This is a genomic window from uncultured Flavobacterium sp. (assembly GCF_951805225.1).
Lineage (GTDB): Bacteria > Bacteroidota > Bacteroidia > Flavobacteriales > Flavobacteriaceae > Flavobacterium.
On record NZ_OX638201.1, the window covers coordinates 4,729,056 to 4,844,398 of the forward strand.

The window sequence follows — 115,343 nt, forward strand, 5'->3', positions numbered from 1 at the left end:
TTTCCTGTTGAAATGAAACTACAGGATTTGTTTTTCGTTCCTTAAAAATCGAATCCAGATTATAACAAACAAATTCACCTAATTGATATGGATTTGCCGAAACCCAAACCAATTTTTCTTCCGGTTTAAAGATAATTCCGTGATGCGCCATTAATTGATTTAATGCTTTTTCGTTGCCATAACCAAGTTTTATATCTTGTAAACCTTCTTTATTTCGGAGAATTTCAGAAGCAATTTTGGGATTGATTTTTGGGTTTTTTGTAAAAAGTTCTTCTATTCTTTCAAGTCTGTATTCAGAATGACTATTGGCAATTTGAAGCTGATTTCGTTTTTCATTTTTTAAATCTTCACCTTGAAAATGGTTCGAACAAATTAACTGATCGCTGTTTGGAACACCATAAACATCCATTTTATTAGGCGAAACTTCAATTAAAACAGCTTTATTATCGTGCGCACTTCCAACCATAATTGATTCTGACACAAAAACTTTTCTTTTTTTGGCGATTGCAATTGCTTCATCAATATTTTGAGCATGCTGTAAAATTTCGCGAGTCAAAATTGAAATCGGTGTTTTTGCAATTATCGGAATTTTAGATTTTGACGCATTAATGGTAACCGTCAAACCTTCCTGATTCATTCCCGAAACCGCACCAATCATTCCGGGCCAGGTAACCATCATAAATTTATGCCCTTCTTTTGGGTTTATAAACGCTACAATTTTATTTTCCGCGAAAGCGTCATTTACATAAAAATCGAAATTTCGTCCAAGAATTAAATTTCCATTTTCAGATTTTTCTCCCCAAGCTGCGAAAGAAGAACAGCCAACCAAAGCCAAATCTTGCAAAGCGTGACCAATATCATGTGCCGCGTGCAGGTACAAACTTCGCTGATATTGCGGTGCAATGTTGTCAAAATCATGAGACGTATATTGCGAAACACCATAAATTTCAGCTTGATATTCTTCGGTAACATTCGAATATAATTTTCGATTGTACCATTTTAGAAAATAACGAAGCATTTTTTGCTCAAATTTTGACGGAATTAAATCCTTTATTTTGGAGAAAAAGATCTGTTCTTGTTTTTTCAAAAGAGAATCTGACAAAGCACCAGTTGTTAATCCAATTTGCAGCGGATCGCCTTCAACATACAATTCCCAAAGACCTTGTTTATTTTTTAAAAGTGAATTTTTTCCGGAGATAAATAAGCTGTCAGATTGTTTTATTACGACAGGTTTTATAGTATCATAATTTGAAATATCAGGTAAATGATGCATTGATTTTGAAGTACCGCAAGAAGCGAGCATCAATAAAAAACCGATCAGGAGAGATAATTTTATTCGGTTTTTCATACGCACATTTATTCAGCAGAAGCCTGATTAATTTTAGTAATCAAATATTCTTTTCCAATAATTTCTGAACACGTTACAACAGCTCCAATAGTTACACCCAAAACCCCGTGCATATTAATACTTTGTCCTGTAAGATATAAATTATCAAGTTTGGTTTTTGACGGAATTAAAGTTTTCATAGGATTCCCGGAATCCTTAACATAACCATACATATTACCATTATGACCGCCAATATAATCGCGATAAGAAAGCGGAGTAGAAGTATGAATCGACTGAATGCAAGCTGTTATTCCAGGAAATTTAAGTTCAATTTCAGTAAGAAACTTAGCTGTTTTTCTTGATTTAAATTGCTCGTAACTTTCTCCACGATCATTTTCGTCAACAGTTGTATTAAAAGTATCGATCCACGGCGCAACATCGTCATACTTCATATAAGTAATAAAAGTCATTCCTTCTGCCCATTTTTCCTGCTTTTTTGAAGCATTCATAGAAGCCATAAAAGCTTTTGGCCACGAATCTTCGTCATAGTCATGCGCATTCCAGACTTCACTGCTTTTTTTAAAATGATAGTAATTATGATTGATATATTTGAAAGTTTCAGGTTTGAAAACAATATATAAACTAAAGGCCGAAATAACTCCTTCAAGACTTTGGATTCGGCTAAAAAATGCTTTCCTGAAATTTTCTTCTCCGGCAAGTTTCAGCGTAGTTTTTGGATCTATATTAGAGATAAAACGAGTTCCGGAAACCTGAGTTCCGTCTTTCATTTCTACCGAAGTTACAGTGTTGTTTTCGACATTAAAACGAGTAACTTCTTTGTATTTATAAAATTCGCCACCGTGTTTTTTAAGCTGTTTTAAAAGCTGTTTTGTAATCTGACTTCCGCCGTTAATACAACGCCAAGAACTTTGAATATAAGAGTTGACAGAAAGCGCATGAACGTAAAAAGGCGATTTATCAGGAATCCCTGCGTAGAGAAAATTTGAACCCGCCAAAACCGCTTTTAGTTTTTCATTTTCAGTAAATGAATCTATAGTTTCTTTAGCGTTAAGCGTCAAAATTTCATTATCATATTTCCCTTCCCAGTTTACATTATAAAGCGGAAAAGAGTCACATATTGTTTTTAATTTTTCGCAATATCCTTCAATATTTGCTTTTTCTTCAGGAAAATAAACACACAATTGATTCACAAAATTTTCATAACCTTGCGCGTGTGGATATTCGTTTTTGTCATCTTCAAAAGAGATAATATCAAAACCATTTTCATCTAATTTTTTTAGATTTAATTGGTCAATAATACCCAAATATTTAAAATATTGATACAAGTTCTGACCTTTTTCAAGACCTCCGATGTAGTGAATTCCAGTATCAAAAATGGTTTTATCACGTACAAAAGTTTGTAGATTTCCACCGTATTGATTGTTTTTTTCGAGCACACAAACGCTGTAACCTTCTTTGGCCAGAATAATAGACGATACCAAACCGCCCAAACCGCTGCCTACAATTACAACATCGTAATGTTCTTTCATATTAGTTTTTCTTTAATACGATTATAGAATTTTCATCATAAAGACAATTAAAACCAAAGTTAATCAAAGAGGTTTTCAAATTTGGACAATTCATTAGAATAACCGTGGAAGTTGTAGAAACGATTTTTTCAATAGCATTAGTATAACTTTCATCAGAAATTAAAACAATATCAAATTGATTTTCTAAAAGAGTTTCCAGATTTTCGGGATAGAAGATTTTTCTTTTTTTGACGATATAATTAGTCTTAGAAACTTCGCGTTTTTCTTCGTCGTTATTATAAGAATATATTTTTCGTTGTGGTTCCTGCAAAGCCAATAATACATCTAGTTGCCCGTAATCATTAGACAAATGAGCAATTTTGGCTTTCGCCGAAATGTATTGGTTTAAGCGATAATATTTTTCAAGATTATTTTTTAAATCATTTTTCACACCTTTTGTAACCTCAATTTCTTTGTAGTCATAACTGTGAAGAAGCATCTTTTTGAAATATTGCGGACCTTCTATTTCCTGACGAATTTCCTGAAATTTAGATTTAAAGAAAGCACTTATTTCCTTTGTTATTTCGGCATAATTTTTTCCAAAAGAAAGATTCTCAGGCGTAATTCTTTCCAAAATAGAAACCGTAATACTTCCATCATGAATTATAAAATCACCTTTCGGAAGTGTTTCTGAAGCACCATGAATTAAAACTGGAAGAATGTCTAAATTAAATTCTTCGGCAAGATAAAAAGCGCCTTTATGGAAACGTTTAATTTGATTACTTTCTGAACGAGTTCCTTCAGGGAAAATCATTATTGAATAACCTTCTTTTATTTTTTGGCGTAAATGTTCAACGCCATTTTCAAGTCCTTCAGAAACCGGATAAAAACCTGCTTTTTTTACAGTTGCACCAAAAACGGGAGAATTATAAACCCAGTCATTTACCAGAAAAATGATTTTAGGACTTAATCCGCCAATTGCCAGAATGTCTAAAAATGAAGAATGATTGGCAATTAAAATGGCCGGTTTCTCAAAATCTTCGTTGTATTTATTGATTACTTTTTTATCTACAAAAGGATTTGTATATAATACCGATTTCATGAATTTTGAAATGCAATATCGAAATCCTTTCATTTTTGTTTTTTCGCTTAGCGGAATTATCGGCATGATAATCAAACTGAAAATTGACATTAAAATACCGCCAAGTCCATAATAAGTAAAAGATAAAACGCCATGAAAAAATGAACGTAATTCAAAAGGAGCATTTCCGTTTTTTGGTCTATTTGATAAAAATAATTTAAAGAGAATCGGATAGAAAATAAACGTAATAATTAGCGCCGCAAAAACCCCAATTAACGAAACCGATGAAATAGAACGCAACGCCGGATGTCTTGCAAAAATCATCGCGCCAATTCCTAAAATGGTTGTAATAACCGCCAGAATAATTGAAGTTCTGTAAATCGCAATTTCATTTTTTCCAGTTGTATATTCTTTTTGAAGTGCGCTTGTCATGAAAATACTAAAATCAACACCGTGACCAAAAATCAAAGTACAGACAATCATGCTGAAAATGTTCATTTGAATACCAAAAATCCCCATAATTCCAGCCGTAACAATTCCGGTTAAAGCAATCGGAATACAACTAACAATTACTAATTCAACTCTTCTAAAAAAGAAGAATAAAATCAAAATTACTGCAACAAATGAGTAATTAACCAGCGAATTAAAATCGGTTTTTAAAGTACTGAAAAACGTTTCATTCATTTGCTGACGGTCAATTGCAATCAGATTATTTTTGGCGGAAGCCGATTTTACAAATGCATCACGTTGTTGCGGAGTAACTTTTACTAAAGTTGAAATTGTAAAAAATCCATTTTTTTCGGTTACAAATTCTTTCAATTGCAGAGCCTGAATTTTTAAATAATCTTCTGTTTTAATTGGTTTGAAATTAAAATTTAAATGATCAAAAAAGAGCGAATATGTTGTTGGTTTAAAACCGAGTTTAGAACCTTCGGCAATTAATCCCGATTTTAAAAGTTGCTTTTTATTCGCATCCCAAAACGAATTCCATTTATCGATTTTCTGTTTTTGTTCCTTCTGCGAAAGCATAATTCCTCCAACAGAACTGAAATTTAAAATTTTATCGTCTTGTTTTTCTTTCGATAAATCTTTAAAAAGCTGACCATTGTTTTGCAAAACTTCCTCCATACTATTTCCGTATGAAGCCACATAAATTGTTTTTGAAGTTAAACTAGTGCTTTCTTCGAGTTCTTTTTCGGCTGCTTTAATTTCTTTTGGAACAAAATTTAATTGCGATAAATCATTGTTGAAACCGACATTATTATACGTAAAACAACAAATAATCGTGATTAAAACGCAAAACCCAATTAGATATTTATTGTTATGAAAGGAGAAATGCGCCAGTTTATCAATGACATTTTTCTTGTGTTCAAAATTATTTTCTTTTGGTTTATACAAATGCGGAACAATCAAAAGAGAGAAAAATGCGGAAGCCATAACAATTACGGCAGCAAAAATCCCGAGGTCATTCAAAGCATCGGATTTCACAAAAAGCAAACATAAAAAAGCAACAGCAGTTGTTGAACTACTCATAATTACCGGCATTGTAATGTCTTTGTACAAAGTTTTTACGTCGCTATTATGTTTGTAATGCGTTAGAATATGAATGGAATAATCGATCGTAATTCCCAGTAAAATAGAACCAATTCCGAGAGAAATGGCTGAGATTTGTTCTTTCACAAAAAATAAAAATGCCACGGCAAACAAAGCTCCAAAAACAGTTGGAAGAAAAATAATAAGCGGAATTAATATCTTTCGATAGAATAAAATCAAAATCAACATTAGCGTAATCATCGCGATTGTTGTCGTTAAAACAATATCACTTTTAATTTGATTGGCATTTGCAACGGCAATTAATGCCGAACCAAAATAGCTGATTGAAGTTTTGGTTTTAAATTTCTGATTCAGATTATCCTGAATTGATTTTAATTTAACAGCAAAAATCGTGTTCTTTTCGGTTTCGCTCGAAGGAAGATTTGAGGTAATAAAAAGCAATAATTTCTTTTTATCCTTAGTCATTACAAAACCATTGTCAAGCGTAAAATCGTCACCAATATTTAGTTGTTGTAATTTTTTAAGAGCGATAAATGAAATTCCAAGCGGATCTTGCAGAATAAAATCTTTGGTGATAAATCCGGATGGCGAAATAATCGATTTATAATTTCCCTGAACGGTGGCGGAAATACTATCTTTTTGAAGTTTATTCTGAATTGATTCGTAATCTTTATTTTCCAGAAAAAGAGGAAGATTATTATAAACGAAATCAATAGTTTCCTGAATATTTTCTTCGTCAACTTTTCCCTGAATTCCGGTTACATAAGGTTTGCAGGATTTGGCAACACTATCTGAAAAGGCAGTTGCCATTTCTTTTAAATCTTCGTCAGTTCCATTTTTTTCGAGTTTGAAAATAACGGTTATTTTATCGGCAAAATTAAGTTGCTTGAGCACTTTTGCCGTAACATCACTTTTATCGTTTGTTGGAATAAGTTTGGTAATATCTTCTTCAAATTTAATTTGAGAAGCAAAAAATCCAAATACCAAAAGCATCAGAATTGCCAGCGCAACCGACAAAGATTTTCTTCGGTTTACAAACAAATGAATGGCGTAGAAATATTGATGCATGTTTATGTTTTAAAGGTTTTTTTGTCACGAATTTCACGAATTTTCACGAATTGATTTGTGCTAATTAGTGAAATTCGTGGCGAAAAAATATTTAGTTTGTTGTGTTTTTCTTAGAACTAAAAGCAGTTAAAAGTAAATAACTTATAAGACCAACTGATAGTGCTAAAACGGATGCTAAAATAAGACTTCCGACGATATATTGTGTTGCATTTTTTTGAATATCGTTAAGCGTAATCGAACTATCCAAAATCAAAGGCGCGTCGTTTGACACGAAATAACTTCCCATTTTTAAAGAACCATAAATAACAAACGGAATAAAAGGAGGGAAGCTCACATTTGAAGCCAGATAAGCAATGACTTTGTTGAGCTTGAATAATGCGGCAAAAGTAAAAAGCAGTATCGTTTGAAATCCCCAAAACGGAGAAATTCCAATAAAAATTCCTAAAGCAATTGCAGCAGATTTTTTGAAATTTGAATCGCTGCTTTCTAAAATATCTTCAAGAAAGAACTTTTTAAATCCTTTTTTTTTTGCCTTTCTAAAGTAATCTCGGGGTTTTATATACAGTAAAGCATTAATAACCAAAACGGTATTTAAAATACTGATTCGGGTAAAATCCTTAAACGGACGAAAATGCGAAACACGTTCCAATGGATCGTACAAAATCTGAATTGGAATGTTTTTGACTACAATTCCTTTCCAGGCAGAACGAACGATAACTTCAATTTCGAACTCAAATTTATTGGTATAAAATTGTTTCGGAATTAGGTTTAAAGGATATAAACGAAAACCTGATTGTGTGTCTTCTAATACAATTCCGGTTTCGAATTTAAACCAGAAATTCGAAAATTTATTTCCAAAACTGCTTTTCTTTGGCACATTTTCCTGTGTCATATTTCGGCTTCCAATCAATAAAGAATTTGGTTCTTTTTGAATTTCGGCAATAAAATTCGGAATATCAGAAGCAAAATGTTGTCCGTCAGAATCAATTGTGATTGCATATTCAAAATGCATTTCGATTGCTTTTCTAAAACCATTTCTCAGCGCTCGCCCTTTTCCTATATTTTTAGGATGATGAATTTGTGTGAGTTGCGAATATTGTTGTAAAATCTCAAAAGTGTCATCGGTCGATCCATCATTGACAATAATGATATTTGTAGTGAAATCTAAAATAGAATCCAGCACTTTTTTTAAAGTTTTGTGATTGTTGTATGTGGGAACAATGACACAAAAATGAGTCGAATTAAGTAATTCTTGCTGTGATAAAATAGGTTTCATTTGGAGTTTTTCTTTAGTCTACTTTACGAATTGTTTTTCTTTTTCAGAGAAACTTTTCGATTGTAAAACAAAGTCTTTTAGATAATCTTTTAAAACTGCATTTTGCTCTGCATAATGTGCTGTAATATAATTTTTATCTTCTTTAATATTCTTTTTATAGCCAGTTATTCCGGGAACATTTTCCTGAATACTCAACCTGATCATTCTGATTTCTATATTATTAGGTTCGCTTTTTATAGTCGATTCAAGAAGATTTGCGCCTTCTTTAAAACGATCCATTTTGTCTCTTAATTTTTTCTCAAACTTTGAATCCAATAGAATTGAAGCAGCTTTGTAAGCCACTAAAATTTTTGCATCGTCGTTTGAAACTGTCGACAGTTTTTCTGAAAATTCTTTAGCATTACTTTCTGATTTTGTAACGCTCGAATACATTTTTCTGATGGAAGCCAAATCCGGATTACCAGCAAAATTAATCCACAAAAGTAAAGACAGCAGTAGTTTCATAATTATATTTTTTTGTACACATTGCTAAGTTTCAAAGCAACGGTATCGTTAAAATAAGTCGTGTTTTTTACTTTAACCAAATCATCTTCGGTTGTAGTAATATCAAGTTCTAAACGTAATTCCGGAGTAGCTTCAGGATTAATAAGTGCCATGAATTTTACATTGGCAAGTGTTTGAATCATCAAAGTACTTTTGGTAATTGCTTCCGTAAGTTCTTTAATAATCTGAATCATGCAAACTCCCGGCATAATTGGATTTCCCGGAAAATGACCTTTGAAAACTTCATGTTTTTCATTGATCAAAATCGTGATATTATATTTAGAATCACCGGTTTTTTCTTCCGATAGAACTTTATAAAAATCTTTTAAAACCATATTTTTTATTTTTTCCCAAAAGAATAAGAAAGCCCTAATTGAAAATTAATATTGGTGTTGTATTCCGCAAATAAAAAATCATCAACGTTATGACTGCGATTATTGTCATTATCCATTATATCCAACAAGCCTTTCTTTAATCGGCCTTCAATGGCTAGATTTGGAGATACTTTATAGGCAATACCTATAACAAATGCCAAGTCATTATTTTCTTTTCTTTTGATCAGATTATCATGTAAAAGAAGATCTAAAACCGAACCGAATTGCATCTGAACACCTGATCCAAATGTAAGTTTATTAATAAGAGCAAGTGACAAATAATCGATCTGTATATCGCGATATTCTACTTTTTCAACTCCTGTATCGTCAAAATAATTTCGTGGAAGATTGTTAGATCCTTGTCTCGTATATGTAACTTCAGGCTGAAGAGCATAACGTTTTGTTATATTTATTTCTCCAAACCCACCAGCATAGAAATCAGTTTTATAATCGCCTTGCATTTCTGAAACAGTCGAAAAAGTAAAACCACCTCTCAAACCCGGCTTAAAAGTAACTTGTGCTTGTATGTTTACGATTGTAAAAAAAAGGAATAAAGCAATCGTTAATTTCTTTTTATACATTATTTTACTTTAAAAGTATAACTGATACCAATTTGAAAAACCTGATTTAAAATAACATCATTATAGTAATAATCATTATCATTGTTAATTCCATCGTAACCATAAATATCAACTAATCCTTGTTTAATTCTGGCTTCAAACGTTAATCCGTTTGGTAATGTATAACCAACACCTCCAACAAAAGCAAGGTCAAAATCTTCAGGATTGCTGTTGATATAATTATCAGAAATTTTTAAATCTACAGACGGACCTCCTAAAATGTGAAAACCTTTACCACCAATATTAAATTTTGCAACTGCACCAAGTGTCAGGTAGTTTAATTCATAATTTACATAACGATAATTAAAGCCGTTTCCAAGATATTCTCTTCCTTGATCACCTTGTCTTGAATACGTTATCTCAGGCTGTAACGAAAAATATTTATTAAATTTAATGTTTATTAATCCACCAATATAAAAATCTGTTTTAGATTTATTATCATCAATATTCGTTAATGTTGAGACATTTAAACCTCCACGAATTCCGGGACTAACTCTTACTTGTGCATTTGATGTTATAATTCCGATAAATAAAACAAAGGCAATTACGGTTATTTTTTTCATTTTTAATTTGGTTTAAGTTTAGCTTTAGATTAAGTTTTTACTCTGATTTAAAATAGTTTAACTCAATTTTTAACTTGATATTCTGATGAATAATCTGAATTTTCTCCGCAAAAATATTGTTTTCTGAACTAAAAAGCAGTGTTATTTTTTCTTTTGTTTTAGATGCATTCACGACCTTCTCTAATTTCGATGTCTTTTTAGAAACAAAAAGATAATTATCACGGTTTCCATCTTCCGATTTATAGATATTATCAGTTTCATTTTCAAATTGTTCCTGAATCAAATATTCATTTTTAAGAAGCAAACGAAAATCTTCGGTTAAAGTATTAATCAAAATTTTTCGGTCTAATTCAGATACAATCGAGTTTACTTTAAAAGTCTTTTTTGAAATTTCAAAATCTAACAATTTGTTACCAAATTCGGTTGTAAAAACAACGCGATGTGTAGTATCATTTATTTTTTTAGCAATAAAAATTCCGGATATTTCATGACCATAAACCGTGATATTTGTTTTGTAAACATAATCAGTATTTGAGTCTGTAAAATAGGGAACCTGATAAGACGTTTTGTCTAATTTTTTAGGTGTATAATTTTTTGTGACCGAACCACAAGAAACTAAAACTAATGCCAAAAGGCAATTAATTATTAAAAACTGAATCGTCGATTTTTGCATTGATCACTTTATTTTTAAGTACAATTCTAGTATAATCTTCAGAGGATTCCAATAATTTAACCTGTACAACTGTTGCTTCTTCTTTATCGAAAGTTAGTTCGATTTGTTTGATGTATTTTTTTAAAGTAGCATCTTTCGGAACAAATTTCGCAAGATTTTGACCTTTTAATTTAAAGTATGAAATCGTAAATTCTTTGTCGTCAAACATATTCCCGCTCACGCTTCCAACAATTAATTTATTGATACGGCCAAAGATTTTGCTGTTGCCAATATCAACTGCACTTTTCTTTCCTTCGTCGTTAATCAGAATTTTTCCGTTTTTAAAAACGATACTATAATTGTATGGTTTTTTGTATTGCCATTGAAGCAAACTCGGCTCTTTGAAAATCATTTTACCAGAAGTTTCAATGTCTTTCGATAAAAAATCTAAATGTTTGTATTGTACAAAATCAGTACTTAAGGTTTTGATTTTTTTCGAAACTACATTTACATCCTGTTTGAAAGCTGCGATTTCTGCGTCAGACATTTTTTGTTCCTGAGCAAACAAATTGCCTGAAATAAATAAAATTAAGAGTGCTATTTTAGTTTTCATATTTTGTTAAAATGGTGCTTTATTTTTCGTTTTTTTGCCACAGATTTTAAAGATTAAAATGATTATAAAATCCGTTTTATCCGCGTTTTCGCTTTAGCGAATCCGTTCCATCAGCGTTCAATCTTCATAAGCTTTTAGATTCAAAAGTTCTTCGATCGAAATGACTTCATAATTGTTCTGTTGTAAAAATTGCAAAAACTGTTCCAATACTAAAACGGAGTGTGATCCGGTATCGTGCAAAAGTACAATTCCACCAGGAGAAACACGTTTTATAATTCGATTCAAAATCAATTCGACATTTGTTGTTCCGCCGTCAAGCGAACGAATATTCCATCCAATAACTTTATGTTCGGTTATTTTTAAAGCTCTACGAATCGATGGCGTCGTAACTCCGTAAGGCGGACGAAAGAAGTTGATTTTTTTTGAAGTGAATTTTTCTAAAAGAGAATCGGTTTTCTGAAGTTCTCCAGTAATTTTTTTGGCATTATAAAAATCGAAAAATTTCGAATGATTATAAGAATGATTTCCAACCAAATGTCCTTCGCCAATAATTTGTTTTACGATTTCAGGATGTTTTTCAATGTTTTTTCCAATGCAGAAAAAAGTTGCTTTTGCATTGTATTTTTTCAAAAGTTCTAAAACTTCTAAAGTAAATTCACTCGGACCGTCATCAAAAGTTAAGGCGATTTTTTTTTGAGTTTTCTGCGGATTATTGCAGAAAGCTTTTACATGATAATTGGATGAAATTCGGGAGGAACCAAAAGCATTTATTCCCAACCAAATAAAAATAAGTGCTACAAACCACCAGATATTTATTGCGATATAAAAGTTCAGAAGAAAGAATAAAAGCAGTAAAAAAATAAAAAATAGTGATATGTTTTTATGCGTTATCATTTTGAAAGCAACGTAAAACTATGATTTTTTCCGTTTAATTGATTGTACAATAAAATGGTATTATAAGCTGGTTTTTCAACCGAATTTACTTTTATAATTTCCGGAATTTCCTGAGTCTTGATTACTTTTGAAGCAATCCATAAAGCAAAAGCCGAAGCCGTATCATATTCACCACTCAAATGTTTGTAATACAATTGAGGCGTTTTCGCGAAAGCATTTTCAGCCAAATTTCTATAATAAGAATCAAAAGTAATGTTGCCATCCAAACCTAAAACGACAGCATCAATATCTGAAATTTCTAAATTATTGGATTTTAAAAACGCGATTATTTCTGCTTCAATTTTGTTTTCGTCTAAAGTATTTTTTATTTCAACATCTAAAACCTGTGCATAAGTAGTGTCTTTTTTTTGATTTTCTAAAACAAAAAAACTGGCACCCTCACCAAAAACAGCTCCGGTCGAAGTTGGATTTAAAACATCATAAGGCTGATTTCCATCTTGTTTGATTCGGCCTAATAGTTTAAAAAGAGAAGTTGTGTATTCGCCATTTTCGTCAATTCCGCCAACCAAAATCGAATTGGCTTCGTTTTCTTCGATTTGCATTTTAGCATCTAAAAGTGCCGATTCAAAAGAAACCGCTCCATTTACATACGTAAAATTATACCCTTTGCATTGCAATGACAAAGCAATTTGAGCACCAACAGTATTATGTGTAGATTGTATAAACGAAGTTGGCGTTAAGAATTCTTCGTTATTGTCGAGAATATTTTTCAGAAATTTTTCAGAATCTTCGATGCATCCCAAACCAGTTCCGGTAATGATTGCATCTACATTTTCGAGCTTTGCATCTTTTAAGGCTAATGCCGAAGCTACGATTCCGTTTTTTACACCTTTTGCCATTCTTCTAATTGCGGCTGGCGTAATAAAATCTTTGTAAACCGGTGCAACTATCGAAAGTATTGTGTCATTTTGGTTGTGCACCGCTTCCTCTAAAAAAACAGTATCAAATGTTTTTTGAGCCGAAATACAACCTACTCCATTTATATATGTTTTCATTAGCTTTTAGAAAATATAAGTGTGGAACAATTTCCTCCAAAACCAAAAGAGTTGGATAAAACGTGTTCGATATTTTTCATTTTTAAAGAAGTTTGTGGCTTTAGATTAAATTCTTCCATTGGAGTTTCAAAATTCAAATTTGGATAAACCACATTATTCTGAATTGCCAAAACACTGTAAACGGCTTCAATTGCTGCGGCTGCCGCCAAAGTATGACCCGTAAAAGGTTTTGTCGAACTAAAATCTGGAACTTTTTCATCGCCGTAAATTCGGAGTAAAGCTCTTCCTTCAGACAAATCATTATTAGGAGTTGCCGTTCCGTGAACGTTGATATAATCAATTTCGCTTGGTCTTAAACCCGAAACTTCAAAAGCTTTTTTCATTGCCAAATAAGCGCCATCACCATTTTCTGAAGAAGCAGTTTGGTGAAAAGCATCATTTGCATTTCCGTAACCCGAAACTCGAGCCAGAACTTTTTTGTTTTGTTTTTGAACAATTTCATCAGATTCTAAAACCAAATATGCAGCGGCTTCGCCCAAATTTAGTCCTTTTCTGTTATTGTCAAAAGGTTTGTTATAATCGTCAGAAAGAATCATCAAAGTTTTAAATCCGTTGATGGTAAATTTTGCCAAAGCATCTGTTCCGCCAACGATAACGCGATCGAGTTTTCCGTTTTTAATCAAACGTGCGCCTAACATAATCGAGTTCGCAGCAGATGAACAAGCGGTACTTATAGTAGTAACCATTCCTTTTAAACCCAATTCTTCAGCAATTTTTTCGGCAACATCGCCACCGTCATGACAACTAATATATTTGGTAAGTTCAGGATCTTTAAAATAATCGTAATAATGCTTTTCGGTCATATCCATTCCGCCAACGCTTGTTGCCGAAATAAGTCCGGTTCTAAATTCGTTGATCGATGTAATTCCGGCATTTTGAACGGCTTGTTTGGCAGCAAAAGCACCAATCATTGCAGTTCTCGAAAAATTATTATCGTCAGAAAGCTCCAATTCACTGATCAATTCAGCATTGGTTTTTTTAATTTCTCCAACCTTAATAACATCCGCATGAACGGTCGAAATATTTTCGATGCGAGTTATAGCAATCTTATTTTCGATTAACGAAATAAAATTTTCCTCGACTGAATTTCCAATCGAAGAGATAATTCCCATTCCCGTTATTGCAACACCTTTCATTTTAGACTTCTTAGATTATTAGAATTTTAGACTTACTTAGATTTAAATATTGGACTTCTTAGATTATTAGACATTAGATTTTTTAGACGCGTGTCTAAGTTGTCTAAAAATCTAAGCCAGTCTAAGCAGTCTTATTTAGTTCTGTTAGCGCTAATATAAGCAGCCATAGTTTCAATAGATTGAAAAATAGATTTTCCTTCTTTTGGGTCAACCAATTTTATTCCGTAATCTTTATCAAGAATCACGATCAATTCAAGTGCATCAATTGAGTCCAAACCTAAACCGTCTCCAAACAAAGGATCGTTATCAGCAATGTCTTCGATTGCGATATCTTCAAGATTTAGAGTGGTAATGATTTTATTTTTTAATTCTTCTTTTAATGCTTCCATGATTATTTATTATATAATGTATTGATATTTTCGTTTGTGTATTTCTCGTTTTCTTCTTTGCTAATCGTGCAAAGAAAAGCTTTGTAATTGTCATTAAAAAATTCAACCCAACCGCACAGAACTGTATCAGCTTTATTTGTGTTTAACAGAATATCTGAATAGTTAGACAGAAATTCAATATTGAAAGCATCAAATATAAAGAAAGAATTTTCACTTTTCAGCTGATGACGAATACTTATTTCACCCAAACAAATATTTGGCAAAGTATAAACGAAAACTGCTGGACTCGGATAATAGTTTTCTTTGTCCGAAATTGATTCCTGATATTTAACATCAGTATCTAAACTCGAAGATTTATTAGCCAAAACCAAAGCAATATTATTCTCTTTTTCGGCCGAACTTATTGGACTCAAAAGCAATTCAGATCCTAAAAAAGCCAGTTTGCTCAAAGCATCCATTTTGAAAAACTTCGGATATTGAATGTCAAAATTACGATACGCTTGTTTCGAAAAATCAGCAAAATCAGTTGGTTCAATTTTGAATACAGAAGTTCCGTTCAAAACAATTTCGTTGTTTTGAATGGTGATATAGGATTGTATGTAGGTTTTATTTTGAGTCATCTTTGTTGCAAAACATTTGTTTTAAGCTTATAATATTGAATAAAACTTATTTTCCTAACTTTCCTTTTAAATCAGTGATTCTCTTTTTAGCAATTTCCATTTTTTCCATTTTTTTTAGTTCTTCTAATTTTTCATCTAAAATTAGCTCAATTCCAACTCTCAAAGTGTCAAAGTGTTCTAGACAAGTTTGTTCATCTAAAGAATGTATACCTAGGCTTAAGACAGAGTAAATAGATCTGTTTTCTACTAAAAAACTTGGCAAATACTCAGCAAGTAAAGCTATGCGATCATCCATTCTTCCTTTTTGAAAATCAGCATTATTTATTTTTTCATCTGCCTTTGCTTTTTCAAAAGCTTCAAAAATTAAATGTTCAAAAATTCGTCGTAAATAAACAAAAGAGCCGATTCCTACGCCATTAGCAGCTAATCCAATTGCTCGAGTGAATTCATTTAATTTTTCTTTAGATAATAATTTTCCATATTTTTTAATTTCACTAATGTGAAAGTCTGCGACAGTTGGATGTTGTCCAACTTTTAGTAGAATTTTGTTCTGGGGATCGTAGTGAAGATAAAACATAAAGGTGTCATCTGATCTTTTGCATTTTACTCTTTGTGCTGCATATCCTCCAGACTTAGTATATGCATAACTACTCCCTTGTAAGTCATTCATTACGTAGAATGTAGATTCAATTTTTTTCCAAGGATTATAACCATCAAAAATTACTTTAGTAGATGCATCAGTTATATTTAGAAAAATTTCCTCATTTTCAGCGGTTATTTCAAACTTAGTATAAATAGGTAAATCGAAAAAAAATTGTTGTAATGTCATAGTGTTTTTTAATTAAAAGATAACCAAATTCATTTCACTTTTTCAAATATCACCGCCGTATTACAACCTCCAAATCCAGAAGCTGTTTTCAAAAAGAACGCAATATTTCTCTCTTCATTTTTCTCTATAACATTAATAGATTCGCTTACGCCGATTTCGTCAAAACCTTTCGATTCAAAAAGTATATTTTGATTTGCGGATTCAATTGCGATTACGGTTTCTAATAATCCCGAGGCGCCCAATGTATGACCATAAAATCCTTTCAAACTATTTATAGGAACGTTTTGTAAATCTAAACGATTCAAAGCAATCGCTTCCATTTCGTCATTGAACGGAGTTGCTGTTCCGTGCGCTGAAATATAATCGATTTGATCTGGATTTATCTGAGCTTCTTTCAAAGCATTCTGAATACTTCTAAACAAACCTTCGCCTGTTCTTGAAGGTCCGGAAATATGATTGGCATCGTTTATCGAACTATCTCCAATAATTTTTATTTTTGCATTTTTGGCTTCCGCCGAAACTAAAACTGCTGCAGTTGCTTCGCCCAAACTTACGCCGGTTCTGTTTTTAGAATAAGGTTTACAAGGCAAACTGCTCATCGCCTGAAAAGCATTAAAACCAGACAAAACAAATTCTGAAACTTCGTCTCCGGCGATAACAAAAATGTCGTCGTAAAGCTCAGATTGAATCATTCTTTTGGCAACAGAAATGGCTAAAATTCCAGAAACACAAGCATTCGAAACTACAATTGGTTGTGTTTTAAATCCGAAGAAATCCGAAACATTTTTTGCTAAAACATCTAAATGTGCAATATTGAAGCTTTCTTCTGAATCATTTTTTAATGCGGTAACATTTCCTTTTGTGGTCGAAAGTATAAAAGCAGTTTTCGAATTTAATTCAACTTCTGAATTTTTGATAATCGGCTCTAAAGCCAAAATCATCATTTTCTCTAAACGAGAATATTTTGTTTTAGCACTTATTTTTGCAAAAGCACTGTTTATTTTTTCATCATTAATAATTGCAGCATAAAACGGAATCGGCATTAAGGAAGTATCTTCATGTAATTGAATACCGGATTCTCCACGAAGAATTGCTTCGATGTTGGATTCAACATCAAAACCTAAAGGCGTGATACAATTGGTTTTGGTGATATATACTTCTCTTAACATTTTTTCTTTTTTATTCCTGCAAGGTTTTTATGGCATGCAGATTCTACGGATTTAAACAGATTTACACTGATTTTTTTTATGTTTAATTCGTGAAAATTGGTGTAATTCGTGTTCTATTTTAAAAGCCCAACTTTTCGTTTCCATTCTTCATAAAAAGGAGGATTTGTTAGCATTAGATTTCCTTCTTTATCCAGAAATACCTGAACAGTTTCACCTGTGCACGCAACTTCACCTTTTTCGTCAATAATTCTAAAACGATAAATCATTTTGGCAGCCGGAGTATCAACAACGGTTGTTTCAATTGTTACGACATCGCCGTAGCGCAAAGACAATTTATGTTCGCATTTTGATTTTACGATTGGAGTTGTAAATCCCGTTTTGGCAATATCTAAATAGGTAAGTCCGTGTTCGCGTCCAAATGCCTCGCGTCCATCTTCAAAATAGGTAATATAATAGCCGTGCCAAACAATCCCGAGTGGATCAGTTTCGTTAAAACGAATTCTGATTTCATGCGAAACCGTTAAGGAAGTTGCTTCGTTATACTGTTCTTTTCTTTTTGTCATAGAATAATGCAATGCAAGTTGTGATTATGAAGAACAAAAATAACAAACTTATTTTTGGTATGATTTCCAGGAAAGAAACGTTGCGTAATAAAACATCATAAAACGCTTCAAGACCCCAATTCATTGGTGATGATTTTGCGATAAGCTGCATGATATTTGGCATTGCAAAAACCGGAACCCAGATTCCGCCAATTGCTGCAAGAATGATTACGCTTGTCGCGCCAAATGGTGCAGATTGTTCTTGTGTACTTGCAATAGTTCCCAATAAAATTCCGAAACCAATGGCTGCAAAACCTGAAAATAAAGCGACAACACTCATCAAAAACAAATGTCCTTCGACGTTTAAAGAAGGTAAACCAATATGCGGAAATAAAAATATTGCAACGGCAACCATCATATAAAACTGAATCATACAAATGGCTGAATAAGTAATAGTTTTACCAATAATCACAATTAAATTCGAAACCGGATTGGTCAATAATCGAACAAATGTTCCTTGCGATTTTTCTTTTACAATATTAATAGACAATGGAATTACGATAAAAAATATAGCAAAAAGTGTCCACGCGGGAACATTATGCTGCACCGAATTCGGTAACACTTCTTTGTTATTTACCTTTGGAACAATCTCTTTAAAAGTAATAAAACTCTTTTGTTCGAACTTAGTATTCTCTTCGCCTAATTGATTTTGAAAAGTCGTGTAAATTGATTTTGTTTCGATTTGAGAAATCATTTTATCAATAGAACTCATCACAGAATTTTTGAAACTAAGCTGAACTGCCGGATCAAAATATAATTTAACTTCTTTTTGCTGAATTATTTTTGAAGTTTTCGGCTTTGCAATTGTATCTGTAAAACCCATTTTGCTCACAATGTTTTCTACATTCTGATCCACTTTGGCTTGTAAATCTGTGCTTAGATTTTTTGGGATTATAATTGCCAGCTGAAACTTTCCTTTATAAACATTTTCTCTGGCAACTTCTTCAGTAAGCGGTTTATTGTCGATTTGTGTTACAACGCTAAAAAGCTGACTTTTTTCTAAATTATCAAAGACAGTTTTAGAAACCGAACCTTTGTCGTTGTCGACCAATAAAATCTGAATTTTATTATCGCTAACGGTTTTAAAAGTGCTGTCCTGAATTAATGTTACGGTGATTACCAAAACCAAAGGCATTATAAATAAAATGACTAATCCGCCTAAATCTCGTTTGAGCAGTAGAAATTCTTTTACGACTGACATCCAAATTTTATATATCATCTCTCAGATCTTTACCGGTTAATGAAATAAAAACTTCTTCAAGATTTCTCGCTTTTTCGGTCGAAGCAATTAATCCTGATGGAGTTCCTTGCGCATAGATTTTGCCTTGATCAAGAATGGCAATTGTGGTGCAAAAATCTTCGGCTTCAGCCAAATGATGTGATGTATAAATAATCGTAGTTCCGTTTTGATTTAGATGTTTTAGATATTCTATAATCGCATTTTTCGATTGTACATCAACGCCAACGGTTGGTTCATCCAGAAATAAAACTTTTGGATTGTGCAGAATTCCCGCAATCAAATTGACTCTGCGTTTCATTCCGCCTGAGAAAGTTTCGATGCGTTTGTCGGCAAATTTTAAAAGTCCCAAAAGATCTAAAGTTTCGATTACTTTATCTTTCAAATCAGAACCTTTTAATCCGTACATGCTTCCAAAATAATGCAAATTTTCGCGAGCTGTCAAAGTCGGATATAAAGCATATTCCTGAGGTACAACTCCAATGATTTTTTTGATTTTGGAAGAATCGCTGGCATAGTTCAAACCATCAATTGTAAAATGTCCTGAAGTTGGTTTTATCAATCCGCAGAGCATCGAGATTAGCGTGGTTTTTCCGGCACCATTTGGACCTAATAAACCAAAAATCTGACCTTGATTTATATCCAGCGAAACATCGTTCAAAGAATACATTTCTGCATTTTTGTACTTTTTCGAAAGGGATTCTATTTTTATTACGGTTTGCAAAATATATTTAGCTAATTGCTTTTTTTAGTTTTTTGAAAAATATTTCTTCACGATTGGCAATGTCCAAAAGTTCATCTGCAATGGCATTGTAAGCGTCTTCTTTGGCACTTCGGTTTTTATAAATGCGAGAAGCTTCTACAGCAAAATCTCTCCAGGAATCTCCAATTTGTGTCATTTCTTTCGAAAGAACTTTCAATTCTTCGTTGTTTAAAATAACCGAAGCTTCTTGTAAAAATGCTGCATATATAAAACGAAAACCTCCGCCGCCAGTTCCAATTTCTTCCTGCATACGAACCATTTGTGCGAGATAATGATTTGCTTTTCTAACGCCGTGTTTTAAAGGCCATTTTCTAATTTGTCGTGATATGAATTTAATTCCGCGAACGCCAACAATTGGCATTGGCGCAAGCATATCGCGACAGGTATTTTTGATTCCTTTAATGATGGCGTTTTTAAAATCAACATCTTTTGGAATCTGAATTGGATAATACATTTGTCCTCTTGGAGCAAAAGCGCCTTTGGCAAAACGTACTTTATCTAACTCTTCGTGTGTCAAAGTGGTAACGGTTTCCATTACCGGATCGCTGATTAAATAATCGGTTTCGGTTTTTCCGTAAACAACTAAATTGTGTGCGTTGAAGTGAAAACGGTATTCATCAGGAAAATAACTTAAATGATAAACACCAACTTGTAATCCGGTTGGGATATTATTTTTTAGATTTTCGTCTAATGCTTTATTGGCATTAATTGTTGAAGAAAATTTTTGTCTTTTTATTTTTAAATTTAAACGATTGGCAACTTTATTAAAAATCTGTCCAGGCAAAGTTCTGTAACTGATTGCAGGCGCATGATTTACTTTTATAAAAGGCAAATACACGAAGAAAAGTCCGGAACCAATACCAAAAACCATTGGTTCGCTGATATTTAATCCGTTGTTTTTTAGCAGATTTGAAGCCACTCCATTTTCACAATGAGCAGATTGATGGTGTGTAAAACTAGTTTGCATTAATCGGTTTTAATATTTTTTAATTCGGCTATTGAAATCTCAAAGGCGTCGGCATATTTCTGTAAAATTTTGTCACTTAATTTAGCAAAAACAGTTGGTTTAAAATGTCTTTTTACGCGCCATTTCCACATCTCAACATAACCTGCAAGAATGGTAAGATCCATTTTATTGAGTTCCATATAATAACAAATCGGACTTAATTCACCAATCTGAACTTTCATTTTTGCTTCTTCTGCACGTTCTTTTATATCGTCAATTGCGTTAGAAAGTGCAATGGCTTTTGGTTCCCAACCGGTACTTAACGCGGTTGTATAATTGCCATTTTCATCGGTAGCGTAAACAAGTTCCTTCAGGTTCTTTTTGCTTAAATTTCCATCGTGCTGAGGTACATTTTCTTTTTCCATGACGGTTTTTTTTAATCTATATCATTAATCGTATAAAAACTAGAATGGGTAATATTTCGATTATAATTAATAAAGTGAGATTTATGAGGGCTAAATTTTTATTTTTTTTGACAAAAAAATAAATCATTTCTAACAACAGAAATAGACAGTAAGCTTGACTTAAAAAGAAAGCTAATTCATCGGAGTTTATTATAAAAACAGCAATAAGTAGCAATATTAAAATTCCTATTCGAATTAGTAAATGATTAAGCGGTTTTTTTGTATCCATTTAATTATTCTTCAACTGAAATTGTCTTTTGAATAAACAAATTAATTTCGCATTCTAAAAGTATTTTGTCTTCCAATAAACTTTCGCAACTCATTGTACATAAAGTATAATCGTCGCCTATAAATTTCGAAACCAGATTTGCTTTGGTAATAATTGTATCACCAGCTTTTGGCAGCGAATGTATTTTCAGATTTTTTAATGCGCTGATAAAACCAATCACATTTACGTTTTCATTTTCTGTTCCGTCTTCTTCAAAAAAATACTTTTTGCCTACAATTGCAGAACAAGTTTGTGCTGTATTTTCGATTAAACCGGCTTCGACAAAAATGTTATTATCGACAAAAATATTGTCTTCTTTTATCAGAAATGTCGTTTCTACAAAATTTGAATTTATGTCCAAAATTAGATCAACCATAAGCATAGGCGCTCGGTGCGGAAGATAATTTTGTATGTCAACTCCAATTTTCATACGTATATTATTTTGCCAAAACGGTTTTCATTTGTCCGCGGGCAATTTCTTCATTATTCAAAGTAGTCACAATATCAACCAAAGTTATTCCTGCAAATTCCTGCAGAATAGTTACAGCTGATTGAATTGTATCGTCGACTTTAGGAAACTTTTTTATTTCAATATCTTTTATCGAACCAATATAACCTGTTGGTGCTGTTTCGTTTTTCAAAAAATATTCATATCCTGTATGCAACGCCACAGATTGTGCCATATGCTCGATTATTCCTGCTTCTAAAAAAGAGTTATTATCAACAAAGATATTGTCGCTCTGAATTTTTAAACCGGAAACCAATGATGTTTCGGTATAAGAATACATTTTATCTACCATAACAAAAGGAAACTTTTGAGGTAATAAATTTTCGACTGCTTCTTTATTTAAAAGAGATATTGTTTCCATTAGCAAACAGTTAAATAAGCGTAGGCAAAAGAGAATCTTCCGCTTTCCGGAACTGATAATAAAATGCGATCTCCTTTTTTTAGTTTACCGGAATACATTAATTCTTCAAGTGCAATATAAATAGAAGCCGAACCAACATTACCAACTCTCAAAAGGTTCATAAACCATTTTTCGTCCGTAAGTACAATTCCTTTTTCGTTTAATCCGTTTTTTAATCCTTCTACAAAAAAGTTAGAAGAAACATGTGGTAAAAAATAATCAACCTGATCTGCCGTAATATTGTGCTTTGCCATTGCATCGCTCATACTTTCGACACCTTTAGGCAGGATAAATTCGTCTAATATTTTTACATCTTGTTTTACCGCAAATACAGATTCGGTTAACCATTGCTCTGGATTGTAATCGCTCCAGGCTTGGATTTCGCCATTTTCTAATTTATCTCCACCGGCATACATGCAAGTTTCCAATTCGAATGCATAAGAATACGCTTCCATCCATTCGATTTTTAATGAAATTTCTCCGCTTGGTTTATTTTCTAATAAAAATGCTCCGGCTCCATCAGATAACATCCAACGTAAAAAATCTTTTTTGAAGGCAATTATAGGTTGTTCTTCAAGGTTTTTTAAATTGATAATTTCGTGATTGTATTTTGGAGAAGAAAGCCATGTTGAAACTTTTTCTGATCCCGTGCAAATGGCATTTTTTGAATTTCCTGATTTTATCGAAAGAAAACCATATTTCAGCGCATTCATTCCGGAACAGCAAATACCCATCGAAGAATTTAATTCGACCGATCTGTTTTTTAATAAACCGTGAACCATTGCAGCATGCGACGGCGCCAAAACATCAGGCGATGAAGTTCCGCAAGAAAGGACTTCCAGATCCTGATCTGTAAAATTTTCATCAAATAGTTGTGCAACGGCATTTCGTGTTAACTCAGCGTTACTATGTGTACTTTTTCCGTTTTTATCAACGGCGTAATATCGGGTTGTAATTTTATTATTACGCAAAATAATACGTCTTGCCTTTGAGGCAGTGTCATTTATCAGGCCTAAATAATCTTCCATTTCGTCATTTGAAACAGCTTCATTCGGCAAATATTTTGCGGCTTTGGTAATATATACGTCAAACATAATTAAATTTCGTATTCTAAACTCCTTGATAATATTGAGTTTCTTTTTTTATGGTTTTGAACTTGAATGGATAGGTAATAAGATGCAATATATAGACTATTGGCGAGATTAGCCATATTGCAAGGAATAAATAAACATAAAATATTTTAAGAAGCGTTTTCCTGTTTTTTTGATTCTTATGAATCAGATTTGACCACTTATTAAAAATTTTATTGGCCGTTTTATCTACAGTTACTAAATACGGACTGATTTTTACGGCGCCTATTTCGACTAATTTTGGCTGTAAATCGTCAAGTTTGTTTTGTTTAAATTCCGAAAGCATGATTTCTCCAAATTTATCAGACTCCTGAATGTCTTTATCAGAAACTCCGGGAAGCGGAAAAAAGCCAAGATATCTTTTCTTTACGCCAGAAAACATCCAATTTACAATTGTGATTACGCTGATTAAATTTCCAACGCGATCTACTAATGCAACATTTCCAACTAATTTTGCATTTGCATCACGTAATAAAACTTTAATTTTTTCCTGAGCCATAACCCACATATTACGAGAACCATTAATAGTTATAACGGGAGTATTGTTTAATATTGTCTTGGCTTCGGCACTTTTTAAAAAGGAATTAATAGGAATTGAAGGCGATAAAAACCAAACTTGATAATGAAAAAGAACTAAATCAAATTTTGTGTTTAAAATTTCTTCAGAAACCGGTTTAAGTTTTGTTGGAATCTGCAAAAAAGATTCCGGAAAGGCATCAAAAAAAGAAGTTTTATTCCAAGGAAATGGGAATGGCTTTTCTAATTGTATTTCGTGAAAAGTTACTTTTATTTCTTCTGAATTTAAGAATGGCTTTGCAATGTTTTTCGCAATCGATTCTAGTTGTCCGGATTGGGAATAAAAAATAACGAGAACATTTTTCATTTTGTTTGTAGGCTTTGGTTGCAAACAAAAATAAGTAAATTTATTTAAACGAATTTTCTTGTTTAATGTTTAACGTTTTTGCCCTCGGGTTGAACGGATTAAACGGGTTTTCGCTGTTTTTTTGGTTCTCGCAGAGACGCAAAGTATTTATGTTGGATTCTTAAATTGGCTCGCTGATTTAACGGATTAAACGGGTTTACGCTGGTTTTTTTTGGTTCTCGCAAAGACGCAGAGGCGCAAAGTATTTATGTTGGATTCTTAAATTGACGCGTTGGTTTAAAGGATTAAACGGGTTTTCGTATGTTTTTTTAATTCTATCGCAAAGTCGCAAATAAATAAAAAAAGATCAGTGTAAATCTGTTTAATCCGTTAAACCCGTGGGCTATTTTTTCAAATCATTCCAGAAATCGAAATAATTGAACCATTGCAATGGATATTTCTGTACGATGCTTTCAACGCTTTTTACGTATTCTTTCAATAGTGCTTTTTCGTCACGATGTTTTACGGTTGCTTCTCTTGCGTATAAATGATAATGTAAGTTGGGTTCTTTCATTACATAAACAAAAACAACGGGAACTTTTAGGCGTGAAGCAATCAAAAATGGACCAGCCGGAAAGTTAGCATCTTTACCCAGAATTTCTTCAGAAAGAGATTTGGTGCCTTCAAAATAACGATCGCCGGTAAAACAAACTAATTCGTTATTGGCCAAAGCTGCATTGATCTCAAAAATATGAGATAAATCGTCTCTGATAATTATAAATTTTACGGTTGGTTTTTGGGTAACACTTTCCAGATAATTTTTTATCGCAGAATGTTCTAAATCTGTTGTAACTAAATTGATTTGAAAGTTAAGATCGATATCACCGAGAAAATGTTCAGCAATTTCAAAATTTCCAATATGAGCGCTAATTAAGACACCGCCTTTTTTTTCGGCAAGAAGTTTTTTCAGAGTCTCGATTCCGTCAAATTCATAAGTGAACTTATTTCGCATTCCTGCAGAAATGGAAACTTTATCAATAATAGTCTGTCCAAAAGTGTAATAACTTTTGAAAACCATTTTTCTTGATTTGAAATTGGAATAGTTCAGTCTTTCTTTAAAATAATAAAAAATAGCCTGATTGCTTTTCTTCAGAAACAAAAAGTAGTAAGAAGCAACAAAATAAAGTAAGACATAAGCAGCCTTTACACCCGCTTTTTGTATTAAAAAAACGAATATTCTATAGCCTAAAACTGTCCCTTTTGATTTGCCATCCCATTGACTCATTAAACAGCTTTAGCTTTTAGTTTGGTATCTATAAGGTCATAGAAATTTTGAAAAGTAGCAATTCCAACGAAATCAGCTTCAACCAGTTTTACACCAAAGTTAGATTCAATAGAAACTACTAAATCTACATAATCTAAACTATCTAACCCAAGTGTATCTTTTAGATTAGCATCTGGTTCAATATCATCATTATCTACTTCAAATTCATCAACCAAAAAACCATTAATTCTTGCTATAATCTCTTCTTTATTCATCGTTCAATTTAAACTTTTTAACCACCAACGCAGAGTTGGTTCCTCCGAATCCGAAGGAATTGGACAAAAATATGTCAAATTTTTTGTTTAAAGTAGTTTTGACCAAATTTAATTTAGAAGCATCTTCATCAGGATTTTCCAAATTGATGTTCGGAGCAATGAAATCGTTCTGCATCATTAAGATAGAGTAGATTACTTCGCTGGCTCCAGCCATCCAACATTCGTGGCCTGTCATTGATTTTGTAGAACTTACGTAAGGATTTTTCTCACCAAATACTTCAAAAATAGCTTTTGCTTCGTTTCCGTCTCCAACCGGAGTTGAAGTTGCGTGTGCATTTATATAGTCAATGTCGGTTGCTTTTAATTGTGCGTCGTCAAGCGCTCGTTGCATGGCTATAGACGGACCTTCAACATTGGGTGTTGAGATATGTCCACCATTTGAGGAGAAACCATAACCTACAACTTCTGCAATAATATTGGCGCCTCGTGCAATTGCCGATTCATAGCTTTCAAGTATTAACGTTGCACCGCCACCACTCGGAATTAATCCGTCGCGATCAGAATCAAATGGGCGTGAAGCTTTTTCAGGTTCGTTTTCTCTATTCGAAAAAACGCCTAATCCGTCAAAACTGCTCATTGCGTACTTGTTGATTTCCTGAGCTCCACCGGTAATTACGATATCCTGAAATCCGCTTTTTATTAAAAAATAAGCTAATCCAATAGAATGTGAACCACTTGCACAAGCGGCACTTATAGTAAGATTGATTCCGCGAAGTTTAAAAATCGTTGATAAATTCATTGTTACCGTTGAATTCATGGATTTAAAAATCGCTCCGGAACCTATTAAAGCGGTATCTTTTTTCTCGCGAACAATATCTGTGGCGTCAATAATAGCTTTTGAGACACTATCATTTCCGTACATGATTCCCACTTCGCGATTGTCGAAAAAGGCATCGTCGATATTGGCGTTTTTTAATGCTTCAATTGTTGCCATATAAGCATATTCGGTTTCTTCACCAATGCTCATACGTTGTCTGCGGGTCAATAAGTTTTTTAAATCTGCTTTCGGAACCATTCCCGTTAAGGCAGATTGAAAACCAAATTCTTTTCTTTCGGCGTCAAACTTAATACCGGATTTTCCGTTGTACAAAGATTCTTTTACTTCATCTAAAGAAGTTCCGATACAAGAATAAATCCCCATTCCAGTAATTACAACTCTCTTATTCATCGTCTTTCAAAGTATTTTTATATCCGTTTCGTGTAATTTTTTAACACATAGAAACATAGCTTTTGTAAACTCAAAATAGGCATTTCACTTATTTGAAATACACATAGCGATCTATGTGAAAGAAATGTATTTCTTTTTTAAATCCTTTTCACATAAAAATCTATGTTTCTATGTGTTTAAAATATTTTTTTAAGAATATATTCCTCCGTTTATATTGATAATTTCGCCTGTAATATAGCTTGATTTTTTAGAAATCAAAAAGCTTACCAAATCTGCAACTTCCTCAGCTTCGCCAAAACGATTTACCGGAATTAGTTTTAGTAATTCTTTTTCGTCCAATTGGCTCGTCATATCAGTTCTGATAAAACCCGGAGCAACCGCATTTACAGTAATATTTCGTTTGGCAACTTCTTGTGCCAATGCTTTTGTAGCAGCAACAATCGCGCCTTTTGCTGCCGAATAATTAGTTTGTCCCGCCGTTCCTTTTACTCCGGAAACGGAAACCATATTTACGATTCGGCCATATTTATTGCGTAACATTTTTTGAATAAAAAACTGTGTAACATTAAAAAAACCGTTTACACTTGTATTAACAACGCCATTCCAGTCTTCGGGAGTCATCCACATAAAAAGACCATCTTTTGTAATTCCGGCATTGTTTACAATCGCTTCAACAAGTGCTTCAGGATTAGCTTCCTGCCATTTTGTTAAAGTGGTTTGTACTTCTTCATAATTCGAAACATCAAAACCTAAGATTTCTCCTGTTGCTCCTAATTTTTGTATTTCCTGAAGTGTTTCTTCGGCAGCTGTTTTATTCGAATGATAGTTAATTAGAATATGATAATTGGATTCAACTGCTAGTTTTTTACAAATAGCACTACCAATTCCTCTTGAACCGCCTGTTACTAATACACATTTCATTTATGTAGATTTTATTTTTTATTTGTCATAATGCTATCGTCTATAAAAGTCGATTTCATTTATGTAAAATTATTTCTTCTTTTTAGTTGCTGGTTTCGCTGCAGGTTTTGTTTCTGCTTTTGGTTTCTCAGTAACACTTTCAGTTGCTTGAATTTTTTCTGATCCTTTCGAAAATAACTCAGCATTTTCAAACCATTGATTGCTTAATACAGTTCCGTCTGGTTTAAGAAATCCCCATTTTCCTTCGTTTTTTACTCTTGCAACGCCATCGATAAAACCTTTATCTTGTTTTACAAACATGGCAATAATTCCATTTGCTGTAATTCCGTATTGAGTTGGGATTACTAGTTTTCCTGATTCGTTGATGAATCCCCAATTTTTTTCTTTTATCGGCGCTAATCCGTTTGTACTAAAAACTTCTGCATCAGCATATGTTGGTTCAATTACAAATTCAGCTTTTGGATTAATATATCCCCATTTAGACCCAACGCAAACCGGAGCTAAATTTTTTGAGAATGCTTTTGCTTTATCATATATAGGAGTAATTACCCAATTTCCTTTTAAGTCAATGAATCCAATTTTTCCGTTCTTTTTAGCAAAAGTCAAATCCTGCGTATCAAAATCCCAGATTTTTTCGGCACCATCAACAGCAATGAAATTCCCTGCGCTTACAATTCCAAACGTTTTGTCTTTTCTTGCCCAGGTTGTATTTTTAAAATAATTTCCTATTTCGTCATATGCAGGTTCAACTAATTCTTTTCCGGAAGTATTAATAATTCCCCATTTTTTATTGATTCCAACTCTTGCAAAACCATTTTCAAACGGTTTGATTATATCGTATTTTGGTTGCAAAACTACCTCCATTTTCGGGTTGATTAAACCAATTTTGTCTCCTTGTTTTATAAAAGCAACACCATTATCAAAATCATATAATTTTTCAGAAGTTGGTGCTTTCTGAATTTCACCTTTAGTATTAATATACACCCAGTCTTTATCGTTTTTTACGATTGCAATTCCGTTGTTAAATTCTTTAGCGTCACTAAAAGTTGCCGGAATTGCCCAGTTTCCTTTTGTGTCAATAAAACCCCATTTTCCACCGTTTTCTACAGCGGCCAAACCTTCAGAGAAACTCTTTGCAGATTTGTATTGAGGCTCAATTTTAAAGTTTCCATCTTTAGAAATGTATCCAATTTTAGAGTCTTTTTTAACTAAAGCCAATTCTTGACTATTAACAAATTGAATGCAACATACGAATAAAAAAATAAGTGTTTTTTTCATGGTCTTAAAGGTTCAATATTAATAATGTGAAAATCTATTTTTATTATTTTTGAAAGAGTTCGGCATTCTGAAACCATCCATTTAAAACCTGTCCATCTGGTTTAATAAAACCCCATTTGCCACTGCGCTTTACTCTTGCCAGTCCGTCGATAAATCCTTTTTCCTCGCGAAAATAGCTTCCAAATGCTACAGAAATTTCATAATCTGCAGGGATAACTAAATTTCCGGTTTCATCAATAAAACCCCATCCACCTTTTTGTACAGCAGCAAGACCGCTTGTGCTAAAAGGTTCTGCATTAGAATAAACAAGTTGTACAACACATGAACCCATTAAATTGATATAACCCCATTTATCATTTATACAAACGGGAGCCATGTTTTTAGAAAACTCTTTTGCTTTGTCAAATCTTGGTTTAAGAACCCATTGTCCTTCCAGATTTACATAACCAAATTTTCCGTCTTTTTGTGCTGGAATTAAATCCTGGCCAAAGAATCCAAATTTGGTAACGCCTTCTATTGCAATAAATTGTCCGTTATGAACCAGTCCTAAATTTTTTCCTTTTTTTGCCCAGGTTGTGTTGTTATAATAATCTCCAACTTCATCATAAACAGCTTCAACAACTTCTTTTCCGGTTGGATCAATAATTCCCCATTTATCATTTATTGCCACTTTTGCATAACCTTTATAAAATGCTCTTATAACATCATATTTTGGAGCCAGAACGATTTCAAATTTATTATTGATAAGTCCAACTTTATCGGCTTGTCTAAAAAATGCTACACCATAATTAAAATCAAATAATTTATCTGATGCGGGATTACCTTTTAATATTTCACCCGTTTTATTGATGTAATACCAAGTGGCATTTTTTTCGATAAGACAAATTCCGCTATTAAAATCTTTAGCATTATCAAAAGTTGCCGGAATTACGAGCGTACCTTTATCATCTATAAATCTCCATTTTCCGTTTACTTTAACAGCAGCTAAACCATCAGAAAAATCTCTGGCACTATCAAATTTTGGATTAACGGCAAAAGTTCCATCTTTTGTAAGGAGACCAAATTTTCCATCTTTTTTAACCAATGCCAGTTCTTGAGCATTACTTAATTGAATAAAAATTAATAATAATAGAAATATTCTTTTCATATTTTTTGGTAAGATTATAGATTTTAAAATTAACTATTGATCAGATAATCTTTTACTTTTTGAACAAAAGGATACATAACCTGATCTTCTTTAAATACAGGAATTATGGTTCTAATATCATCGTACCATTTTTTAGTTACAGATGAAATTTGATCTTTTTGCGCCAAATAATCAATTGCCTGAACGATTGTAATCATCTCGATTGCTAAAACTTCAAAAGCATTTTCGATTACTTTTGAGGTAATTACCGCCGCATTTGTTCCCATACTTACAATATCCTGATTGTCGTTATTGTTCGGAATACTGTGAACGTACATTGGGTTTGATAACATTTGACTTTCGGCAGTTGTTGAGGTTGCAGTAAACTGAACGCCCTGCATTCCGAAATTAAATCCTAATGTTCCTAAGTTGACAAATGGAGGAAGAATTTCGTTGATTTTTGAATTTAATAAATAATTCAATTGACGTTCTGCCAACATCGTTAATTTGGTAATAACAATTTTCAGTTTATCCATTTCAAGCGAAATATAATCGCCGTGGAAATTTCCTCCGTGATAAACGTGTTTGTTTTTTACATCTATAATAGGATTGTCGTTTGCCGAGTTAAATTCGTCTTCAAGAATAGAAGCAACATTATTTATAGTTTCTAAAACCGGACCTAAAATTTGAGGTACGCAACGTAACGAATAATATTCCTGAACTTTTTCTTTGAAGATTTCTTCGGTATTTTCTCCCGAATATAAATGGTCTTCTCTTTTACGGATTAAAGTACTGTCAGAAAGATTTTTTCTCATTCTTTGAGCCACTTCCTGTTGTCCTTTATGACGTTTGGTTTGGTTTAATTCTTCAGAGAAATGATCGTCATAAGCCTGAACCAATTCGTTTATGGCACAAGAACATTTTAATGACCAATCTAATAATTTATTGGCGTGATGAACATTTACAACTCCAATTCCGGTCATTACAGAAGTTCCGTTTATTAAAGCCAAACCTTCTCTGATTTCTACCTGAATTGGTTTTAAACCTTCGATTTCAAAAACCTCTTGAGTTGGTCTTCTGTCGCCTTTATAAAAAACTTCGCCTTCGCCAATTAAAACTAAAGCTAAATGTGATAATTGTACTAAATCTCCGCTGGCACCAACGCCTCCGTGTTCAAAAATAAGTGGAGTAATATCTCTATTAATCAACTCAGCCATTAAGTGAATTACCGAAGGATGAACTCCTGAATTCCCAAGTGACAAAGTATTTAAACGAGCCAAAATTGCTGCTTTTGCACAAACCGGGCTTAAAGGTTTTCCGGTTCCGGAAGAGTGACTTCTAATTAAATTGTATTGTAATTGAATTTGGTCAGATTCTTTAATTCGGTATTGAGCCATTGGCCCAAAGCCAGTATTTACACCATATATAATTTTATTTCCCGAAAATTCCTTCAGAAAATTAAAGCTTTCATTTACTCGATTTAGGACTACATCGCTGATTGCAACTTTGTTATTTCCAAAAATAATAGATTCGAATTCTGCTAAACTTAAATATTCATTAATTGTGTTCATTAAATCGTTTTTTGTTGCGCTAATTTAATTTTATTTATCAAAATAAATGTAGTTATTTTGATGAAGGCAAATGTAAGTTAATAATTAATAACATTCTTATTATGATAAAGGAGTTTGTAGATGTTTTAGTGATCGGTGCAGGACCGTCTGGATGTGTTTCTGCGTCGTATCTTCATAACAATAATGTTAAAATTAAAGTAGTAGAAAAAACAAAATTTCCAAGACTTGTTGTCGGCGAAAGCCTGATTCCCAGAGTTATGGATCATTTTGCAGAAGCTGAACTTTTCGAGAGTCTTGATGCAATGAATTTCGAAAAGAAACTCGGAGCACGTTTCATTCGAGGAGAAGAGATTTGTGTTTTTGATTTTAGCCAGAAATTTGGTGAAGGATGGGATTGGACATGGCAGGTTCCGCGTGCAGATTTTGACAACACAATGGCGCAGGAAGTGCTTAGAAAAGGAATTGATCTGGAGTTTGAAACCGAAGTTTTGGAAGTTTCTTTTGAAGGGAAAAATTCTAAAACAATCGTAAAAGATAAAGATGGAAACCTAAAAGAAATTCACGCTAAATTTATAATTGATTCCAGCGGTTATGGTCGCGTTTTACCAAGACTTTTAGATCTTGATACGCCATCAAAATTGGATCCGCATTCGTCGATTTTTACACACGTAAAAGATATTAATAGAGAAGAAGGTATTGAGGGAACTCAGATTTCATTTGATATTCTGGAAACCGAAGTTTGGTTGTGGGTAATTCCGTTTTCGAATGGAAATACTAGTTTAGGAGTTGTTGGTCCAACAGATTTTATCAATTCACTTTCTGAAAATAAAGACAATGCCGAAGCTTTAAGAAATGCGATTCAGAAATCTGATTATTATATAAAAAGATTCAAAGGAACCGAGTTTTTGTTTGAACCCGTAAAACTCGAAAATTATTCGAGAGCCGTAAAAAGAATGTACGGTGATGGTTTTGCTTTGACAGGAAATAGTTCTGAATTTCTAGATCCGGTTTTTTCATCAGGAGTTGCTTTTGCTACAGAATCCGGAATGTTAGCGGCCAAATTATACCTTAAAGAATCGCAAGGAATCGAAGTAAATTGGGAAGTTGAATTTACGGAATATATGAAACGCGGAATTGCGGTTTTTACCACTTACGTGAAAGAATGGTACACAGGAAATCTTCAGACTTTGTTTTTTCATCAACCGGAAAATCCAGAAGTAAAAGAGAAAATCTGTTCAGTTTTGGCAGGTTATGTCTGGAACGAAGAAAATCCGTTTGTGAAGAAACACGATCACGTGATCGCAAATATGGCGTATTTACTAAATATGCAAAAAGAAGATTTAAATAAAGAATAATTAGTTAGAGAAGAAATTGGCAATAAAATGAAAGATAAAATTAGCAAAGTAATTCTTCTTGCAATGATTTGCGGTTTGATTTCTCTTTTTATAAAAGGACATTTAAGATCGAAAGAAATTCAGGAAAATAAAAAACAAACGGTATGTAAGTTTACTTTTTGTAAAACGTTTCCCAAGACTACAAAAAGTTTTTTCAAATACAATGTAAATGACAAGTGGTATAGAAATAGTTACGGTCGGTGTCCTGATAATTATAGTGAAATGATCAATAAATTTTTTGTAATTGATTATTCGTCTAAAGATCCTAATAAAATAATTGTCGATTTTTCAAAACAAATTACAGATACAACAGTTATTTTAAAAGCTGGATTTACTAAAAAAGATATAGGTTCTTAAATGCAAAAAGAGGATATTAATTTTGATATCCTCTTTTTTGTAATAAATATTATTTGAATGCTTTTTAAAATCATTCCATAGGAATGTCTGCTTGGTAGAATTGAATTTGAATTGCGTTTATACATCGTTCCGTAGGAACGTTTGATTTGTGTAAATTGTTATTTCTATAAAAACAAGTGTCCTTACAGGACACACAATTCGACACCATTATTTTTTTTTCTACCGATGAGATATTCCTATGGAATATTGAATGCTTTTTACGGGTTTTTTACTTTATAAATCAAAAGAAATTAATGAACCTGTTAAATGCAGAAAGAGGATATCAATTTGATATCCTCTTTTTGTAATAAATATTATTTGTATGTTTTTTAAAATCATTCCATAGGAATGTCTGCTTGGTAGAATTGAATTTGAATTGCGGTTATGCATCGTTCCGTTGGAACGTTTGATTTGTGTAAATTGTTATTTCTATAAAAACAAGTGTCCTTACAGGACACACAATTCGACACCATTATTTTTTTTTCTACCAATGAGATATTCCTACGGAATATTACATGATTTTTATTTAAAAAATCATTCCGTAGGAATGTCTGCTTGGTAGAATTGAATTTGAATTGCGTTTATACATCGTTCCGTAGGAACGTTTGATTTGTGTAAATTGTTATTTCTATAAAAACAAGTGTCCTTACAGGACACACAATTCGACACCATTATTTTTTTTTCTACCGATGAGATATTCCTATGGAATATTGAATGCTTTTTACGGGTTTTTTACTTTATAAATCAAAAGAAATTAATGAACCTGTTAAATGCAGAAAGAGGATATCAATTTGATATCCTCTTTTTGTAATAAATATTATTTGTATGCTTTTTAAAATCATTCCATAGGAATGTCTGCTTGGTAGAATTGAATTTGAATTGCGGTTATACATCGTTCCGTTGGAACGTTTGATTTGTGTAAATTGTTATTTATATAAACACAAGTGTCCTTACAGGACACACAATCCGTCACTATTATTTTTTTTTCTACTGATGAGATATTCCTATGGAATATTACATGGTTTTTACGGGTCTCTTTTTTGTTAAAATCAAAAGAAATTAATGAACCTATTAAATGCAAAAAGAGGATACCAATTTGATATCCTCTTTTTTTCTTCAAAAAATATATAGTAAAAATTATACTACCAGAATTTAACGTACAATGCGATAATAGATAATAAAGTGATTACGATTAAAACAGTTGTTTGTGGTTTTACTTTGAACATTTCATAGTCTAATTCAAAAGCTTTTGGATTAACTTTTGGTCCTGCAAAACTGATCGCAACCATTGTTAATGTTGTAAAGAAGAATGATAATCCCATACAAATATGGAACGGAATTTCGAATCCTCCTTTACCATTAGAATAAGCAGTATATAATAAGGTCTCATTTCCGAATAACGCAGGCGCATATTCATTGAATAAAACAGATAATAAGAATCCTAAAATTACTCCAACAATTGCCGCAGCTCCAGTTGTTCTTTTCCAGAACATACCAAGAATGAACATTGCGAAAACTCCCGGGCTAATAAAACCTGTGTATTTTTGAATGTAAGTGAATCCACCAACTCCGCCAATTCCTAAAAGGTCATTCCATGTAAATAAAACAGCCAAAAGCATTGCAGCAAAAACGGCAATTCTACCAATGTTTACTTGTTGTTTTTCGCCAGCTTCTTTCTGGATGTATTTTTTATGAATATCTAAAGTATAAATTGTCGAAATACTGTTTACTTTTCCAGCCAATGAAGCTACAATTGCAGCAGTCAATGCCGCTACAGAAAGTCCTTTTAATCCAGTTGGCAAGAAAGTCAATACAGCAGAATAAGCGCCATCTTTTCCTCCAACTAATTGAGGTAAATGTCCGTTTTGGTATAAAACGTAAGCTGCAATACCAGGTAACATTACGATTAATGGCATTAATAATTTTAAGATACCAGCAAACAAAATACCTGTACGAGCCGTTTGTAAATCAGCACCCAAAGCTCTTTGAGTAATGTATTGGTTACAACCCCAGTAGTTTAAGTTGATGATCCAAATACCAGCCAAGTAAGATAATAATCCAGGGAAAGTTAAGTATTTGTCAATAGCAAGTTGAGAAGTTTGTGCTGTAACTACAGTATCGTGTGGTTTTGGGATGATCATTTTGAAATGTTCCGGAGCTTCTCTCATTAAAACTTTGAAACCTTCAATAGCATTTTCGCCAACTCCAAAATATTGTCCAACAGTTGTAAGCGCAATATAAGAAGTTACCAAGCCTCCAATGATCAAAACTGCAACCTGAATAACGTCAGTATAAGCTACAACTTTCATTCCTCCAAGAGAAATAAACAAAGCAAAAACAGCCAATCCAATCATGATTACGTGCAGATATTCTCCACCCGCTAAACCATTAATTGCAACTGCTCCCAAATATAAGATAGAAGTTAAGTTTACAAAAACATACAAAAACAACCAGAAAACAGCCATAATCAACGCAGTCGATTCATTATAACGTGTTTTTAAGAATTGAGGCATTGTATAAATCTTATTTTTAAGATATACCGGAATAAACCAAACCGCAACGATAATCAATGCAATAGCAGCAATCCACTCATAAGCAGCAACGGCAATTCCTAAAAAGAAACCTTCACCACTCATTCCGATAAATTGTTCAGCTGAAATATTTGATGCAATCAGAGAAGCTCCAATAGCCCACCAAGTTAAATTTCCTTCAGCTAAAAAGTAAGCTTTAGCATCTTGTTCGTCTTGTTTACGCTTGCGGTAAACGGTGTAACCGTAGGCAGAAACTACGATAAAATAGATAATAAAAACCGCATAATCTGCGAAAGCGAGGTTCTGGTTCATTGTTAGTAGTATTTTAAAAATTAGTATAGATGATAGTTTTATTATTTGTGGCTTTTAAATTATTTGATTAGGATAATTCCGAAACCATGTTTTTGTTATTCAGTGGTGGTTTTTAATGTGATATATGTTTTTATTCTGTTATTTTTTTATGAAAATGCAAGCGAAAGCCAAAAGTAAAATAAAAAATGAGAACTACGCTATTTTAAATGTGTTTTTTACATTTATAAATAAAATTATTGTGTTAAATTTTTAAATAGCAGTCATTTAGCTCATTTATTATTTGATTTTTCCTTCTTTTTTATAATGTACGTCAGACTGTTGTCTTAAAATTTCGGCACTTTTTTCAGGAGTAATATCTCTCTGCGATTCTCCTAACATTTCATATCCAACCATAAATTTCTTAACCGTCGCAGAACGTAATAATGGTGGATAAAAATGCATGTGAAAATGCCATTCAGGATGTTCTAAACCATCTGTTGGAGATTGGTGAATTCCTGAAGAATATGGGAACGAAGTACTAAATAAGTTATCGTATTTTGTTGTTAATTGCTTTAGGATTTTAGCAAAAGCGGTACTTTCTTCTGCAGTAAAATCAGTGATTTTGCTAATCGCTTTTTTACTTACAATCATAGTTTCATAAGGCCAGATTGCCCAAAATGGAACCAAAGCCACAAAATGATCGTTTTCGATTACAACGCGTTCTCCAACTCTTAATTCTGCTTTTACATAATCTTCAAGAAGAGTTTTGCCGTTTTTATCAAAGTAAGATTTTAGACTAATTTGTGTTTTCTCAACCTGAGTTGGCAAAGATGATTGTGCCCAGATTTGTCCATGTGGATGCGGATTACTGCAACCCATAACGCTTCCTTTATTTTCGAAAATCTGAACGTGATTGATGTATTTGATACTTCCTAAATCAGTATATTCTTTTTGCCAGGTTTTGATAATATTTTCGATTCCTTCAATTTCCATTTCCGGTAAAGTCAGATCGTGTCTTGGAGAAAAACAAACCACTCTGGAAATTCCCTGTTCTGGTTTTGCTTTAAAAAAAGTGTGTTTGATATCTTCTTCAAAAATAATTTCGTCCTGCTTCATTGCAGCGAAGTCATTTTCAAAAACAAAGCTGCTTTCGTAGTTAGGATTGTTTACACCATTGGCGCGAACATTTCCCGGACACAAATAACACGTTGCGTCGTATTTTGGTAAAGCTTCAGTTGAAATAGTTTCGTTTTGTCCTTGCCACGGACGTTTGGCGCGATGAGGTGATACTAAAACCCATTCGTTTATTAATGGATTAAAACGTCTGTGAGGGTCCTCGTTAATGTCAAAGTTTTTCATTTTTGTACTGGTGGTTTTTAAAGTAGTGTTGTTCCGTTTGAGATTTTTACATCATAAAATTTTAATTCAATCCCAAATGTATCTAAATAAAGATTTGAAAACTTACTTTTTACCTCATTTTCATGCCCTTTTTTTATTAAATTGATGGTGCATCCGCCAAAACCTCCGCCCATTAAACGCGAACCTATTATTCTCTCGTCAGCTTTTGCGGTATCTACCAGCATATCCAGCTCCTCACAGCTTACTTCATACTCTTGCGAAAGACCATAATGCGTCTCAAAAAGCAATTGTCCTAAAATTTCTATATTTCCGTTGTCCAAAGCCTCACATGCTTTTGTTACTCGGGCAATTTCTTTTACAACATAATGAACTCTTTTAAATACAGTCGGGCTGAATTTATCCTGAATGCTCAAAAGTTGTTCTTCTGTACAATCTCTAAAACTCTTAATTTCCGGAAAGTGATTTTTAATGATCGATAATCCTTCTTCACACTCAATTCTTCTCGTATTATATTCCGATGTAAAAAGAGAATGTTTTACATTACTGTCGAATAAAACCAAAGAATAATCTTTAAAATCAGCATTGTGATATTCAAAGTCTAATGTGTTACAATCTAATTTTATTACTTTATTATCAAGACCGTGAACACTTGAAAACTGGTCCATAATACCACAATTGATACCAACCCAATGTTCCGCTTTTTGTCCTAATAATGAAATATCAACTTTCTCAATTTTAAGATCAAAAAGTTCTTTGATCCCGAAAATCGTTCCGCATTCTAAAGCTGCCGAAGACGACAATCCTGAACCAACCGGAATATTACTGCTGAAAACACAATTGAAACCATCAAAAGAAAAACCGTTATCCTGCAATTGTTTTATTACACCACGAATATAATTGGTCCAGACAACATCGCTCAATTCAACTTTTTCAGTCAAATCAATTTCGAATTCTTCATTCAAATCAATGGCGATTATTTTAGATTTTTTGGTGTTGTTTTTTTCGAAAGCAAAACAAATTACCTTGTCAATTGCAGCCGGTAAAACATAACCGTCATTATAATCAATATGCTCTCCAATAATATTAATTCTTCCAGGAGAAAGTACAATTTTTTGAGGCGCAGATCCAAATGATTTCTCAAAAAATGCCGTTGTGTTTTGTATTAAAATGTCATTCATTATAGTGTAATTGTAATAGTGTTTTCTAACAGTTTTTGTAAACTGATTTTTAAAAAGTACTAATTTATATTCTCAAATTTATAGACTGTTTTTTGACGATATTCAGCTCCTTTTTTCAAAACTGAATTCGGAAAATGAGCATGATTTGGTGCATCCGGAAAATTCTGTGTTTCGAAGCAAATTCCGCTTGACGGATGATACGTTACATTTTCTTTTCCTTTAAGAGTATCAAAACAATTTCCGCCTACATATATATGTACACTTGGCTGATCTGTGTAAACACTCATTTGTAAATTATTTTTTGTGCTCAATAATTTTGCAACAACTTCATTTGTAGGTTCAATTACAAAAGAATTGTCAATAGAAGCCGGACATTTTTTTGCCGTTCTAAAATCAAAATCATGATTAGAAAGCGCCGTGAAATTTCCCGTTGGAATATTCTCGTCATTCGTTTCTAAAATCTTCTCTGAGTCAATAAACATTTCCTGATTCAAAACAGAACCATCGTGTCCGTCAAGATTAAAATAACTGTGATGCGTTAGATTAATCACTGTATCTTCAGTCGAAGTTGCTTTATAATCCAGTTGCAATTCGTTTTTCTCTGTTAATGTATACGTTAAATCTACCTGCAATTCTCCAGGATAATTTTCGTCAAGATCAGGACTCAAAAGACTGAATGTTATCGACGGATTTTCATTAGAAGTAATATCAGTAACGTTCCATAATTTTTGTCCAAAACCAGCATTTCCGCCATGTAACGCATTACCATTATTATTGGTGTTTAACTGAAAAGTTTTACCATTTAAAGAGAAAACACCTTTATTAATTCTTCCCGCATAACGTCCAACAGTTGTTCCAAAATAAGGTGCACTTGGCAAACTATAAGAAGCTAAATAAGATGCTGCCGAATCAAATCCTACAACAACATCTACCAGTTTTCCGTCAGAAAGAGGAATTTGTAAAGAAGTAACCGTCGCTCCAAAATTTGTAATTTGAACTTTCATTCCGTTTTTATTCGATAATTCAAAAGCGAGAATTTCTTCGTTATCAGAAGATAAACCAAATGAATTAGAAATACTTTTCTCTTGAAAATGCGATATATGTTTTATTTCCATACTATTTTTGCCAAAAATGAAATCCAAAAATAGAAACATTATTCACGTTAGCATACCAGTACCTACCAGTTTTTTGTATATTGCGCCAAAATCTATTTTTTTATGAATATTATTTCTATTCAAAATAACATTGGATTGCCAAAATATAAGCAGATAATTCTCTCAATAGAAAAGGCAATCGAAGAAGAAAAATTAGTCAAAGGCGATCGGCTTCCGTCAGTAAATAAAGTCTGTTTGGCTTTTTCATTGTCGCGCGATACCGTTTTGTTGGGCTATGACGAACTCAAAAAACGCGGAATTATTTATGCCATTCCAGGCAAAGGATATTACGTTAAGAGCGTTGAAATCACCATAAAACAAAAGATTTTTTTACTTTTTGATGAGTTAAATATTTTCAAGGAAGATATTTATAATTCATTTTTAAAGAACATTGGCAAAAATGTACAAGTCGATATTTTCTTTCACCATTTTAATGTTCAGGTATTTCAAAAACTGATAAACGACAGTAACGGAAATTATACCAAGTACATTATTATGCCGACTAATTTAACTGGTGTGGCTGAAATTTTAAAAACCCTACCAGTAAACGAGGTAATTATTCTCGATCAGACCAATCCTGATTTAAAATTATATCCCGCCATTTATCAAAATCACCAGAAAGATATTTTTGAAGGTTTATACAAAGGAAAAGTAAAATTGAATAAATATGAAAAGCTAATTTTGATCTTTCCCGGTTTTAGAGAACCTCTTGGAATGAAGTTAGGATTTGAACATTTTTGCACCGAATATAATTTTGAATACGAAATTATAACCGAATTTACAGACAGAGAAATTACGCTGGGAGATCTTTATATTATCCCGAATGACAGGGATTTGGTTCGTGTAATTGAAAGCGCCAGAGATCAACATTTGAAACTCGGAATTGATTTTGGAATTATATCTTATAATGAAACGCCGCTAAAAAAGATCGTAGCAAACGGAATCACAACAATTTCTACACATTTTGAAACAATGGGAAAAATTCTGGCCGAAATGGTTCTTAAAGGAAATAAAGAACAAATCGAGAACAAGTTTTCTTTGATTATTCGAAATTCTTTGTAAAAAGCAGTTTTGTATTTTTTTTTAGTAGCTAATCCCGCTATACATTTCAATCTTTTATGGCGAACCCCGCCATAAAAGGATTTCCACTTCTATCGGGGCTAGGGCTGACATTTTCATAAGAATGTTTTAGATTGAAGATTAACGATTTAATATTTAATTTGCTATTTGTTCCATCGGAACATCTCATCGGTAGAAAAAAAAATGCATCATAAGAAATATCGTCCCATAGGGACGTTTGGCAAATTTTGCGTTTAATTGGTATGTATTTTTGCCATTATTATTTATAAAATCAAACGTTCCTACGGAACGTAAAAAATGCGTATTTATTTCTACCGATGAGATGTTCCGATGGAACAAAAAATAAATATGTACCTTAATAATGAAATTGATTTATTTTCTAATAATTAAAATAAACAAACTGATGAGATATTGTCTTTAACAAATTGTTCCATCGGAACATCTCATCGGTAAACAAAAAACACATCGCAAGAAATATCGTCACATTAGGGACGTTTGATTTAATGATATTGCCCTATCAATTTTTTTGGGTTAATCATCCAATTTCTATAAGATATATTCCGCCAGGAGTTAAAAACCGACAAATCTCTAATTTATTGGCTAAAAAATAACGAAACAATTTTTTTGTTTTTGTGGAATTATTTTACATACATTTGTAAATGTAAATTTTACACTTATTGTTTGTTTTGATTCTGTTTTGAGTTTTTAGAATTGTTTCTATATGAAATTCAGCGACAAACAAATAAAATTACGCTATTAAACCAACCAAAAAGATTACCTGAAAATGAACAACAAAATAGACCAATCAGCCGCAGATAATATACGCGCTTTAGCCATTTCGATGGTTGAGAAAGCAAATTCCGGTCATCCGGGAGGATCGATGGGCGGCGCCGATTTCATGCACATTTTATATTCTGAATATTTAAAATTCGATCCAACAGACATGAATTGGATTTTTAGAGACCGATTTTTTATGGATGCCGGACATCTTTCGGCTTTAATGTATGCTCAATATCATTTGTTGGGAAATTACGAAAAATCAGATTTAGAAAACTTCAGACAATGGGGTTCTGTAACGCCTGGACATCCTGAAATTGATGTAAAAAGAGGTATCGAAAATACTTCAGGACCATTAGGGCAAGGACATGCAATGGGAGTTGGAGCTGCAATTGCTGCAAAGTTTTTATCGGCAAGATTTGAGAATTTATTCGATCATAAAATTTACGGTTTCATAACTGACGGAGGTGTTCAGGAAGAGATTTCGCAAGGTGCCGGACGTATTGCCGGACATTTAGGATTGAACAATTTCATAATGTTTTATGATTCAAATGATGTTCAGCTTTCGTCAATGACAGATGAGGTTACGACCGAAAATACAGCAATGAAATACGAATCCTGGGGATGGAAAGTGATCACAATTGATGGTCATAATCATGCACATATTCGTTCTGCATTAAACGCAGCGCACGCCGAATTAGAGCGACCAACTCTAATTATTGGAAGAACAATTATGGGAAAAGGTTGCGTTACCGCCGATGGAACGATGTATGAAGGACAATGCGAATTGCACGGAAAACCAATTGGAGCGACAAAAGCAGATTTTGAAAAAACGTTATTGAATTTAGGCGCAAATCCAGAAGATTCATTTGCAGTTTATGAAGATGTTGCAGCTCATTATAAAACGATTTTAGCAAAGAAAACAGAAGAAGCTTCAGAAAGAAAAACGCAAATTTTGGCTTGGGATAATCAAAATCCAAAATTAGCCGAAAAGATAAAAAACTTCTTTAATGGAGATTTACCAACTTTAGATTTTAGTACTGTTGTTCAAAAAGCAAATGCTGCAACACGAGATGCTTCGGCGGCGGTTTTAGGATATTTGGCAGAAAATGTAGAGAACATGATTGTGTCTTCTGCCGATTTATCGAATAGTGATAAAACAGATGGTTTCCTGAAAAAATCATCGGTTTTGCAAAAGAATAATTTCAGCGGAGGATTTCTACAAGCAGGAGTTGCCGAATTAACAATGGCGGCAATCGCTAACGGAATCGCGCTTCATGGCGGAGTTATTCCGGTTGTGGCTACTTTTTTTGTGTTTTCAGATTATATGAAACCGGCAATTCGTTTGGCAGCAATTCAGGAATTAGCCGTAAAATATGTCTGGACGCACGATTCTTTTCGCGTAGGCGAAGATGGACCAACGCACCAGCCAATTGAGCAAGAAGCTCAGATAAGATTATTGGAAAAAATCAAAAATCATTCAGGCGATCAAAGTTTATTAGCGCTTCGTCCTGCTGATGCTGTTGAAACTTCTGTGGCGTGGCAAATGGCATTAGAAAACAAAAAAACACCAACAGGATTAATTCTTTCGAGACAAGATATTAAGGGTCTTCCAACAAATGGAAAGCCAAGATTTGAAGAAGCGAGTCAAGCTAAAAAAGGTGGTTATTTGGTAAAAGAAACTCAAGATCCAGATATTACTTTAATTGCAAACGGATCTGAAGTCGCAACACTTATTGAGGCCGCAAACGAATTGGAACAAATCATTAAGATTAAAATAAATGTAGCTTCCATTATTTCAGAAGGACTTTTTAGATCACAATCTGGAGAATATCAGGAAAGTGTTATTCCTAATAATGCTTTAGTTTTTGGACTTACGGCGGGACTTCCTGTTAATCTCGAAAATTTGGTTGGAAGTAAAGGTCAAGTATTTGGATTGGACCATTTTGGATATTCGGCTCCGGCTTCTGTTTTAGATCAGAAATTTGGATTTACCAGTAAAAATGCCTGCGAAGAAATCCTTAAATATTTAGAAAAAAATAATTATAACATATCAAAATAATAGAAAGACATGAAATTTTTTATAGATACAGCAAATTTAAAAGATATTAAAGAAGCCAATGATTTAGGCGTTTTAGATGGTGTAACCACAAACCCGTCATTGATGGCAAAAGAAGGAATTACTGGCGCACAAAATATTTTAGATCATTATATAAAAATTTGCGAATTGGTAGACGGCGATGTTAGTGCCGAAGTTATCTCAACAGATTTTGACGGAATGGTTGCCGAAGGTGAAAAACTTGCTGCTTTGCATCCGCAAATTGTAGTGAAAATCCCAATGATAAAAGATGGTGTAAAAGCAATCAGATATTTTGCAAATAAAGGAATTAGAACCAATTGTACTTTAGTGTTTTCTGCTGGTCAGGCTTTATTGGCAGCAAAAGCCGGAGCAACTTATGTATCGCCATTTATTGGTCGTCTTGATGATGTTTCGACCGACGGAATGGTTTTGATCGAAGACATTAGATTGATTTATGACAATTATGGTTTTGAAACTCAAATTCTGGCAGCTTCAGTTCGTAATGTAATGCATATTATTAATTGCGCAAAAACCGGTTCTGATGTAATTACTGGTCCATTAAGTGCAATCGAAGGTTTATTAAAACATCCGTTAACGGATATTGGTCTGGCAACTTTCCTTGCAGATTATCAAAAAGGAAATAGTTAGAAGTTTTTTTTGGCCCACGGATTTGGCGGGTTAAACGGGTTTTCGCGGATTTTTTTTATTGTTTGAAATGTTTTTTCTCTCGCAGATTTAGCAGATTAGGCAGATTTATTTTAGTTCGAGATCCGTCAAATCCGTGAGCAAATAATAATTTGTTAGTTTTTTAATTGTAGTTTTATTGAAGAAAAAACCCTGAAAGTTTGTGGCTTTCAGGGTTTTGTTTTTTATAGTGTTTTCCAGTAAAAAAGAAAATCTGTGTCAATCCGTTTGATCCGTAAAAATCCGTGGGCTAAACCTTTTTTACAAATTCAATACAAAATCATTCAATAATTTCTCTTCGTATTTTTCTTTATTGAATGTATACAAATAAGATCCTTTTCGGGAAGATTGCATGTCTTTTTCATCTAGTTTATTCAGGATTTCCAAAGAATTAATTTTACTGATAAAGTTTCTTTTGTCCAATTCCTTACTTAAAATTGCTTCGTACAATTCTAATAATTGACGCATGGTGAATTTCTCAGGCAACAATTCAAACCCAATAGGTTTTATTGAAGTTCTGTAACGCAATCTTCGAATGGCGTGATCTACCATTTCGTTATGGTCAAAAATTAAGTTTGGCGCATCGGCAACACTGAACCATTGTGCGTGATAATTTTTTATTAATTCGGCATTATGGTTTTCGATATTAATCAATGCATAATAAGAAACCGAAATGGTTCTTTCGACAGGATCACGATCGATTTCGCTGTAAGCATATAACTGCTCCATATAAATATCGTTCAAACCTGTATATGTATTCAAAATTCTGATAGCAGCGTTATCTAATACTTCGTCACGTTTTAAGAAACCACCAATTAAGGACCATTTTCCTTTTTCGGGCTCGAAATCTCTTTTAATCAAAAGTATTTTTAAACCTTCATTATCGAATCCGAAAATGATGCAATCTACTGCTAATAAAGCCTTGTCTGCAGAGCTATAACTGTTTAGCATATGTTTGTTTTTATTGGTAAATATATAAACTTCCTAATTCGTTTCATAATTTTATTAATGTATAATATACACTTATATTAATAATAAGATAAAGTAGTGTTAAAAAAAGAAGCTTTTAAGTTGGAGAAAACCATAAATTTTCTTTTTTCAATCGTTTTCGAGACGAAATTAAGTTGTTTTTCAGAATAAAATGTAAAATCAGCATCAAAATTTAGCAAAGTAAACAAGATTTTATTTACAATACCAATCTTTTTTTGGTAGTAAAATAGCCATTAACGACTTCATTTTTAAGTTTTTTCAATTTTTTTCGAAAGGTGAAATTTTTGATTAAAAAGTTGCTTTTTAGCTAAAAGTGTTGATTTTACACAAATTACATTCTAAAAAGGCTATTTTTTTGAAAAATATATTAATTTTTAAATGTTGTTTTCACACTTAATTTATGGGATGCGTTTTTTTTAGCGCTTTTTTTTGCCATATTAATTTGTTTTTAAGGTTTTTTTTTAGTTAAATTTACAAATGTAAAATTAACACTTATAATTATACACTAACCAACTTAAACAAACCAGTATGATAACAAACCAACGATTATTATTTTTTTGCAATTTTTTATTGCCAAAAAAAGAATGGCTTTTAGCATTATTAATGCTACTATTTTCCGTTAATCAAATGTCGGCTCAAGGCAAAGTGATTAGCGGAGTTGTTACCTCGGCATCAGACAAATTGCCTTTGCCGGGAGTGAATATTATGATAAAGGGAACAAAAACAGTTGCAGTAACTGGTTTTGATGGAGAATATTCGATTAAAGCATCTCCAAATGATGTATTAATCTTTTCATTTATAGGATTTCAAAATAAAGAAATAGCAGTAAGTAACCAATCTAAGGTTGATGCGACATTAAGCGAAGACACTAATAAACTGAACGAAGTTGTAGTTATTGGTTACGGAACACAAAAGAAATCTGATTTAACGGGATCTGTAAGTGTTGTAAATCTGGAATCGGCAAAAAAAACGGTTACATACGATGCTGCAAAAATGCTTCAGGGACAAGTTCCGGGAGTTACGGTTCAATCTTCTGGAGAACCGGGAGGTTTTGTAAATATCAAAATTAGAGGTATAACTTCTTTCAGTAATAACAATCCTCTTTTTGTTATTGACGGTATTATGGTTGATGCTCCTTATGATTTTGCACCGGGAGAAATTGAATCTATGCAGGTTTTAAAAGACGCTTCTTCGGCAGCTATTTATGGTGTTCGTGGAGCAAATGGAGTTGTAATTATTACGACTAAAAAAGGAAAAGCAGGTAAATCTGAGGTTAAATTCAAATCTATTGTTGGACTTCAGAATGTAACTAAAAAATGGGACGTAACGGACCGTTTAGGATATCAGCAAATTACAAGCGAAGCAGAAAGAAACAGAGATATCAGAGCTGGTGTTCCGGTGAGTATTGCTCCTGGAAATGATCCTACAAGCCCTTCTTATATTACAAATGTAAACACAGACTGGCAAAAAGAAGCTTTACAAACTGGTGTTATACAAAATCAGACATTGACATTTACAGGTGGCGCAGAAAGTATTGCTTATAGCTTTAATATTGATTATTTCAAGAATACGAGTTATGTAAAAACGCCACAGGATTATGAGAGATTATCAACAAATTTGAATTTGAATGGTAAAAAAGGAAAATTCAAATACGGCGCAAAAATCGCTTACACACAATCTGATAAAGAGATTTTTAACGAATACAATGCAGGACAAACTGTAATTAGCGACATTTTGAATGCGGTACCAACCATGCCGGTTTATGATTCGAACAGACTTGGAGGTTACGGAGGTACAGATAATTTGACTCAAAGAGCGATCTCAATGAACCCAATTGGATATAATAATTTGATTACCAACAACGGAAAAAGAAACCGTTTTATAGGAGATGTTTGGGGAGAATTTGAGATTGTTAAAGGTCTTAAATATAAATTGGATGTGAGTTATGACAGAACCGACTGGGAAAACAGAAAATTTATTCCGCCAAGTGATTTAGGCTGGTATTATATTACTACAAATGACGAAGCTTCTTTGGATGTAACTACCGGAAATGAGTTAAGAACTTTTTTGAATAATTTATTGACGTATGAAATCACTCTTGGAAAACACAAAATTGATGCACTTGCAGGATGGATTCAGGAAAAAAGAGACAATCATAGTTATACTCAAAGAGGTGTAGGTTATACTCCGGGAGAAATCCCAATGCTTCAATATGCAGACGCAAGAAATGCAAGCGAATATAAATTTACAATTACAGGAGTATCATACATTACAAGATTAAATTATTCTTTTGATGACAGATATTTGTTACAAGCAAATTTCAGACAAGATAGAACTTCGCTTTTCAGCGAAAAAAATAATTCAGCAAACTTCTACTCTTTTTCAGGAGGTTGGAAAATTAGCAACGAAAAGTTCTTGCATTTACCATCTTGGGTAAGCAATATTAAACTTAGAGGAGGTTACGGAACATTGGGTAACAATACAATTCCGCAATATTTCTTTGCTTCGACAGTAAACAGTTTTGCAGGTTACGATTTTAATAATGCACTTGCTCCGGGAACAACTGTGGTAGCAGCACTTGACCCTAATGTAAAATGGGAAAAAACAACCAGTAAAAACATTGCACTTGAATTAGGATTTTTTAATAATGACTTACAATTTACAGGAGAATATTTTATAAAAAAATCAACTGATTTATTATTAGGAGTTCCATTGCCATTTTCTACAGGAGCATTTCCTGCAAATATCACGACAAATGCAGGAGATATGGAAAATCATGGTTTTGAGTTTACAGCATCTTACAGCAATCACCACAATAAATTCAAATATGATATTTCTGGTAACGTAGGAACTTTAAGAAATAAAATTACCAAAATTGGTGTTAACGGAAACCCTATTTACGGAGCAGTTTCAAAAACAGAAGTTGGAAGATCTGCAGGAGAACTTTTTGCTTGGGAAGCGATTGGAATTTTTCAAAATGCAGCTGAGGTTGCAGCTTCGCCAAAACAAACTGGTGCAGCGCCTGGAGACGTAAAATTTAAAGATGTAAACGGCGACGGAATTATCACAGATGCTGATAGAACTTTTCAGGGAGTATCAATTCCTAAATATGGTTTTGGATTGAATTTCAGTGCTTCTTATGAGAATTTTGACTTCTCAATGTTCTGGCAAGGTAGCGGAGGAAATAAAGTTTTCAACGCAATGTACCGCAATTTAATGGCTGGACAATACGGAAATCACAGTACAGATGAGTTGAACTATTGGACTCCAACAAACACAAATACAAATGTTCCGGCTCCGGTTATTGGTGATCCTAACGGAAACGGAAGAGATTCTAACAGATTCATTGAAAGCGGTGATTATATGAGATTGCAAACAATGGAATTGGGTTTCAATATTCCGATGAAGGATAAATTTATCCAAAAAGCAAGAGTATATCTTAACGGACAAAACTTGTGGACTATTACAAAATACAGTGGATATGACCCTGATTTTAATAGTGACGGATTAATTTCAAGAGGATACGATGCAGGATCTTTTCCAAATCCAAGAACAATTTCTCTAGGAGTAGAAGTAAATTTCTAAACCGGTTTAACCAATTAAAAACGTATTAAAATGAAATATAAAATATATAACTATATAGCAGTTTTCTTTTCACTGGCTTTGGTAACAACAAGCTGCGTTGATAATGAAGATTTGACCCAATTAGACCCAAATAATAATGCAGTCGATTCGTTTTGGAAAACAGATGAGGACGCAATCCAAGGAGTAAATGCAGCTTACGGAAGTTTATTGACAGATGGAACTTACATGAGAAGTACGCCATTATTATTGGACGCAAGATCAGATGATGCACGTACAAACAGTCCTTGGGGATCGATGTATAATGCTGGACATTTTAACTCAAATGTAGCCGATGCTTCAATTTATGGATGGGCTTTTGAAACGTATTATCAGGGAGTTTACCGCGCTAATCAGGTTTTGACAAATGTACCGGGAATTAAATTTCAAGACGAAGCACTTAAAAACAGAATATTAGGACAAGCGTATTTCTTAAGAGGATTATATCTTTTTCACGCCGTTAATATGTTCAAAAATGTTCCGTTACCAACAGAATTAGCCGTTTATTATCCTCAAAAAACACAAGCAGAAGGTTGGGCACAAGTAATTGCTGACTTTAAAGCTGCCGCTGAATTATTGCCAACTTCATACAGTGGAATTTCTGGACTTGATGCAGGTCAAAAAGGACGCGCTACAAAAGGTGCAGCATTAGGATATTTAGGAAAAACGTATTTGTTTATAAAGGATTTTACGAATGCAAAAACAACATTCAAACAAGTTATCGATTTAGGAGTTTATTCCTTAGTTTCAAACTATCGCGACAACTTCACAACAGCAAACGAAAACAATTCAGAATCTCTTTTTGAAGTACAATTTAGCAGAGATGCAGGTGGAGTAGATTTAGGTTGGGGAGGAGCTCCGGCATCAGGTTGGGGAAAAACTTCGGCAAGAGCCATAACTTATGCACCAAGAGCTTTTGGATGGACAGACGTTCAGCCTTCATGGGCATTATTTAATGAATTTCATGACGAAAAAACGAAAACTGGAGAACTTGATCCACGTTTAGACGCTACAATATTTTATAATAAACCAGGCGGAATGAAATTATACGGACAAGATTTTGCTACTTTCTATGCTAAAAGTCCGGGAGATTTAAATGATATATTCTGTAGAAAATACCAAAATTCAGATGGAGAATTTGCAAACGAATACGACTGGCGTTCCGGAATCAACGAACGTTTGTTGAGATACGCAGATATTCTTTTAATGTATGCAGAAACCTTAAACGAAACAGGAGATACTCAGGGAGCTTACGGATATATTCAAATGGTAAGAAACAGAGTTGGATTGCCGGAATTATCAACAGCAAAACCAAACATGACTCAGGATCAAATGAGAGAACAAATTGGTCATGAAAGATTCTTAGAATTCCCTCTTGAAGGACACCGTTTTGATGATATTCGTCGTTGGGGATGGTTAGAAAATACTGCAAAATTAGCTTGGTTAAAAGCAAGAGATGCAGAGTTTAATTCTTATACACCAGGAAGAGAATATTACCCAATTCCACAATTAGAAATGGACAATAATCCGGGAACAAAACAGAATGACAGTTATTAAGATTTAAGTTTCCAGTCACAGTCGCACTATAAATTGTGATTGAAAACTGAGAATAAGAATATTTTTGAATTAGTTATTTAATATCATGTGAAGGCTTTAAAATCTTCACATGATATTATCTTAAAAAACAGAATGAGATTACAATGAGAGAATAATTAACACATTCACTAAAAATTATAACAAATGAAAACAATTATAAGTTTGGTTTTATTAGCAGTATTATTAGTAAGTTGTCAAAATGAAGATGTCATAAATCCTTCATCAGAGGGCGCAACTGCGGTTGCAGGAACTCAAAATTCTCAAATTAAAAGCTCAACAGCAAAAACAGTTACAGGAACCGTTCCTTCGCACGATCCAAGTACGATTGTAAAAAGCGGAGTCAATTATTACGTTTTTACAACAGGCGATAATATCCCAATGACTTATTCTACAAATTTAACAAGCTGGACTTGGGGAACATCAGTATTTACTTCTACACCAAGTTGGATCACAGGATATGTTCCGGGATTTGTAAAAACATTTTGGGCACCGGATGTAGCTTGGTTCAATAACCGTTGGAATATGTATTATTCTTGTTCCACTTTTGGTTCTGCGAAATCTGCGATTGGTTTAGTAACTGCACCTTCAATTTCGCAAAGCGCAGGAACAACCTGGACAGATCGAGGCGTTGTAGTTTCTTCGTCTTCATCATCGGATGTAAATGCGATCGATCCTTCAATTTTAGTAGACGGAAGTAATGTTTATATGGCTTACGGTTCTTGGCATGCAGGAATTGGAGTAATCCAAATAAATCCTTCAACAGGAAAAACAACAGGAAGCAGAACAATCGTCGCTGGCGGAAGCAGTGCAAGTTGGGAAGCACCTTGTTTAATCAAAGAAGGAAGTTATTACTATATGTTCGTCAACAGAGGCACTTGCTGCAACGGCGTAAACAGTACTTATTATATTGTAGTTGGCCGCTCAACAAGTCCGTTTGGACCATTTGTTGACAAAAACGGAACTGCATTAACAAACGGTGGCGGAACAACAGTTTTAGCAACACAAGGAAATTATATTGGACCTGGACATTTATCCAGAATCGTGGGAACTCAAAAAGGATCTGTTCATTATTATGATGGCGCAGACAACGGAAATCCAAAACTAGAAATTGTATATTTTACATGGGCATCAGGATGGCCTACACTTTCTTATTAAAAATACTATTTAGAGGAAAGTTACACAAAGCTTTCCTCTTTATTACTTATAAAAAACACTATGAAAAAAGCACTTTTAATCACATTTCTTATTGCCATTTGTAATCAGGTTAGTTTCGCTCAAGGCGGAATTACTGTAGTAACCATAAAAAACAATGCAGATGCACCAACAATCAATAGAAACATCTACGGACATTTTGCAGAACATTTAGGACGTTCCATTTATGGAGGTTTTTTTGTGGGAGATACATCGAAAATTCCAAATACAAAAGGAGTTAGAAATGATATTATTAAAGCTTTAAAAGAATTAAAAATTCCAAATCTAAGATGGCCAGGCGGATGTTTTGCTGATACTTATCACTGGAAAGACGGAATTGGTCCACAACAAGAAAGACCAACAATCGTAAATAAATGGTGGGGCGGAACAACAGAAGACAATAGTTTTGGAACACATGATTTCTTGAATATGTGCGAACTTCTTGGAGCAGAACCTTATTTATCAGGAAATGTAGGAAGCGGAACCGTTCAGGAATTGGCTGATTGGGTTCAGTACACAAATTTCAGCGGTAAAAGTCCGATGAGTGATTTGCGTAAAAAAAACGGAAGAACAGAACCTTGGAAAGTTAAATTCTGGGGAATTGGAAATGAAGCTTGGGGTTGCGGAGGAAATATGACGGCAGAATATTATGCAAATGAATACCGCAAATATGCAACCTTCATGTCAGATTGGGAAAACACAGGCGGAATTACCCGCATCGCTTCAGGATCAAACAGCGCCGATTATAACTGGACAGAAGTTCTAATGAAAAACATTCCGATCAATATGTTAGGCGGAGTTGGAGTTCACCATTATGCAGTAATTGATTGGGGTAAAAAAGGTGACGGAGTTAATTTTACCGAAGACGGATATTTCCATACCATGCAATCTGCTTTAAAAATGGAAGAATTGGTAACCAAACATTCTGCTATAATGGACAAATACGATCCAGAGAAAAAAGTAGCCATGATTGTAGACGAATGGGGAGCTTGGTATGAAGTAGAACAAGGAACAAATCCAGGTTTTTTATACCAACAAAACACGATGAGAGATGCAGTTTTGGCTGGAGCAACACTTAATATTTTCAACAATCATTCAGACAGAGTTCGCATGGCAAACCTTGCACAATGTGTAAATGTTTTGCAAGCCGTAATTCTAACAGACAAAGCAAAAATGATTACAACGCCAACGTATCATGTAATGAAAATGTACAGCGTTCATCAGGATGCAAAATTATTACCGGTAAGTTTCCAATCGCCATTGTACACCTTTAATGGAGAAACACTTCCTGCGGTATCAGCTTCGGCATCAAAAGACAAAAGCGGATTAGTTCATATTTCGCTAGTAAATGTTGACGCAAAAAATAAAAATATAATCGAAATTGATGTAAAAGATCTTGGCGTTAAAAACTTTACAGGAACAATTATTACATCGGCAAAATTGCAAGATTACAATTCATTCGATACTCCAAACAAAATTGTACCAACAGTTTTTAAAGGTTTCGAAAACAAAAAAGGAAAACTTGAAATCACAATTCCTCCATTTTCAGTAGTTGTTTTGGAAGGAAAATAAAAGATAAAAAAGATGAAAAAATCAAATTCCATTATAAAAATTGCTTCCTGTATTGGACTCTTTTTATTAGTTTTTGCTGCAACAAGTTGTTCAAAAGATGACCCTGCAACAGAAACCACAACGCCGCCAGTAGTTGTTGTGCCGCCAGTGGTTACGCCAACTTTTCCGGGACCAACTTATGCAGATAATTATACTTCAATATCAGGTTGGGGAACAAAAGCACAATGGAATTTAGCCAATGTGCACGATCCATCAGTAGAAAAAAGTGGTGAATATTATTATATGTATCAAACCGATGCTTCTTACGGAAATTCAACTGAAGGTCACGGACATTTTTTCTACAGAAGATCAAAAGATTTAGTCAATTGGGAATTTATGGGACCATCAATGACCGAAGCTCCGGCTTGGGTAAAAGATTCTCTGAATAATAAAAGAGCCAGAATGTCTCCGGCATTGCCACCAATTACAAATCCTAATTATGGATATTGGGCACCTTGCGTTCGAAAAGTGGGTAACATTTATAGAATGTATTACAGCATTGTGGTGACAAACCCAATTGTTGGAACAGACACGAATACTTCTTGGTCAGAACGCGCATTTATTGGCTTAGCCGAAACAGATGATTTGGCTTCAAATAAGTGGACAGACAAAGGAATGGTCGTTTGTTCAGAACCAGATGGCGTAAAAAGTTACGTTAGAAACGGAGGAAATGATTGGGACGCTTATTTTAAATTTAATGCAATCGATCCAAGTTTTATTCAAACTCCAGAAGGTGATCAATATTTAATTTACGGTTCATGGCATTCTGGAATTGCAGCTTTAAAACTGAATCCAACAACGGGAAAACCAGATAAATTAAAAACAATTGACGATTACGGAGTTCGTATCGCTGGACGCGGAAATGTAAATACAAACCGTTGGCAAGCGCTAGAAGGACCGGAAATTATCTATAATCCAGACACACAATATTATTATTTATTCTTGGCTTATGATGAATTATCGGTTGCTTATAATACACGTGTTGCGCGTTCGAAAAGTATTTTAGGACCGTATCAAACCATCAGCGGAATGAGTATCACAAACGGAGCAGAATGCTTTCCGATGGTAACACATCCATACTCTTTTAAAAATCATACAGGTTGGGTTGGAATATCGCATTGTGCCGTTTTTCAAAATCCGGATACTAAACAATGGTATTATGCATCGCAAGCACGTTTACCGGAAGGAGTTCCTGGAATTGCGGTTTCAAATGCAGTTATGATGGGACACGTTCGCGGCATTCAATGGACAGAAGATGGATGGCCAGTTATTGATCCTGAACGTTATGCGGCGGTACCAGCCACAACAATTGTAGAAGGAAGTTTTGTTGGAACTTGGGAACAAATAACCATGAATTATCAATACAAAACCATTCAGAAATCAGTAACACTTTATCTAACTGCTGACAAAAAAGTAAGCGGCGACGCAAACGGAACGTGGTCGTATGACAGCACTAAAAAAATCCTAACCATAAACGGCGTAAAATGTAATGTAACAGACGCCTGGGATTGGGAATTAGCGACGAGAAAAGTGACATTAACTTATTCAGGTTTGACAGGAACAGGATTACCAGTTTGGGGTAAAAAGATAAATTAAAATTATTTTTTTTAAAAATTCCAAGTATAAAATAATATCCACAGATTAAAGGATTAAAAAAGATTAGAAAAAAATCTGCTCAATCAGCCAAATCTGCGAGAAAAAATATTTCACACATAGAAACATAGCTTAACAAATCGAATAAGATGTTTCACTCCAAATAAAACACATAGCTATGTGTATTAAAACCAAGTGAAACGCCTTTTTTAAACATCAAAAAATCTATGTCTCTATGTGTTTAAAAAAATGACACATTACAAATAAAACAATGAAAAATATAATATTACTTTTAGTTTTGCTTGCCTTCTGTCAAACAATTCAAAGCCAAATTGATCCATCAAAATTCAATAATCCAATTATAAAAGATCAATATACAGGAGATCCTGCAGCATTGGTTTACAAAGACAAAGTCTATTTATACGCTGGTCATGATGAAGCGCCAAACGATTTTAATTTTTATAAAATGAATGAATGGGTTGTGTATTCTTCATCAGATATGAAAAAATGGGAATCACATCCAGTGCCTTTAAAAGTAACCGATTTTGCATGGGCAAAAGGTGATGCTTGGGCTTCTCAGGTAATCGAAAGAAACGGAAAATTCTATTGGTATGTAACCGTTCATCACGGATCTATAGAAGGAAAATCAATTGGAATTGCGGTTTCAGATAGTCCAACCGGACCTTTTAAAGATGCCTTAGGAAAAGCCTTAATTACAAATGACATGACCAAATTTACCGATATAAGCTGGGACGATATCGATCCAACGGTTTATATCGATAACGATGGACAAGCGTATTTGTTTTGGGGAAATACGTCTTGCCATTATGCAAAATTAAAAGAGAATATGATCGAACTTGACGGACCAATTCACCACATAGATTTACCACATTTTACAGAAGCGCCGTGGATTCATAAACACAAAGAATGGTATTATTTATCATATGCATATGAGTTTCCGGAGAAAATTGCCTACGCGATGAGCAAATCGATTACAGGTCCGTGGGAGTTTAAAGGAATCCTGAATGAATTAGCTGGAAACAGTAATACAAATCATCAATCGATTATCGATTTTAAAGGACAATCGTATTTCATTTATCACAACGGAGCATCACAACCAAACGGAGGAAGTTTTAGAAGATCAGTTTGTGTAGACAAATTATATTACAATAAAGACGGAACCATGAAACGAGTTGTAATGACATCTGAGGGAATACAATAATTAGTATTCAGTGTTCAGTTTTTAGTATTCAGTTACAGTTTTACTTATATGATTTAAAAGTTTCCAGTCAACGCAAAACTTAAATTTACTTATATCACTTATATGGTTTATAAAAACATAAAACAAATATTTTCAGTTCTAATCTTCTTGATTGGTTCAGTTTCATTTGCGCAGGAAATAGTCGTTCATGATCCGGTTGTCATTAAACAAAAAGACACTTATTATTTGTATTGCACCGGAAACGGAATCAGTGTTTTTAGTTCGAAAGATTTAAAAAACTGGAATCCCGAACCTCAGGTTTTCAAAGACAAACCCGTTTGGGCAGATGGCGTTGCAGCGGATTTCAAAAACCACATTTGGGCGCCGGATATTTCGTTACATAATAATGTATATTATCTGTATTATTCCGTTTCGGCTTTCGCCAAAAATACTTCGGCGATTGGCGTTGCGACCAATACAACATTAGATCCGAAAGAGAAAAAGTACAAATGGGTCGATCAGGGAATTGTCATTCAATCGCAACCCAATCGAGATATGTGGAACGCGATTGATCCGAATTTAATTTTCGATGAAAACAATACACCTTGGTTATCATTCGGTTCTTTTTGGGAAGGATTAAAAATGGTAAAACTAAATCCAGATTTAAAATCAATCGCACAACCTCAGGAATGGCACACGATTTCGAAACGAAAAAGAACCTTCGAATTACCCGATTCTGATCCTGGAGATGGAGCACTTGAAGCTCCTTTTATCTTCAAGAAAAACGGATATTATTATCAATTTCTTTCTTGGGATTTATGCTGTCGCGGAGAAAAAAGCACTTATAAAGTTGTTGTTGGAAGATCTAAAAATGTAACCGGACCTTACGTCGATAAAGATGGAAAATTATTAACCGAAGGCGGCGGAAGTATTGTAGTTCAGGGCGATGAAAATTACTTTGGCGTAGGCCATAACAGCGCTTATACATTTGATGGGAAAGATTATATTTTTTATCACGCTTACGAAAAGAAAACCAACGGAACTCCAAGATTAGTCGTTAAAGAAATACTTTGGGACAATGATTTATGGCCAGTTTTAAAATAGAATATTCAAAATAATGAAAAAATATAATTTACCAATAGTAACGATTTTCATGTCAATTCTGATTTTTGTTTCCTGTAAAGAAACGAAGAACGATACTGTGCAATCGACTAAAACTTCTGTCTTAAAAGCAGGTTACGAAATAGAACCGGTTAACATTCAAAATGTAAAATTGACCGATTCTTTTTGGTTGCCAATTATCAAAAGAGTGCAGGAAGTTACGATTGCATACGCCATTCAGAAATGTAATGAAGAAGGTCGTTTTGAGAATTTTTTAATCGCAGGAAAACAAAAAACCGGAGAAGTTCGAGGACAAATGCCTTTTGATGATACCGATGTTTATAAGATTATCGAAGGCGCATCAAATACTTTAATTTCTGCACCAAACCCAAAATTAGATCGCGTTTTAGATTCCTTAATTGCCATTGTAAAAATTGGTCAGGAAAAAGATGGTTACTTGACAACATGGAGAACCATAAATCCTGCAAAACCGCCCGCGCCTTGGGTTCCTGTAATTGAAGGAAAACGTTGGGAATCATTGCAAATTAGCCACGAATGCTACAATGCAGGACATTTGATCGAAGCTGCAGTTGTACATTTTGAAGCAACAGGAAAAAGAAATTTCCTTGATATCGCTATCAAAAATGCAGATTTATTAGTGAAAACTTTTGGTGATAAACCAGGTCAGGTAAAAGGAGTTCCGGGACATCAAATTGTAGAAACGGGTTTGATCAAATTATATCAAATTACCGGAAAAGAAGATTATTTAAAGTTAGCCAAATACTTTCTAGACAATCGCGGAAACCCGAATAATCATAAATTATATGGCGAATATGCACAAGATCATATTCCGGTTATTCAGCAAAATGAAGTTGTTGGTCACGCCGTAAGAGCCGTTTATATGTACGCAGGAATGACAGATATTGCCGCAATGACAAAAGACAAAGGTTACACAGATGCTGTAAATAATTTGTGGAGCAATATGGTCAACAAAAAAATGTACATCACTGGCGGAATTGGTTCGAGACACGACGGAGAAGCTTTTGGAGCCAATTATGAATTGCCAAACTTAACGGCGTATAACGAAACTTGCGCTGCAATTGGCGATGTATATTGGAATCATAGATTGCATAATTTAACTGGGAAATCACAATATTTTGATGTGATCGAAAGAACAATGTACAACGGATTAATCTCGGGAATTTCGCTTGACGGAAAAGAATTTTTCTATCCAAATGCCTTAGAATCTGATGGTGTTTTTAAATCTAACAGAGGATCTTGTACACGTCAGGCTTGGTTTGATTGTTCTTGTTGTCCAACAAACTTAATCCGATTTGTGCCTTCGATTCCGGGACTTATTTATTCGAAATCAAAAGATGTTTTATATGTCAATTTGTATGCTTCAAACAACGCCGCTTTTACGTTGGGAAAAACCGATTTACAGATTTCACAGCAAACCGGATATCCTTGGAACGGGAAAGTAAATATTTCGGTTAACCCGAAAAAAGAAAGCCAATTCACAATCAAATTGAGAGTTCCGGGTTGGGCAAGAAATGAAGTTTTGCCGGGAGATTTATATTCTTATAAAAAAGCTTCAACTCAAAAAGCAACGATTAATCTGAATGGAGAAATATTAGCAATTCAGCCAGAAAACGGATATTTCACCATTACCAGAAATTGGAAAAAAGGAGATAAAATCAATCTTAATTTTCCAATGGAAGTTCAGGAAGTTGAAACAAATACAAAAGTTGAAACCAATAAAAACAAAGTCGCTTTAGAATACGGACCAATCGTTTATGCAGTAGAAGAAATTGACAATAAAACTAATTTCGATAAAATTGATATCAGTTCTTCAGACACTTTCAGAGTAAAAAAAGAACCTAATTTATTGCAAGGTGTAAACGTAATCGAAAATTCAAAATTCAAAGCAATTCCTTATTATTCTTGGTCAAATCGAGGAGTTGGCAAGATGAAAGTTTGGTTGGATTATGAGAAGTAGAGAAATAGATTATAGAAAATAGAATAAAGAGGCAAGAAGAAAGATAATGACGTAGATGATAGATTAAACAAGATTTAAAAAAAGTTCCGGAGGAACGATTCATATTGTAGAGACGGATTTTAATCCGTCAGACGCCATGAGAATAAAGAATTAAAAAGATTAAAAAAATCTGCTCAATCTGCATAATCTGCGAGAGAAATATTTAAACACATAGAAACATAGATTTTCTCAATGAATAAAAAAGAGAATAAAACAAATCTGGATTTGCACACATAGCTATGTGAATTTAAACAAATGAAATGCCTTTTTTAAGAAATCAAAAGCTATGTCTCTATGTGTTAAAAGTCAAAGTTTAGAAAATAAAAATCCGTTTTTATCCGCGTTTTCACTTTAGTGAATCAGTATAATCCGCGTGCCATAAAAACATAAACATAAAAAAATGAAGTCCAATTTAATTACAAAAATTACCCTTTGCGGTTTGATGCTTAACGGCTTTTATGCTTCGGCACAAAAAAATAATCTTCAGGTTGACGTTGCAAAAACGGTTACCAAAATTCAGCCAACAATGTACGGAGTGTTTTTTGAAGATATCAATTTTGCTGCTGATGGAGGTTTGTATGCCGAAATGATTAAGAACAGATCGTTTGAATTCGAAACTCCAATGATGGGATGGAACGAACCAAATAGCGACCGACACAAATTAAATCAGCAATCGGGAATTGCAAACATTATTCAGTATTCTCAAAAAGGAACAAATCATAATTATTGCCGAGTTACAATAAACGATGCAAATGGTTATGAATTGATCAATGAAGGTTTTAGAGGAATGGGAATCAAGAAAGATCTGAAATATAATTTGTCTCTGAAAGCATCGCAATTATCAGGAAATATTTCGAAGATTAAAATTCAATTCATTGATAAAAATAAAAAGGTTTTAGGCGAAACTTCTATTGTTCCAACATCAAAAGATTGGGCAAATTATACGGCACAATTAACGGCAACGGCAACAGAAGCAAAAGCACAAATTAAAATCACTTTTGAAGGAAATGGAGTAATTGATTTAGATCAGATTTCTTTATTTCCGGAAGATACATGGAAAGGCAGAAAGAACGGAATGCGTGCTGATTTAGTACAATTATTATACGATTTGAAACCAGGATTTTTACGTTTTCCGGGTGGATGTATTGTTGAAGGAAAAACGTTGGCATTGCGTTATCAATGGAAAAAATCAATTGGAAATGTAGCCGACAGAGAAACGATGATAAATCGTTGGAATACGGAATTTGCACATAAACCTGCACCGGATTATTTCCAGAGTTTTGGTTTGGGATTCTATGAATATTTCCAGCTTTCTGAAGATATTGGCGCTTCACCTTTACCAATTTTAAGCTGCGGAATGGCGTGTCAATTCAATACAGGAGAATTAGTTCCTATGGATCAATTGGATCCTTATGTGCAAGATGCTTTGGATTTAATTGAATTTGCAAACGGCGATCAAACTACTGCTTGGGGAAAAGTTCGTGCCGATATGGGACATCCAAAACCTTTCAATTTAAAATTTATTGGTGTTGGAAATGAGCAATGGGGACCAGATTATATTGAGCGTTTCAAAGTGTTTCAAAAAGCGATAAAAGATAAATATCCAAATATCACAATTGTATCTGGAACAGGACCTTTTCCTGACGGAGATTATTTTGATTACGGCATGAAAGAACTTAAAAAACTAAATGCTGAAATCGTTGACGAGCACTATTATAAAGATCCAGCTTGGTTCCGTAAAAATGTAACGCGTTACGATAATTATGATCGTAAAGGACCAAAGATTTTTGCTGGAGAATATGCAGCGCAAAGTGTAGCGATTGCAAGTCCGGATAATAAAAACAACTGGGAATGTGCTTTTTCTGAAGCGGCTTTCATGACTGGAATGGAGCGCAATGCTGAGGTAGTTCAATTGACATCTTACGCGCCTTTATTGGCTCACGTTGAAGGCTGGCAATGGACGCCGGATATGATTTGGTTCAACAATTTGCAATCTTATGGAACGCCAAATTATTATGTTCAAAAATTATTTTCTAATAATAAAGGAACAGATTTAATCAATATTACAAAAGACGGAAAACCAGTTACGGGACAAAATGATTTGTTTGCATCGGCAGTAAAAGATGTGAATTCAAAAGAAGTAATTCTGAAAATTGTGAATGCTTCTGCAACGGCTCAAAATGCTTCAATTGATGTAAAAGGAGCAAAATTAGATTCAAAAGGAACGGCAATAATCTTAAAAGGAGACGGAATAAATGATGAGAATTCTTTTGAGTCTCCAACGAAAATTAGTCCAAAAGAAAGCGAATTTAAGGTGAACGGAAGCAAGGTTCAATATGATTTTCCGGCATACTCAGTTACTGTTTTGAAAATTAAGATGAAATAATCGCAACAGAATAAATGTAAAACCAACGTTTATTTTTTGTTTTGCCCTTAAACTCTTGTTTTGATGCATTATTTGTAAAAATTCAAGCGTCTATTTTTATTAAGTGTTTTTTATACACTTATAAATTATTTATAATTATATTTGTCATTATTATTAAAAGAATTTCGAATGAAAAATTACGTTATAGGATTGGACTACGGAACAGATTCAGTTCGAGCGATGCTAATAGATACTGAAAATGGGCAAGAGTTGGCATCAAATGTTTCTCATTATAAAAGATGGAAAAACAAGCAATATTGCGATGCGTCGATAAATCAATTTCGTCAACATCCTTTAGATCATATCGAAGGTTTAGAAATTACGATTCAGACGGTTATAAAAGAAAGTAAAGTTGATGCTTCGTTAATAAAAGGAATCTGTATTGATACAACTGGATCTTCTCCAGTTCCTGTTACGAAAGACGGAATTCCGTTAGCATTGACAAAAGGTTTTGAAGAAAATCCGAATGCTATGATGGTACTTTGGAAAGATCATACTTCGATAAATGAAGCAAACGAAATCAACGAATTGGCAGTAAGCTGGGGCGGAGAAAACGTAACTAAATATGTAGGCGGAATTTATTCATCGGAATGGTTTTGGGCAAAAATTCTGCACATTGCAAGAGAAGATGAAGCAGTTCGAAATGCTGCACACACCTGGATGGAGCATTGCGATTTAATGACGTATTTATTGATTGAAGATAAAGATTTAAAAACTTTCAAAAGAAGCCGTTGCGCTGCGGGACATAAAGCAATGTGGCACGAAGACTGGAACGGATTACCACCAGTTGAATTCTTAGAAAAATTACATCCTTATTTGGCTCAACTTCGTGGTAATCTTTATGATGAAACATATACATCAGATTTAGTTGCCGGAAATTTAAGCAAAGAATGGGCAGATCGTTTAGGACTTTCGACAGAAACAGTTGTGGCTGTTGGAACTTTCGATGCACATTCTGGAGCTGTTGGCGCTAAGATTGGAGAAAATACTTTAGTTCGCGTTATGGGAACTTCAACCTGCGATATTTTGGTAGGTTCAAAAGAAGAAGTAGGAACTAAAACTGTTCGTGGAATTTGCGGACAAGTTGATGGATCTGTGATTCCGGGTTATATTGGATTAGAAGCGGGACAATCTGCTTTTGGAGATTTATTGGCTTGGTATAAAGAATTATTGCTTTGGCCAACAGATCATTTATTAACTGCTTCGACTGTTTTAAATGATGCTCAAAAAGAACAATTAAGAGAAGAATTCAGCGATAAATTAATTGTAGAATTAACAAAAGAAGCTGAGAAAATTCCGGTTTCAGATAGTCTTCCAATTGCTTTAGACTGGATCAACGGAAGAAGAACTCCAGACGCTAATCAGGAATTAAAAAGTGCGATTTCGAATCTTTCTTTAGGAACAAAAGCACCACATATTTTCAAAGCTTTAGTAAATGCTATTTGTTTTGGAGCGAAGAAAATCGTGGATCGTTTTGAAGAAGAAGGTGTGAAAATTGACAGCGTTATCGGGATTGGTGGCGTTGCTCGTAAATCTCCTTTTATCATGCAGACTTTGGCAAATGTTTTAAACAAGCCAATTAAAATTGCAGCTTCAGATCAAACTCCAGCTTTGGGAGCGGCGATTTATGCAGCTGTTGCAGCCGGAATTTATCCAAATGTTATTGAAGCAAGTCAAAAAATAGGAAGCGATTTTGACGGAGAATATTTCCCTCAATTAGACAAAGTTGCAGCTTATCATAAACTGCTTTTGGCATACGATCAATTAAGTGCTTACGAAGATCCAACTATTAAAATTTCGCAACATGAGTTCTCTTTATAAAGATTTAAAACAGGAATGTTACGAAGCCAATATGCAGTTAAATGCATTGAATTTGGTCGTATATACTTTCGGAAATGTGAGTGCTGTTGACAGAGAAAATGGTGTTTTTGCGATTAAACCAAGTGGCGTTCCTTATGAAGATTTAAAACCGGAAGATATTGTGATTGTCGATTTTGATAATAATATTATTGAAGGAACAATGCGTCCATCATCAGATACAAAAACGCATGCTTATTTATATAAAAACTGGCCAAATATTGGTGGCGTTGCGCATACACACGCCACTTATTCGGTTGCTTGGGCACAATCACAACGTGATATTCCCATTTTTGGAACTACGCATGCAGATCATTTAACAGCTGATATTCCGTGCGCGCCACCGATGGCAGATGCACTTATAGAAGGAAATTACGAACACAATACCGGAATTCAGATTTTGGATTGTTTCAAAGAAAAAAATCTTTCTTACGAAGAAGTAGAAATGGTTTTGATTGGAAATCACGGTCCGTTTGCCTGGGGGAAAAACGCAGCAAAAGCAGTTTACAATAGTAAAGTTCTTGAAGTAGTTGCCGAAATGGCGTACTTGACTTTACAAATAAATCCAAATGCACCAAGATTAAAAGATTCTCTAATAAAGAAACATTACAATCGTAAACACGGAAAAGATTCGTATTACGGACAATAAAAAGTTATTTCAGGTTTCAGGTTTTTTTGTTTCAAGTTATTGGAACGTGAAATCTGAAACGTGAAACAACAATAACAAAATAAAAAATAACAATTCGAATTTTCAGATTCCAATAACATGAAACCTGAAACTTGAAACAAAATAAAAAACAATGATTGACATTTCTCAAAAAGAAGTTTGGTTTGTAGTAGGAAGCCAGGAATTATACGGACCGGAAACTTTAAAATTAGTGGCGGAACATGCTGCAATAATGGCAAAAGGTTTAGATGCTTCATCGCAAATTCCAGTAAAAATAGTTTGCAAAGACACTTTAAAATCGCCTAAGCAAATTTTAGATTTATGTTTAGAAGCAAATTCTGCTAAAAACTGTATCGGAATTATTGCTTGGATGCATACTTTTTCACCGGCAAAAATGTGGATTGGCGGATTAAGTATTTTAAAGAAACCATTATGCCATTTGCATACACAATACAATGCCGAAATTCCGTGGGGAACTATCGACATGGATTTCATGAACTTGAATCAATCAGCGCACGGAGATCGTGAATTTGGTTTTATTATGTCAAGAATGCGTAAAAAACGTAAAGTTGTGGTTGGACATTGGGAAGATCCTCGCGTTTTGAATAAACTTGGTGTTTGGACAAGAGTTGCTTTAGGTTGGGATGAACTTCAGAACTTAAAAGTAGCTCGTATTGGAGACAATATGCGTGAAGTTGCCGTTACGGAAGGTGATAAAGTTGAGGCTCAGATTCGTTTTGGAATGTCGGTTAATGGATATGATTCTTCGGATGTTACAAAACATATCGAGAAAGTTACAGATCAACAATTGAATGATTTATTAGCCGTTTATGAGTCTTCTTATTCTTTGACTGATTCTTTAAAAGAAGGCGGAGCACAAAGAAGTTCATTGGTTGAAGCAGCAAAAATAGAATTAGGTTTAAGAGCTTTCCTTGAAGAAGGAGGTTTTGGAGCTTTTACAGATACATTTGAAAACCTTGGAGTTTGGAAACAACTTCCGGGAATTGCAACACAAAGATTAATGGCCGATGGTTATGGTTTTGGTGGAGAAGGTGATTGGAAAACTGCTGCAATGGTTCGTGCATTAAAAGTAATGAACGTTGGACTTGAAGGAGGAACTTCTTTCATGGAAGATTATACATATCATTTTACACCACAAAAATCATATGTTTTAGGATCTCACATGTTGGAAATTTGTCCATCGATTGCAGATGCAAAACCTTCTTGCGAAGTGCATCCGTTAGGAATTGGAGGAAAAGAAGATCCTGCGCGTTTGGTGTTTAATTCGCCTGCGGGAGCGGCAATCAATGTGTCGTTAATTGATATGGGAAATCGTTTCCGTTTGATCGTAAATGAAGTTGAAGCTATAAAACCTTTGGCAGATTTACCAAAATTACCAGTTGCAAGAGTTTTATGGGATTGTAAACCAAATCTTGATATCGCAGCAACGGCTTGGATTCTTGCAGGAGGCGCGCATCACACGGTTTACAGCCAAGCAATTACAACAGAATATATGGAAGATTTTGCAGATATCGCCGGAATCGAATTATTGGTTATTGACGAAAAAACTACTGTAAGAGACTTTAAAGATAAGATCAATGCAAACGAAGCTTATTATCATTTGTTTCAACACGGGATTTAGTCAAAAGTCTAATGTCATAAAGTCATAAAGATTTAGTTTCTTTGAAGTAATGACTTTACAACTTTCGACTTTAAGACTTTACTAACTTAAAAAAATATCATTTATGAATGTATTAAAACGTTGCGTTTTTGGAATTGGATTAATGAGTTTGGCAGCAATTTCTGTTCAATGTAAAAACGATAAAAAAATGGATGCTACAACAGTTTCTTCAGATTCAAAAGCTACAGTTACAATCGAAAAATCTTCTTATGGAACTACTGCAAAGGGAGAAAAAGTAGATAGTTATAAGCTGAAAAATCAAAATGGGATGGAAGTTGACATCATCACTTTTGGTGGAAGAATTACGGATCTGAAAGTACCAAATAAAGAAGGTGTTTCTGAAAATATAGTTATTGGATTTAATTCTTTGGCACAATATGAAAAAGAAAATCCATTTTTTGGAGCCTTAATCGGAAGATATGGAAACCGTATTGCGAAAGGGAAATTTTCTTTAGACGGAAAAGAATATCGATTAGCAATAAATAATGCACCAAATGCTTTGCACGGCGGACCACAAGGATATTTTAACGTTGTTTGGAAAGCTGATGAGGTTAAATCCGGAGATACAGCTTCTTTGAAATTATCTTATTTAAGTAAAGATTTAGAAGAAGGATATCCTGGAAATCTTCAGGTTTTTGTAACGTATACATTGACAAATGATAATCAATTGGAAGTTTTGTATGAAGCAACAACTGACAAGAAAACGATTGTAAATCTAACGCAACATTCTTATTTCAATTTATCCGGAGATTTTTCTAAAACGATCTTAGATCATGAATTGACTTTGAATGCTGATAAATTAGTTCCGGTTGATGCAACTTTAATTCCAACAGGAAAATTAGAAGATGTTGCGAATACGCCTTTCGATTTCAGAACTCCAAAACTAATTGGAAAAGACATCGAAGTTAAAAACGAACAATTAGAAAGAGGAAAAGGTTACGATCATTGTTGGGTATTAAATAATCCTGAAAAAGGAAAAACAATCATTGCAAAAGTATATCACGCAGCGAGCGGAAGAGTTATGGAAATGACAACTGACGAACCTGGAATTCAGTTCTACTCAGGAAATTTCCTTGACGGAACTTTACCAACACGTGACGGTAAAACATATGGACACAGAACGGGACTTTGTTTAGAAACAGAACATTATCCAGATTCTCCAAACCAAAAAGATTTCCCGACAACGGTTTTAAACCCGGGAGAAAAATATAAGACTAAAACTGTTTTTAAGTTCTCAGTAAAAAAATAGTTTTGGAATTTGTTTAGTAAATTAGTAATTCTCTAAAAAACCTCGAAAGGAGCACTTTCGAGGTTTTTTGTTTTTAGAAAGGAATGTTAATTTATTTTACTACTGTTAAAAGATTACCTTAGCGAGCTTAATTTATCTTAGGAAACTGAAAAATTATAATATGAAAAGAAAAGTTATTTATATTTTATTCTCCATTTTATTTCTACAAAGTTGTCAGAATAAAGAAAAAAGCCAACAGGAAAGCAATTCTTTTGATAAGGTAGATTCTGGTAAAAAATCAGATTTATCAAATGATAGCAATGAGCAAATAACATTAGTTAAAAACTTTATGAAATGGTATATTAAAAACATGGATATGCTGGGTAAATTTGATGTCATTGGCGGAGGACCAATGGATGCAAAAGAGAATGAAGAGCCAGAAAATTATTATGTAGATTTTAAAGAAGCTGAAAAATATATTTCGGAATTGAAAAAAAGTGGTTTTTTAACTGATAACATTCTTAAAAATGAAAAAAAATCGTTTTTAGAAGCAGACAAATATTATAAAGAAAACCCAGAAAATGATGGTCCACCGTATGGTTTTGATTATGATCATTTCTTTCTTACTCAAGAAGCATTTGAGGAAGATTTGCTAAATATTGATAAAAGTAAGTATGCTATAAAACAAAAAGATGATTTTAATTCAGAGGTGACGTTTGTTCTGCCTATATCCGGAGGATATAAGTATTCTTTAAAAAAGATAGGGATAAAATGGTTTATTGAGAAAATAGAATCAGTACAATATTGAAGTAATTTATGACATTAAAACATCTATTCAAGACACAATTAAACTGGACCTCAAATCAAAAACAAGAAGATTCGACGAAAAGATTCTATAGTAAAAGCCATCAAATTAAAATTGAAGGAAAGCCCATTTTAGATGTTTCTGCAGCAAAAGCATTCAAAGGCGATCCTGAATTATACAATCCCGAAGATTTGCTATTGAGCAGTTTGGTTTCGTGCCATATGATGTCCTATTTATATGTATGTTCTCAAAACGGAATAGAAGTTCTGGAATATTCAGATAATGCGGAAGCAACACTCGAAGTTTCGCCCAACGGAAGCGGACGTTTTACAGAAGTCAGATTAAATCCGAAAGTAAAGATTTCAAATCCTGATAAAATTGAACTTGCTTTAAGTTTACATTTTAAAGCAAATCAATTGTGTTTTATTGCTAATTCGTGCAATTTTCCTGTTTTGCATGAGGCGAGTTGTGAGGTTTGAAAATATAAGTAAATATAGGGTTTGAGTTATAAATCACTCATTATTAAATAAACTTACATAACTTATATGGTGAAAAAGTAACCATATAAAACCAAAAAAACCTCTTCCGTTAAGAAGAGGTTTTTGTACCCGGAGCCGGAGTCGAACCGGCACGGTTTCCCACAGGTGTTTGAGACCAGCGCGTCTACCAATTCCGCCATCCGGGCTTAGCAGACGAAAAAATAATCAAATAAATCAATTATTTTAACGCAATAGAATAAGTTAATTATGATGTCATAACTGTGCTTATTCCTTTAACACGGTGCAAATGTAAAAAATAAAATTAAAAATTCTAATAAAAATACTTAATTTTTTCCTTTCAGTGTCCAATAAATTTTCTAAATTTGCACCTCGTTAAAACGAAGCACACACAACTAACTACAAAACAACAAATTATAATGTCGCACCTAGAACCAGAAGCTAAAATTTTTGCTTGTTCACAAAGTGTTTATCTTGCAGAAAAAATTGCAGAACAATACGGAATTCCGTTAGGGAAAGTAACGATGTCAACGTATAGCGATGGAGAATTTCAGCCATCTTACGAAGAATCAATAAGAGGATTACGCGTTTTTATCGTGTGCTCAACTTTTCCAACTGCCGATAATTTGATGGAATTGTTATTAATGATTGATGCAGCAAAACGTGCATCAGCAAGACACATTACAGCTGTTATGCCTTATTTTGGTTGGGCAAGACAAGATAGAAAAGACAAACCAAGAGTGCCGATTGGAGCAAAATTAGTAGCTAATTTATTAGATGCTGCCGGAGCAACAAGAGTAATGACAATGGATTTGCATGCAGATCAAATTCAAGGGTTTTTCGAAAAACCAGTAGATCATTTATTTGCATCTACAATCTTTTTACCATACGTAGAAAGTTTAAAATTAGAGAATCTAACAATTGCATCTCCGGATATGGGAGGTTCAAAAAGGGCATATGCTTACTCTAAGTTTTTAGAATCAGATGTAGTAATCTGTTACAAACAAAGAAAAGCAGCCAACGTTATCGATACTATGGAACTAATTGGTGAAGTAAAAGGTCGTAACGTAATATTAGTAGACGACATGATCGATACTGGTGGTACATTAGCGAAAGCAGCAGATTTAATGATCGAAAAAGGAGCATTAAGCGTTAGAGCAATTTGTACACACGCCATTTTATCTGGTAATGCCTACGAAAAAATTGAAAACTCAAAATTAAGCGAGTTAATAGTTACCGATTCTATTCCGTTAAAGAGAGAATCAAAGAAAATTAGAGTAGTGAGTTGTGCACCTCTTTTTGCTGAAGTAATGCACATGGTGCACCACAACAATTCCATTAGTGGAAAATTTATAATGTAAAAAACAATACGCTTTAGGCTTTAAGTCATAAGCTATTCATTTTACAAAAGCTTAAAGCCTAGTGCTTAAAGCTTATAACAAATTAGAATATTTATTAATAACTATATTTTTTTTACAATGAAATCGATTACAATTAAAGGATCAGAAAGAGAAAGCGTGGGCAAAGTGTCAACTAAAGCCTTACGTAATGCTGGAGCGGTTCCTTGCGTGTTATACGGAGGAAATCAGGCAGTACACTTCTCAGCAGACGCTGCAGCGTTCAAAAACTTGGTTTACACTCCAAACGCACACACAGTTGTGATTGAGCTTGGAAAAGGAAAATCATTCAATGCAATTTTGCAAGACATTCAAGTACACCCAGTATCTGACAAAATTTTACACATTGACTTCTTTCAATTATTTGATGACAAAGAAATCACTATGGAAGTTCCAGTAAAAATCGTTGGTACATCTAAAGGTGTTCTTGCAGGAGGTGTTTTACGTTTAAACACACGTAAACTAAAAGTTAAAGCTTTACCTAAAGATCTTCCTGATTTTGTTGAAGCTGACATTACTCCACTTGAAATGGGTAACAAATTATATGTTACTAAAGTTGGAAAACCAGAGTACAAAGTTATGCACCCAGAGAACACAGTTGTTGCTCAGGTAAGAATTTCTCGTGCTGCTATGAAAGCTGCTCAAGAAGCTGCAAAAGCTGCAAAAGCTCCTGCAAAAGGAAAGAAAAAATAATTTTTTTCAAATCTACAAAAAGCCTCAATCTTACGATTGGGGCTTTTTTTTTGAGGTTCTGAGGTAATAAGGTTCTAAGTTTTTTTTCTGTTGTTTTTTTCAGGAGCAGAAACTTTCTGATTTTTCAAGACCAGACATTCCTTCCATTCGCTATATCTTTTCCTCTCCGCCGCGGCGGACAGAAAAAGGATGCCGCTTCTGTCAGGGCTAGCCAGAAGTTTATTTTTTTATTAGAAAAAAGTTGCAAAGGTTCAGAGGTACAAAGTTGCAAAGGTTTTTACATAAAGTTCGTAAAGAAAAAATCCGCATAAATCCATTTAAATCCGGGCCATCCGCGTGCCATTCTTTACACTTAAAAACAAATTATCTAATTAACAAATTGGCACATTCTCTAATTAATCATACTTTTGCCACATGATAAAATGGATAACAAAACTGTTTTCATCAACACAAAAAGAAGAGAACATAGACAATATGAAAAAATATTTAATCGTAGGACTTGGTAATATTGGTGCCGAATACGTAAATACAAGACATAATATAGGATTCAAAGTCCTGGATTTTTTAGCTAGAAAAGAAGGACTTTCATTCGAAACTGTAAAATTGGGTGCTTTGGCAGAATACAAGTTTAAAGGAAGAAGTTTTTTTCTTTTAAAACCAAACACTTACATGAATTTAAGTGGTAAAGCTGTAAAATACTGGATGGACAAAGAAAATATTCCGTTAGAGAATATTTTGGTTATTACAGACGATTTAAACCTGTCATTCGGAACTATTCGAATCAAACCAAAAGGAAGTGACGGAGGTCATAACGGACTTAAAAACATCAATTTGGTTTTAAATACACAGCAATACACTCGTTTTAGATTTGGTATAAGTGATCAGTTCAAAAAAGGACAACAAGTAGATTACGTTTTAGGTGATTGGGACGAGGAAGAAAAGGCAAAATTACCGGAACGTTTAGAAGTTGCTTCAGAAATTATTAAATCTTTTGGAACGGCAGGATTAGAAAATACAATGACAACCTTTAACGGAAAATAAAGATTTACAGGTGTTTAAGTTTTGAAAAATCAAATTATCAGTTAATTAAATCGAATTATAACGAAATAGTATTTTCTATTCCAAAGTTAAATGTCTAAATTTGGAATAAATTATTATAAATCATAAAATCATAATATCATGGCTTTTGAATTACCACAATTACCTTATGCATATGATGCACTAGAACCACATATTGATGCTCGTACAATGGAAATCCATTATACAAAACACCATAATGCATATACTACAAATCTAAACGCAGCAATCGCTGGAACAGATTTAGAAGGAAAAACAATCGAAAATATCTTAATCAACTTAGATAAATCAAACGCAGCAGTTCGTAACAATGGTGGAGGTTTCTACAACCACAATTTATTCTGGACTGTAATGTCTCCAAACGGTGGTGGATTGCCAACAGGTGATTTATTAGCTGCAATCGAAGCTTCTTTTGGAACTTTTGACGAGTTTAAAGCAAAATTTGCTAAAGCTGGAGCAACACAATTTGGTTCAGGATGGGCTTGGTTAACAGTACAAAAAGGAGGTAAATTAGAAGTTGTAGGTACTCCAAATCAAGACAATCCATTAATGCCAGAAGTTGCTGGTAACGGTGGAACTCCAATCTTAGGAATGGATGTTTGGGAGCATGCTTACTACTTAAACTACCAAAACAGAAGACCTGATTATATTGAAGCTTTCTTTAGTGTAATTAACTGGACTGAAGTAGCTAGAAGATTTGCTTTAGACAAATAGTCGAAAATAGAATAAAGAGTAAAGAAAAAAGACGAATAGCCTAACGGTTATTCGTCTTTTTTTTGTTTCTATATTTTTTAGAGTCTATTTTCTCTGTTCTATCCTCTTTTCTCAACAATCTTTCTTCTATAATCTTTACTCTTTTCTCTAGAAAAAAAGAAAATAAAAAAGGCGGAATCTCTTCCACCTTTTTTGCCCCAAATCTACCATAAACTTAACCTACTAATGTTATGGTTCAGTAAATGTATGACAGGTATTCGTATGAAAAAAACTTTTTAGATGAATGGTAAATATATCCGATGAAAGGAATGTATTTTCTTATTAATGGGCATAATTTCTTGTGGTAGAAATACTTGACTTTATTCCAATAAAAAAGGTGGAATTGCTTCCACCCTTTTTGCCCCAAATCTACCATAAACTTAACCTACTAATGTTATGGTATTTCAAAAGTATTGTAGCTTTTCAATTTTACCAAACATATAGGATGAACGGCAAAAAAAACCGATGAAATGCACAAATTAACCTTTTGTTAATATATTTTTAATAAGCTCTAGCGTCTTTTCCTTCATAAAAATTCATAAAAGCTCTATTTACAACACGATTTCCTCCAGGAGTTGGATAGTCACCAGTAAAGTACCAATCGCCAAGATTTTTCGGACATGCAACATGTAAATCTTCTACTTTTTGGAAAATGATTTTTACTTCGGCATTAATTTCCGGAGAGCTTAACATTTCGGCAATTTTATCTGAAACTTCTTCTGGAGTAAACTGATCGTAAATTGCAGTAACATAATTCACAACATCACTATCGATATAGTTTTCCTGTGCTTTACATTTTGTATAAACTTCATCTACAATATGATATAAGTTTCTTTCTTTTAATAAAGCCAAAGCCGCTCTAAAAGCAACAAGACCTTCAAGTTTTGCCATATCGATTCCGTAGCAATCAGGATAACGAATCTGCGGTGCCGATGAAACGATTACGATACGTTTAGGTTTTAAACGATCCATCATTTTTATGATACTCATTTTTAGCGTTGTACCACGAACAATACTGTCGTCAATAATAACAAGATTGTCAGTTGGTTTGATAACTCCGTAGGTAACATCGTAAACGTGAGCAACTAAATCATCACGACTACTATCTTCTGTAATAAAGGTTCTAAGTTTCGCATCTTTAATAGCAACTTTCTCTGTGCGGATTTTTACAGCTAATAATTCCTGTAAAGTTTCGGCAGTAAGAGTGTTTCTGTTAGCTAGAATATAATTGTTTTTTCTCTGATTTAAGAAATCCTGAGCAGCTTCAACTAAACCATAGAATGAAGTTTCTGCAGTATTCGGGATATAAGAGAAAACAGTATTATCAGTATCGCTGTCAATTGATTCAAGAACAGCAGGTAAAATTAATTTACCTAAGTTTTTACGTTCCTGATAGATTTCAGCATCACTTCCTCTGGAGAAATAAATTCTTTCGAAAGAACATGCTTTTTTAACTGTTGGTTCTAAGATTTGTTCCATAGAAACTTTTCCGCTTTTCTTGATAATCAAAGCGTTTCCTGGATCAATTTCCTGAACACTTTCAAAAGGTACATTAAATACAGTTTGAATAACAGGTCTTTCAGAAGCTACAACGACAACTTCGTCATCTTGGTAAAAGTAAGCTGGACGAATTCCTGCAGGATCTCTAAATACGAAAGCATCACCATGACCAAGTAAACCAGCCATTGCGTAACCTCCGTCAAGATTTTTTGCAGAACGGGTTAATATTTTTGCAATATCCAATCGGTCTGCGATTACCGGAGAAGCTTCTCTTTTAGAATAACCTTCGGCTTTACAATCTTGGTAAAGTTGCATTACTTCTTTGTCTAAGAAGTGACCAATTTTTTCCATAACTGTAACAGTATCTGCCATTTCTTTTGGATGTTGTCCAAGTTCAACCAGATTTTCGAAAAGTTCTTTAACATTCGTCATATTAAAGTTACCCGCCAAAATAAGGTTACGGTGCATCCAGTTACTTTGACGTAAAAATGGGTGTACACTTTCAATGCTGTTTTTTCCGAAAGTTCCGTAACGAACGTGTCCTAAAAACAATTCGCCAACATATGGAATTTCTGACTTTATTTTTTGAACATCATCAGCAATCTCAGGTTTTGAAGCCAATTCTTCACTAATTCGCTCATTGATTTGTTTAAAAACGTCTTGTATAGGCTGTGCGTGATTCGAACGAACTCTGCTTATGTAGCGTTGTCCTGGCTCAACATCAAGTTTAATGCTTGCAAAACCGGCACCATCCTGACCACGGTTGTGCTGCTTTTCCATCATTAGGTACATTTTTTGTATCCCGTAAAAAGCAGTTCCGTATTTTTCTTTGTAATATTCAAGCGGTTTAAGAAGTCTAACTAAGGCTATACCACATTCGTGTTTTAAAGCGTCGCTCATTGTGTTTTGTATTTTGTGTTGTTGTAAGTTGTGTGTATTAACGTAATAAAAAAGCCCCGTTATTAGCGAGGCTTTCGGGCATTATATTTCTATGTCAAACTGAGTTAACGACTTAAATTGTTGTAATCGAATCGCTACTTCTGCTTTGCTTAATGTTTCCATCCTTTCGGTTCCAAATTTCTCCACACAAAATGAAGCTAAATTAGATCCGTAGATAATTGCGTTTTTCATGTTACCAAACGAAATGTTTTCGCTTTGTGCAATGAATCCTGAAAAACCACCTGCAAAAGTGTCTCCTGCTCCTGTTGGATCAAAAACATCTTCTAGTGGTAAAGCCGGTGCAAAGAAAACTTCTCTATTGTGGAATAAAAGTGCTCCATGTTCTCCTTTTTTGATCACCACATATTTTGGTCCCAATTCTTGGATCTTGTTTGCTGCTTTTACTAATGAATATTCTCCTGAAAGTTGTCTTGCTTCTTCGTCATTGATTGTAATAACGTCTACACGTTTAATTACGTCCAATAATTCAGGAAGAGCGCAATCCATCCAAAAGTTCATAGTATCTAAAACTACTAATTTTGGTTTTTTCTCCATTTGATCAAGAACACTGCTTTGTACTAAAGGATGTAAGTTTCCTAACATCACAACATCAGCATCTTTATAGTTTTGAGGAACTTTTGGTTGAAAATCAGCCAAAACGTTTAATTCAGTTACAAGAGTGTCTCTGGAATTTAAATCGTTGTGGTATAAACCGCTCCAGAAAAAGGTTTTTCCTCCTTTTACAATTTCGATACCAGAGATATCAATATTTCTTGAAGTTAAAAGATCTAAATGTTCTTGTGGAAAATCGTCGCCAACTACAGAAACGATGGCCGATTGTAAGTTAAAAAACGATGCTGATAAACCAATGTACGTTGCAGCACCACCTAATATTTTATCTGTTTTTCCGAAAGGAGTTTCAATCGCGTCGAAAGCAACCGTTCCAACAATCAATAATTTATTCATTTTATGAATTTCGAATTAGGGTGCAAAGATACTTCATAAGTTACAATATTGCAACGGTTTAGGTTCTCAAAATTTTCATAAAAAAAGAATATCGATTTCGGGGCTAAAACTATTGTAAATGAATGATTTGGATTTGATTGTTCAGAGTGCTTAAAATATGTTTTTTGGATTTAAAATACAATAATTATTTTTGAAAAAAGTGCTGAAGATTTTAGTTAGATTTGTTTTAACCTCAAAATCTCATCATGAAGAAAATCCTTACCTTATTATTGTTGTTTTGTTTTTTGATTTCCTGCGAAAGAAAAGAACCAAATTTTTCTAAGGAAATGATTGAGAAATTGGGAAATCGCGGTGAAGTAAAAAATGGAATTACAAGATTACCACCTCCGCAAGCATCATTTTTATATTTGTATGTTTTAATAAGTAATAATGAAATCCATTTATGTAATAGTGATGAATTGTTCTTTTTATATAAAGAATATTATTTTAAAACATTTAAAACATTTGAAGATTTTCTAGATGCAGTTTTAAATGAAGATTTTGTGTTGGATAAAAAAATATTCAAAACATTTAGAAACTTTGATAGCTTCAGATTGAATTCAAAAATAAAAGAGGAATATATCAGTTTAGGATTTGATAAATTTTTAAAGAAGTATTCAGTAGATAATGTTGGAAAAGAAAAGTTTAGACTTAACAAATCGATTATTCAAAAAAATGAGCTTTCAACAATAAAATACCTTTTATATAAAAACAGATATGATGTTGGTTTTGATGATTATCACGCTACATATTATATTTGGAAAAGGGAAGACTCTTTTAAATAAATTATAGTTGATAGAATTCGAAGATTTTTAGCTTTTTCTCTTCCCATTTTTTATTAAACGTTTCTAAAGACATTGTTGAGGATTTTTCAGCAATTTCAATCCAATGTGTAAATTCTTCTTCTGATAAATCTTTTCCAATTTGGTCACTTTCATCTTCAATCATAATTAGTTTCTTTTAAATAAATCTACAACTGATACTTCTTATCAAAATAATTCTTCAAAACACCAATCTGAATCAAAACCATAAACGGAACTATTAGTAACGCATACAATATATTCTTAGAAAAGTGAATTCCAGAAAGTAGGGCAGAAGCTTTATCTGAATATGTTTTATCTATTCCGAAATTAGAAATACCATTATTTGAATAAATAGAGTAAAAAGTCAAAGCAATTAAACTCATACCGATAAATATCCAGGTTGCTTTAGATATTAAAGGTTTGTAAGCTTTGATTTTGCTTTGCTCAGCGATTAAAACCTGAGACATTATTTTTGAAGTAAAGTCAAATGATGGCGACTCCAAAGTATTTTCGGACATCATTTTCTCAATCAGATTTTCTATTTCTTTATCATTTTCTTTCATAACATTCTATTATTTCTGGTTCTAATTGCTTTTTCAAAATTACGGCTAATTTCTGTCGGCTTCTAAATAATTTTACTTTGACATTATTAGCATTGATGTTCATGATTTTTCCAATTTCTTCTAAACTCTGATCTTCGAAGTAAAACAAAGTTAGCAGGAAATTCTCTTCACTTGGCAATGAATTCAAACAATTCTGAATCGTTTGCTTTCGTTCTTTATCTTCCAAAGCACTTAAAGCATTTTCCATCGTTTTGATTAAATGTGCCGAAAATTCATCTATCGATATATTATTGTCTTCTTTTTTATTTTTCTTTAAACGATCCAGACATGTATTATAAGCAATTTTATAAATCCAGGTCGAAAATTTAGAATCTCCTTTAAACTTTATCAGAGAATTGAAAACTTTTATAAAAGTATCTTGTGCAACTTCTTCTGCTTCTTCCCGGTTTTTAATCATTTTTAGAGCCAATGTAAAGATCATATCTTTATAACGATCAACAAGAACGGCAAACGCATTGGTCTCGCCTTGCAGAATTTTATCTATATAATGTTGATCAGGTATTGTACTCATATTATATAAGACGACGGTTCTTTTAATTAGGTTACAACAATTTGAAAATAAATTCTAAATTTTTTAAATTCCAAATTTCAATCTATTATGGGGATAGATCTTTGTCAAAGTTTAAAACTTTGACAAAGATTACGGAGACGTTACGTTATGCATAATCTTCGTTGAGATGACAAATATGCCGATGCTAATTTTGTTTTTTTAAACGTTGTCAAAACTTTAGCTTTTTGAAAACAATTACAAACTCAAAATTAACTCATAATCAGTAAGTTTTGAGATTTAGAATTTAAAATTTGAAAATTTTTCACTTTTGTTGTAACCTCAATTCGAAAGGTGTCGTCATATGGGTATCAATCAATTATAAAAAATAAAAATTATGGGACCACAAATTTTAGTACCAATCAGCATGTTTCTGATGATCTTCGGAATCGTTTATCTTATTTACTCAACAAGAAACAGAGAGCGTTTAGCACTTATAGAAAAAGGTGTAGATGCAAGTATATTTTTAAAAGGAAGAAATAATGGAGTTCCGGTTTGGAAAGTACTTATTTTGAATCTGGCCTTTTTATTAATAGGAAGCGGAGTAGGTATTTTTGTTGCCTTGCTAATCACAACTTATACTTCTTTGATAGATGCAGCAGTTTATCCATCAATTATTTTTATCATGGCCGGAGTTGGTTTATTGGCCGGATTTAGCAAAGCTAAAGATTTAGATAAAGAATAAAGAATCGTTTAAGTTAGTACCATTAACGATTATAACGCGTCGGGAACAATTGTTTCAGACGCGTTTTTTTGTTTTATGATTTTGAACCGATGGTTTCGTAATAAACATCTATCGAAAGGTTCTTTTGCATAGAAGCCATAACCGCCAATTCATCACAGCGTTCGTTTTGAGGATGATTATTGTGACCTTTAATCCATTTAAAGTCGACTTGATGTTTGCGATATATGATTAAAAAGCGTTTCCATAAATCAGGATTTTTTTTGCCGGTATATCCTTTTTTCTCCCAGCCAAAAACCCATTTTTTTACAACAGAATCGATGACGTATTTAGAATCGGAAACCACTAAAACTTTCATGTTTGGTTTTTTTAGCTTTTCTAAACCTACAATTACAGCTAAAAGCTCCATTCTATTATTGGTTGTTAAGCGAAAACCTTCATAGAATTCTTTTTTATGTGGTGTTCCTACCAATTCCATTACTACACCGTAACCGCCATTTCCGGGATTTCCTTTTGCAGCGCCATCAGTATATATATGTACTTCGTGATTCATTTATTTTATTATTTACCATATAAGAGTAATATAAGTCCATTTAATGTAAATGCTTACATGTTTAAACGATGTGATTTTTTTTACGAATCCAACTTATATAACTTATATGGTTTAATTTTTTTGTGTTTTATTCTTCTAATAGTCTTGAGATAATTTCAGGAAAATACTTTTGTTCAAGTTCATGAATCTTTTCGGCCACTGTTTCTGCGGTATCTTCAGCTGTTAGAGCTGTATTTTTCTGGAAAATAATAGCGCCTTCATCATAATTTTCATTTACAAAATGAATAGAAATTCCGGTTTCTTTTTCTTTATTATCAACTACAGCTCTGTGTATGTGCATTCCGTACATTCCTTTGCCACCATAATTTGGTAGAAGCGCCGGATGGATGTTTATTATTTTATTAGGATAATTCTCGATTATATTCTCTGGAAATTTCAATAAGAAACCTGCAAGAACTATCAGATCCGGGTCGATTTCTTGTATTTTTTGTAATACATTTCGTTCTAAAAGTTCGTTTTTTGAGAAGATTTCAACTGGAATTTGATGATTTTTTGCTCTTTCGATAACTTTTGCCGAAGCATTATTCGTAAAAACAGAAACGACTCTTGCAATTTTACTTTTTGCAAAATGTTTTATGATGTTTTCAGCATTAGTTCCTGATCCTGAGGCAAAAACAATAATTTTTTTCATAATCGAATTTAGTTTGAGAATGCAAAAAACGGAATAAAAATCGAAAATAAATAGTATTAAAAAGTCTTTCTTGAAATTAATTTTATAAATTAGTGTTACATTTATAAACTAAATCGTGGTTTTAAAATAAAGTTTTTTATTTTTGCCAACAAATTAAATTCTAAAATTAAAGATTATGTCAGACATTGCATCAAGAGTAAAAGCGATTATCGTAGACAAATTAGGTGTTGACGAAAACGAAGTTGTAACAGAAGCAAGCTTCACTAATGATTTGGGAGCTGACTCATTAGACACTGTTGAGCTTATTATGGAATTCGAAAAAGAATTTGATATTCAAATTCCAGACGATCAAGCAGAAAACATTGCTACTGTTGGTCAAGCTATTTCTTATATCGAGGAAGCTAAAAAATAATAATACCGCACCCGATTTTTATATTGTATAAGTCGGGTGTTATTATTTTTTTAAATTAAAATTTCGATTGATTTTCAATCACAAAGATATATTTATATTGTAATGCCCATGGCTCTTAAGTAACAATACTGTTAAGAAAGCGTGGGTTTTATTTGTTTAAAGTACAAAATACATATTTTATGACGTTAAAGCGAGTTGTTGTAACAGGATTAGGTGCTCTTACTCCTATTGGGAATAATATCCAGGATTACTGGGACGCACTTGTGAATGGGGTAAGCGGAGCCGCTCCTATCACGTATTATGATACAGAAAAGCATAAAACGAAATTTGCCTGCGAAGTAAAAAACTTCAATATTGAAGATTACATGGATCGTAAGGAATCTCGTAGATTAGATAAATTCGCTCAATATGCTGTTGCTGCAAGTGATGAAGCTATCAAAGATGCCGGACTTACTAATGATAATATCGACAAAACAAGAGTTGGTGTTATTTGGGGAGCTGGAATTGGAGGTTTAGAAACTTTTCAGGAAGAAGTAATTTATTATGCTAAAGGTGACGGAACTCCTAAATTCAATCCGTTTTTTATTCCTAAAATGATTGCCGATATTGCACCAGCACACATTTCGATGCGTAATGGTTATATGGGACCAAATTATACTACTGTTTCTGCATGTGCATCTTCTGCAAATGCTTTAATTGATGCTTTCAACTACATTCGTTTAGGAATGTGTGATGTTATTGTATCAGGTGGATCTGAAGCAGCGATTACTATTGCAGGTATGGGAGGTTTTAATTCTATGCACGCTTTATCTACAAGAAACGAAAGTCCGGAAACGGCTTCAAGACCTTTTGATGCAACCAGAGATGGTTTTGTATTAGGAGAAGGAGCAGGAGCTTTAGTTCTTGAAGAATACGAACATGCTAAAGCCAGAGGCGCAAAAATTTATTGTGAAATTGGTGGTGGTGGAATGTCATCTGATGCGTATCACTTAACTGCACCACATCCGGAGGGAATTGGAGTTATTGCAGTTATGAAAAACACATTGAGAGACGCTGGAATGAATCCTGAAGATGTTGATCATATCAATACACACGGAACTTCTACTCCGTTAGGAGATGTTGCCGAATTAAAAGCAATCAGTGCTGTTTTTGGTGAACATGCAAAAAACATCAATATCAATTCAACAAAATCAATGACAGGACATTTACTTGGTGCTGCCGGAGCTATCGAAGCAATTGCTTCTATCTTAGCAATGCAACACAGTATTGTTCCTCCAACTATTAATCATACAGTAGTTGATGAAAACATTGATCCGTCATTGAATCTTACCTTAAACAAACCTCAAAAAAGAGAAGTAAATGTTGCTATGAGTAACACTTTTGGTTTTGGTGGACACAATGCTTGTGTATTGTTTAAAAAATTAGTTGACTAATTTCTGTATATGAATTTTATCAAAAAAATATTTTCTAAATCCCGTTCTCTAGAAGACGGGATTTTTTTTGACACTATTCAGAAAATACTTGGATTTGAGCCGGGAACAATCGATTTTTATAAGAAAGCTTTTACGCATCGTTCTTCGAATAAATTAGACGAATCCGGACATCCAATAAATTACGAACGATTAGAATTTTTAGGAGATGCTATGTTAAGTGCCGTTATTGCAGCACATTTATTTAACAAAGCACCAAATGGCGACGAAGGATATCTGACCAAAATGAGATCAAAGATTGTGAGTCGCGAACACTTAAATGAGTTAGGTAAAGATTTAAATCTGGTTCGTTTTGTAGAAAGCAAAGTGCCAATTCAGCATTTTGGAGAAAATATTCATGGTAATATTTTTGAATCACTTATAGGTGCAATTTATTTAGACAAGGGATACTCGTTTTGCGAAAGATTTATTCAAAAAAGAGTTGTTACTCCATATGTTGATATTGCACGACTTGAGGGAAAGGTTATTAGTTATAAAAGTTTGGTTATCGAATGGTGTCAGAAAGAAAAGAGAGTCTTTCATTACGACATTTTTGAAGATAACGGTATTGATGGTCAACGCTTATTTGGAGTTAAATTAAGTATAGACGACAAAGTAATCGCAAGAGCGCGAGCAACTTCAAAAAAGAAAGCAGAAGAGAAAGCATCGCAAAGAGCTTATTTTGCATTTCAGGAAAAAATAGATAAGAAATAACGACAAAATTGTCGCAACTTTCTTAATGCTATAACGTTTTCGTTTATAAATTAACAAAAACATACACGTCATAACTATTGATGCTTCGATAGAAATAGTATATTTACACCTTGATTTTTCATGATATGGCTATTCATAGATTGGATTTAGACGAATTTGACGAAATTGATTATTATTTAATGGCAATTCATACTTCATTAGAAGATTATAGATTGGCCTATTTTATCAATAAAAACCTTCCGATAAACCTAAGTAAGAGCAAGAACGAGATCCACGCTCAAACAAAAGAAGGTGAGGCAAATTTTTCGAGATTCTATTATTATGATTCCGAAAAGGCAATTTCATGGAATTTAATTCAGAATAAAAATGAAATCATTTCTGTGAGTAAGAATGATCTTCAAGATTTGTTTTCCAATGAAACAAGTGAGGTTTCGACAACAATTCATTTACTTCCTGAATTCAAAAAAGTAGATTTTTTCCTGAAAATAGAAAATAGTGAAGAGACTATTGATTTTTCAGAAATTCAACAACAATTAAATACCATTGATAGTATTGCGGCAATTTATGCTGTAGATACCAACAAAATAAAATCAAAAAACAATCTAATTTTTTAAAAAAAATGTTAACAAACAAGAAAACCAAAATTGTTGCTACACTTGGGCCTGCATGTAGTACGAGAGAGATTATCAAGGATATGATCGATGCAGGTGTTAATGTGTTTAGAGTCAATTTTTCGCATGCAGATTACGAAGGTGTAAAGGATAAAATTAATATTATTAGAGGTCTAAACGAAGAGTTTGGTTACACGACTGCAATCCTTGGAGATTTGCAAGGACCAAAACTTAGAGTTGGTGTGATGGAAGAAGGAACTGTTGTTCATGATGGTGATTTAATCACTTTTACAACTGCAGAAGATATTATTGGAACAGCTCAAAAAGTGTTCATGAAATATCAAAATTTTCCAAATGATGTTAACCCTGGAGAGCGTATTTTGCTTGATGATGGTAAATTGATTTTCGAAATTATTTCTACTGATAAAAAGACTGAAGTTGTTGCTAAAGTAATTCAAGGTGGAGAGTTAAAATCTAAAAAAGGAGTTAACTTACCAAACACTAAAATTTCTTTGCCAGCTTTAACTGAAAAAGATATTGCTGATGCAATTTTTGCAATTGAGCAAAAAGTAGACTGGATTGCACTTTCGTTTGTAAAAACACCACGCGATTTACAAGATCTACAAGAATTGATCGCTAAACATTCAGAATATAAAATTCCAATTGTTGCTAAAATTGAAATGCCGGAAGCTCTTGAGAACATGGATAAAATTGTAGCATATTGTGACGCTTTAATGGTTGCTCGTGGAGATTTAGGAGTTGAACTTCCTGCACATGAAGTACCATTGGTTCAAAAAGATTTGATCCGCAGAGCAAAAACAGCTAGAATTCCTGTTATCGTTGCAACGCAAATGATGGAAACAATGATTACTAGTTTAACTCCAACAAGAGCTGAAGTAAACGACGTTGCAAACTCTGTAATGGATGGAGCTGATGCTGTAATGTTATCTGGAGAAACTGCTACAGGAAATTATCCGGTACAAGTTATTCAAAAAATGACTCAAATTTGTGAGGCTGTTGAGGATTCAGAATTAATTCACGTTCCACAAAATACTCCACAAATCAAAACTAAACGTTTTATTACTAAAACAGTTTGTCATCAGGCAGCTTTATTAGCAAATGAAATCAAAGCTAAAGCAATTTGTACTTTAACAAATAGTGGTTATACAGCTTTTCAAATTTCAGCTTGGAGACCATCTGCACATATTTTAGTATTTACTTCAAACAAAAGAATCTTAACACAATTGAATTTATTATGGGGAGTAAAATCATACTTCTATGATAAAGACGAAAGTACAGATGATACTGTAACTGATGTTAACGAAATTGCAAAAGAAAAAGGATATGTTGTAAAAGGTGATTATTTGATTAACCTTGCAGCAATGCCAATTAAAGATAAAGGAATGGTTAACACCATGAGAGTTTCTGAAATAGAATAATTTTCTTTTTAAAATTATATAAAAGCCATTCGATATCGAATGGCTTTTTTTTGCTTAAAACTATTTCGGAATATAGTTTTATAATTCATCATAAAAAGATTTGTTTCTTATTCATTTCTATTTTTAGACAATACTTCTTTCTATAACAATATTCCTGTTTTTTGATTTTTCAATGTTTCATTTTGCAAAATGCAACGTAATTAAATGAAAAAACACCTTTTTCATGTTTCATTTTATAAAATGAAACAATGTCAAGCCTTATAAATGCTATTGTTCGATTTTTTATTAGCTATTTTTGAGATAGTTAACTAAAAGTTAAAAAAATTCCTGTTGCATATTGAACTCCCCAAAAATATTAAAAAACTGGAACGCATTAGATTTATCTTTCTTTATAAAAACAATTAAGTAGTATTTTTCCTATATTTGAATAAAAGAATTATTAACAAATTTTATTACCATGAAACAAAGTAAATTTAAAATTGGAATTCGAAATTCGATGATGCTATTTGCATTAGCTTGTTTTTCAGTAACACAAGCACAGAACGCTAAAAAGCCCAATATTCTTATAATTTGGGGTGATGATATTGGTATAAGTAATATTAGCACTTACAGTAACGGCTTAATGGGGTATCAAACTCCTAACATTGACCGTATTGCTAATGAAGGAATAAAGTTTTTACATTATTATGGAGAACAAAGCTGTACTGCCGGACGTGCTGCATTGCTAACAGGTCAGCAAGGTATCCGTACAGGTTTGACTAAAGTAGGATTTCCGGGTGCTCCAATGGGAATGAATCAGTTAGATCCTTCTATTGGTGGAATTATGAAAAATCTTGGTTATGCTACAGGACAGTTTGGTAAAAATCACGTAGGAGATAGAAATGAAAACTTGCCTACTGTAAATGGATTTGATGAATATTTTGGAAGTTTATATCATCTAAATGCTTCAGAAGAACCAGAATTACCGGATTATCCTAAAGATCCTGCTTTCTTTAATAAATTTGGACCTCGTGGAGTTTTAAAATGTACAGCAACAAGTTCAGATGATGCTACAGTAGATCCGCGTTTTGGAAAAATTGGAAAACAAAGAATTGAAGATACAGGTCCTCTTACTAAAAAAAGAATGGAAACTATAGATGATGAAACATCTGCTGCAGCTATTGATTATATCAAAAGACAAAATTCTGCCGGTAAACCTTTCTTTGTTTGGTATAATGCTACTCGTATGCACTTGCGTACACACGTAAGAGCAGAACATCGTGGAAAATATACACATGGTGATAGCGAATATATTGATGGTATGATCGAACACGACTTTACTGTTGGAGAACTGTTAAAAGCATTAGACGATTTAGGAATTGCCGATAATACTATCGTAGTTTATTCTTCTGATAATGGACCTCACATGAATAGCTGGCCAGATGCGGCAATGACACCATTTCGTTCTGAAAAAGATACCAACTGGGAAGGAGCTTTCCGTGTACCTTGCGTAGTTCGTTGGCCAGGACATATTAAACCGGGACAAATTAGTGACCAATTAATGTCTCACCTTGATTGGATGCCAACTTTAGCATCTATTGCCGGAGAACCAGATTTAGTAAAAAAATTATTGAGTGGCTATAAAGCTAATGGTATCAACTATAAAGTACACTTAGACGGTTATGATCAATCAGCATTTTTAGAAGGGAAAAGTCCTAAAAGTGCCAGAGATAAATTTTTCTATTCTGATGATGATGGTTTACTTGTAGCGCTGCGAAAAGGAGATTATAAATCTGTTTTTGCAGAACAACGCTCTCCTGGAACTTTAGAGCTTTGGGCAGAACCTTTTACAAAATTACGTTTACAAAAAATGTACAATTTATACCAAGATCCATACGAAAGAGCTGATATAACATCTAATACATATTGGGATTGGATCTTAAATCACGTATACTATGGATACGAGTATATTGCTGAAGTAGCAGAATTTGCTGAAACTTTCAAAGATTACCCACCACGAGCTATACCGCCAAGTTTCTCTCCTGCAACAATTATGGAAGAAACATTAAATGCGATTAAAATTCAAAAGGTCATTAAATCAGATACACAAACTTCTAAGAAAAAATAAAAATAACATCAGAAGTAGAGAATAATAAAGCTTGAGTTACCCCATAACTCAAGCTTTACAATAATTTAAAAAATCAATATCATGTATAGAAAAATATATATATTGCCCCTCTTTTTATTATTACTGGGCTCGTGCAAAAAGTCTGACACTCTTACTACAACAACAAGTCCAAAAGACAGTACCGCTGCAGTTGCAACAAGTGGAGATCCGCTGCCAAGTTGGAACGATGGAGCTTTAAAGAAAGATATTATCGCTTACGTTACAAAAGTAACTAAAGAAGGAACTCCTGATTTTATTCCGGTTGAAGACAGAATTGCGACTTTTGATAATGACGGAACGCTCTGGGCAGAAAAACCATATGTTCAGGAATTATTTGCTTTTTACAGAGTTAAAAAACTGGTTACGGCAAATCCTGCTTTAGCTCAAAAACAACCTTTTAAAGCTGTAGTCGAAAAAGATAAAACCTATTTTGAAAAAGGAGGAGATAAAGCTCTTATCGAATTGGTTGCTGCAACGCATACTGGTTTAACCGAAGATGAATTCGAAGCTGAAGCAAAAGAGTTTTTTGCAGGCGCTCAATATCCGGGCAAAAATGTTCCTTTAAAACAAATTAGATACCAACCACAATTAGAGTTATTAAATTATTTACGTGCAAACGGATTTAAAACTTTTATTGTTACCGGAGGAACTATAGAATTGGTGCGTGCAATTTCTGCTGATTTCTATGGAATTCCTAAAAATCAGGTTGTAGGTACCTCTTTTAAATATAAATATGACGCTGACAAAAACAGTATAATAAGAGAGCCAGCCTTGGATCTTTTAAATGATAAAGAAGGAAAACCTGTTGGTATACAATTACATATTGGTCAAAGACCTGTATTTGCTTGCGGAAACGAAGGCGGAGCTGGCGATCTTGCCATGCTAAAATATTCTCAGGGTAGTAAATATCCATCATTTCAATTGATCGTAAACCACAACGATTCGATCCGAGAATACAGTTATCAGGAAAAAGACAATTTATCATTAAATACTGCTGCTAAAAACAAGTATCATGTTATTAGTATGAAAGACGACTGGAAGAAGATTTTCCCAGATAAATAATAGGAACTAATCAGAATTAAAATGAAACAACTTTTACAAGTTGAAAGTTGTTTCGTTTTAATTTTTAAGAATGATTAACGAAATCTTTTAAAGTATACGATTATGAAATCTATCATCTCATACAATAGCATCAAATTATTCTTTAGCGTAACTTTTTTTCTTTTAACTTTTGCTGTATTTGCACAGGAAGAGCCGGCTAAAGCAGGAGCAAGTGCTCAGGAATTGGCAGATAAGTTGGCAAATCCGGTGGCAAGCTTAATTAGTGTGCCCTTGCAAAACAATCTTAATTATGGCATTGGTCCTTACAATGGCTCAAAATACACCATAAACATACAACCCGTAATTCCGTTTAAATTAACTGATAATCTTAATCTAATTACGCGTTATATCCTACCGGTTGTAGATCAACGAGATATTACAGGAGAAAATACACATCAGTTTGGATTAAGTGATGCAACTGTAACCGCTTTTTTTGCTCCTAAAACCAAAGGAATTATTTTCGGTTTTGGGCCAGCCTTTTTAATTCCAACAGCTACAGAGAAATTTTTAGGAACAGAGAAATTCGGAATTGGACCTAGTGTATTAGTGATGCATCAGGGAAAAGGACTTTCAGTTGGTTTTTTAGCCAATCAAATTTGGTCTGTTGCAGGAAATGAAAACCGTGCCGATTTTAATAGTTTTTACACTCAAATTTTTGTTTCGCATAGTTATAAAAGCGGAGCCAGTTTAGGTGTGAATGCCGAAATTACTCAGAATTGGGAGGGAAATACAACATTGATTTCCATAAATCCATCGGTTGGAGGAATAACCAAATTTGGAAGTCAGATAGTACAATTTAGTATTCAGCCACTAATTCCAATTGTTGGTCCGCATGAAATAAAACCTGATTGGGGCTTAAGAGCCGTAGTCGCTTTTGTTTTTCCTGGTTAATAAAAATCGTCTCTAAAATTTAAAAAGATTCAAATGAAAAAAGCACTTCTTATTTTAGTTGTAGGGTTTCTATTCATTAGTTGTAAAAAAGAAAGCTCGGCTTCAACGAATACAACTTCAACAGCAGAAAATAATGTAATACCTACAGATCAGGAGATTATAGATGCGTATACGTATTTGTATGGAAGATATCTCGTTATTCAGCAAGAAAATCATGATATAAATGTGGAGAAAGTTGGGTATAATAAAATCAAATATAATCCGCTGGGATCCGCACAATTTGTAAATCCAAACTTAGATGTTGCGTATCTCGAAGCATGGATTGCAGTTGATGCAGCTCACGCCGTTATATTAAATGTTCCTAAAATAGAAGGACGTTATTATACTGCACAACTTCTGGATGGTTGGGGAGAAGTAATTGTAAATATCAACGAGCGTAATTTTCCTAAAACACCTTACGGGAAATTTGCTTTGGTTTTAAAAGGAACAAATCCAGTAATTCCATCAGATGCTGTAAAAATCGAATTGCCATCTGAAAAAGCTAAATTACTGGCTCGTGTAGAACTCAAAGGAACGCCGGATGTGGCACAAAAGCTTCAGAAACAATTTACGTTTAATGTTCCTGACGGAATTAAAATTGCGCCACCAATAACAATTCCGGAATTTACTCCAAAAGCACCAATTGCCGGAGAGATTTTCGATAAAGTCGAAGAAGTAATCAATTCTTATCCTGATACAAATCCTAAAGCAAAAGAATATCAGGAAAAAGCCATCGCAGTTAGTAAATATGCTAAAACTGATGACAAAGCAAAAGCACATATTGATGAAGTAATTAAAACAAAAGCAATTCCGGCATTTTTGGCTGGAGCAAAAGGTTTTGGTACACAAAAAGGAGGCTGGTCAGTAACGTATGTTGCCGGAAAATTTGGCGATGATATTATGGCAAGAGACATTATCAATTATGGAGGTTTATGGGCAAATCAAATTCAGGAAGCTATTTATTTTATTGGACTTACAGATAGTAATAAACAACCTCTAAGTGGTGATAAAGTTTATGAAATTAAGTTTCCTAAAGATCAATTACCAGATTTAGCAGTCAATGCATTTTGGTCCGTTACATTATATAGTGTTCCTGATTACAGAGTTGTTGACAATAAACTAAAAAGATACAATTTGAATAATGTTTCGAATTTAAAGAAAAACCCTGACGGTTCGTTGAGTATTTGGCTGGCTTCGTCATTGCCTAAAGACGTGCCTCAAAGTAACTGGTTACCAACTCCTGCGGGTAAAGGCTTCTCTTTAAATCTACGTATGTATGTTTCGAAAAAAGAAGTTCTGGACGGAAAATGGTTTCCTGCTCCAATTGAACAAAAGAAGTAATTAACGGTATATAAACTTCCAAAAAACAAATAGTATGAAAAATAAATGTCTAATTCTTATTGCTGGAATTTCTTTGATTTTGAATATTGGATGTGAAAAAAAGACAACCATAAATACAGCATCAAACCCCGTTTCTACATCAGGAACTGAAATAAAAATGGATGGAGAATTGCCTTCAAAAGAATCTATTCCGAAACTGTTTGATGAAATGGATTTTCAACAAGCAACACAATGTTATTTGTGGGCATTACCGATTGTGGGTTTTGCCAAATGGCAGTATCAGCATTACAAAACCTTTGGCGCATCAAGTAATGATCTTGTTCTTTATAATTCATATGCTGATCGTTTAGGAATTCTCACAGCGAATGCAACAACTCCATATATACTAACATTCATCGATTTGGGAGTAAATGGTCCAACGGTAATTGAAATGCCTGCTGGTCGTACCGCTGGCGGATTGGCAGATTTTTGGCAAAGAGAACAGGCAACAATTGGAGAAATGGGTCCTGATAAAGGAAAAGGAGGAAAATATGTATTAGTACCGCCAACTATAAAAGATTTTAAAGCTCCTGGTTATTTTATTGTTCCCTGCAATACGGTAAATATGTTTTTTGGTTTCAGAACACTTGATCCGGATCCAAAAGTAACTGAAATGTTATTGAAACAGGTAAAAATTTATCCGTACGCACAAAGAACAAATCCAACTCCGACAAAAGTTGTTAGTCCTCCGGCAGGAAAGAAATGGCTCGGAATTCCGCCAACCGGAATTGCTTATTGGGAACGTCTTCATGCTATTTTACAAAATGAACCCGTAGAAGAACGTGATCGTTTTTTTATGGCATGGCTTAGAAATCTCGGAATAGAAAAAGGCAAACCTTTTGCACCAGACGAACGTCAGAAGAAAATTTTAATTGCGGCTGCAGAAAAAGGACAGCAAATGGCAATGGCGAATTCTTTTGAAAAACGTTTTGCAGATGTAAAACACTGGCCGGATAAACACTGGGATTATGTTTTGATTATGAAAAATGCATCACAGCATGCGGATAATTATGATGAGTTTTTTGAGAGAGCTTCTTATTTCTATGAAGCAGTTACATACTCTCAAGCCATGATGTCTAAAACACCAAATGTGGGTCAGGCATATTTAGGATCTTATTATGATAATGAAGGAAACTGGCTTGACGGAGCTAAAAATTACACTTTAAATGTTCCCGCAAATCCACCGGCAGTAAATTTCTGGTCGATTACAGTTTATGATTCTGCTACACGTTGTTTAATTGATAATCCACAACAAAATGCTGATTTATCTTCCCGTAAGGATCTTATAAAAAATGCTGACGGATCTGTTGATCTTTATTTTGGACCAAAAGCTCCAGCCGGAAAAGAGAAAAATTGGGTACAAACTTTACCCGGAAAACATTGGTTTACCTATATGCGTTTCTACGGACCAACAACTGCTTATTTTGATAAAAGCTGGAAAATGGATGATATCAAAGAAGTAAAGTAAAGTCTTTAATACAACTCAATATGAAAAAGATACTTTTTATAACATTGATTTTAATTTCTTTTTTTTCTTGTAAAAAGAAGGAAACTACAAGTGATCAGGCAACAGCAAATAGTCAAATTATAAAATCGGCAGATTCGGCGAAAGCCATTGCAAAAGAAGCCTGGACTTATATTTTTCCGCTGGCAATGAATTATAGAACGATGCATTTGTATGCCTTAGACAAAACCTATCCGGATTATGCAGGAGGGTTTAATAAATTTAAACATTACGATAAAATTTTTACACCAGCAGATACTGCAGTAGTAACACCAAATAATGATACACCGTATTCGTGGGCAATTCTAAATTTGGCAGATGAACCTGTTGTTTTAGAAGTTCCGGAGATTAAAGACAGATATTATTCTTTTCAGTTTGTTGACTTATATACGTTCAACTTTGCATATGTGGGAAGTCGTGCAACTGGAGATAAAGCAGGAAAATATCTTATTGCCGGACCAGATTGGAAAGGTGAAAAACCGGAAGGAATTGATAAAGTGATTCAGTCCGAAACGAATTTGGTTACGCTATTGGGAAGAACCGAATTGAAAATGGGACAAGGCGATATTGAAAATGTAAAAAAAGTGCAATCTCAATACAAATTAACACCATTGCATGAATTTATAAAAGAAGCCGTTCCACCTCATAAAGAATTTGATTTGCCTTATCCTGAATTTAAACAGGCAGATTTAGGTTCAGCGGAATTTATTGGTTTAGCTAATAATCTATTACAGTATACTTCTTTAAATCCTACGGAATCAGACTTAAAGGCAAAATTTGCCAAAATAGGAATTGTTTCAGGTAAAAAGTTTGATCCCTCCATTTATTCGCCAGAAGTATTGAAAGCAATTAATGAAGGTGCTCAGGAAGCCGGGAAAGAATTGGAAGAAGGAGCAAATAAGCTAACCAATGCAACGGACCTGTTTGGGACAAGAGAAGAATTGAATGGAAATTATACAAAAAGAGCTTTAGGTGCTGCCGCAGGTTTATTTGGAAATACAAAGGAAGAAGCAATATACATTGGAACAAGAACAGATAAAGCAAATAATATTTTATCAGGAAAAAACAAATATGTAATTCGATTTCCAAAAGGACAAACACCAAAAGCTAAATATTTCTGGAGTACAACATTGTATGAATTGCCGAGTCGCTATTTGGTAAATAACCCAATTAACAGATATTCTATTGGAGACAGAACTACGGGTTTAAAATATGAAGCCAATGGAGATTTGATCATTTATATTCAAAACGAAGCTCCTAAAGGAAAGGAATCAAATTGGTTACCAGCTCCAAAAAATGCCTTTTATTACTTAATCCGAATTTATGGTCCGGACGAATCTATATTAAAAGGAATCTGGAAAGCGCCTCAACCAGAACTTGTAAAATAAGAATGTTTTTGGTGGCAATTCTATTTAAGGAAGCATTCGTTTAAATAAAATTAATTCCATGAAGAGAACCAATATTTATAAAACCCTGTTTATTACAATTGTATTGACTCTTTTTTGCAGCGCTGAAATAAACGCTCAAAAAATGGCGCAAAATGTTGCAGCTTGGGTTGGTTACGAAATGTATTTGCCTTTTAAAGAAGACGGAAGATGGGGTTTATTGTTAGAAGGATATTCTAAAGGGAATGATTTTGTATCAGAACTTCAAGGTTCTTTTTATCGTGTAGGAGCCAACTATTATCTTAAAAACGGAAATCGTTTAGGAGCGGGTGTAGCCTATCAATGGGATTTGCCTTATGACGAGGTTTCATTGCCTTACAACAATCCGGATTACAGGATATATGAGCAATTTATTTGGCGTATTGTCAAGAAAGAAGGAAACGAAGTCTGGACACAACGGTTTAGAATGGAGCAACGCTGGCTAGGTCGAAAAGACGATCCAAACAGTACAAGTGATCATTTTGATTATTACAAATTCGAAAATACGTTTAGATATCAGGTTCGTTATCAATATTGGTTTAAACCGCGATGGGCAGCTGTTATTTATGATGAACTTCACATTAGAACAAATGCTGCCAGTGGCAATGAAAATTATCTGGATCAAAACAGATTGTATTTAGGTGGAGCTTATAGTTTGGATAAACGAAGAGAAATTAGAATGGAATTGGGTTATATGAATCAGATTTTTTTTAAATCGCCTGATACAGAAAGTGGCTTAAGCCGAATGAACCATACAATCCGAATTACGTTAACGACAGATTTGCCTTTTAAAAGAAAAGAAAATTAAAAGTTATGATTGAGGAATCTAAAGATAATAGCGAAGACAGATTTGATCCTGCACTATCAAAAGCACATCGTTTTGATCAGGGTGTTGCGCTCAGACAAGTTGCGCCCCGCTCAGTTCATCAGGAATGGAATCCGGCAGAAAATCGCGAAGATCCAATCGAAATTTTAATTAAAACGAGCATTGGAAGAATCGAAAGTTTATTGCCAATTCGATATACCCGAATGATGGAATCGCCTTTTGCATTCTTTAGAGGATCTGCTGCAATTATGGCCGCAGATTTAGCTCAAACGCCTAATACAGGAATTGATCTTCAGCTTTGTGGTGATTGTCATTTAATGAATTTTGGAGGATTTGCAACGCCGGAACGTAAACTGGTCTTTGATATTAATGATTTTGATGAAACATTTCCAGGTCCTTGGGAATGGGATATAAAAAGACTTGCTGCCAGTTTTGTAATTGCCGGAAGATGGAAAAAATTTACGAATAAAGTTTGTAAAGAATTTGCATGGCATGTTGCAGACAGTTACAAAAGACATATGCTGGATTATAGCAAATTATCGGCATTACAAATTTGGTATGCTGATATTGATCTTGCCGAATTAATCGAAAGAGGTGAAGACGAAGAGATAAAATCGTTTCAGCAAAAGCGAATAAAAAAAGCGGCAGAATATACTGCGCATGAAAAAGAGTTTGCAAAAATGACGTATCAGGAAGGTTCGCGTGCCCGAATAAAAGATGATCCGCCTTTAATATATCATCCGACAGGAGAAGAAGGAAAACGAATTTTAAAAGAAGCCGAAACCGTTCATAAGCGTTATCTCGAAACATTGTCTGATGAGAAAAAAGTGCTTTTAAGTCGATATACATTACATGATTTGGCTATAAAGGTGGTAGGAGTAGGAAGCGTGGGAACACTTTGCGGAATTAGTTTATTAATGTCGGCTACAGGCGAACCTATTTTTTTACAGTTTAAAGAAGCAAGACAAAGCGTGTTAGAACCGAATTTAAAAATCAAAGGAAAATACAGTCATCAAGGCGAAAGAATTGTCATGGGACAAAAACTGATGCAATCAGCATCGGATATGTTTTTGGGTTGGACAAACGATGATCATGGCAAATTCTTTTATATCCGCCAATTGCGTGATGCCAAAGTAAAACCTGTTCTTGAAATTATGAAAGCCAAAAACATGGCAGATTATGCAAAAGCCTGCGGATGGGCGCTTGCAAGAGCACATGCCCGTACGGGAGATCCATCTGTTTTGTCTGGGTACATTGGAAAAAGTAATGAATTTGCCAATGCAATTTCGAGATTTTCTCTTTCGTATGCCAATCAAAATGAGTCAGATTATAATAGAATGTTAGAAGCAATAAAAGAAGGAAGATTACCTATTTCAACGGAAGTCTAACCTTTCATTAATTATTAAAAATAGAATATATGGGTAAAAAGTTTTTGTTTTTGATGGGCTTTGTGATCCTTACAATCACGACAAAAGGCCAGACACAGCGTATAGATTCTACGGCTGTTTTTCTATTACATCGGGCTGGGGAAACTTTGCAGGATATAAAGTCTTGCAGTTTTACGGCCATTACAACTTATGATGTTCCAAATGAAAGTTTAGGGCTCATAAAACATGCGATAACAGACAAAGTCGCGATTAAATTTCCAGATAAAATGAAGGTTACTTCAGCAGGAGATAAAGGAAATCGGGGTTTATGGTACAACGGAAAAAAACTAAATTATTATTCCTTCGATAATAACACCTATAGTTTTACTGCTGCTCCAGGTTCTGTAATCGAAACCATTGATGAGGTCAGTAAAAAATTCGGGATTGAATTTCCCGGTGCCGATTTTTTCTATCCAACGTTTTTACAGGATCTTATTTCAGAACAAGGCAATTTAATCTTTCTGGGAAAAACGATAGTCGACGGACGTGAGTGTTTTCATATTGCAGGAAGCGATAAAACAAAAAGTTATCAATTCTGGATAGGAAGCGACGATCTTTTTCTGCCTGTAAAACTTGTAATTATTTATACCAATGATAAAGACAAACCACAATATGAAGCGCTTTATAAAGATTGGACCATAAATAATGATTATCCGGATTCAATGTTTGAATTTACGACGCCACCAAAAGCTGCAAAAGTAAAGTTAGCGCCTAGAGAAAACACAAAATAATCGTATAAACTCCATAGTTATGAAATTATATCAATCCAAAAATAAAATCTCAATCATAATTACTGCATTCTTTGCATTGCTACTTATGATTCCAGAAGATGCAACAGCACAGCGTTTTGGGCATTTTCGCCCTATGCCGATGCCACGACCAATGCCAACACCTCGTCCGTTGCCAACACCTCGTCCGTTGCCACCGCCTCGTCCGTTGCCGCCACCGGGACCCAGACCAATTCCACCAAGACCGCTTCCGCCGCCGCCGCATCCATATCCTTACCCAAGACCATATCCGGTACCATTTCACCCTTATCCGGTGCCATATCCATACATCTATCATCCGTTTGTACCTTATTATTGGGGACCAACATGGTATCCGATAGGATTTTTTGCTGCAACATTAACAACAGCCGCAATTGTAATTTCGGTCGAAAATAATCAATACAATTATGACGATGGTGTTTACTATGTAAAAGAATCCAGTGGCTATAAAGTTGTGCCGGCACCGCTGGGAGCAACAATTTCAGAATTGCCAAAAGGATATGTGACAATTAATGTTTCAGGAACAGAATACTATTATTATGGTGGAGCTTATTATGCAAAAGATACCAGTAAATACAAAGTAGTAAATGCGCCTGTTGGAGCAGTTGTTTCACATCTTCCTGAAGGTGCTGAAGAAAAAACGATTGACGGTCAAAAATACATGATTTATAATAATGTGTATTATCAGCCAATTTCTAAAGACGGACAAGATAGTTATGTTGTCGTTCAGGGAAAATAGAAATTAAAAAAATCAGAACGGGTTGTTTTTTTCGAAATAAGCCGTTCTGACAAATAAGTAAGAATTTTATTTATTTTGTTATGTTAATTAAATAAAATAATTTATCTTTGAGTGTGAGGTAAGATATTGTAAAATAAGAAGTTGCATTAATTCGACGCTTGTTTTAGGTTTACTTGCCATTCGGATAATATTTATTCAAGATTTTATAATTCCTAGTTAAACTAATTTAATCATTAATTTAAAATACCAAAAAATGAATATTAAAAGAAAGAATCTTCGCATTATCCCAATGTTGTTATTGGGTATTTTTTACAGTTGTTCACCAACCGTAAAAGTTACAACTGACTATGACCATGCTGCTAATTTTAGCGAATATAAAACTTTTGCATTTTATGATTTAAAGGCGCAGGAAGGTCAGATAAATCAATTAAATGTTGATCGAATTACCAAATCAATCCGTGCAGAACTTACTAGTAAAGGATTTACCGAAACTACTATTAATCCGGATTTAAAAGTAAACGCAGTATCTATTTTAAAAAATAAAACATCAGTATCAGCAAACACAGACTTCTATGGTTATGGCGGAATGTATCGTCCATACGGATATTGGGGCGGCGGTGCTATGATGGGAGGAGCAAATACAACATTTAATACTTACGATTATGTTGACGGCTCACTTGTAATTGATATTGTGTCTTCAAAAACTCAAAAACTAATATGGCAAGGTATCGGTAATGCCGAAATTGACAGCAAACCGGATAATCCTGAAGAGTTTATTGCTGCTTCAATCAAAAAAATACTTGCAGGTTTCCCTCCGGGATTGGCAAAAAAATAAGACTATAATGGCTTAAAAATTTAAGATACTATACTTATCAAACCCCAGATAAGTATAGTACTTGATAAATTGACGATTGACTTCTTTTTAAATCTACTTTAAAAAAGAAAAGGAATATTTTTAATAAATCAAGCTTAAAATCATGATCGAAATAGTACTCTCAATTTTCTTTTTTATTGCAACTATAGTTGGTTTTGCAACATCGTTTATGGTTCTGTTTTCAAAAAAAAACTATTCAAAAAGTTTTTTTCTGGGACTGTTTCTCTTTAGTCTTGCGGTTGTAAGTATTTATAATTTTTACTTGTCAGCAACTGTTTTTAAAAATTTTCCGGATCTGTTTAGAATTACAAAATCATTTGTTTTTTTAGTCGCACCTTCTGCTTTCTTATATGTTCGAAGCATATTGTTTTCGAACAAAATGTTTCGAAAATATGATTGGCTTCATTTTTTACCTTTCATGGTTTACTTTAGTTTGACCGTTTTTGTATGGGCAGGAAATTCTCTTGGTATTGATGCTGTTCATTATATTTCGGATAAAATAAATAGTCCTTTTTCGATGCTAAGTTTAACAGTTTGGCTGTCGTATGCATTTTGCCAGACAATGATGATTTTAAACTACGATTTAAAAAGCATCAAAGAAAATCACTTTAACAGAGTAAAAATTTTAAGCTGGATCAGAGTATATAATTTGATGATTTTGTTTTTGTTTTCGGCACTTTTTGTACACTATTTTTTGGTTAGCAAAGTAGATACTATTGATTTATCTTGTTATGTTTTAATCTCGGCAGTGCTTGTTTTTACAGTTGGCTGGCTTTATTTTAAACCTCAGATTTTTTACGATACAGATGAAGTCGAACATCATGATTATGATTTTGCTGAGGATGATTTGGTAATAGAAAAAACACATGAAACTAAAAACATATTACCAATTATAAAAGAAATAACTACAGAAAAAAAAGAACTATATCTGGAAAAATTAGAAAGCATTTTTGTTTCAAAAGAGCTCTTTTTGAAAAAAGATTTAGTGATTCGTGATATATCTGATGAAACCGGAATCTCGGTTCATCATCTTTCAAATTTAATCAATTCAGAATTTAATCTTCATTTTCAGGATTATGTAAATCTAAAAAGGATCGAATATTTTAAAGAAAAAATAAACGATCCGGAATGGAAGGATTTATCTTTAGAAGGCATGGCTTGGGGCTCCGGATTTAAGTCCAGAACAACCTGTTTTAGAGCCTTTATAAAACATACCGGAAAATCGCCTTCTGAATACTTCAAAGTAATTAGGTTTAATCCTGAGAAAACAAATACTTATTATTTTAAACCAACTTCAAACTAAAAAAGAAGGTTGTAAAAAGTAGTTGTGTAATCTCATTAATGTTTAAAATAACAACTATGAAAACAAAATTTAATCAAAGACAAGCAACAAAACTCGTACTTGTCTTAGCGCTTTTGTTTATTTGTTTGTCTGGTAATGCGCAACTTAAAGGCGGTCACATACTTGGTGCTATGGGATTGCAATCAGGAACACAAACACCTGAAAACACTTTAAGTGTGTATGTACCCGGATATTTTTATGCTGCATCATCACTAAGAAATGCCGACGGAGATAAATCAATCGCAAATCCGGATCTTAATATGTTTATTACAGGAGTTGGTGCAACTTATGTAAGCGACTTCAAAATTTTAGGTGCCAATTATGGAGCAACAGTTTTGCTTGCATTTGCATCCAATAGAATTCAGGGAAATACTTTAGATTCAAAAAGTCCTTTTGCCTTAACGGATACTTATATCGTACCAATTCAATTGGGCTGGCATAATAAACGAGCCGATTTTGTTTTTAGCTATCAAATGTATTTACCTACCGGAAAATTTGAAGTTGGAGCTTCTGATAATAGTGGTTTAGGAATGTTTATGAATGAGTTTTCGGCTGGAACAACTTTGTTTTTTAATGACAAGAAAACCTTTCATTTTTCGGCTTTAGCCTCCTATGAAATAAACGGAAAAAAGAAAGATACTGATATTAAAACCGGAGATCTTTTAAGTATTGAAGGAGGTTTGGGAAAAACATTCTATATGATGAATGCCGAGAAAACAGCTCCAAAAGGAATATTGAACGCAGGATTAATTTATTATTTGCAATATAAAGTAACAAACGATCAGATTCCGGTTCCAATATTTGGTACGATCGAAACAGACAAAGACCGAGTTGGAGGAATTGGAGCCGAGATTAATTACTATCATATTGGCTGTAGTACTTCGGCAGGATTTAGATGGATCGCTGAGGTTGAGGCAATAAATAGATTTCAGGGAAATACATTTTTCTTAACGTTGGCGCACGTATTTAGTTTCAAGAAAAAATAGCTTAAGTAGATTTCTTGTAACTTTTTTGTTGACGTTTTTAATAATACAGTTATTTCTAAAGTTGTTTAAAAGGCAAATAAATATTCAGTTTCTACTATGAAAAGCACAACTCACATGCGTAAAATTGCCCTATTAAATCTTTTCTTCATCTTGTCATTTTCTACAATGATGGGGCAAAAACCACATATTAGCGTAAAAGATTCTCTTGATGGAGCATTCGATTTAAGCGACTACATTATTTATGCACATGGTTTTATTGTCGTTCCAACCTTAATAACTGAGCCAGCTTTAGGAGGAATTGGTGGCGCAATTGTACCTATTTTTCTAAAAAAACACGCTCCGGTTATTGACGAAAACGGAAAAAAACGATTTATAGATCCTGATATTACCGGAGCAATGGGAATGTATACCGGTAATAAAAGCTGGGTTGCAGGAGCATTTCGGGCAGGAAGTTTTATAAAATCAAAAATAATGTATCGCGTTGGCGCTGGTTACGGAAATGTAAACATGTCTTTCTATGAAAATATGCCCAGCGGAAAAGACAAAGAAATAGACCTTAATTTTCAATCTTTCGTGTTTTATACGCGGGTTATGAAACAATTTAGAAATGCAAAATGGAGCGCCGGACCACAATATTTTTTATTGGATTCTAAAATTAATTTCCCAGATTTAAATAATCTTCCATCGTTTGCAAAGCTCAAAGATATTAATAGTACTGTCAGTCAATTGGGAGCAGCGCTTCAGTTTGACGGACGTGACAATATATTTACACCAGATAAAGGAATGCGATTTCAGGCAGATTTCTTTTGGTCGGATAATGCAATAGGAAGTGATTATGACGCCTGGCGAGTAAATTTATCTGCAATAGGATATTATCCTTTAACTAAAAAATTAATTGGCGGACTTAGGATAGAAGGGGAGGAAGCGTTTGGAAGTCCGCCTTTTTATCTTCGACCAGGAATTAATTTAAGAGGAATTCCGGCAGCAAGATATCAGGGAAAAGCAAGTATTGTAACTGAAGCAGAGTTAAGATGGGACGTTTACAGAAGATGGAGCGTAATGGGTTATGGCGGTCTCGCAAGTGCTTTTAACGATTGGGATAAAGCTTTTGCAAAACCTGTAGTTTACAGCTACGGAACCGGTTTTAGATATTTATTGGCTCGAAAATTCAAACTGCGAATGGGTGTCGACGTTGCAAAAGGTCCAGAAGATTGGGCATATTACGTAGTTTTTGGAAGCAATTGGTTGCGATAATAAATAAAAATTCCCAACGTAATTATTGGGAATTTTAAAGTGTTTTTATCTAAAAAAATAAAGCCTGATAATCTTATTTTTTCCAATATGGTTTAATGATTTTATTTTCTTTATGAATCAAAATCAATAATAAAATAGTTCCTAAAGCACAAAATACAATTGCCTGAATTGATCCTTCGGGACCAAATTCTCCTCCGGTTATAAATTCCGGACCTTGTATTTTTGCTGTTAATAAACTCTTCGTTTTTTCGTTTCCGGATGTTATGGCTCCATAAATTCCCGACTGTGTAAAATTCCATGCAAAATGTAATGCAATAGGCATCCATAAATTACGACTGTAAATAAAAGCAGCGCCCATTAAAAAACCTGCAGTAGTAATACAGATGCTCGAAATCAAAGTTCCGTTAGGATTTGCCAAATGTAAAACTCCAAATAGTATTGAAGAAAAAGTCAGAGAAATATAAGTTCCCAGTTTTTCTTCCATAATTCTAAATATAATTCCGCGTACCAATATTTCTTCGATAATGGCGACTGTAAACATAATCGCAAACGGAATCAGGATAAACGAAATTGGGTTAATGTTTACAACGCTGTAATTTCCGTTGAGGTACATTACTAAAATAGTAAGCGATTGTAGAATAAAACCAATTAAAACTCCAATAGTAATATTCTTTAAAAGTCCTTTTGACGCAAATTCTGTTACAGTTCTTTTGTCGTATTTTCTAAAGAAAAGAATATAACTGAAAATGCAGGATGCCGAAACAAAAAGCCCTTTTAGAAGATTGCGATAATCTTTATCGAGCGAAGTTAATCCCAGTAGTTTTACGGCAATTTGTTGACCAATAATTACAACTGCCATAAAAGTAAGTATCGCCAGAATAATTTTGGTTACAGGAGAATTAAAAGTTCTTTGTTTTAAAGTAAGCGTTTCCATTTGATTGTGTTTTATCATTTATGATAAAGCAAAATTAGGCGACACCAAAACCAAAAAATAGAATGAAATTTGCCTCTGCTATAATTTCTGAAATTGTTTGGGTAAAAATCCTGTTTGACTTTTAAAAGTTCTAATAAAATGGCTTTGGTCCGAAAATCCGCATTGAAAACCAATTTCGGTTAAATTATCTTCGGTGGATTGAATCAGCGAAAGCGAACGATTTATTTTAATTCGGCGCATATATTCTCCAAGTGTACAGCCAAAATATTTAGGAAAATGTTTCGAAATTGTAATTGGGTTTAAGTTTAAAACCGTTGCAAGATCCTGCAAATTTGGATTCTCATTCCAGCAATCGTTCAATAATTCTTCGAGACTTTTTACCCAAAACGGACTTTTATCAAAGCGTTCTAAATGAACATTAGAATTGGATATTTGAGCAAACAACATCTTAATCGTGTCGCCCGAAAAAGTATCATCGACCTGAGATTCTTTAAATATTTTTAGAATCAAAAATTTGGTAAGCGTAGTATTTTGAACAGATTTTTCGATAATGGCTTCAGAAATTTGAAGTTCTTTCAACAGATCTTCTTCAACTTCAATATTGATATTTTTAGACGGAAAAAGAGTGTTTTGATTCAAATGCAATTCATCGCTGTGATAAAATAGTAACGAACCCGGACCAATATTTTCGCTGAAATTTTTACGTTTTTCTGTTGTTCCGCCTTTTAGAAATAGCGTAATATGTGCATTATTATGCGAATGCCAGCCTTCGTAAACCTTACTTTTATACTCAGTTTCAACAACAGCAATTCCTTGCGTGTTATTAAAAATATTTTTGGTATTGCCTAAGTATTTCTCTTTTTCGAGTTCGTACATCTGGGTGGTATTTGCTGCAATTACGAGAACCAAATTACTACATATTCAGGAATAATAAAATAGCGATTGATTTTGATTCTAAAACACTTAACCATTTTATCATATTTGTAAGGTTTGTTAGCTTAATAAAAAGATTTTGTAAATATTAACGGTTATAAGTTAGTTTTTTTAGCTAAAATTTAATTGTTTTGTAACAAAAAGTAAATTACGACTACTAATTTATTAAACAATTAAACAATCATTATGAGTACATTTTCATTCAAATCAGTACTTGCGGCTTCTGTTTTTTTTGCTGGAGCAACAGGCTGTTTTGCACAGGACATTTTAGTAAACTCACTAAAACTGAATGCAAGCGAAAAAAGTAAAGAAGCTTTTAAATTTACAGAGCAAATTAATCTGGGAACAACTTCTGTAAAAACACAAGGATCTTCTGGAACTTGTTGGAGTTATTCTACAAATTCTTTTTTAGAGTCAGAAATGATTCGTTTAGGAAAACAACCAGTTGAATTGTCACAAATTTATTCGGCTAGAAATGTTTATGTAGAAAAAGGTGTAAATTATGTTCGTATGCACGGAGCAGTTACTTTAGGTGACGGTGGAGCTTTGCATGATGTAATTAATATGTATAAAAAATACGGAACCGTTCCTAGAGAAGTTTATACAGGATTAAACTACGGAACAGACAAAAATAAATTTGGCGAAATGTCAGCTCTTATCGAAGGAGTTTTGGCTGCTGTTGTAAAAAATCCAAATGGAGAATTGACTCCAAACTGGCAAAAAGCATATGCTGCAGTTATCGATTCTTATTTAGGAAAAGTGCCGGAAAACTTTACATACAAAGGAAAAAACTATACACCACAAACTTTTGCTAAAGAAGTAGTAGGAATCAATCCTGATGAATATATCGAAATGTCATCATTTACAACTTCTCCATATTACCAAAAAACAACTATGATGGTGCCGGACAACTGGTCATTTGATCAGGTTTACAATGTAAAAGTAAATGACATGACTGATGTTATTGACAATGCATTGAAAAAAGGATACACTGTAGCTTGGGCAACTGACGTAAGTGAAAAAAGCTTTAGCTGGAAAAACGGTGTAGCTTATGTACCAACAAAGAAATTTGATGATATGACTGCCGAAGAAAAAGCAGATATGTTCAACGGACCAAAAGCAGAACCAGAAATCACTCCGGAAATGCGTCAGGCTGCGTTTGATAACTACGCAACAACAGACGATCACGGAATGCATATTATTGGTCTTGCAAAAGATCAAACCGGAAAAGAATATTACATCGTAAAAAATTCTTGGGGAGAAACAAACGACTACAAAGGTTTCTTGTTTGTAACCAAAAATTTCGTAAAATATAAAACTACTGCCTTAATGGTAAACAAAGGCGGAATTCCAACAGATATCGCTAAGAAATTAGGAGTTTAATTTTATTCCGATTTTAAAATAAATAGAAAAGCGCTGCAAGTAATTGCGGCGCTTTTTTTTTTGAATTTTTTATGCATTTTGATCTTTCTTATAAATAATTAGCGTTATCTAAATCAGGTATAACTACTGGTTTGAATTGTTTTTTGTATCCATAAATTCGTCATGCTTAAGTAATTAAGAGGCAGTTCCCGAAAAGCCTTAACAGAGTAGGGATATCCAATAAACGATTTAACCATGTCAACAACCCCAGTAATCACAGTACCAATTACAGATCAACAACATCTGTTATTTTTATTTATTCCTTTAAAAAAAGGCTTTTTAACCGAGGCAATGGGAGCAGCCCAAAAAGTTAAAGAAGCTGCAGCTCCATTAACCGCTCCAACCGGAGATTTGCGCAAAACAACCGGAGTGCATTATTTTACGATTTATGCCCAAGCAGACGGAGTTCCGACTCCGGGAATACCTGTTCCGGGATTTCAATCCTTTCCAGGAAAAGATGTATTAGTGGTAACGTCTATATATGATGGGCAGTTTGATGCCTATATCAGTGCTTTTTTTGAAATTGATGCCATTGTGCAAGGCTTAAATGGTTTATTGCATTTAATGGATGAAAGCGGAATTCCAAATGTAGATGCTAATGGAAAAACATCAGCAAATTATATCGCAAAAATGGGAGGAGTTAAGAAAAATGCGCTTGCGTTTTACTGTTTATTAATGCGTTACAATTTTGGAGATCCAATTTTATCTGCCGGAGACAAAAACGGAAAATATGTTTTTGGAACTAATTTTCCAGGACTTACAGTAGCAAAAATCATCGATAACTATCCAAATGCTGATAAAATATGGCCACCAGTTCAGGGTGAAGTAAGTTATGATTTTCCTAAATCTCAAAAACCGGATTGTAAATAGTTTAAAATCTAATTTTAATAAAGATAAACTATGAGCAATTCAAATCAGGTTGAAATGAACGATGTGCAGGGATTAATATTACGGGGATATAATTTCCCTCATATCCGGTACATTATTTTAAGTATAAAAGATATTGCCGGAGCACAAAAATTCTGTTCAGATCTTGCTTCGGGAACTGGTCCCGGAGGTTTGTCTATTACCACTGCAGAGCCTTGGGAAAACATGCAAAAACCGGAGTATTGCCTGAACATTGGTTTTACATATTCAGGTTTACAAACTCTTATAGGCGCAGTTAATTGTGGTACAGTAAATTATTATTCAAGTGATGAGGTCGTTGTGTCTTTTACAAATGGAGCCGCTAGTGATGCGGCTACAATGGGCGATACAGGCGAAAGTGCTCCTGAAAACTGGTGGAAAAACGGAGGCTGGATACCAAAAGAACCACCAAGCGCTGACGGAAGTGAGCTTCATATTCAATTAACACTTTTTACCTTAACGCCCGAAAACAGAGAAAAATATTATTCGACTTTGTTGAGTATGATAGCAGAAACGCCATCTGGACCCGCAGTAGTTCCGGTATATTATCAGGATTCAGATCCTATAACCGTCGATGGAAATTCAGATTATGTACATTTTGGTTATCGTGATAGTTTGTCGCAGCCGCGAATTGATGATATTTTGTGGAATAAACCCAAAATGCTAAAATTAATGGGTGTAAGCACTATCGATGACAGACCAAAAGTACCTCTGGACCGTTTTGTAATCAGTCAGGATGCATCAGATTATAATGCACATACGCTATTGGTAAACGGTACTTTTGCCGCATTTAGATTGTTGTATCAGGACGAAGCTAAATTCGAAGCATTCATTCATTCAGATAGTAAAACTTCGCCCGAATTAATGGCGGCTAAAATGTGCGGACGATGGCGCGACGGCACACCTCTTGTGGTATCACCGGATAAAGAAGATAAAAGTCTGGGAGAACCGAGTACTAAAAACTTCAATTTTACAAATTTCAATTATTTAGCACCAAGCCCAAATCAGCAAGGTGATCAAAGTAGTGACGAACTTGGGTTAAAATGTCCTTATGCAGCGCATATACGAAGAGCAAACCCAAGGGATGACATAGATGTTACCGGAAACAATAATAATGCTCAAACGCATAGAATTTTAAGACGTGCATCGCCTTATGGTCCCGTATATGATCCTGCCGAAAAACCAGGCATACAACGCGGATTGGTGGGATTATTTATTGGTTCTGTTCTTGATTTTCAGTTTCGCTTTGTTACCAAACTCTGGTTAGAATTAGGCGGTTTTAGAAATCCTGATGCTTCGCCCAATAGCAGTGGTGTTGATCCTCTTTTTGGACCACAGGTTGCCGATACTAATCCTGGTGATTTTACTTTTGCCTATAACAAAAATGGTACTTATGATCAAACTCCAAATCTTAGCCGTTTTATACGTACAGATGGAGGTTTATATCTTTTTTTACCCGGAATTACAGGTTTAAAATACATTGCCGAAGGAAAGATTCCAGAACCTCTTACTTATTAAATTGAGATTGTTAAGAATTTACGTTTTTTATACAAAATAAATAGAAAAAGCGCTGCAAGTAATTGCGGCGCTTTTTTTTGAAATTATCCTGGAGTTTGAGATGGATCACTACTTTTTGGGTAAGTTCTTTCTTCTTGAAATTTACCATCTTTTTTGTGAATAATTACATTTGAATTACCATCATAATTTTTTGCAATTTCAATAGTCTTTTGAACAACTTCTTCTTTAGTAGTTCCTATTACTGAAGCTCTTTTACCGTTTTCAAGTTCTCCTTTCCAGCCGTCTTCTGTTTTTGTGACATGATATGTCTTTCTTTCTGCCATAATTTTTTAATTTTAAAAGGTTAATGAAATTTTAATTAGTTGATTTTTTTTTGTTTACTCGTATCCCATCGTAAAAATATTCTATTATATATTTGTCAAAAGTTGTTAAATTATTAATTGAGAGTATTTTTTCAATGCCGATTTTATTGAATAGCTCAATTGTGTTATGAATGTTTAATTCTTTATCATAAAAGTTTATAATTTTATAATTATGGATTTTTTTAGATATCATTCGAGGCATGCCAAATTCTTCTAATTGATAAACTACAGTAGGTAAGAATCCATGAGAGGCTAATGTTATAAACCTTGATATATCATAATTTTTGTCTTTTAAAATTTCTTTTTGTAGGATATTAATATCCGTCATTAATGAAGCTAACTTAAATGTTACTTTTCTTTCTAATTTAAAAAAATCGTCTACTCCAATTTCATATGGTTCCAATTCTCTTAATAATTCAGGAATAGACTTAAACCAATTGTTTCTCAATATTTTAACAAATTCGACAAATGGTTTGTATTCAGATTCCCAGCCTCCAGGTTGAACTTTTATGATTTTGTATAACATTCTATCCCATTTTGAGGTATAGAATGAGTTTAAAAAACCTAAACCATTCCATTCATGCGGACTTGTTTTCATTTCAATTGCAATTCTTTTTATTAATTCAGCATCACTTGATTGAAATATGTTTTGTGATTGTAATCTTTTAAAACTTTCTTCTCCAAGAATCTCAGACATTTCTTCTTTGTAAAGTATTATCTTTGCCACTTGCTCCCTAGTTAATGAACTTCTATATTTTTTTTCGTCAAGATCACCTAAAATTTCATCAGGAAAAGGGATGTCTAATTGTGTTTTTTCTTCAATAGGAGGTTGATCCAAAATAAAGATTTTTCCAATAAAATGTCTGAACATACGGCCTCCTCGACCCATTATGTTTCTATATGTAAAATCATTTAATCTTGCCCGACCTTTACCACTTCTATTAGCCCAGATAATAACATTTTCTGCAGATGTATTAACGCCTTCAATTATCGATGAAGTTGAAATGATATTTTCTAATCCTTCTTTTTCTTCAAATAACCTTACTTGTATTTGGCTTAATGAACGATGTAACCTTCCGTTATGAATTCCTGATCCTCTTTTTACAAGTTTTGTTAGCCCCCAATTGAAATCATAGTTTTCTCCAAGCCAGTTGGAAAAATCATTTAAAATAGGTCTGTCTCTTTCAGCAGAACTAGTTAGTAATAAGTTAGATACTTTTTCAATATTGGTATATGTTCCAGCGTATATTAGTGATTTTGTTGATTTTAATTCTAATATTTCTAAAAGTTTTTTACTTTTTAATTCGTCATCATTATTTATTTCATTGAAATATTCAAATTTCTCTAAGTAAACGGTATTGAAATCAAGGGGGTAAAATTCCATTCCCTCAGTAAATGGATTCTTCTGTAAATTACTAATATTTGGTGCTAGAAAATATCTTTGTTTTGCAATTTTACCTAATTTTAAAATTGCTTTTATAAGAGTAGGAGATCGCTCTTTGTCAAAATTTGAACTTGCTTTATAGAACTCATCAATTATTAAAATATCAAGTTCTTTTATTTTGTCAACATAATTTATTGCTCGTTCTTGAGGAAAAATGAAAATGTTTTTATCTGCCAATTCAACTTCTGTAGTTGTTATTATTTTATATTCGTTTGCAAATTTTTTATATAGTCTTCTTCTTGTTTCATCTGTTAATGCTATTGTTGGAACGATAATAACCACATTTGCTGGCTTATTTATTGAAATGTAAGCGTCAATTACGAAGCTTTTACCGAAACTTGTTGGAGCACTTACAGCTACACTCTCTCCGTTAATAAGTTTCTTTAATAAATTAGATTGTTCACGGTGAAGTGTAAGTGTTTCTTCTTCTCCTGTGTCAACTTTAAATGCTTCATATACAAATCGATCTTTCCAATTTGCAGTTTCTAAATCTAAATATGGATATAATCCAGTTTCTTTGATTAAATGATTAACGAGCTCTGAGTATGGAATGTTTTCTTTCTCGTGATGATCAAGAAGTTTTATTAATTCGTTTCGAGCTTCGGATTCTTTATTTTCAGAGAGAAAATCATTCACTGTTCTGCAAACTTCAAATATTTCCATAATATTAATTGTCTTGTTTTTTGTAATGAACGACATTATCTACAAATGATTCGATAATTGGTTCTTTCTTAGGTATTGGGAAGAGTATAAGATGAAAATGTATTTCAGAATATTTAAAAATAGATTTACCAACTTTATTAATCTGTTTCTTGAAATAGGACTCTGCTCTTTCTTTGTGAAAATCAATGATCTCATCTTTATATGCTTGAGATAATTCATTATTGGTAGCTGTAACTTTGCATTCATGTAGTAAAAGTATCGGAATGTGTAATTTAGGTTTTAGCAAATCTATTGAAGTGCCGTAAGACAATAATTTTGAGATTTCATTATATAAATTTTCTTTACCATTTAAAAAATCTTTTAAATCACTAATACTAGTTATGATGCTATTTTCTTTTTCTAATTTTTCAGTTTGTAGTGAATTTTCAACAGAATTAACAATAGAATATAATCTTTCATCTTCTATACTATTATAAAATTTTGCCTCTCCAAACCAAACAGAAAAAGTTTCGCCTTCTTCCACAATATGTACGCTGTCGGCACCTTTTGCATTGTCTTGTGGGTTTTGCTTATAGAATATTTTAGGGACGACAGGCATTGCATTATAGTGATGCTTCATTATTCCATAAAGTACTATTTCTGCTAATTCGCTTCCTTGACCGTCTTGGTCTTTTAGTAAATCTGTTAAGCGTAATTTTTTAGCAGCTTCAGTCAGACTAGAATGTGATCTGTCAATAAGAGCAAGTCTTTCTTTGTATGATAATGCTGTTTCTGCAATATTGTCCCATATAAAGTCTTGAAACTGTTTGTATCTCCATTTACCATCTGCATAATCATTTATTATGCTTAATACTTGTTTTTTATCTATAGGATTTAAAGCGGAATCTGTCTTTAGTTTGATAAATGAATCGTCAAATAAAACTTCGAAATTGACAATGGTTTTTTTTGCATTCATATTTATGTAGTTGTTCGATTATGGAAATGAGAAAGGTGTAAATAAAATGCTTAAAATCCATACGTATAAATACCTGTTTTTAAGGCTGATAATTTAGATAATTGTAAATGTAGAGTTGTAATTTCTATTCGTTTTACGGTTTTCCATAATTTGCTGAATTAAATTTAAAGTGTAACTTGAAAATGAGAAAAAGTAAAAGATAAGCAGGTCTGTAGGAAATATATGAACAAAAAAAGACCATCATTAAATGATGGTCTCTTTTATCGTTCTTATTAATTTATATATTTTCAAAAAGAAATTTTATTTTCCTTTCAACAACTTCTCCAGATATTCAACTTTCTCTTTTTCAGCCAAAACCAAACGCTCATAAAGTTCCACAACTTTATCAAGAGGATTGAAACTGCAATTGTAATTAAGTCCAGCATTAACAATTCCATTATCTTGGTAAGTATTTCCAATAACATTTAAAACCGCTTCTTCAGAAAAATTCTTAATTCCTTCAACAGACACGCCTAAAATTTCGGCAATTGCCTTCAGTTTTTCCTCATCTATTGTTTCGCTGTTTTCAATAGCCGAAACCGTTTGTTGGCTAATTCCTAAAGCTTGTGCCAATGCTTCCTGTTTCATATCACGAAGTTCACGAATACGGCTAATTTTTCGCCCTATATGATTTGGTTTTGTTAGTGTGCTCATGATTCAAAGATATTTAAAATTCTCGAGAATTTAAGGTTATAGTAAATTACAGATTTGCTTCTGTGCGATACATTTTTTAATGTTTGCAGTGCGCTAAACAAAAATACGATTTTTCGTATAGATAATAATTGAATCTATTATCGAAAGCTTAAATAATAGTTTTAACAGGAGGAAAACAAGCACTTAAACGACTTTTAAAGTCATTCACAGGGATAATAAAGTAAAAAAGAGAACATGAAGTATCTTTATTGTTGCAAACAACTAAATAAAGTCATCATGAAAACTACTACACTACTTTTTACCGTACTTGTATGCGTGTTTTCTTTTAACTGTTTTGCTCAGCGCAGTTCCAAGAGCGCTCCTGTCATTGCAGCAACAGGAAATGCACATTTGCAGTCCAATAATACCTCAGATGGTAATGATCTTGTTATAGAGTCTTATTGTGTCGAAGAAACGATCAATATGACCTTTGGAAGAAGAGTAACCAGATACGAAGTATCAAAACTAGACATGGTTAATACCTACGATCTTGGTCCAAACAATACCAGAACAGTAACTCCAATATACAAAAAGCCAAAAATAAAAACAGTTGAAGTTGGTATGAATTCAAAAGCTTTTGTTGATAGCACCAAAGTAGTTATTAAACCCGTTAAGGTTGAGGTTCTGGCTCCGTCAAAAAAAGAGAAATTTGTTAATATCAATGTTGTAAATACTTATGAGAAAATCATAGACAAGGGTTATAAATCTTTGGATATGCTCAAAAAAGTAGCAGACAAATCCTATTTTGACAATGACATGGAAACCGCAGCCAAATATTACGCACAGCTACTAGAAGAAAATACAGATTTAGATTCCATATACTATTATAGATATGCACAATCCCTAAAAGAAAGCAACCAACCCGAAAAAGCAAATGAGATGATGATATTGTTCGAAAGTAAAAACCTGGCAAATCAGGTTGCTAAGAAGTGAAATTTTATATCTTATTTATAATATAGCTAAAAATAAAAGATACTTATATAAATACAGTAGAAGGTTTATTTGATCACTTTCCTGAAGTCGGGAAGGTGATAGAGCTAGCAAAGGAGTAAAATATCTTATTGATAATAAAAAAGCTCTAAAAGAAGCAAAAAAGGAGAATAAGCAAATTTAAAATATTAAAGTAAAAAAAAAAGACTATCATGAAAATGATAGTCTTTTTTTAAGCTCCCCCTCTTGGGCTCGAACCAAGGACCCTCTGATTAACAGTCAGATGCTCTAACCAACTGAGCTAAGGAGGAATCACCTTAAAGGTAAATATGTTTGCTAAAAAAAAGTTGCTCCCCCTCTTGGGCTCGAACCAAGGACCCTCTGATTAACAGTCAGATGCTCTAACCAACTGAGCTAAGGAGGAAGTTGTTGTTCTTTTTAGCGAGTGCAAATATAGATCATTTTTTAGATTCTCAAAAACATTTTTGCACTTTTTATTAATTTTTTTTTCTACTTCATAATTGCTTTATAAATATCGTTTCCGTTAGCAAACAAAAGGAGTGCGATAAGTAAAACGAAACCAACCATTTGGGCATTTTCAAGGAATTTATCACTCGGTTTTCTGCCGCTAATTATTTCGTATAATAAAAACATCACATGACCACCATCAAGTGCCGGAATTGGCAATAAATTCATAACTCCAAGCATAATTGACAATAAAGCCGTAATTGACCAGAACGTTTCCCAGCTCCAAGAGCTTGGAAAAATGTTAAAAATTGCCGCAAAACCACCAACTTGTTTGTAAGCTTTAGTTTCAGGATTAAAAATCATTTTAAGCTGTTTTCCGTAACCTACTAATTGATCCTTACCTTTTTCTAGTCCAACCGGAATTGATTCAAAGAAGCTATAGTTTTTAGTACTGATCTTGTAGTAACCCAGTTTCTCTAATGATTTCATGTCTAAAGCACCAGCAAACACACCCAATGTTCCTTCTGGAGTAACTTTAAGCGTAATTGGCGTTTCTTTTAAGTCACGTAAAACAACAGCAGAAATTGTTTTTCCTTTATTATTAGCTAAGATTGCTTTTGCTTCGTCAAAATATTTTACTTTTTCTCCATTAAGAGAAAGAATCAAATCTTTAGCTTTCAAATTTTGATTAGGAGATGCATCATCAACTTTTCCAATTGCAAAAGGAATACGAATACTAACTAGCAAACCTTTTTCTTGTTTAGATAACTGATCAACAAAATCATTTGGTATAGTAATAGTTTGTTGTTGTCCGTTTCTTTCAACCAAAACCTGTTTAGCCATGATAATATTCATGTTTAAACTATTGTCGTAGTTCTCAACTTTTTTCCCATCGATAGATACTAGTTTGTCTCCAGTTTTAAAACCCGCTTTAATCATAGCTGGATTATCAACAAAAACACCATCTTTCAAATCAGAATTTGCAATATAAGTATCGCCATAAACAAATGCCATACCTATATATATAATGAATGCCAGAATAAAGTTTACCGTAACACCACCCAACATAATGATCAAACGCTGCCAAGCTGGTTTAGAACGAAATTCCCACGGTTGCGGAGGCAAAGCCATTTGTTCTTTGTCCATACTTTCGTCGATCATTCCAGAGATTTTTACATAACCTCCAAGCGGTAACCATCCGATTCCGTATTCAGTTTCGCCAATTTTCTTTTTTAATAGAGAATATTTAACATCAAAAAATAAGTAGAATTTTTCGACTCTGGTTTTAAATAATTTTGCAGGAATAAAATGTCCTAATTCGTGAAGAATAATAAGTAAAGATAAACTCAATAGAAATTGAGAGAGTTTGATAACTATATCCATTTTGTATTTTTAGTTCGTAATTTAACGCACAAAAGTAACGTTTCTATTTTAATTTGATAGTGCAATATAATACTTAAGGTTTTAAATTCTTGTTAATAATTGTGCTTAACTTTTAATAAAGCCAGTAAAGCTTATTTTGCTTCTACTTAATTAGTAATTCATTCGCTTAAAATGTTACAAAATACCCTATTGTGATATTTTAAAAACTTATTGAGGATGTTTTTTTAAACACCATTACCATAGTTTTATCTTTTTATAGAGGTGGTTAATTCGTAACTGTTTAACGCAGCTTTTTTCAAAATTCTCAAAAGATATATCCTTGTAGTAATTATATTTTATAAGCCATGAATTTTATTAAACAAATTGAACGAATTAAAAGAATACATAAGTTAATAAGTTCTGAGAAAACAGGAACACCTAATGCTTTTGCGAGAAAATTGTTTTTGAGCAGAAGTCAATTATACAATGATTTAGAAATAATTAAAGAACTTGATGCACCCTTAAAATATTGCAAAAAAAGAGAAAGTTTTTATTATGAAAGATCTTTTGAATTGGTACTGCATTATTCTTTAAAAATTATTATAGATGATGAATCAAGAGAAATTTTTGGTGGTTCTAACTTCCGTCCAGTTTTATTAGACGGAACTCTGATAAGTTTGCTGTAACAAAATAGTTCTCGAGAAAATGATTTTTGTTAAGATTATTAATTAACATTTAAAAAATTAAACTATGGAATTATCATTAGTGAATTTAGAAGATTTGAATTTAGTAGAGCTTAATGCTCAGGAAGTACAGGAAATTGAGGGCGGGATTATCCCACTAGTAATTGCAGTTTTCTTATTGTGGGGAACGCACCAAGCTTAT

General features: G+C 33.5%; 103 protein-coding genes and 3 tRNA genes (2 of these 106 cut by a window edge). 51 read left to right on the forward strand and 55 right to left on the reverse strand.

Annotated elements, in window-relative coordinates; all coding sequences use genetic code 11:
• The 33 genes from WN975_RS19670 to WN975_RS19830 all read right to left on the reverse strand — a co-directional run.
• Nucleotides 1-1,348 carry the 5' portion of a C45 family peptidase gene (locus WN975_RS19670; RefSeq protein ID WP_337967969.1) on the reverse strand. It extends 320 nt beyond the left edge of the window, so 1,348 of the gene's 1,668 nt are visible here — the first part of the coding sequence; the start codon lies at nucleotides 1,346-1,348; its stop codon lies off the left edge, out of view.
• Between the two features lie 8 nt (nucleotides 1,349-1,356).
• Nucleotides 1,357-2,877: an NAD(P)/FAD-dependent oxidoreductase gene (locus WN975_RS19675; protein WP_337967970.1), complete on the reverse strand. Its 1,521-nt coding sequence runs from the start codon at nucleotides 2,875-2,877 to the stop codon at nucleotides 1,357-1,359.
• Nucleotide 2,878: 1 nt separating this feature from the next.
• Nucleotides 2,879-6,559 carry a 1-acyl-sn-glycerol-3-phosphate acyltransferase gene (locus WN975_RS19680; RefSeq protein ID WP_337967971.1) on the reverse strand — a complete coding sequence of 1,227 codons (3,681 nt, stop codon included), beginning with the start codon at nucleotides 6,557-6,559 and terminating at the stop codon, nucleotides 2,879-2,881.
• A gap of 91 nt (nucleotides 6,560-6,650) precedes the next feature.
• On the reverse strand, nucleotides 6,651-7,835 hold the full coding sequence (locus WN975_RS19685; protein WP_337967972.1) for a DUF2062 domain-containing protein: 1,185 nt from the start codon (nucleotides 7,833-7,835) through the stop codon (nucleotides 6,651-6,653).
• A gap of 18 nt (nucleotides 7,836-7,853) precedes the next feature.
• The gene (locus WN975_RS19690) at nucleotides 7,854-8,339 is read right to left on the reverse strand and encodes a hypothetical protein (RefSeq protein WP_337967973.1); all 486 of its coding nucleotides are present in this window, start codon (nucleotides 8,337-8,339) and stop codon (nucleotides 7,854-7,856) included.
• A 2-nt stretch (nucleotides 8,340-8,341) separates the two neighbouring features.
• Nucleotides 8,342-8,713 (reverse strand): 3-hydroxyacyl-ACP dehydratase, encoded by a 372-nt coding sequence (locus WN975_RS19695; protein WP_337967974.1) that lies wholly within the window; start codon nucleotides 8,711-8,713, stop codon nucleotides 8,342-8,344.
• Between the two features lie 5 nt (nucleotides 8,714-8,718).
• The gene (locus WN975_RS19700) at nucleotides 8,719-9,333 is read right to left on the reverse strand and encodes an outer membrane beta-barrel protein (protein WP_337967975.1); all 615 of its coding nucleotides are present in this window, start codon (nucleotides 9,331-9,333) and stop codon (nucleotides 8,719-8,721) included.
• Nucleotides 9,333-9,935 carry a porin family protein gene (locus tag WN975_RS19705; RefSeq protein ID WP_337967976.1) on the reverse strand — a complete coding sequence of 201 codons (603 nt, stop codon included), beginning with the start codon at nucleotides 9,933-9,935 and terminating at the stop codon, nucleotides 9,333-9,335. Before WN975_RS19705 ends, WN975_RS19700 begins: the two co-directional genes overlap by 1 nt.
• A gap of 37 nt (nucleotides 9,936-9,972) precedes the next feature.
• Nucleotides 9,973-10,608 (reverse strand): hypothetical protein, encoded by a 636-nt coding sequence (locus WN975_RS19710; RefSeq protein WP_337967977.1) that lies wholly within the window; start codon nucleotides 10,606-10,608, stop codon nucleotides 9,973-9,975.
• On the reverse strand, nucleotides 10,574-11,200 hold the full coding sequence (locus WN975_RS19715) for an outer membrane lipoprotein carrier protein LolA (protein ID WP_337967978.1): 627 nt from the start codon (nucleotides 11,198-11,200) through the stop codon (nucleotides 10,574-10,576). Before WN975_RS19715 ends, WN975_RS19710 begins: the two co-directional genes overlap by 35 nt.
• Before the next feature lie 117 nt (nucleotides 11,201-11,317).
• Nucleotides 11,318-12,094 (reverse strand): polysaccharide deacetylase family protein, encoded by a 777-nt coding sequence (locus WN975_RS19720; RefSeq protein WP_337967979.1) that lies wholly within the window; start codon nucleotides 12,092-12,094, stop codon nucleotides 11,318-11,320.
• Nucleotides 12,091-13,149: a beta-ketoacyl synthase N-terminal-like domain-containing protein gene (locus WN975_RS19725; protein WP_337967980.1), complete on the reverse strand. Its 1,059-nt coding sequence runs from the start codon at nucleotides 13,147-13,149 to the stop codon at nucleotides 12,091-12,093. Before WN975_RS19725 ends, WN975_RS19720 begins: the two co-directional genes overlap by 4 nt.
• On the reverse strand, nucleotides 13,149-14,345 hold the full coding sequence (locus WN975_RS19730; RefSeq protein ID WP_337967981.1) for a beta-ketoacyl-[acyl-carrier-protein] synthase family protein: 1,197 nt from the start codon (nucleotides 14,343-14,345) through the stop codon (nucleotides 13,149-13,151). The genes WN975_RS19725 and WN975_RS19730 overlap by 1 nt, the downstream gene beginning before the upstream one ends.
• Nucleotides 14,346-14,476: 131 nt before the next feature.
• The gene (locus WN975_RS19735) at nucleotides 14,477-14,734 is read right to left on the reverse strand and encodes a phosphopantetheine-binding protein (RefSeq protein ID WP_026727250.1); all 258 of its coding nucleotides are present in this window, start codon (nucleotides 14,732-14,734) and stop codon (nucleotides 14,477-14,479) included.
• Nucleotides 14,735-14,736: 2 nt separating this feature from the next.
• Nucleotides 14,737-15,354 (reverse strand): 3-oxoacyl-ACP synthase, encoded by a 618-nt coding sequence (locus WN975_RS19740; RefSeq protein ID WP_337967982.1) that lies wholly within the window; start codon nucleotides 15,352-15,354, stop codon nucleotides 14,737-14,739.
• A 46-nt stretch (nucleotides 15,355-15,400) separates the two neighbouring features.
• Nucleotides 15,401-16,183, reverse strand: a complete 783-nt coding sequence (locus WN975_RS19745) for a hypothetical protein (protein ID WP_337967983.1) — start codon at nucleotides 16,181-16,183, stop codon at nucleotides 15,401-15,403.
• A gap of 29 nt (nucleotides 16,184-16,212) precedes the next feature.
• The gene (locus WN975_RS19750) at nucleotides 16,213-17,352 is read right to left on the reverse strand and encodes a beta-ketoacyl synthase N-terminal-like domain-containing protein (RefSeq protein WP_337967984.1); all 1,140 of its coding nucleotides are present in this window, start codon (nucleotides 17,350-17,352) and stop codon (nucleotides 16,213-16,215) included.
• Nucleotides 17,353-17,465: 113 nt separating this feature from the next.
• The gene (locus WN975_RS19755) at nucleotides 17,466-17,915 is read right to left on the reverse strand and encodes an acyl-CoA thioesterase (protein ID WP_337967985.1); all 450 of its coding nucleotides are present in this window, start codon (nucleotides 17,913-17,915) and stop codon (nucleotides 17,466-17,468) included.
• Nucleotides 17,890-19,173, reverse strand: coding sequence for an ABC transporter permease (locus WN975_RS19760; RefSeq protein ID WP_337967986.1), 1,284 nt, complete (start codon nucleotides 19,171-19,173; stop codon nucleotides 17,890-17,892). The genes WN975_RS19755 and WN975_RS19760 overlap by 26 nt, the downstream gene beginning before the upstream one ends.
• Nucleotides 19,163-19,861 (reverse strand): ABC transporter ATP-binding protein, encoded by a 699-nt coding sequence (locus WN975_RS19765; RefSeq protein WP_199174603.1) that lies wholly within the window; start codon nucleotides 19,859-19,861, stop codon nucleotides 19,163-19,165. Before WN975_RS19765 ends, WN975_RS19760 begins: the two co-directional genes overlap by 11 nt.
• Nucleotides 19,862-19,922: 61 nt before the next feature.
• Entirely contained in the window at nucleotides 19,923-20,921 is a 999-nt protein-coding gene (locus WN975_RS19770; protein WP_337967987.1) for a BtrH N-terminal domain-containing protein, read from the reverse strand.
• Nucleotides 20,921-21,325 carry a hypothetical protein gene (locus tag WN975_RS19775; protein ID WP_099710198.1) on the reverse strand — a complete coding sequence of 135 codons (405 nt, stop codon included), beginning with the start codon at nucleotides 21,323-21,325 and terminating at the stop codon, nucleotides 20,921-20,923. Before WN975_RS19775 ends, WN975_RS19770 begins: the two co-directional genes overlap by 1 nt.
• A gap of 272 nt (nucleotides 21,326-21,597) precedes the next feature.
• The gene (locus WN975_RS19780; RefSeq protein WP_337967988.1) at nucleotides 21,598-22,062 is read right to left on the reverse strand and encodes an ABC transporter permease; all 465 of its coding nucleotides are present in this window, start codon (nucleotides 22,060-22,062) and stop codon (nucleotides 21,598-21,600) included.
• A gap of 7 nt (nucleotides 22,063-22,069) precedes the next feature.
• A complete protein-coding gene (locus WN975_RS19785) occupies nucleotides 22,070-22,501 on the reverse strand; it encodes a hypothetical protein (protein WP_099710201.1) in 432 nt (143 codons plus the stop codon).
• Nucleotides 22,501-23,634, reverse strand: a complete 1,134-nt coding sequence (locus tag WN975_RS19790) for a beta-ketoacyl-ACP synthase III (protein WP_099710202.1) — start codon at nucleotides 23,632-23,634, stop codon at nucleotides 22,501-22,503. The genes WN975_RS19785 and WN975_RS19790 overlap by 1 nt, the downstream gene beginning before the upstream one ends.
• Before the next feature lie 16 nt (nucleotides 23,635-23,650).
• The gene (locus tag WN975_RS19795; protein WP_337967989.1) at nucleotides 23,651-24,553 is read right to left on the reverse strand and encodes a dialkylrecorsinol condensing enzyme DarA; all 903 of its coding nucleotides are present in this window, start codon (nucleotides 24,551-24,553) and stop codon (nucleotides 23,651-23,653) included.
• Nucleotides 24,554-24,935: 382 nt separating this feature from the next.
• The gene (locus tag WN975_RS19800; protein ID WP_337967990.1) at nucleotides 24,936-25,817 is read right to left on the reverse strand and encodes a lipid A biosynthesis acyltransferase; all 882 of its coding nucleotides are present in this window, start codon (nucleotides 25,815-25,817) and stop codon (nucleotides 24,936-24,938) included.
• Nucleotides 25,817-26,071 carry a phosphopantetheine-binding protein gene (locus tag WN975_RS19805; protein WP_099710205.1) on the reverse strand — a complete coding sequence of 85 codons (255 nt, stop codon included), beginning with the start codon at nucleotides 26,069-26,071 and terminating at the stop codon, nucleotides 25,817-25,819. Before WN975_RS19805 ends, WN975_RS19800 begins: the two co-directional genes overlap by 1 nt.
• The gene (locus WN975_RS19810; RefSeq protein ID WP_337967991.1) at nucleotides 26,064-27,299 is read right to left on the reverse strand and encodes a beta-ketoacyl-[acyl-carrier-protein] synthase family protein; all 1,236 of its coding nucleotides are present in this window, start codon (nucleotides 27,297-27,299) and stop codon (nucleotides 26,064-26,066) included. The genes WN975_RS19805 and WN975_RS19810 overlap by 8 nt, the downstream gene beginning before the upstream one ends.
• Before the next feature lie 189 nt (nucleotides 27,300-27,488).
• Nucleotides 27,489-28,220, reverse strand: a complete 732-nt coding sequence (fabG, locus tag WN975_RS19815; protein WP_337967992.1) for a 3-oxoacyl-ACP reductase FabG — start codon at nucleotides 28,218-28,220, stop codon at nucleotides 27,489-27,491.
• A gap of 69 nt (nucleotides 28,221-28,289) precedes the next feature.
• Nucleotides 28,290-29,498, reverse strand: coding sequence for a WG repeat-containing protein (locus WN975_RS19820; protein WP_337967993.1), 1,209 nt, complete (start codon nucleotides 29,496-29,498; stop codon nucleotides 28,290-28,292).
• A 43-nt stretch (nucleotides 29,499-29,541) separates the two neighbouring features.
• A complete protein-coding gene (locus WN975_RS19825; RefSeq protein WP_337967994.1) occupies nucleotides 29,542-30,645 on the reverse strand; it encodes a WG repeat-containing protein in 1,104 nt (367 codons plus the stop codon).
• A 29-nt stretch (nucleotides 30,646-30,674) separates the two neighbouring features.
• Entirely contained in the window at nucleotides 30,675-32,195 is a 1,521-nt protein-coding gene (locus tag WN975_RS19830; protein ID WP_337967995.1) for an aromatic amino acid ammonia-lyase, read from the reverse strand.
• Between the two features lie 101 nt (nucleotides 32,196-32,296).
• On the opposite strand from WN975_RS19830, the gene WN975_RS19835 reads away from it, so the two are divergent.
• Together WN975_RS19835 and WN975_RS19840 are read left to right on the forward strand one after the other, a co-directional pair.
• The gene (locus tag WN975_RS19835) at nucleotides 32,297-33,550 is read left to right on the forward strand and encodes an NAD(P)/FAD-dependent oxidoreductase (RefSeq protein ID WP_337967996.1); all 1,254 of its coding nucleotides are present in this window, start codon (nucleotides 32,297-32,299) and stop codon (nucleotides 33,548-33,550) included.
• Between the two features lie 27 nt (nucleotides 33,551-33,577).
• Entirely contained in the window at nucleotides 33,578-33,946 is a 369-nt protein-coding gene (locus WN975_RS19840) for a hypothetical protein (RefSeq protein ID WP_337967997.1), read from the forward strand.
• A 1,181-nt stretch (nucleotides 33,947-35,127) separates the two neighbouring features.
• Here WN975_RS19840 and WN975_RS19845 read toward each other — a convergent pair.
• From WN975_RS19845 to WN975_RS19860, 4 genes are all read right to left on the reverse strand, one after another.
• Complete coding sequence (locus tag WN975_RS19845; RefSeq protein WP_337967998.1) at nucleotides 35,128-36,828, reverse strand: sodium/sugar symporter; 1,701 nt, start codon at nucleotides 36,826-36,828, stop codon at nucleotides 35,128-35,130.
• Nucleotides 36,829-37,104: 276 nt separating this feature from the next.
• Nucleotides 37,105-38,166 (reverse strand): UDP-glucose--hexose-1-phosphate uridylyltransferase, encoded by a 1,062-nt coding sequence (locus tag WN975_RS19850; RefSeq protein WP_337967999.1) that lies wholly within the window; start codon nucleotides 38,164-38,166, stop codon nucleotides 37,105-37,107.
• A 17-nt stretch (nucleotides 38,167-38,183) separates the two neighbouring features.
• On the reverse strand, nucleotides 38,184-39,344 hold the full coding sequence (gene galK / locus WN975_RS19855; RefSeq protein WP_337968000.1) for a galactokinase: 1,161 nt from the start codon (nucleotides 39,342-39,344) through the stop codon (nucleotides 38,184-38,186).
• A 59-nt stretch (nucleotides 39,345-39,403) separates the two neighbouring features.
• On the reverse strand, nucleotides 39,404-40,459 hold the full coding sequence (locus WN975_RS19860; protein ID WP_337968001.1) for an aldose epimerase family protein: 1,056 nt from the start codon (nucleotides 40,457-40,459) through the stop codon (nucleotides 39,404-39,406).
• A 102-nt stretch (nucleotides 40,460-40,561) separates the two neighbouring features.
• On the opposite strand from WN975_RS19860, the gene WN975_RS19865 reads away from it, so the two are divergent.
• The 3 genes from WN975_RS19865 (at nucleotide 40,562) to fsa (ending at nucleotide 45,083) form a co-directional block, all read left to right on the forward strand.
• Nucleotides 40,562-41,560 (forward strand): GntR family transcriptional regulator, encoded by a 999-nt coding sequence (locus tag WN975_RS19865; RefSeq protein ID WP_337968002.1) that lies wholly within the window; start codon nucleotides 40,562-40,564, stop codon nucleotides 41,558-41,560.
• A gap of 802 nt (nucleotides 41,561-42,362) precedes the next feature.
• Nucleotides 42,363-44,417, forward strand: coding sequence for a transketolase (locus tag WN975_RS19870; RefSeq protein ID WP_337968003.1), 2,055 nt, complete (start codon nucleotides 42,363-42,365; stop codon nucleotides 44,415-44,417).
• 9 nt (nucleotides 44,418-44,426) lie between these two features.
• The gene (gene fsa / locus WN975_RS19875) at nucleotides 44,427-45,083 is read left to right on the forward strand and encodes a fructose-6-phosphate aldolase (RefSeq protein WP_316636065.1); all 657 of its coding nucleotides are present in this window, start codon (nucleotides 44,427-44,429) and stop codon (nucleotides 45,081-45,083) included.
• 297 nt (nucleotides 45,084-45,380) lie between these two features.
• Here the strand turns inward: fsa and WN975_RS19880 are convergent, their stop codons facing one another.
• Nucleotides 45,381-46,070, reverse strand: coding sequence for an NUDIX domain-containing protein (locus WN975_RS19880; RefSeq protein WP_337968004.1), 690 nt, complete (start codon nucleotides 46,068-46,070; stop codon nucleotides 45,381-45,383).
• A gap of 567 nt (nucleotides 46,071-46,637) precedes the next feature.
• Here WN975_RS19880 and WN975_RS19885 point away from each other — a divergent pair.
• The 15 genes from WN975_RS19885 (at nucleotide 46,638) to WN975_RS19955 (ending at nucleotide 69,203) form a co-directional block, all read left to right on the forward strand.
• On the forward strand, nucleotides 46,638-49,694 hold the full coding sequence (locus WN975_RS19885; RefSeq protein ID WP_337968005.1) for a TonB-dependent receptor: 3,057 nt from the start codon (nucleotides 46,638-46,640) through the stop codon (nucleotides 49,692-49,694).
• A gap of 30 nt (nucleotides 49,695-49,724) precedes the next feature.
• Complete coding sequence (locus WN975_RS19890; RefSeq protein ID WP_337968006.1) at nucleotides 49,725-51,287, forward strand: RagB/SusD family nutrient uptake outer membrane protein; 1,563 nt, start codon at nucleotides 49,725-49,727, stop codon at nucleotides 51,285-51,287.
• Between the two features lie 183 nt (nucleotides 51,288-51,470).
• A complete protein-coding gene (locus WN975_RS19895) occupies nucleotides 51,471-52,481 on the forward strand; it encodes an arabinan endo-1,5-alpha-L-arabinosidase (protein WP_337968007.1) in 1,011 nt (336 codons plus the stop codon).
• A gap of 60 nt (nucleotides 52,482-52,541) precedes the next feature.
• Nucleotides 52,542-54,089, forward strand: a complete 1,548-nt coding sequence (locus WN975_RS19900; RefSeq protein ID WP_337968008.1) for an alpha-L-arabinofuranosidase C-terminal domain-containing protein — start codon at nucleotides 52,542-52,544, stop codon at nucleotides 54,087-54,089.
• A 12-nt stretch (nucleotides 54,090-54,101) separates the two neighbouring features.
• Nucleotides 54,102-55,724 (forward strand): arabinan endo-1,5-alpha-L-arabinosidase, encoded by a 1,623-nt coding sequence (locus WN975_RS19905; RefSeq protein WP_337968009.1) that lies wholly within the window; start codon nucleotides 54,102-54,104, stop codon nucleotides 55,722-55,724.
• Between the two features lie 268 nt (nucleotides 55,725-55,992).
• Nucleotides 55,993-56,943, forward strand: coding sequence for a glycoside hydrolase family 43 protein (locus WN975_RS19910; protein WP_337968010.1), 951 nt, complete (start codon nucleotides 55,993-55,995; stop codon nucleotides 56,941-56,943).
• A 102-nt stretch (nucleotides 56,944-57,045) separates the two neighbouring features.
• Nucleotides 57,046-58,026 carry an arabinan endo-1,5-alpha-L-arabinosidase gene (locus tag WN975_RS19915; protein ID WP_337968011.1) on the forward strand — a complete coding sequence of 327 codons (981 nt, stop codon included), beginning with the start codon at nucleotides 57,046-57,048 and terminating at the stop codon, nucleotides 58,024-58,026.
• A gap of 13 nt (nucleotides 58,027-58,039) precedes the next feature.
• Complete coding sequence (locus WN975_RS19920) at nucleotides 58,040-60,022, forward strand: glycoside hydrolase family 127 protein (RefSeq protein ID WP_337968012.1); 1,983 nt, start codon at nucleotides 58,040-58,042, stop codon at nucleotides 60,020-60,022.
• Between the two features lie 439 nt (nucleotides 60,023-60,461).
• Nucleotides 60,462-62,447, forward strand: a complete 1,986-nt coding sequence (locus WN975_RS19925; protein WP_337968013.1) for an alpha-L-arabinofuranosidase C-terminal domain-containing protein — start codon at nucleotides 60,462-60,464, stop codon at nucleotides 62,445-62,447.
• Between the two features lie 168 nt (nucleotides 62,448-62,615).
• Nucleotides 62,616-64,307, forward strand: a complete 1,692-nt coding sequence (locus WN975_RS19930) for a ribulokinase (RefSeq protein WP_337968014.1) — start codon at nucleotides 62,616-62,618, stop codon at nucleotides 64,305-64,307.
• Nucleotides 64,291-64,992 carry an L-ribulose-5-phosphate 4-epimerase gene (locus WN975_RS19935; RefSeq protein WP_337968015.1) on the forward strand — a complete coding sequence of 234 codons (702 nt, stop codon included), beginning with the start codon at nucleotides 64,291-64,293 and terminating at the stop codon, nucleotides 64,990-64,992. Before WN975_RS19930 ends, WN975_RS19935 begins: the two co-directional genes overlap by 17 nt.
• Before the next feature lie 151 nt (nucleotides 64,993-65,143).
• Entirely contained in the window at nucleotides 65,144-66,652 is a 1,509-nt protein-coding gene (gene araA, locus WN975_RS19940; RefSeq protein ID WP_337968016.1) for an L-arabinose isomerase, read from the forward strand.
• A gap of 103 nt (nucleotides 66,653-66,755) precedes the next feature.
• The gene (locus WN975_RS19945; RefSeq protein WP_337968017.1) at nucleotides 66,756-67,940 is read left to right on the forward strand and encodes an aldose epimerase family protein; all 1,185 of its coding nucleotides are present in this window, start codon (nucleotides 66,756-66,758) and stop codon (nucleotides 67,938-67,940) included.
• Between the two features lie 160 nt (nucleotides 67,941-68,100).
• The gene (locus WN975_RS19950) at nucleotides 68,101-68,727 is read left to right on the forward strand and encodes a hypothetical protein (protein ID WP_337968018.1); all 627 of its coding nucleotides are present in this window, start codon (nucleotides 68,101-68,103) and stop codon (nucleotides 68,725-68,727) included.
• Nucleotides 68,728-68,735: 8 nt separating this feature from the next.
• On the forward strand, nucleotides 68,736-69,203 hold the full coding sequence (locus WN975_RS19955) for an OsmC family protein (protein WP_337968019.1): 468 nt from the start codon (nucleotides 68,736-68,738) through the stop codon (nucleotides 69,201-69,203).
• 126 nt (nucleotides 69,204-69,329) lie between these two features.
• Here WN975_RS19955 and WN975_RS19960 read toward each other — a convergent pair.
• Nucleotides 69,330-69,409: transfer RNA gene (locus WN975_RS19960), tRNA-Leu, on the reverse strand.
• Between the two features lie 231 nt (nucleotides 69,410-69,640).
• On the opposite strand from WN975_RS19960, the gene WN975_RS19965 reads away from it, so the two are divergent.
• The 4 genes from WN975_RS19965 to WN975_RS19980 all read left to right on the forward strand — a co-directional run bounded on the left by WN975_RS19965 (nucleotide 69,641) and on the right by WN975_RS19980 (nucleotide 73,102).
• The gene (locus tag WN975_RS19965) at nucleotides 69,641-70,582 is read left to right on the forward strand and encodes a ribose-phosphate pyrophosphokinase (RefSeq protein WP_316636077.1); all 942 of its coding nucleotides are present in this window, start codon (nucleotides 69,641-69,643) and stop codon (nucleotides 70,580-70,582) included.
• A 117-nt stretch (nucleotides 70,583-70,699) separates the two neighbouring features.
• The gene (locus WN975_RS19970; protein WP_099710237.1) at nucleotides 70,700-71,311 is read left to right on the forward strand and encodes a 50S ribosomal protein L25/general stress protein Ctc; all 612 of its coding nucleotides are present in this window, start codon (nucleotides 70,700-70,702) and stop codon (nucleotides 71,309-71,311) included.
• 414 nt (nucleotides 71,312-71,725) lie between these two features.
• Nucleotides 71,726-72,352, forward strand: a complete 627-nt coding sequence (gene pth / locus WN975_RS19975) for an aminoacyl-tRNA hydrolase (protein ID WP_337968020.1) — start codon at nucleotides 71,726-71,728, stop codon at nucleotides 72,350-72,352.
• A gap of 138 nt (nucleotides 72,353-72,490) precedes the next feature.
• A complete protein-coding gene (locus WN975_RS19980) occupies nucleotides 72,491-73,102 on the forward strand; it encodes a superoxide dismutase (protein WP_089350163.1) in 612 nt (203 codons plus the stop codon).
• Between the two features lie 540 nt (nucleotides 73,103-73,642).
• Here WN975_RS19980 and WN975_RS19985 read toward each other — a convergent pair.
• Both WN975_RS19985 and WN975_RS19990 read right to left on the reverse strand, forming a co-directional pair.
• Nucleotides 73,643-75,541, reverse strand: a complete 1,899-nt coding sequence (locus WN975_RS19985; protein ID WP_337968021.1) for an amidophosphoribosyltransferase — start codon at nucleotides 75,539-75,541, stop codon at nucleotides 73,643-73,645.
• An 81-nt stretch (nucleotides 75,542-75,622) separates the two neighbouring features.
• Nucleotides 75,623-76,546, reverse strand: a complete 924-nt coding sequence (locus tag WN975_RS19990; protein WP_055097600.1) for a PfkB family carbohydrate kinase — start codon at nucleotides 76,544-76,546, stop codon at nucleotides 75,623-75,625.
• Nucleotides 76,547-76,791: 245 nt separating this feature from the next.
• Between WN975_RS19990 and WN975_RS19995 the strand changes: the two genes are divergently transcribed.
• On the forward strand, nucleotides 76,792-77,370 hold the full coding sequence (locus tag WN975_RS19995) for a hypothetical protein (protein ID WP_337968022.1): 579 nt from the start codon (nucleotides 76,792-76,794) through the stop codon (nucleotides 77,368-77,370).
• A gap of 1 nt (nucleotide 77,371) precedes the next feature.
• On the opposite strand, the gene WN975_RS20000 is transcribed toward WN975_RS19995, so the two are convergent.
• The 3 genes from WN975_RS20000 to WN975_RS20010 are packed head-to-tail and all read right to left on the reverse strand — an operon-like array spanning nucleotide 77,372 to nucleotide 78,522.
• Nucleotides 77,372-77,533 (reverse strand): hypothetical protein, encoded by a 162-nt coding sequence (locus tag WN975_RS20000; RefSeq protein WP_337968023.1) that lies wholly within the window; start codon nucleotides 77,531-77,533, stop codon nucleotides 77,372-77,374.
• Between the two features lie 22 nt (nucleotides 77,534-77,555).
• The gene (locus WN975_RS20005) at nucleotides 77,556-77,951 is read right to left on the reverse strand and encodes a hypothetical protein (protein ID WP_337968024.1); all 396 of its coding nucleotides are present in this window, start codon (nucleotides 77,949-77,951) and stop codon (nucleotides 77,556-77,558) included.
• Nucleotides 77,938-78,522, reverse strand: a complete 585-nt coding sequence (locus tag WN975_RS20010; RefSeq protein WP_337968025.1) for a sigma-70 family RNA polymerase sigma factor — start codon at nucleotides 78,520-78,522, stop codon at nucleotides 77,938-77,940. Before WN975_RS20010 ends, WN975_RS20005 begins: the two co-directional genes overlap by 14 nt.
• A gap of 373 nt (nucleotides 78,523-78,895) precedes the next feature.
• Between WN975_RS20010 and WN975_RS20015 the strand changes: the two genes are divergently transcribed.
• A complete protein-coding gene (locus WN975_RS20015) occupies nucleotides 78,896-79,243 on the forward strand; it encodes a hypothetical protein (protein WP_337968026.1) in 348 nt (115 codons plus the stop codon).
• 73 nt (nucleotides 79,244-79,316) lie between these two features.
• Here WN975_RS20015 and rnhA read toward each other — a convergent pair whose 3' ends face one another.
• Together rnhA and purN are read right to left on the reverse strand one after the other, a co-directional pair.
• Complete coding sequence (gene rnhA / locus WN975_RS20020) at nucleotides 79,317-79,793, reverse strand: ribonuclease HI (protein ID WP_099710243.1); 477 nt, start codon at nucleotides 79,791-79,793, stop codon at nucleotides 79,317-79,319.
• Nucleotides 79,794-79,920: 127 nt separating this feature from the next.
• Nucleotides 79,921-80,484, reverse strand: a complete 564-nt coding sequence (gene purN, locus WN975_RS20025; protein ID WP_337968027.1) for a phosphoribosylglycinamide formyltransferase — start codon at nucleotides 80,482-80,484, stop codon at nucleotides 79,921-79,923.
• Between the two features lie 175 nt (nucleotides 80,485-80,659).
• Here purN and WN975_RS20030 point away from each other — a divergent pair, with 175 nt between their 5' ends.
• From WN975_RS20030 to WN975_RS20120, 19 genes are all read left to right on the forward strand, one after another.
• Nucleotides 80,660-80,896 (forward strand): acyl carrier protein, encoded by a 237-nt coding sequence (locus tag WN975_RS20030; RefSeq protein WP_007137004.1) that lies wholly within the window; start codon nucleotides 80,660-80,662, stop codon nucleotides 80,894-80,896.
• Between the two features lie 179 nt (nucleotides 80,897-81,075).
• Nucleotides 81,076-82,329 (forward strand): beta-ketoacyl-ACP synthase II, encoded by a 1,254-nt coding sequence (gene fabF / locus WN975_RS20035; RefSeq protein ID WP_337968028.1) that lies wholly within the window; start codon nucleotides 81,076-81,078, stop codon nucleotides 82,327-82,329.
• Nucleotides 82,330-82,338: 9 nt separating this feature from the next.
• Nucleotides 82,339-83,079 carry a ribonuclease III gene (gene rnc / locus WN975_RS20040; protein WP_099710246.1) on the forward strand — a complete coding sequence of 247 codons (741 nt, stop codon included), beginning with the start codon at nucleotides 82,339-82,341 and terminating at the stop codon, nucleotides 83,077-83,079.
• 125 nt (nucleotides 83,080-83,204) lie between these two features.
• Nucleotides 83,205-83,693, forward strand: coding sequence for an IPExxxVDY family protein (locus WN975_RS20045; protein WP_099710247.1), 489 nt, complete (start codon nucleotides 83,205-83,207; stop codon nucleotides 83,691-83,693).
• Nucleotides 83,694-83,698: 5 nt separating this feature from the next.
• On the forward strand, nucleotides 83,699-85,129 hold the full coding sequence (gene pyk, locus WN975_RS20050) for a pyruvate kinase (RefSeq protein WP_337968029.1): 1,431 nt from the start codon (nucleotides 83,699-83,701) through the stop codon (nucleotides 85,127-85,129).
• Between the two features lie 457 nt (nucleotides 85,130-85,586).
• Complete coding sequence (locus tag WN975_RS20055; protein WP_337968030.1) at nucleotides 85,587-87,236, forward strand: arylsulfatase; 1,650 nt, start codon at nucleotides 85,587-85,589, stop codon at nucleotides 87,234-87,236.
• An 81-nt stretch (nucleotides 87,237-87,317) separates the two neighbouring features.
• Nucleotides 87,318-88,337, forward strand: coding sequence for an HAD family hydrolase (locus WN975_RS20060; protein ID WP_337968031.1), 1,020 nt, complete (start codon nucleotides 87,318-87,320; stop codon nucleotides 88,335-88,337).
• 102 nt (nucleotides 88,338-88,439) lie between these two features.
• Nucleotides 88,440-89,267 carry a hypothetical protein gene (locus tag WN975_RS20065; protein ID WP_337968032.1) on the forward strand — a complete coding sequence of 276 codons (828 nt, stop codon included), beginning with the start codon at nucleotides 88,440-88,442 and terminating at the stop codon, nucleotides 89,265-89,267.
• A gap of 33 nt (nucleotides 89,268-89,300) precedes the next feature.
• Entirely contained in the window at nucleotides 89,301-90,647 is a 1,347-nt protein-coding gene (locus WN975_RS20070) for a DUF1214 domain-containing protein (protein ID WP_337968033.1), read from the forward strand.
• Between the two features lie 34 nt (nucleotides 90,648-90,681).
• Entirely contained in the window at nucleotides 90,682-92,154 is a 1,473-nt protein-coding gene (locus WN975_RS20075) for a DUF1254 domain-containing protein (RefSeq protein WP_337968034.1), read from the forward strand.
• Nucleotides 92,155-92,174: 20 nt separating this feature from the next.
• The gene (locus WN975_RS20080) at nucleotides 92,175-93,578 is read left to right on the forward strand and encodes a DUF1254 domain-containing protein (protein ID WP_337968035.1); all 1,404 of its coding nucleotides are present in this window, start codon (nucleotides 92,175-92,177) and stop codon (nucleotides 93,576-93,578) included.
• Nucleotides 93,579-93,636: 58 nt separating this feature from the next.
• Complete coding sequence (locus tag WN975_RS20085; RefSeq protein WP_337968036.1) at nucleotides 93,637-94,422, forward strand: DUF2490 domain-containing protein; 786 nt, start codon at nucleotides 93,637-93,639, stop codon at nucleotides 94,420-94,422.
• A gap of 5 nt (nucleotides 94,423-94,427) precedes the next feature.
• Complete coding sequence (locus WN975_RS20090) at nucleotides 94,428-95,828, forward strand: DUF2252 domain-containing protein (protein ID WP_337968037.1); 1,401 nt, start codon at nucleotides 94,428-94,430, stop codon at nucleotides 95,826-95,828.
• 29 nt (nucleotides 95,829-95,857) lie between these two features.
• Complete coding sequence (locus WN975_RS20095; RefSeq protein WP_337968038.1) at nucleotides 95,858-96,598, forward strand: DUF2092 domain-containing protein; 741 nt, start codon at nucleotides 95,858-95,860, stop codon at nucleotides 96,596-96,598.
• A 19-nt stretch (nucleotides 96,599-96,617) separates the two neighbouring features.
• Complete coding sequence (locus tag WN975_RS20100; protein WP_337968039.1) at nucleotides 96,618-97,373, forward strand: DUF6515 family protein; 756 nt, start codon at nucleotides 96,618-96,620, stop codon at nucleotides 97,371-97,373.
• Between the two features lie 253 nt (nucleotides 97,374-97,626).
• On the forward strand, nucleotides 97,627-98,208 hold the full coding sequence (locus WN975_RS20105; protein WP_337968040.1) for a DUF4136 domain-containing protein: 582 nt from the start codon (nucleotides 97,627-97,629) through the stop codon (nucleotides 98,206-98,208).
• 142 nt (nucleotides 98,209-98,350) lie between these two features.
• A complete protein-coding gene (locus tag WN975_RS20110) occupies nucleotides 98,351-99,550 on the forward strand; it encodes a helix-turn-helix domain-containing protein (protein WP_337968041.1) in 1,200 nt (399 codons plus the stop codon).
• A 56-nt stretch (nucleotides 99,551-99,606) separates the two neighbouring features.
• The gene (locus tag WN975_RS20115; RefSeq protein WP_337968042.1) at nucleotides 99,607-100,575 is read left to right on the forward strand and encodes a transporter; all 969 of its coding nucleotides are present in this window, start codon (nucleotides 99,607-99,609) and stop codon (nucleotides 100,573-100,575) included.
• A 96-nt stretch (nucleotides 100,576-100,671) separates the two neighbouring features.
• Nucleotides 100,672-101,829, forward strand: coding sequence for a BamA/TamA family outer membrane protein (locus WN975_RS20120; RefSeq protein ID WP_337968043.1), 1,158 nt, complete (start codon nucleotides 100,672-100,674; stop codon nucleotides 101,827-101,829).
• 73 nt (nucleotides 101,830-101,902) lie between these two features.
• Here WN975_RS20120 and WN975_RS20125 read toward each other — a convergent pair whose 3' ends face one another.
• Together WN975_RS20125 and WN975_RS20130 are read right to left on the reverse strand one after the other, a co-directional pair.
• Nucleotides 101,903-102,763, reverse strand: coding sequence for a type II CAAX endopeptidase family protein (locus tag WN975_RS20125; RefSeq protein WP_337968044.1), 861 nt, complete (start codon nucleotides 102,761-102,763; stop codon nucleotides 101,903-101,905).
• 78 nt (nucleotides 102,764-102,841) lie between these two features.
• The gene (locus WN975_RS20130; protein ID WP_337968045.1) at nucleotides 102,842-103,639 is read right to left on the reverse strand and encodes a helix-turn-helix transcriptional regulator; all 798 of its coding nucleotides are present in this window, start codon (nucleotides 103,637-103,639) and stop codon (nucleotides 102,842-102,844) included.
• 243 nt (nucleotides 103,640-103,882) lie between these two features.
• Between WN975_RS20130 and WN975_RS20135 the strand changes: the two genes are divergently transcribed.
• From WN975_RS20135 to WN975_RS20145, 3 genes are all read left to right on the forward strand, one after another.
• Nucleotides 103,883-105,079, forward strand: coding sequence for a C1 family peptidase (locus WN975_RS20135; RefSeq protein ID WP_337968046.1), 1,197 nt, complete (start codon nucleotides 103,883-103,885; stop codon nucleotides 105,077-105,079).
• A gap of 234 nt (nucleotides 105,080-105,313) precedes the next feature.
• Nucleotides 105,314-105,988, forward strand: a complete 675-nt coding sequence (locus WN975_RS20140) for a hypothetical protein (protein WP_337968047.1) — start codon at nucleotides 105,314-105,316, stop codon at nucleotides 105,986-105,988.
• A gap of 30 nt (nucleotides 105,989-106,018) precedes the next feature.
• Complete coding sequence (locus WN975_RS20145; RefSeq protein ID WP_337968048.1) at nucleotides 106,019-107,542, forward strand: hypothetical protein; 1,524 nt, start codon at nucleotides 106,019-106,021, stop codon at nucleotides 107,540-107,542.
• Nucleotides 107,543-107,625: 83 nt separating this feature from the next.
• Here the strand turns inward: WN975_RS20145 and WN975_RS20150 are convergent, their stop codons facing one another.
• The 4 genes from WN975_RS20150 to WN975_RS20165 all read right to left on the reverse strand — a co-directional run bounded on the left by WN975_RS20150 (nucleotide 107,626) and on the right by WN975_RS20165 (nucleotide 111,659).
• Nucleotides 107,626-107,865, reverse strand: coding sequence for a DUF2188 domain-containing protein (locus WN975_RS20150; RefSeq protein WP_337968049.1), 240 nt, complete (start codon nucleotides 107,863-107,865; stop codon nucleotides 107,626-107,628).
• Between the two features lie 31 nt (nucleotides 107,866-107,896).
• A complete protein-coding gene (locus tag WN975_RS20155) occupies nucleotides 107,897-110,011 on the reverse strand; it encodes a DEAD/DEAH box helicase (protein ID WP_337968050.1) in 2,115 nt (704 codons plus the stop codon).
• 4 nt (nucleotides 110,012-110,015) lie between these two features.
• Entirely contained in the window at nucleotides 110,016-110,966 is a 951-nt protein-coding gene (locus WN975_RS20160; protein WP_337968051.1) for a DUF1837 domain-containing protein, read from the reverse strand.
• Between the two features lie 300 nt (nucleotides 110,967-111,266).
• Nucleotides 111,267-111,659: a helix-turn-helix transcriptional regulator gene (locus tag WN975_RS20165; protein WP_337968052.1), complete on the reverse strand. Its 393-nt coding sequence runs from the start codon at nucleotides 111,657-111,659 to the stop codon at nucleotides 111,267-111,269.
• A 276-nt stretch (nucleotides 111,660-111,935) separates the two neighbouring features.
• Here WN975_RS20165 and WN975_RS20170 point away from each other — a divergent pair, with 276 nt between their 5' ends.
• The gene (locus tag WN975_RS20170) at nucleotides 111,936-112,631 is read left to right on the forward strand and encodes a hypothetical protein (protein ID WP_337968053.1); all 696 of its coding nucleotides are present in this window, start codon (nucleotides 111,936-111,938) and stop codon (nucleotides 112,629-112,631) included.
• Between the two features lie 234 nt (nucleotides 112,632-112,865).
• Here WN975_RS20170 and WN975_RS20175 read toward each other — a convergent pair.
• From WN975_RS20175 to rseP, 3 genes are all read right to left on the reverse strand, one after another.
• A tRNA-Asn gene (locus tag WN975_RS20175) sits at nucleotides 112,866-112,939 on the reverse strand.
• A 39-nt stretch (nucleotides 112,940-112,978) separates the two neighbouring features.
• Nucleotides 112,979-113,052, reverse strand: a tRNA-Asn gene (locus WN975_RS20180).
• A gap of 86 nt (nucleotides 113,053-113,138) precedes the next feature.
• Nucleotides 113,139-114,479, reverse strand: coding sequence for an RIP metalloprotease RseP (rseP, locus tag WN975_RS20185; RefSeq protein WP_337968054.1), 1,341 nt, complete (start codon nucleotides 114,477-114,479; stop codon nucleotides 113,139-113,141).
• Between the two features lie 344 nt (nucleotides 114,480-114,823).
• Here rseP and WN975_RS20190 point away from each other — a divergent pair, with 344 nt between their 5' ends.
• Together WN975_RS20190 and WN975_RS20195 are read left to right on the forward strand one after the other, a co-directional pair.
• A complete protein-coding gene (locus WN975_RS20190) occupies nucleotides 114,824-115,144 on the forward strand; it encodes a hypothetical protein (protein ID WP_337968055.1) in 321 nt (106 codons plus the stop codon).
• Nucleotides 115,145-115,208: 64 nt separating this feature from the next.
• Nucleotides 115,209-115,343: the 5' portion of a class IIb bacteriocin, lactobin A/cerein 7B family gene (locus tag WN975_RS20195; RefSeq protein WP_337968056.1), read on the forward strand. The gene runs 3 nt beyond the window's last position; 135 of the gene's 138 nt are visible here — the first part of the coding sequence; the start codon lies at nucleotides 115,209-115,211; its stop codon lies off the right edge, out of view.

Excerpts from the sequence above, each read along its gene's own strand:
- WN975_RS19675 (WP_337967970.1), bottom strand. The coding sequence starts at position 2,877 with ATGAAAGAACATTACGATGTTGTAATTGTAGGCAGCGGTTTGGGCGGT.
- WN975_RS19680 (WP_337967971.1), bottom strand. The coding sequence starts at position 6,559 with ATGCATCAATATTTCTACGCCATTCATTTGTTTGTAAACCGAAGAAAA.
- WN975_RS19685 (WP_337967972.1), bottom strand. The coding sequence starts at position 7,835 with ATGAAACCTATTTTATCACAGCAAGAATTACTTAATTCGACTCATTTT.
- WN975_RS19690 (WP_337967973.1), bottom strand. The coding sequence starts at position 8,339 with ATGAAACTACTGCTGTCTTTACTTTTGTGGATTAATTTTGCTGGTAAT.
- WN975_RS19695 (WP_337967974.1), bottom strand. The coding sequence starts at position 8,713 with ATGGTTTTAAAAGATTTTTATAAAGTTCTATCGGAAGAAAAAACCGGT.
- WN975_RS19700 (WP_337967975.1), bottom strand. The coding sequence starts at position 9,333 with ATGTATAAAAAGAAATTAACGATTGCTTTATTCCTTTTTTTTACAATC.
- WN975_RS19705 (WP_337967976.1), bottom strand. The coding sequence starts at position 9,935 with ATGAAAAAAATAACCGTAATTGCCTTTGTTTTATTTATCGGAATTATA.
- WN975_RS19710 (WP_337967977.1), bottom strand. The coding sequence starts at position 10,608 with ATGCAAAAATCGACGATTCAGTTTTTAATAATTAATTGCCTTTTGGCA.
- WN975_RS19715 (WP_337967978.1), bottom strand. The coding sequence starts at position 11,200 with ATGAAAACTAAAATAGCACTCTTAATTTTATTTATTTCAGGCAATTTG.
- WN975_RS19720 (WP_337967979.1), bottom strand. The coding sequence starts at position 12,094 with ATGATAACGCATAAAAACATATCACTATTTTTTATTTTTTTACTGCTT.
- WN975_RS19725 (WP_337967980.1), bottom strand. The coding sequence starts at position 13,149 with ATGAAAACATATATAAATGGAGTAGGTTGTATTTCGGCTCAAAAAACA.
- WN975_RS19730 (WP_337967981.1), bottom strand. The coding sequence starts at position 14,345 with ATGAAAGGTGTTGCAATAACGGGAATGGGAATTATCTCTTCGATTGGA.
- WN975_RS19735 (WP_026727250.1), bottom strand. The coding sequence starts at position 14,734 with ATGGAAGCATTAAAAGAAGAATTAAAAAATAAAATCATTACCACTCTA.
- WN975_RS19740 (WP_337967982.1), bottom strand. The coding sequence starts at position 15,354 with ATGACTCAAAATAAAACCTACATACAATCCTATATCACCATTCAAAAC.
- WN975_RS19745 (WP_337967983.1), bottom strand. The coding sequence starts at position 16,183 with ATGACATTACAACAATTTTTTTTCGATTTACCTATTTATACTAAGTTT.
- WN975_RS19750 (WP_337967984.1), bottom strand. The coding sequence starts at position 17,352 with ATGTTAAGAGAAGTATATATCACCAAAACCAATTGTATCACGCCTTTA.
- WN975_RS19755 (WP_337967985.1), bottom strand. The coding sequence starts at position 17,915 with ATGACAAAAAGAAAAGAACAGTATAACGAAGCAACTTCCTTAACGGTT.
- WN975_RS19760 (WP_337967986.1), bottom strand. The coding sequence starts at position 19,173 with ATGATATATAAAATTTGGATGTCAGTCGTAAAAGAATTTCTACTGCTC.
- WN975_RS19765 (WP_199174603.1), bottom strand. The coding sequence starts at position 19,861 with ATGTATTCTTTGAACGATGTTTCGCTGGATATAAATCAAGGTCAGATT.
- WN975_RS19770 (WP_337967987.1), bottom strand. The coding sequence starts at position 20,921 with ATGCAAACTAGTTTTACACACCATCAATCTGCTCATTGTGAAAATGGA.
- WN975_RS19775 (WP_099710198.1), bottom strand. The coding sequence starts at position 21,325 with ATGGAAAAAGAAAATGTACCTCAGCACGATGGAAATTTAAGCAAAAAG.
- WN975_RS19780 (WP_337967988.1), bottom strand. The coding sequence starts at position 22,062 with ATGAAAATTGGAGTTGACATACAAAATTATCTTCCGCACCGAGCGCCT.
- WN975_RS19785 (WP_099710201.1), bottom strand. The coding sequence starts at position 22,501 with ATGGAAACAATATCTCTTTTAAATAAAGAAGCAGTCGAAAATTTATTA.
- WN975_RS19790 (WP_099710202.1), bottom strand. The coding sequence starts at position 23,634 with ATGTTTGACGTATATATTACCAAAGCCGCAAAATATTTGCCGAATGAA.
- WN975_RS19795 (WP_337967989.1), bottom strand. The coding sequence starts at position 24,553 with ATGAAAAATGTTCTCGTTATTTTTTATTCCCAATCCGGACAACTAGAA.
- WN975_RS19800 (WP_337967990.1), bottom strand. The coding sequence starts at position 25,817 with ATGAGTCAATGGGATGGCAAATCAAAAGGGACAGTTTTAGGCTATAGA.
- WN975_RS19805 (WP_099710205.1), bottom strand. The coding sequence starts at position 26,071 with ATGAATAAAGAAGAGATTATAGCAAGAATTAATGGTTTTTTGGTTGAT.
- WN975_RS19810 (WP_337967991.1), bottom strand. The coding sequence starts at position 27,299 with ATGAATAAGAGAGTTGTAATTACTGGAATGGGGATTTATTCTTGTATC.
- fabG (WP_337967992.1), bottom strand. The coding sequence starts at position 28,220 with ATGAAATGTGTATTAGTAACAGGCGGTTCAAGAGGAATTGGTAGTGCT.
- WN975_RS19820 (WP_337967993.1), bottom strand. The coding sequence starts at position 29,498 with ATGAAAAAAACACTTATTTTTTTATTCGTATGTTGCATTCAATTTGTT.
- WN975_RS19825 (WP_337967994.1), bottom strand. The coding sequence starts at position 30,645 with ATGAAAAGAATATTTCTATTATTATTAATTTTTATTCAATTAAGTAAT.
- WN975_RS19830 (WP_337967995.1), bottom strand. The coding sequence starts at position 32,195 with ATGAACACAATTAATGAATATTTAAGTTTAGCAGAATTCGAATCTATT.
- WN975_RS19835 (WP_337967996.1), top strand. The coding sequence starts at position 32,297 with ATGATAAAGGAGTTTGTAGATGTTTTAGTGATCGGTGCAGGACCGTCT.
- WN975_RS19840 (WP_337967997.1), top strand. The coding sequence starts at position 33,578 with ATGAAAGATAAAATTAGCAAAGTAATTCTTCTTGCAATGATTTGCGGT.
- WN975_RS19845 (WP_337967998.1), bottom strand. The coding sequence starts at position 36,828 with ATGAACCAGAACCTCGCTTTCGCAGATTATGCGGTTTTTATTATCTAT.
- WN975_RS19850 (WP_337967999.1), bottom strand. The coding sequence starts at position 38,166 with ATGAAAAACTTTGACATTAACGAGGACCCTCACAGACGTTTTAATCCA.
- galK (WP_337968000.1), bottom strand. The coding sequence starts at position 39,344 with ATGAATGACATTTTAATACAAAACACAACGGCATTTTTTGAGAAATCA.
- WN975_RS19860 (WP_337968001.1), bottom strand. The coding sequence starts at position 40,459 with ATGGAAATAAAACATATATCGCATTTTCAAGAGAAAAGTATTTCTAAT.
- WN975_RS19865 (WP_337968002.1), top strand. The coding sequence starts at position 40,562 with ATGAATATTATTTCTATTCAAAATAACATTGGATTGCCAAAATATAAG.
- WN975_RS19870 (WP_337968003.1), top strand. The coding sequence starts at position 42,363 with ATGAACAACAAAATAGACCAATCAGCCGCAGATAATATACGCGCTTTA.
- fsa (WP_316636065.1), top strand. The coding sequence starts at position 44,427 with ATGAAATTTTTTATAGATACAGCAAATTTAAAAGATATTAAAGAAGCC.
- WN975_RS19880 (WP_337968004.1), bottom strand. The coding sequence starts at position 46,070 with ATGCTAAACAGTTATAGCTCTGCAGACAAGGCTTTATTAGCAGTAGAT.
- WN975_RS19885 (WP_337968005.1), top strand. The coding sequence starts at position 46,638 with ATGATAACAAACCAACGATTATTATTTTTTTGCAATTTTTTATTGCCA.
- WN975_RS19890 (WP_337968006.1), top strand. The coding sequence starts at position 49,725 with ATGAAATATAAAATATATAACTATATAGCAGTTTTCTTTTCACTGGCT.
- WN975_RS19895 (WP_337968007.1), top strand. The coding sequence starts at position 51,471 with ATGAAAACAATTATAAGTTTGGTTTTATTAGCAGTATTATTAGTAAGT.
- WN975_RS19900 (WP_337968008.1), top strand. The coding sequence starts at position 52,542 with ATGAAAAAAGCACTTTTAATCACATTTCTTATTGCCATTTGTAATCAG.
- WN975_RS19905 (WP_337968009.1), top strand. The coding sequence starts at position 54,102 with ATGAAAAAATCAAATTCCATTATAAAAATTGCTTCCTGTATTGGACTC.
- WN975_RS19910 (WP_337968010.1), top strand. The coding sequence starts at position 55,993 with ATGAAAAATATAATATTACTTTTAGTTTTGCTTGCCTTCTGTCAAACA.
- WN975_RS19915 (WP_337968011.1), top strand. The coding sequence starts at position 57,046 with ATGGTTTATAAAAACATAAAACAAATATTTTCAGTTCTAATCTTCTTG.
- WN975_RS19920 (WP_337968012.1), top strand. The coding sequence starts at position 58,040 with ATGAAAAAATATAATTTACCAATAGTAACGATTTTCATGTCAATTCTG.
- WN975_RS19925 (WP_337968013.1), top strand. The coding sequence starts at position 60,462 with ATGAAGTCCAATTTAATTACAAAAATTACCCTTTGCGGTTTGATGCTT.
- WN975_RS19930 (WP_337968014.1), top strand. The coding sequence starts at position 62,616 with ATGAAAAATTACGTTATAGGATTGGACTACGGAACAGATTCAGTTCGA.
- WN975_RS19935 (WP_337968015.1), top strand. The coding sequence starts at position 64,291 with ATGAGTTCTCTTTATAAAGATTTAAAACAGGAATGTTACGAAGCCAAT.
- araA (WP_337968016.1), top strand. The coding sequence starts at position 65,144 with ATGATTGACATTTCTCAAAAAGAAGTTTGGTTTGTAGTAGGAAGCCAG.
- WN975_RS19945 (WP_337968017.1), top strand. The coding sequence starts at position 66,756 with ATGAATGTATTAAAACGTTGCGTTTTTGGAATTGGATTAATGAGTTTG.
- WN975_RS19950 (WP_337968018.1), top strand. The coding sequence starts at position 68,101 with ATGAAAAGAAAAGTTATTTATATTTTATTCTCCATTTTATTTCTACAA.
- WN975_RS19955 (WP_337968019.1), top strand. The coding sequence starts at position 68,736 with ATGACATTAAAACATCTATTCAAGACACAATTAAACTGGACCTCAAAT.
- WN975_RS19965 (WP_316636077.1), top strand. The coding sequence starts at position 69,641 with ATGTCGCACCTAGAACCAGAAGCTAAAATTTTTGCTTGTTCACAAAGT.
- WN975_RS19970 (WP_099710237.1), top strand. The coding sequence starts at position 70,700 with ATGAAATCGATTACAATTAAAGGATCAGAAAGAGAAAGCGTGGGCAAA.
- pth (WP_337968020.1), top strand. The coding sequence starts at position 71,726 with ATGATAAAATGGATAACAAAACTGTTTTCATCAACACAAAAAGAAGAG.
- WN975_RS19980 (WP_089350163.1), top strand. The coding sequence starts at position 72,491 with ATGGCTTTTGAATTACCACAATTACCTTATGCATATGATGCACTAGAA.
- WN975_RS19985 (WP_337968021.1), bottom strand. The coding sequence starts at position 75,541 with ATGAGCGACGCTTTAAAACACGAATGTGGTATAGCCTTAGTTAGACTT.
- WN975_RS19990 (WP_055097600.1), bottom strand. The coding sequence starts at position 76,546 with ATGAATAAATTATTGATTGTTGGAACGGTTGCTTTCGACGCGATTGAA.
- WN975_RS19995 (WP_337968022.1), top strand. The coding sequence starts at position 76,792 with ATGAAGAAAATCCTTACCTTATTATTGTTGTTTTGTTTTTTGATTTCC.
- WN975_RS20000 (WP_337968023.1), bottom strand. The coding sequence starts at position 77,533 with ATGATTGAAGATGAAAGTGACCAAATTGGAAAAGATTTATCAGAAGAA.
- WN975_RS20005 (WP_337968024.1), bottom strand. The coding sequence starts at position 77,951 with ATGAAAGAAAATGATAAAGAAATAGAAAATCTGATTGAGAAAATGATG.
- WN975_RS20010 (WP_337968025.1), bottom strand. The coding sequence starts at position 78,522 with ATGAGTACAATACCTGATCAACATTATATAGATAAAATTCTGCAAGGC.
- WN975_RS20015 (WP_337968026.1), top strand. The coding sequence starts at position 78,896 with ATGGGACCACAAATTTTAGTACCAATCAGCATGTTTCTGATGATCTTC.
- rnhA (WP_099710243.1), bottom strand. The coding sequence starts at position 79,793 with ATGAATCACGAAGTACATATATATACTGATGGCGCTGCAAAAGGAAAT.
- purN (WP_337968027.1), bottom strand. The coding sequence starts at position 80,484 with ATGAAAAAAATTATTGTTTTTGCCTCAGGATCAGGAACTAATGCTGAA.
- WN975_RS20030 (WP_007137004.1), top strand. The coding sequence starts at position 80,660 with ATGTCAGACATTGCATCAAGAGTAAAAGCGATTATCGTAGACAAATTA.
- fabF (WP_337968028.1), top strand. The coding sequence starts at position 81,076 with ATGACGTTAAAGCGAGTTGTTGTAACAGGATTAGGTGCTCTTACTCCT.
- rnc (WP_099710246.1), top strand. The coding sequence starts at position 82,339 with ATGAATTTTATCAAAAAAATATTTTCTAAATCCCGTTCTCTAGAAGAC.
- WN975_RS20045 (WP_099710247.1), top strand. The coding sequence starts at position 83,205 with ATGGCTATTCATAGATTGGATTTAGACGAATTTGACGAAATTGATTAT.
- pyk (WP_337968029.1), top strand. The coding sequence starts at position 83,699 with ATGTTAACAAACAAGAAAACCAAAATTGTTGCTACACTTGGGCCTGCA.
- WN975_RS20055 (WP_337968030.1), top strand. The coding sequence starts at position 85,587 with ATGAAACAAAGTAAATTTAAAATTGGAATTCGAAATTCGATGATGCTA.
- WN975_RS20060 (WP_337968031.1), top strand. The coding sequence starts at position 87,318 with ATGTATAGAAAAATATATATATTGCCCCTCTTTTTATTATTACTGGGC.
- WN975_RS20065 (WP_337968032.1), top strand. The coding sequence starts at position 88,440 with ATGAAATCTATCATCTCATACAATAGCATCAAATTATTCTTTAGCGTA.
- WN975_RS20070 (WP_337968033.1), top strand. The coding sequence starts at position 89,301 with ATGAAAAAAGCACTTCTTATTTTAGTTGTAGGGTTTCTATTCATTAGT.
- WN975_RS20075 (WP_337968034.1), top strand. The coding sequence starts at position 90,682 with ATGAAAAATAAATGTCTAATTCTTATTGCTGGAATTTCTTTGATTTTG.
- WN975_RS20080 (WP_337968035.1), top strand. The coding sequence starts at position 92,175 with ATGAAAAAGATACTTTTTATAACATTGATTTTAATTTCTTTTTTTTCT.
- WN975_RS20085 (WP_337968036.1), top strand. The coding sequence starts at position 93,637 with ATGAAGAGAACCAATATTTATAAAACCCTGTTTATTACAATTGTATTG.
- WN975_RS20090 (WP_337968037.1), top strand. The coding sequence starts at position 94,428 with ATGATTGAGGAATCTAAAGATAATAGCGAAGACAGATTTGATCCTGCA.
- WN975_RS20095 (WP_337968038.1), top strand. The coding sequence starts at position 95,858 with ATGGGTAAAAAGTTTTTGTTTTTGATGGGCTTTGTGATCCTTACAATC.
- WN975_RS20100 (WP_337968039.1), top strand. The coding sequence starts at position 96,618 with ATGAAATTATATCAATCCAAAAATAAAATCTCAATCATAATTACTGCA.
- WN975_RS20105 (WP_337968040.1), top strand. The coding sequence starts at position 97,627 with ATGAATATTAAAAGAAAGAATCTTCGCATTATCCCAATGTTGTTATTG.
- WN975_RS20110 (WP_337968041.1), top strand. The coding sequence starts at position 98,351 with ATGATCGAAATAGTACTCTCAATTTTCTTTTTTATTGCAACTATAGTT.
- WN975_RS20115 (WP_337968042.1), top strand. The coding sequence starts at position 99,607 with ATGAAAACAAAATTTAATCAAAGACAAGCAACAAAACTCGTACTTGTC.
- WN975_RS20120 (WP_337968043.1), top strand. The coding sequence starts at position 100,672 with ATGAAAAGCACAACTCACATGCGTAAAATTGCCCTATTAAATCTTTTC.
- WN975_RS20125 (WP_337968044.1), bottom strand. The coding sequence starts at position 102,763 with ATGGAAACGCTTACTTTAAAACAAAGAACTTTTAATTCTCCTGTAACC.
- WN975_RS20130 (WP_337968045.1), bottom strand. The coding sequence starts at position 103,639 with ATGTACGAACTCGAAAAAGAGAAATACTTAGGCAATACCAAAAATATT.
- WN975_RS20135 (WP_337968046.1), top strand. The coding sequence starts at position 103,883 with ATGAGTACATTTTCATTCAAATCAGTACTTGCGGCTTCTGTTTTTTTT.
- WN975_RS20140 (WP_337968047.1), top strand. The coding sequence starts at position 105,314 with ATGTCAACAACCCCAGTAATCACAGTACCAATTACAGATCAACAACAT.
- WN975_RS20145 (WP_337968048.1), top strand. The coding sequence starts at position 106,019 with ATGAGCAATTCAAATCAGGTTGAAATGAACGATGTGCAGGGATTAATA.
- WN975_RS20150 (WP_337968049.1), bottom strand. The coding sequence starts at position 107,865 with ATGGCAGAAAGAAAGACATATCATGTCACAAAAACAGAAGACGGCTGG.
- WN975_RS20155 (WP_337968050.1), bottom strand. The coding sequence starts at position 110,011 with ATGGAAATATTTGAAGTTTGCAGAACAGTGAATGATTTTCTCTCTGAA.
- WN975_RS20160 (WP_337968051.1), bottom strand. The coding sequence starts at position 110,966 with ATGAATGCAAAAAAAACCATTGTCAATTTCGAAGTTTTATTTGACGAT.
- WN975_RS20165 (WP_337968052.1), bottom strand. The coding sequence starts at position 111,659 with ATGAGCACACTAACAAAACCAAATCATATAGGGCGAAAAATTAGCCGT.
- WN975_RS20170 (WP_337968053.1), top strand. The coding sequence starts at position 111,936 with ATGAAAACTACTACACTACTTTTTACCGTACTTGTATGCGTGTTTTCT.
- rseP (WP_337968054.1), bottom strand. The coding sequence starts at position 114,479 with ATGGATATAGTTATCAAACTCTCTCAATTTCTATTGAGTTTATCTTTA.
- WN975_RS20190 (WP_337968055.1), top strand. The coding sequence starts at position 114,824 with ATGAATTTTATTAAACAAATTGAACGAATTAAAAGAATACATAAGTTA.